The sequence below is a fragment of the Myroides sp. genome (genome assembly GCF_032073645.1).
Lineage (GTDB): Bacteria > Bacteroidota > Bacteroidia > Flavobacteriales > Flavobacteriaceae > Flavobacterium > Flavobacterium odoratimimum.
In genome coordinates this window covers 1-115,343 of sequence record NZ_DAMANB010000002.1, presented here as the reverse complement: position 1 = coordinate 115,343, position 115,343 = coordinate 1, and the positions used below count along the sequence as shown (strand labels likewise).

General features: G+C 35.2%; 88 protein-coding genes, 2 tRNA genes and 2 pseudogenes (1 of these 92 running past the window's edge). 38 read left to right on the top strand and 54 right to left on the bottom strand.

Going from position 1 to position 115,343, the window contains the following annotated elements; genetic code table 11:
* The 3 genes and pseudogenes from RT228_RS02230 to RT228_RS02220 form a co-directional block, all read left to right on the top strand.
* Positions 1–241: the end of an MBL fold metallo-hydrolase gene (locus RT228_RS02230; RefSeq protein ID WP_006259769.1), read on the top strand. 1,190 nt of this gene lie to the left of the window's left edge; the window shows 241 of its 1,431 coding nt (coding positions 1,191–1,431); its start codon lies beyond the left edge, outside the window; it ends in the stop codon at positions 239–241.
* Positions 237–563: pseudogene (gene trxA / locus RT228_RS02225) on the top strand (thioredoxin); the annotation flags it as partial. The gene RT228_RS02230 and the pseudogene trxA, both read left to right, overlap by 5 nt.
* 136 nt (positions 564–699) lie before the next feature.
* Positions 700–3,435 (top strand): M16 family metallopeptidase, encoded by a 2,736-nt coding sequence (locus RT228_RS02220; RefSeq protein ID WP_025124567.1) that lies wholly within the window; start codon positions 700–702, stop codon positions 3,433–3,435.
* 74 nt (positions 3,436–3,509) lie between these two features.
* On the opposite strand, the gene RT228_RS02215 is transcribed toward RT228_RS02220, so the two are convergent.
* On the bottom strand, positions 3,510–4,325 hold the full coding sequence (locus tag RT228_RS02215) for a hypothetical protein (RefSeq protein ID WP_230486179.1): 816 nt from the start codon (positions 4,323–4,325) through the stop codon (positions 3,510–3,512).
* A gap of 93 nt (positions 4,326–4,418) precedes the next feature.
* Positions 4,419–6,215 carry a translation elongation factor 4 gene (gene lepA, locus RT228_RS02210; protein WP_006259773.1) on the bottom strand — a complete coding sequence of 599 codons (1,797 nt, stop codon included), beginning with the start codon at positions 6,213–6,215 and terminating at the stop codon, positions 4,419–4,421.
* Between the two features lie 293 nt (positions 6,216–6,508).
* On the opposite strand from lepA, the gene RT228_RS02205 reads away from it, so the two are divergent.
* Positions 6,509–7,390, top strand: a complete 882-nt coding sequence (locus RT228_RS02205; RefSeq protein ID WP_006259774.1) for an esterase-like activity of phytase family protein — start codon at positions 6,509–6,511, stop codon at positions 7,388–7,390.
* Here RT228_RS02205 and RT228_RS02200 read toward each other — a convergent pair.
* Positions 7,373–11,113: a hypothetical protein gene (locus RT228_RS02200; RefSeq protein ID WP_058699162.1), complete on the bottom strand. Its 3,741-nt coding sequence runs from the start codon at positions 11,111–11,113 to the stop codon at positions 7,373–7,375. The two genes, RT228_RS02205 and RT228_RS02200, sit on opposite strands and share 18 nt — an antisense overlap.
* A 27-nt stretch (positions 11,114–11,140) precedes the next feature.
* Between RT228_RS02200 and RT228_RS02195 the strand changes: the two genes are divergently transcribed.
* Positions 11,141–12,298, top strand: a complete 1,158-nt coding sequence (locus RT228_RS02195; RefSeq protein WP_006264577.1) for a Pycsar system effector family protein — start codon at positions 11,141–11,143, stop codon at positions 12,296–12,298.
* Here RT228_RS02195 and RT228_RS02190 read toward each other — a convergent pair.
* Positions 12,279–14,645: a hypothetical protein gene (locus tag RT228_RS02190; RefSeq protein WP_025124564.1), complete on the bottom strand. Its 2,367-nt coding sequence runs from the start codon at positions 14,643–14,645 to the stop codon at positions 12,279–12,281. The two genes, RT228_RS02195 and RT228_RS02190, sit on opposite strands and share 20 nt — an antisense overlap.
* A 155-nt stretch (positions 14,646–14,800) precedes the next feature.
* Here RT228_RS02190 and dusB point away from each other — a divergent pair, with 155 nt between their 5' ends.
* Positions 14,801–15,793 carry a tRNA dihydrouridine synthase DusB gene (gene dusB, locus RT228_RS02185; protein ID WP_006266762.1) on the top strand — a complete coding sequence of 331 codons (993 nt, stop codon included), beginning with the start codon at positions 14,801–14,803 and terminating at the stop codon, positions 15,791–15,793.
* A gap of 218 nt (positions 15,794–16,011) precedes the next feature.
* On the opposite strand, the gene RT228_RS02180 is transcribed toward dusB, so the two are convergent.
* The 5 genes from RT228_RS02180 to RT228_RS02160 all read right to left on the bottom strand — a co-directional run bounded on the left by RT228_RS02180 (position 16,012) and on the right by RT228_RS02160 (position 22,227).
* Positions 16,012–16,599, bottom strand: a complete 588-nt coding sequence (locus RT228_RS02180) for a type 1 glutamine amidotransferase family protein (RefSeq protein WP_006264575.1) — start codon at positions 16,597–16,599, stop codon at positions 16,012–16,014.
* A 116-nt stretch (positions 16,600–16,715) separates the two neighbouring features.
* Positions 16,716–17,546: a mechanosensitive ion channel family protein gene (locus RT228_RS02175; RefSeq protein ID WP_058699163.1), complete on the bottom strand. Its 831-nt coding sequence runs from the start codon at positions 17,544–17,546 to the stop codon at positions 16,716–16,718.
* 20 nt (positions 17,547–17,566) lie between these two features.
* Positions 17,567–18,766, bottom strand: coding sequence for an aminopeptidase C (locus RT228_RS02170; RefSeq protein WP_006262311.1), 1,200 nt, complete (start codon positions 18,764–18,766; stop codon positions 17,567–17,569).
* A 503-nt stretch (positions 18,767–19,269) separates the two neighbouring features.
* Positions 19,270–20,085, bottom strand: a complete 816-nt coding sequence (locus RT228_RS02165) for a hypothetical protein (RefSeq protein ID WP_058699164.1) — start codon at positions 20,083–20,085, stop codon at positions 19,270–19,272.
* 240 nt (positions 20,086–20,325) lie between these two features.
* Complete coding sequence (locus RT228_RS02160) at positions 20,326–22,227, bottom strand: alpha/beta hydrolase family protein (RefSeq protein ID WP_058699165.1); 1,902 nt, start codon at positions 22,225–22,227, stop codon at positions 20,326–20,328.
* Positions 22,228–22,531: 304 nt separating this feature from the next.
* Here RT228_RS02160 and RT228_RS02155 point away from each other — a divergent pair, with 304 nt between their 5' ends.
* Together RT228_RS02155 and RT228_RS02150 are read left to right on the top strand one after the other, a co-directional pair.
* Positions 22,532–23,776, top strand: coding sequence for a dicarboxylate/amino acid:cation symporter (locus RT228_RS02155; RefSeq protein ID WP_036474497.1), 1,245 nt, complete (start codon positions 22,532–22,534; stop codon positions 23,774–23,776).
* Between the two features lie 21 nt (positions 23,777–23,797).
* Positions 23,798–24,496: a DedA family protein gene (locus tag RT228_RS02150; protein WP_006259785.1), complete on the top strand. Its 699-nt coding sequence runs from the start codon at positions 23,798–23,800 to the stop codon at positions 24,494–24,496.
* A 156-nt stretch (positions 24,497–24,652) separates the two neighbouring features.
* On the opposite strand, the gene RT228_RS02145 is transcribed toward RT228_RS02150, so the two are convergent.
* From RT228_RS02145 to RT228_RS02075, 15 genes are all read right to left on the bottom strand, one after another.
* The gene (locus RT228_RS02145; RefSeq protein ID WP_006259786.1) at positions 24,653–24,994 is read right to left on the bottom strand and encodes a 2Fe-2S iron-sulfur cluster-binding protein; all 342 of its coding nucleotides are present in this window, start codon (positions 24,992–24,994) and stop codon (positions 24,653–24,655) included.
* 2 nt (positions 24,995–24,996) lie between these two features.
* Positions 24,997–26,049: an NAD(P)/FAD-dependent oxidoreductase gene (locus tag RT228_RS02140; protein ID WP_006262313.1), complete on the bottom strand. Its 1,053-nt coding sequence runs from the start codon at positions 26,047–26,049 to the stop codon at positions 24,997–24,999.
* Between the two features lie 118 nt (positions 26,050–26,167).
* Positions 26,168–26,407, bottom strand: a complete 240-nt coding sequence (locus RT228_RS02135) for a NifU family protein (RefSeq protein ID WP_058699166.1) — start codon at positions 26,405–26,407, stop codon at positions 26,168–26,170.
* 21 nt (positions 26,408–26,428) lie between these two features.
* Positions 26,429–27,559 carry an Mrp/NBP35 family ATP-binding protein gene (locus tag RT228_RS02130; protein ID WP_313138372.1) on the bottom strand — a complete coding sequence of 377 codons (1,131 nt, stop codon included), beginning with the start codon at positions 27,557–27,559 and terminating at the stop codon, positions 26,429–26,431.
* Positions 27,560–27,676: 117 nt separating this feature from the next.
* Positions 27,677–28,972: a TolC family protein gene (locus tag RT228_RS02125; RefSeq protein ID WP_058699167.1), complete on the bottom strand. Its 1,296-nt coding sequence runs from the start codon at positions 28,970–28,972 to the stop codon at positions 27,677–27,679.
* Positions 28,965–31,391: an ABC transporter permease gene (locus tag RT228_RS02120; protein ID WP_058699168.1), complete on the bottom strand. Its 2,427-nt coding sequence runs from the start codon at positions 31,389–31,391 to the stop codon at positions 28,965–28,967. Before RT228_RS02120 ends, RT228_RS02125 begins: the two co-directional genes overlap by 8 nt.
* Positions 31,392–31,494: 103 nt before the next feature.
* Positions 31,495–32,325, bottom strand: a complete 831-nt coding sequence (locus RT228_RS02115; protein ID WP_058699169.1) for a GIN domain-containing protein — start codon at positions 32,323–32,325, stop codon at positions 31,495–31,497.
* Positions 32,326–32,344: 19 nt separating this feature from the next.
* Complete coding sequence (locus tag RT228_RS02110) at positions 32,345–34,798, bottom strand: ABC transporter permease (protein WP_058699170.1); 2,454 nt, start codon at positions 34,796–34,798, stop codon at positions 32,345–32,347.
* Between the two features lies 1 nt (position 34,799).
* Positions 34,800–37,229 carry an ABC transporter permease gene (locus RT228_RS02105; RefSeq protein WP_058699171.1) on the bottom strand — a complete coding sequence of 810 codons (2,430 nt, stop codon included), beginning with the start codon at positions 37,227–37,229 and terminating at the stop codon, positions 34,800–34,802.
* Between the two features lie 2 nt (positions 37,230–37,231).
* Positions 37,232–39,667 carry an ABC transporter permease gene (locus RT228_RS02100; protein ID WP_058699172.1) on the bottom strand — a complete coding sequence of 812 codons (2,436 nt, stop codon included), beginning with the start codon at positions 39,665–39,667 and terminating at the stop codon, positions 37,232–37,234.
* Between the two features lie 2 nt (positions 39,668–39,669).
* Positions 39,670–42,123: an ABC transporter permease gene (locus tag RT228_RS02095; protein ID WP_313138370.1), complete on the bottom strand. Its 2,454-nt coding sequence runs from the start codon at positions 42,121–42,123 to the stop codon at positions 39,670–39,672.
* Positions 42,124–42,125: 2 nt separating this feature from the next.
* Positions 42,126–44,504, bottom strand: coding sequence for an ABC transporter permease (locus RT228_RS02090; protein ID WP_058699174.1), 2,379 nt, complete (start codon positions 44,502–44,504; stop codon positions 42,126–42,128).
* 4 nt (positions 44,505–44,508) lie between these two features.
* Entirely contained in the window at positions 44,509–45,264 is a 756-nt protein-coding gene (locus tag RT228_RS02085; protein ID WP_006264560.1) for a GIN domain-containing protein, read from the bottom strand.
* Positions 45,265–45,276: 12 nt separating this feature from the next.
* Complete coding sequence (locus RT228_RS02080) at positions 45,277–45,960, bottom strand: ABC transporter ATP-binding protein (RefSeq protein WP_006262323.1); 684 nt, start codon at positions 45,958–45,960, stop codon at positions 45,277–45,279.
* A gap of 23 nt (positions 45,961–45,983) precedes the next feature.
* Positions 45,984–47,225: an efflux RND transporter periplasmic adaptor subunit gene (locus tag RT228_RS02075; RefSeq protein ID WP_157132031.1), complete on the bottom strand. Its 1,242-nt coding sequence runs from the start codon at positions 47,223–47,225 to the stop codon at positions 45,984–45,986.
* Positions 47,226–47,377: 152 nt separating this feature from the next.
* On the opposite strand from RT228_RS02075, the gene RT228_RS02070 reads away from it, so the two are divergent.
* Together RT228_RS02070 and RT228_RS02065 are read left to right on the top strand one after the other, a co-directional pair.
* Positions 47,378–48,724, top strand: a complete 1,347-nt coding sequence (locus RT228_RS02070) for a sigma-54-dependent transcriptional regulator (protein ID WP_006262324.1) — start codon at positions 47,378–47,380, stop codon at positions 48,722–48,724.
* A 10-nt stretch (positions 48,725–48,734) separates the two neighbouring features.
* On the top strand, positions 48,735–50,060 hold the full coding sequence (locus RT228_RS02065) for a sensor histidine kinase (protein WP_006264558.1): 1,326 nt from the start codon (positions 48,735–48,737) through the stop codon (positions 50,058–50,060).
* Positions 50,061–50,373: 313 nt separating this feature from the next.
* Here the strand turns inward: RT228_RS02065 and RT228_RS02060 are convergent, their stop codons facing one another.
* The 7 genes from RT228_RS02060 to RT228_RS02030 form a co-directional block, all read right to left on the bottom strand.
* The gene (locus RT228_RS02060; protein ID WP_058699175.1) at positions 50,374–50,922 is read right to left on the bottom strand and encodes a hypothetical protein; all 549 of its coding nucleotides are present in this window, start codon (positions 50,920–50,922) and stop codon (positions 50,374–50,376) included.
* Positions 50,913–52,181 (bottom strand): AAA family ATPase, encoded by a 1,269-nt coding sequence (locus RT228_RS02055; RefSeq protein WP_058699176.1) that lies wholly within the window; start codon positions 52,179–52,181, stop codon positions 50,913–50,915. Before RT228_RS02055 ends, RT228_RS02060 begins: the two co-directional genes overlap by 10 nt.
* Before the next feature lie 629 nt (positions 52,182–52,810).
* Positions 52,811–53,146 carry an MGMT family protein gene (locus RT228_RS02050; protein WP_058699177.1) on the bottom strand — a complete coding sequence of 112 codons (336 nt, stop codon included), beginning with the start codon at positions 53,144–53,146 and terminating at the stop codon, positions 52,811–52,813.
* Positions 53,146–53,772, bottom strand: coding sequence for a hypothetical protein (locus RT228_RS02045; RefSeq protein ID WP_006259807.1), 627 nt, complete (start codon positions 53,770–53,772; stop codon positions 53,146–53,148). Before RT228_RS02045 ends, RT228_RS02050 begins: the two co-directional genes overlap by 1 nt.
* Before the next feature lies 1 nt (position 53,773).
* Positions 53,774–54,445 carry a tRNA (guanosine(46)-N7)-methyltransferase TrmB gene (gene trmB, locus RT228_RS02040; RefSeq protein WP_006259808.1) on the bottom strand — a complete coding sequence of 224 codons (672 nt, stop codon included), beginning with the start codon at positions 54,443–54,445 and terminating at the stop codon, positions 53,774–53,776.
* 102 nt (positions 54,446–54,547) lie between these two features.
* Positions 54,548–55,609: a sensor histidine kinase gene (locus RT228_RS02035; RefSeq protein WP_006259809.1), complete on the bottom strand. Its 1,062-nt coding sequence runs from the start codon at positions 55,607–55,609 to the stop codon at positions 54,548–54,550.
* Positions 55,610–55,612: 3 nt separating this feature from the next.
* Positions 55,613–56,305, bottom strand: coding sequence for a response regulator transcription factor (locus tag RT228_RS02030; RefSeq protein WP_006259810.1), 693 nt, complete (start codon positions 56,303–56,305; stop codon positions 55,613–55,615).
* A gap of 184 nt (positions 56,306–56,489) precedes the next feature.
* Between RT228_RS02030 and RT228_RS02025 the strand changes: the two genes are divergently transcribed.
* The 4 genes from RT228_RS02025 to RT228_RS02010 all read left to right on the top strand — a co-directional run bounded on the left by RT228_RS02025 (position 56,490) and on the right by RT228_RS02010 (position 62,274).
* Entirely contained in the window at positions 56,490–59,243 is a 2,754-nt protein-coding gene (locus RT228_RS02025; protein ID WP_313138368.1) for a TonB-dependent receptor domain-containing protein, read from the top strand.
* Between the two features lie 334 nt (positions 59,244–59,577).
* Complete coding sequence (locus RT228_RS02020; protein ID WP_006262330.1) at positions 59,578–60,738, top strand: hypothetical protein; 1,161 nt, start codon at positions 59,578–59,580, stop codon at positions 60,736–60,738.
* Positions 60,739–60,887: 149 nt separating this feature from the next.
* On the top strand, positions 60,888–61,199 hold the full coding sequence (locus RT228_RS02015; RefSeq protein ID WP_006259813.1) for a T9SS type A sorting domain-containing protein: 312 nt from the start codon (positions 60,888–60,890) through the stop codon (positions 61,197–61,199).
* Positions 61,200–61,293: 94 nt separating this feature from the next.
* Complete coding sequence (locus RT228_RS02010) at positions 61,294–62,274, top strand: acyltransferase (protein ID WP_006262332.1); 981 nt, start codon at positions 61,294–61,296, stop codon at positions 62,272–62,274.
* Between the two features lie 45 nt (positions 62,275–62,319).
* On the opposite strand, the gene gldC is transcribed toward RT228_RS02010, so the two are convergent.
* Together gldC and gldB are read right to left on the bottom strand one after the other, a co-directional pair.
* A complete protein-coding gene (gene gldC, locus RT228_RS02005) occupies positions 62,320–62,658 on the bottom strand; it encodes a gliding motility protein GldC (RefSeq protein ID WP_006262333.1) in 339 nt (112 codons plus the stop codon).
* Positions 62,658–63,644 carry a gliding motility lipoprotein GldB gene (gldB, locus tag RT228_RS02000; protein WP_006262334.1) on the bottom strand — a complete coding sequence of 329 codons (987 nt, stop codon included), beginning with the start codon at positions 63,642–63,644 and terminating at the stop codon, positions 62,658–62,660. The genes gldC and gldB overlap by 1 nt, the downstream gene beginning before the upstream one ends.
* A gap of 73 nt (positions 63,645–63,717) precedes the next feature.
* Between gldB and nadE the strand changes: the two genes are divergently transcribed.
* Positions 63,718–64,524, top strand: a complete 807-nt coding sequence (gene nadE, locus RT228_RS01995; protein WP_006262335.1) for an NAD(+) synthase — start codon at positions 63,718–63,720, stop codon at positions 64,522–64,524.
* A gap of 71 nt (positions 64,525–64,595) precedes the next feature.
* Positions 64,596–65,075, top strand: a complete 480-nt coding sequence (locus tag RT228_RS01990) for a hypothetical protein (protein WP_006262336.1) — start codon at positions 64,596–64,598, stop codon at positions 65,073–65,075.
* 27 nt (positions 65,076–65,102) lie between these two features.
* Here RT228_RS01990 and dnaG read toward each other — a convergent pair whose 3' ends face one another.
* The 7 genes from dnaG to RT228_RS01955 form a co-directional block, all read right to left on the bottom strand.
* A complete protein-coding gene (dnaG, locus tag RT228_RS01985) occupies positions 65,103–67,085 on the bottom strand; it encodes a DNA primase (RefSeq protein ID WP_006259819.1) in 1,983 nt (660 codons plus the stop codon).
* A 155-nt stretch (positions 67,086–67,240) separates the two neighbouring features.
* The gene (locus RT228_RS01980) at positions 67,241–68,311 is read right to left on the bottom strand and encodes a hypothetical protein (RefSeq protein WP_313138366.1); all 1,071 of its coding nucleotides are present in this window, start codon (positions 68,309–68,311) and stop codon (positions 67,241–67,243) included.
* A gap of 6 nt (positions 68,312–68,317) precedes the next feature.
* Positions 68,318–68,935, bottom strand: coding sequence for a hypothetical protein (locus RT228_RS01975; RefSeq protein WP_006262338.1), 618 nt, complete (start codon positions 68,933–68,935; stop codon positions 68,318–68,320).
* Positions 68,917–69,483: an RNA polymerase sigma factor gene (locus RT228_RS01970; RefSeq protein WP_006262339.1), complete on the bottom strand. Its 567-nt coding sequence runs from the start codon at positions 69,481–69,483 to the stop codon at positions 68,917–68,919. The genes RT228_RS01975 and RT228_RS01970 overlap by 19 nt, the downstream gene beginning before the upstream one ends.
* A 189-nt stretch (positions 69,484–69,672) precedes the next feature.
* Entirely contained in the window at positions 69,673–70,650 is a 978-nt protein-coding gene (locus RT228_RS01965; protein WP_025124552.1) for a polyprenyl synthetase family protein, read from the bottom strand.
* 106 nt (positions 70,651–70,756) lie between these two features.
* The gene (rlmN, locus tag RT228_RS01960; protein WP_006259821.1) at positions 70,757–71,797 is read right to left on the bottom strand and encodes a 23S rRNA (adenine(2503)-C(2))-methyltransferase RlmN; all 1,041 of its coding nucleotides are present in this window, start codon (positions 71,795–71,797) and stop codon (positions 70,757–70,759) included.
* A gap of 171 nt (positions 71,798–71,968) precedes the next feature.
* The gene (locus RT228_RS01955; protein ID WP_259637874.1) at positions 71,969–73,318 is read right to left on the bottom strand and encodes an SWIM zinc finger family protein; all 1,350 of its coding nucleotides are present in this window, start codon (positions 73,316–73,318) and stop codon (positions 71,969–71,971) included.
* A gap of 257 nt (positions 73,319–73,575) precedes the next feature.
* On the opposite strand from RT228_RS01955, the gene RT228_RS01950 reads away from it, so the two are divergent.
* Positions 73,576–74,781: a TCR/Tet family MFS transporter gene (locus tag RT228_RS01950; RefSeq protein ID WP_259637873.1), complete on the top strand. Its 1,206-nt coding sequence runs from the start codon at positions 73,576–73,578 to the stop codon at positions 74,779–74,781.
* 536 nt (positions 74,782–75,317) lie between these two features.
* On the opposite strand, the gene RT228_RS01945 is transcribed toward RT228_RS01950, so the two are convergent.
* The 11 genes from RT228_RS01945 to hemA form a co-directional block, all read right to left on the bottom strand.
* Positions 75,318–76,919 carry a fumarate hydratase gene (locus RT228_RS01945; RefSeq protein WP_006262344.1) on the bottom strand — a complete coding sequence of 534 codons (1,602 nt, stop codon included), beginning with the start codon at positions 76,917–76,919 and terminating at the stop codon, positions 75,318–75,320.
* A gap of 564 nt (positions 76,920–77,483) precedes the next feature.
* The gene (locus tag RT228_RS01940; RefSeq protein ID WP_006259825.1) at positions 77,484–77,894 is read right to left on the bottom strand and encodes a c-type cytochrome; all 411 of its coding nucleotides are present in this window, start codon (positions 77,892–77,894) and stop codon (positions 77,484–77,486) included.
* Positions 77,895–78,011: 117 nt separating this feature from the next.
* Positions 78,012–78,374, bottom strand: a complete 363-nt coding sequence (locus RT228_RS01935; protein WP_006259826.1) for a hypothetical protein — start codon at positions 78,372–78,374, stop codon at positions 78,012–78,014.
* Between the two features lie 138 nt (positions 78,375–78,512).
* Positions 78,513–79,505: a porphobilinogen synthase gene (gene hemB / locus RT228_RS01930; protein WP_006262347.1), complete on the bottom strand. Its 993-nt coding sequence runs from the start codon at positions 79,503–79,505 to the stop codon at positions 78,513–78,515.
* Between the two features lie 427 nt (positions 79,506–79,932).
* Positions 79,933–80,304, bottom strand: coding sequence for a four helix bundle protein (locus RT228_RS01925; RefSeq protein WP_006259828.1), 372 nt, complete (start codon positions 80,302–80,304; stop codon positions 79,933–79,935).
* A 147-nt stretch (positions 80,305–80,451) separates the two neighbouring features.
* Positions 80,452–81,432 (bottom strand): oxygen-dependent coproporphyrinogen oxidase, encoded by a 981-nt coding sequence (hemF, locus tag RT228_RS01920; protein WP_006259829.1) that lies wholly within the window; start codon positions 81,430–81,432, stop codon positions 80,452–80,454.
* 127 nt (positions 81,433–81,559) lie between these two features.
* On the bottom strand, positions 81,560–81,919 hold the full coding sequence (locus RT228_RS01915; protein ID WP_006262349.1) for a hypothetical protein: 360 nt from the start codon (positions 81,917–81,919) through the stop codon (positions 81,560–81,562).
* A gap of 66 nt (positions 81,920–81,985) precedes the next feature.
* Positions 81,986–83,014, bottom strand: coding sequence for a uroporphyrinogen decarboxylase (hemE, locus tag RT228_RS01910; protein ID WP_006262350.1), 1,029 nt, complete (start codon positions 83,012–83,014; stop codon positions 81,986–81,988).
* Positions 83,015–83,051: 37 nt separating this feature from the next.
* Entirely contained in the window at positions 83,052–83,717 is a 666-nt protein-coding gene (locus RT228_RS01905) for a uroporphyrinogen-III synthase (RefSeq protein ID WP_006262352.1), read from the bottom strand.
* A gap of 1 nt (position 83,718) precedes the next feature.
* Positions 83,719–84,648, bottom strand: a complete 930-nt coding sequence (hemC, locus tag RT228_RS01900) for a hydroxymethylbilane synthase (RefSeq protein ID WP_006259833.1) — start codon at positions 84,646–84,648, stop codon at positions 83,719–83,721.
* A gap of 1 nt (position 84,649) precedes the next feature.
* Entirely contained in the window at positions 84,650–85,900 is a 1,251-nt protein-coding gene (gene hemA / locus RT228_RS01895; protein WP_006259834.1) for a glutamyl-tRNA reductase, read from the bottom strand.
* A gap of 232 nt (positions 85,901–86,132) precedes the next feature.
* Here hemA and RT228_RS01890 point away from each other — a divergent pair, with 232 nt between their 5' ends.
* From RT228_RS01890 to RT228_RS01870, 5 genes are read left to right on the top strand one after another with little or no spacing between them, the layout of a single operon-like run.
* Positions 86,133–87,005, top strand: a complete 873-nt coding sequence (locus tag RT228_RS01890) for a helix-turn-helix transcriptional regulator (RefSeq protein WP_006264532.1) — start codon at positions 86,133–86,135, stop codon at positions 87,003–87,005.
* A gap of 4 nt (positions 87,006–87,009) precedes the next feature.
* Positions 87,010–88,026, top strand: a complete 1,017-nt coding sequence (hemH, locus tag RT228_RS01885; protein ID WP_006259836.1) for a ferrochelatase — start codon at positions 87,010–87,012, stop codon at positions 88,024–88,026.
* A 4-nt stretch (positions 88,027–88,030) separates the two neighbouring features.
* The gene (locus RT228_RS01880; protein WP_006259837.1) at positions 88,031–88,570 is read left to right on the top strand and encodes a CopD family protein; all 540 of its coding nucleotides are present in this window, start codon (positions 88,031–88,033) and stop codon (positions 88,568–88,570) included.
* Positions 88,570–90,042 (top strand): ATP-binding protein, encoded by a 1,473-nt coding sequence (locus tag RT228_RS01875; protein ID WP_313138365.1) that lies wholly within the window; start codon positions 88,570–88,572, stop codon positions 90,040–90,042. The genes RT228_RS01880 and RT228_RS01875 overlap by 1 nt, the downstream gene beginning before the upstream one ends.
* 16 nt (positions 90,043–90,058) lie before the next feature.
* Positions 90,059–90,844: an enoyl-CoA hydratase/isomerase family protein gene (locus RT228_RS01870; protein WP_006259839.1), complete on the top strand. Its 786-nt coding sequence runs from the start codon at positions 90,059–90,061 to the stop codon at positions 90,842–90,844.
* A 95-nt stretch (positions 90,845–90,939) separates the two neighbouring features.
* Here RT228_RS01870 and RT228_RS01865 read toward each other — a convergent pair.
* Positions 90,940–91,010 (bottom strand) — tRNA-Gln (locus tag RT228_RS01865).
* Positions 91,011–91,231: 221 nt separating this feature from the next.
* Positions 91,232–91,302 (bottom strand) — tRNA-Gln (locus RT228_RS01860).
* Positions 91,303–91,485: 183 nt separating this feature from the next.
* Between RT228_RS01860 and RT228_RS01855 the strand changes: the two genes are divergently transcribed.
* The 12 genes and pseudogenes from RT228_RS01855 (at position 91,486) to RT228_RS01795 (ending at position 108,727) form a co-directional block, all read left to right on the top strand.
* Positions 91,486–94,689 (top strand): DUF2723 domain-containing protein, encoded by a 3,204-nt coding sequence (locus tag RT228_RS01855; protein ID WP_286397098.1) that lies wholly within the window; start codon positions 91,486–91,488, stop codon positions 94,687–94,689.
* Between the two features lie 76 nt (positions 94,690–94,765).
* Entirely contained in the window at positions 94,766–95,824 is a 1,059-nt protein-coding gene (thiL, locus tag RT228_RS01850; protein ID WP_006262360.1) for a thiamine-phosphate kinase, read from the top strand.
* Between the two features lie 480 nt (positions 95,825–96,304).
* Positions 96,305–96,790: an acetyl-CoA carboxylase biotin carboxyl carrier protein subunit gene (locus RT228_RS01845; protein ID WP_006262361.1), complete on the top strand. Its 486-nt coding sequence runs from the start codon at positions 96,305–96,307 to the stop codon at positions 96,788–96,790.
* A 2-nt stretch (positions 96,791–96,792) separates the two neighbouring features.
* Positions 96,793–98,232, top strand: a complete 1,440-nt coding sequence (gene accC / locus RT228_RS01840) for an acetyl-CoA carboxylase biotin carboxylase subunit (RefSeq protein WP_006262362.1) — start codon at positions 96,793–96,795, stop codon at positions 98,230–98,232.
* A 7-nt stretch (positions 98,233–98,239) separates the two neighbouring features.
* Positions 98,240–99,781 (top strand): acyl-CoA carboxylase subunit beta, encoded by a 1,542-nt coding sequence (locus RT228_RS01835; RefSeq protein WP_006262364.1) that lies wholly within the window; start codon positions 98,240–98,242, stop codon positions 99,779–99,781.
* Positions 99,782–100,065: 284 nt separating this feature from the next.
* The gene (locus tag RT228_RS01830) at positions 100,066–100,641 is read left to right on the top strand and encodes a hypothetical protein (RefSeq protein WP_006262365.1); all 576 of its coding nucleotides are present in this window, start codon (positions 100,066–100,068) and stop codon (positions 100,639–100,641) included.
* An 80-nt stretch (positions 100,642–100,721) separates the two neighbouring features.
* On the top strand, positions 100,722–101,417 hold the full coding sequence (locus RT228_RS01825; RefSeq protein WP_006262368.1) for a DUF2625 family protein: 696 nt from the start codon (positions 100,722–100,724) through the stop codon (positions 101,415–101,417).
* Positions 101,410–101,901: pseudogene (locus tag RT228_RS17950) on the top strand (SMI1/KNR4 family protein). Before RT228_RS01825 ends, RT228_RS17950 begins: the two are co-directional and overlap by 8 nt.
* Positions 101,902–102,050: 149 nt before the next feature.
* On the top strand, positions 102,051–102,536 hold the full coding sequence (locus RT228_RS01810; protein ID WP_006259848.1) for a hypothetical protein: 486 nt from the start codon (positions 102,051–102,053) through the stop codon (positions 102,534–102,536).
* A 219-nt stretch (positions 102,537–102,755) separates the two neighbouring features.
* Positions 102,756–103,109 carry a hypothetical protein gene (locus RT228_RS01805; RefSeq protein WP_313138363.1) on the top strand — a complete coding sequence of 118 codons (354 nt, stop codon included), beginning with the start codon at positions 102,756–102,758 and terminating at the stop codon, positions 103,107–103,109.
* 99 nt (positions 103,110–103,208) lie between these two features.
* Positions 103,209–107,558 carry a CusA/CzcA family heavy metal efflux RND transporter gene (locus RT228_RS01800; protein ID WP_313138362.1) on the top strand — a complete coding sequence of 1,450 codons (4,350 nt, stop codon included), beginning with the start codon at positions 103,209–103,211 and terminating at the stop codon, positions 107,556–107,558.
* Positions 107,559–107,563: 5 nt separating this feature from the next.
* Positions 107,564–108,727, top strand: coding sequence for an efflux RND transporter periplasmic adaptor subunit (locus RT228_RS01795; protein WP_006262372.1), 1,164 nt, complete (start codon positions 107,564–107,566; stop codon positions 108,725–108,727).
* Between the two features lie 284 nt (positions 108,728–109,011).
* Here RT228_RS01795 and RT228_RS01790 read toward each other — a convergent pair whose 3' ends face one another.
* Complete coding sequence (locus RT228_RS01790) at positions 109,012–109,389, bottom strand: DUF6591 domain-containing protein (protein ID WP_006259852.1); 378 nt, start codon at positions 109,387–109,389, stop codon at positions 109,012–109,014.
* 506 nt (positions 109,390–109,895) lie between these two features.
* Here RT228_RS01790 and RT228_RS01785 point away from each other — a divergent pair.
* The 4 genes from RT228_RS01785 to RT228_RS01770 all read left to right on the top strand — a co-directional run bounded on the left by RT228_RS01785 (position 109,896) and on the right by RT228_RS01770 (position 115,304).
* Entirely contained in the window at positions 109,896–111,059 is a 1,164-nt protein-coding gene (locus RT228_RS01785) for a pyridoxal phosphate-dependent aminotransferase (RefSeq protein WP_006262373.1), read from the top strand.
* A 35-nt stretch (positions 111,060–111,094) separates the two neighbouring features.
* Entirely contained in the window at positions 111,095–111,835 is a 741-nt protein-coding gene (blaMUS, locus tag RT228_RS01780) for an MUS family subclass B1 metallo-beta-lactamase (RefSeq protein WP_006262374.1), read from the top strand.
* A 92-nt stretch (positions 111,836–111,927) separates the two neighbouring features.
* On the top strand, positions 111,928–113,472 hold the full coding sequence (locus tag RT228_RS01775) for a glycine--tRNA ligase (protein ID WP_006259856.1): 1,545 nt from the start codon (positions 111,928–111,930) through the stop codon (positions 113,470–113,472).
* A gap of 575 nt (positions 113,473–114,047) precedes the next feature.
* Positions 114,048–115,304: a lactate oxidase gene (locus tag RT228_RS01770; RefSeq protein WP_313138360.1), complete on the top strand. Its 1,257-nt coding sequence runs from the start codon at positions 114,048–114,050 to the stop codon at positions 115,302–115,304.
* The last annotated feature ends 39 nt before the right edge of the window (positions 115,305–115,343 follow it).

Sequence of the window (115,343 nt, the reverse complement as noted above, 5' to 3'; positions counted from 1 at the left end):
CTTGACTCATTCTCCATTAGATTATATCAATGATAATATCGCTGACTTCCCAACAGAAGGTAAATTCTTTATCCACTGTGCAGGAGGATACCGTTCATTAATCGCGTCTTCTATCCTAAAAGCTAGAGGATACCACAATATGATCGATGTAATCGGAGGTTTCGGCGCTATCAAGAACACCTCTATCCCATTACAAGAAGGAGGTAGCTGTACAGCAACATGTCCAACAACTAAACAATAATACAATGAGTAATTTTCAAGAGTTAATCGATAGAGATCAGTTAACTTTAGTTGATTTCTTCGCTACGTGGTGTGGTCCATGCCAGATGCTAGCTCCTGTGCTAGAAGAAGTAAAAAAAGAGCTACAGGATGATATCTCTATTATCAAAATAGATGTAGATAAGAATACGGCTCTTACCACACAGTACAGCACACAATACCAGATGAGAGGTGTACCTACACTAATGCTTTTTAGAAAAGGTAAACTTCTGTGGAAACAATCTGGATATATGGATAAACAGACATTATTAGGTCATATCGATCAGTATAAGCATAATTATTAAAAATAAGGCTACCTATCAAAGGTAGCCTTACTTTTTATAATACTATTCAAAGATTAAAACCCTGCTATATATCAGTTGTTCAATTTATTAGAATTAATATTATATATTTATGACAATTAACCTTAATTACTGACTTATGAAAAAAATAGTGTATACACTTATGTTTGCATTGACAATAAGTGCTGCAGATTACGCTCATGCTCAACAGAAGGAGAAACCAACTTTCGTAACCTCTGTTGAAGACATTAAAGAATACAAACTGTCTAATGGGCTAAAGGTACTCTTACTTCCTGATGCTACTCAGAATAATGTGATAGTTAATATCGTGTACAACGTAGGGTCTAAACATGAGGGATATGGAGAGAAAGGTATGGCTCACCTATTAGAGCACATGCTTTTTAAAAGCACTACTAAACTAGGCGATATCAAAAAAATGCTCTCTGACAAAGGTGGCCAAGCACAGGGGACTACTTGGTATGACCGTACAAACTACTATGAGATATTCGCTACTTCTGATGAGAATCTAGCATGGGCACTAGAGATGGAAGCAGATCGTATGATTAACGCTACTATACTTCAATCTGATTTAGACAAAGAGTTCTCTGTAGTGCGAAACGAATTTGAGATAGGAGAGAATAACCCTAGTAGAGTATTAATGGAAAGAACTATTAATACAGCTTACTTATGGCATAATTACGGGCTTAGTACCATCGGGTCAAAAGAGGATATCGAACGTGTTAAAGCTCCTCAATTAAGACGATTCTACGAAAAATACTATCAACCTGATAATGCTACTCTACTTATAGCTGGTAAGTTTGATGAGGCTAAAGCATTAAAATACGTAGAAGATTACTTCTCTGTGATTCCTAAACCTAAACGTGTATTAGATGAAATATTAACTGTAGAACCTGCTCAAGATGGTGAGAAATTTGTAGAAGTAAGACGTGCAGGTGATTCTAAGCATATACAGACCTTATACCACACTGCTTCATACGCAGATAAAGACTTTGCGGCACTTGTAGCACTACAATCTATACTGACTAATGACCCCTCTGGATATTTATATAAAGATTTAGTAGAGACTAAGAAGGTATCATCACTATACTCTTTTAGCCCTACAGTGAGAGATGCAAGTTTTATCTTATTTAACTTTGATATTCCTCTTGATAAAGATCAAAATGAGACACTGAAAGATATCAAGACTGCTTTAGCTAAAATAGAAACTATCAAGTACACACAAGAAGACTTAGATAGAGCTAAAACAAGAATCTCAAAAGGTCTAGAAGATTTAAAGAACAATACTATCCGAACTGCTATTAACTTAACAGAGATTATCGGAGCTGGAGACTATCGCCTGGCTAATTTGTACAGAGATAATGTAGAGAACTTAAAACTAGAAGATATCAATAGGGTAGCTAAAAAGTACTTTAAAGATAATAACCGTACAGTAGGTATGTTTATCCCTTCTAAGGATGAAATAAGAGTGAAGCCAACTGAGTTCTTAGATAAAGACATTAAGGCGCTAGTAGAGAACTATAAAGGAAAAGAAGCATCAGAAGAGTTAAGACCATTCGAAGCATCTATTGCTAATTTACAGAAGAATTATTCTACTGCTAAACTTGGAAATGGGCTTAAATATGGTATTATAGATAAAGATATCAAAGGGGAGAAAGTACAAATAAGTATGACACTACCAGTAGGTAATCAAAAAGACTTATTAAACAAACAATACATAGGTTCTTTTGCAGCAAACCTATTGAATGCTGGGACTAAGACTATGACTAAACAACAGATAAAAGATAGGTTAGATCAATTAAAGTCAACTATATCTGTTAGATTTAATGGTCAAAATATTAGCATAGGAGTATCATCATACAGAAGTAGTATAGAAGAAACGATGGTTATTCTTAAAGATTTATTGACTAACCCTATCTACCCTGAAACAGAATTAGAGAAATTAAAAATAGACTATATTACTAATTTAGAGTCTCAACTAAGTGATCCTCAAGCTATCGCTTCCAACAAAATCTCTCAATTAACAGAGAAAGAAGAAAAAGGAAGTATCTTCTATACTCCATCAACTCAAGAGAACATTGATGGTATTAAAAAAGTTAAACTAGAGGAAATTAAGGACTTCCACAAGAATTTCTTTGGTGCCAATAACGGTATTGCTACAGTAATAGGTATGAAAGACAAAGAAGCTGTGGATAAGCTATTAGAGAACACGTTCGGTAACTTTAATAGTAAAGCTAAATATGAAAAAGCATATCCTAAGTTTATAGACACTAAACAAGTAAAAGAAATATTCGAAACTCCAGACAAAGAAAATGCTGTAGCTATAGGTAAACTAAACTTTGAGATGAATCAATCAAATCCTGACTATGCTGCATTAGTATTTGCAAACGAAGTAATGGGAGGTGGATTTATGACTGCGCGTATCCCTCAACGCTTACGCGAAAAAGAAGGAATTAGCTATGGTGCAGGTACCTCATTAAGTGTACCTAGTGATCCTAAAAACGTGAATGCTTCTTGGTCTATATACGCTTTTATGAACCCTACTAAACGCGTTGATGTAGAAAAAGCTTTGAATGAAGAGTTTAATAAATTAATTACTTCAGGTATTACTGAAGAAGAATTAACTGCTAACAAATCTTCATGGAAGAATGCAAAACAAGCAAATCTAGGTAGCGATGGATACTTAATATATTTATCTTCTTTATTCTTGTTATACGACACTCCATTTACAGAGCATGACAAATTAAATGCTGAGATAGACAAACTAACTGTCAAACAAGTGAACGACGCTGCTAAGAAGTACTTACAGCCTTCTAAATTCACAACAGTTTACGCTGGTGATTTTACTAAAAAATAAAGCAAATAACCTTTAAACAAAAAGCCGATTGATTACTCAGTCGGCTTTTATATTTATATACACTAGTCCATTTACTAACAACTAAAGTCTACAGATATAGCTCCTGCTAAGTAGATAAAATGTTGAGCTCCTTTAGATAAATATACTTCTACAGACTGTATTTCATATTCAGGTGAAGCATCGAACACAAAATCTAAGTTGCCATCTCCGTCTAAATCCCCAACAAACAACAACTGTACAAAGGTGTCATTAAAGCTTGGGATATCAAGGATTACTTGTTCTGCCTCTCCATTGACTGTAAGGTATAACTTATAATCTTTAAACTTCTTATATTTCTTAGTCTTACCACTATCATCTGTATAGTCATAAGAATCTACTTGCTCACCTTCTGCTCTCAAAATATACTGTTTCCCATTAAATAGATACTCCTGTGGAGCATCAGGCCATAAAGGTTGCTCTTTAATGTTTAGAGCAGTCTTAGTGCCTTTCTTGATCATTGCATTGGGACCTAAGAAAAAAATAGGTTCCACAGGGCCTGTAGAGAAGATTCCTAGTTGCTCACTTTCTGTACACTCATTCATCTCTTCACTGATGGCATAATCTGCTTTAATAACTTGAAAAAGTCCTTTCTTTTCTTCAAAAGCTAACCATTTATCATTGACCTTATTGAATTCTTCTTGGTGGAAATCCTTGTCGTAATATCTAGGAATAAGAATGTCTAGAATGATGTTTTCTTCCTTACCATATATTGTTAGAGCAGGTTTTTCTTCTTCTGTCGCAGTTACTACTTCTTCTGTAGAAGGTTTAACCTCAGGAATCACTTCTTTCTCTTTTGTTTCTTTACACCCTACCAATGCAAGTAGTGTGAATATGAACAAGGTTTTTTTCATATCGTATATTGGTCTGTTATATTTACATTTTAAATCAAAAAAAAAGACTACCAATGTTGATAGTCTTTTCATTAAATATTTTAAAAGCTGTATTTAGTCATTTAACTTTAATACAGCCATAAATGCTTCTTGTGGGATTTCTACGTTTCCTACTTGACGCATACGCTTTTTACCTGCTTTTTGTTTTTCAAGTAATTTACGTTTACGAGAGATATCCCCTCCATAACACTTAGCTGTTACGTCTTTACGAAGAGCTTTTACTGTTTCACGAGCAATTACTTTTACTCCGATAGCTGCCTGAATAGGAATATCGAACTGCTGACGTGGGATAAGTTCTTTTAATTTCTCACACATCTTCTTACCGATATGATAAGCGTTATCAGCGTGCATTAATGCTGATAATGCATCCACTACGTTAGCATTGAGCATTACGTCTACTTTCACTAAGTTAGAAGTACGCATTCCGATAGGAGAATAATCGAACGAAGCATATCCTTTAGATACAGTCTTCAATCTATCATAGAAGTCAAATACAATCTCTGCCAATGGCATATCAAACATTAACTCAACTCTATCTTCTGTAAGGTAAGTTTGGTTAGTGATAATACCACGCTTATCAATACAAAGACTCATTACTTGTCCAACGAAGTCAGCTTTAGTAATAATAGTCGCTTTAATATATGGTTCTTCTACTCTTTCTAATTTAGAAGGTTCTGGTAAGTCAGATGGGTTATTTACTATAATAGGTGTATCAGGTTCTTTCTTAGTATATGCTAAGTAAGAAACGTTAGGTACAGTAGTAATAACAGTCATGTTAAACTCACGCTCTAAGCGCTCTTGGATGATCTCCATGTGTAACATTCCTAAGAATCCACAACGGAAACCAAAACCTAAAGCGGCAGAACTCTCTGCTGCGAATACTAATGAAGCGTCGTTAAGTTGTAACTTCTCCATAGAGTTACGCAACTCTTCATAATCTTCTGTGTCTACAGGATAGATACCCGCAAATACCATTGGTTTTACGTTCTCAAACCCTTCGATCATATTTTGAGTAGGTTCTTTTGCATCAGTGATGGTATCTCCTACTTTTACTTCTCTTGCTTCTTTAATACCAGAGATTAAGTAACCTACGTCACCTGTTTTAATCTCTTGTTTAGCTACTTGATTTAATTTAAGTGTTCCAATCTCATCTGCGAAATACTCTTTATTAGTAGCCATGAACTTAATCCTCTGACCTTTCTTAATCGTACCATTAACCACACGAAAGATTACCTCAATTCCACGGAATGGGTTATATACAGAGTCAAATATTAAAGCTTGTAATGGCTCCTCAGGATTCCCTTTAGGTGCAGGAACTCTCTCGATAATAGCTTCCAAGATATCTTCTACCCCTAATCCTGTCTTACCTGATGCAGGAATAATCTCTTCATAGTCACATCCTAATAAATCAACGATATCATCGCTTACTTCTTCTGGATTAGCACTTGGTAAGTCAATCTTATTTAATACAGGAATAATCGTTAAATCATTCTCTAATGCTAAATACAAGTTAGAAATAGTCTGAGCCTGGATACTCTGAGCAGCATCAACAATCAATAACGCACCTTCACACGCTGCAATAGACCTAGAAACTTCATAAGAAAAGTCTACGTGTCCTGGGGTATCAATTAAGTTAAGTATATATTTCTCTCCTTTATGAGTATATTCCATTTGGATAGCGTGAGATTTAATAGTAATACCTCTTTCACGCTCTAAGTCCATACTGTCTAAAAGCTGAGCTTGTTGCTCACGAGCAGTTACAGTCTGTGTAGCGTCAAGTAATCTATCTGCTAACGTACTTTTACCATGGTCAATATGAGCAATAATACAAAAGTTTCTAATGTTCTTCATCTTCGTAATATCAAAGTTTATTGGATTATATGCCCATTAGAAGTATTGAAACCACTTTCAATAATCATATAATCTAGATTCTAAGGCTCTTACATTCTTTTAATTAAAGAATCTACCTAGCCTATATTTTGCAAATATACTTTAAAGTTTCAATTTTTAGTTATTTTTCTGTCTTACAATCTCCCTTTATTTAAAAGAAATTGGTTATAATATCTATTGCATTAGATTTAGTAGTCTATTCTATGTTTTATAAAGACACATTTAGTAACTTTATATTCATAAAAGAATACACTATGAAATCATTACTTACAATATCCTTATTCTCTTTAGCGACCTTAGTAAGTTGCGGACAAAAGAGTGATATCACAAAAGATCATATCATACTTCCGAATAACCTTAAAGAGGTATCAGGGCTATACTATGATGCTACTTCTAATTCATTCTGGGCACTACAAGATAGTGGCAATAAGAATGAGTTATATCAAATCAAAGCTGATGGTAAAATAAGCCATACTCTAAAAATAAAAGACCAAAAGAATATAGACTGGGAAGAATTAACTGCAGATAAAGAAGGCAATCTTTATATCGGAGACTTTGGAAATAATAAGAATACTAGAAAGGATCTACGCATCTTAAAGATAAACAAAGACGATTTGCAAAAAGATAAGACAGAGGTAGCTGCAGTAATCTCATTTGAATACCCTGAACAAAAAGCCTTCCCTCCTAAAGAGACTGAATTATTATATGACGCAGAAGCTTTTATCTTATACAATAATAACTTCTACATCTTCACTAAAAATAGAAGTAAAGGCTTCGATGGAACCTCTTTAGTATATAAAATACCTAATCAAGCAGGGCATCACAAAGCTGAACATGTACAAACATTCAATGGATGTAATATATACAAACACTGTGCTATCACAGGCGCTGCTATCAGTCCAGACGAGAAGACTTTTGTACTGCTATCTCATTCTAAACTTTGGATAATAGACGGTTTTAATCCCAACGCTATTATGGATGGAAAGATTAGTGAGCACAAACTACACCACGTCTCTCAAAAAGAGTCTGTGACTTTTGGAGACAACAATACTATCTATTTAGCTGACGAGGTAAAAGATAAAAAAGGTGGTAAAATTTATAAAGTGGATTTGGGTACATTAAAACCCAAACCCTAATCCAAATACAAAGCGACCTCCATCTACACTGTTAAAGAAAGAGCAGTGTAGAGTCGCTTGTTCTACAGCACTTATCCACAGTCCTGCCCCATAAGAGTTATGCCATTTAGTAGAAGACTCCCCTGGCTGCCATACTCTACCGTAATCGAAGCCTCCATAGAAACCATAACTCATAGGAAGAAACCCTGCTGTAAACTGACCTGCATTAAATCTTAAATCTGTTGTTTGTACAAAAGATGTCTTTCCTGTAAAACGCTCTGGTCTAAAACCTCTTAAGTTAGCATTACCCCCTATAGTGGCTGCGTGGTAAAAATCGTAGTTATCATTAAACCTTGTTTGGTATGTAAAATTAGTCGCAAGTACTAATCTTTCACCTCTATCAATATAGTGTAAGAAACTCGCTTTAAGGTCTAAATACGCAAAGTTCTGCTTAGTCTCCTCTAAATTCATTCTCCACCCAAGTTTTGAATTAAAACCAAAGCCAACTGTTGGATTAGCAGGATAATTATACTGCTCATAGTTATACTCTACCTTAAGACCTCCATACTGTTGAAAATCAAAAACCTTAGCATCTACACCATTTACATCATCGGTGATATATCTATCCGTTTGATGTTTTACCTTTAAGGCATCATATTCTAAGTTTGCTTCAAAACTAGCTCCCTGTTTTCCTTCATATCTATACCCAGGAGAAACAGAATAGCTCTCAATGCGTACTCTCTTATAATCTTTGCCTTTTTCTTTATCAAAATAATACGTTTCATTCCCCAGTCCGTAGTAATTAACTGCAAAGTTAGGACTAGTCGCTCTACCGCCTATCGTAAACATCCAGTCATTAGTCGCATTAGGGAAATACCCTTTATACTCTGCCTCTAACCCCTTTGTATTAAAAGAGTAGAAACCTTTCAACACATGCTTTGCTGTATAAGGATCTTGAATAAACTTAGAACGTGTAGAACTGTATAAAAAGCCAAGCTTAACACCATCTTCCGGATTAAAACCAATATTTGGCAATAACATATTCAAGTTAAGAGGTACTCGCTCATAATTAAAGTTATTAATGTCATACTTATTAGTCAGTATTGTTCTTCCATTAGAACCTTCCATCTTTACTTCATTCTTCTTATCCGCATAATCATACACGATTACTTTAGAAGCATTATCTACTAAGAAAGTGTCTTGATTCTTACCACCTATTAATCTAATCTTAATCTTCGCTTTCTCATCTCCACTTACTTTAAAAGTATCCTCATCGTTCAGTCCATATACCCAAATCTCTTTAGTCTCAGTAGCATTATATACCTTATCGAATACTAGTTCTTCTCCAGTCTTTTTAGCTCTATATTGTTTTACACGAACATTCCCTTCAGCCAATCTCTCAATATCAAACATCTCTTTCTTATCAGTTCCTGATAAGATGACATACTCGCGTAACTGTTTATAATATTTCGGCAAGAAAGCATCTATCTTACTACGTCTTGCTTTGAATATTCTTTTGATTTCTTCTACCTCTTTTGTTAGTACTTCTTGAGGCAATTTACTAAACGCCTCGTCTAAAGCCTCATCGTCTAACTTCTCTACAACATCCTTAGCCTCTCTCAACCAATCTTCTAAAGAAGTACCTTTTAACAAGTATTGATCTAATGGAAAAGCTGTTTTATTAATCCATCTAGGATTAGCGAAGTCTTCTGTATAATTCTGCATATGTCTAAGTGGTGGTAGCTTCTTTATCAATGATAACAAAGCACCATCTATCTTAGCAAAAGCCTGATCTCTATCTCTAGGTACTGGTCTATAGATAACTTTATCTCCTTCGGCAAACTCTGACCATCTCCACTGGTCACCATGTCTATCCCAGTCTCCAATAAGCATATCAAAGATTCTAGCACGCATATAAGCAGTCTGATCTACCTCATACTTCTCATCTTTTCTCAACTTCGCAATAACATCAGTTGTACTGATAATATTACTAACGTTCCCAAAGCTTACTTCATCCTCATATCCTGACGAAGGTCTCTCCTCAATCATATACAATTCGTCCCCATAGTTATCATTAAACCTACCTAAGACAGACTGCTTAGGTACATAATACAACTCTGGATTAGTGTGATACATCCCTATCTTATCTGCTAAACCATCAAGTATAAATGGTGTATATGGATGTGAAGTCGTATAGAAGTCATATATAAATCGCTCTGTCCAAGTATTGTCAAAAGCATTCATCACATAGTGATCCTTAAACACAGCAGTCTGTGCAAAACGAGATACACTCTTACGCACACCACGCATCACATACTCTTTACCCTCTTTATCCACTAGTCTTAAAGACATAGACTGATTACCTCCTCCAGATATAGTAGGTGTAAGTCCTCCTTTTAGAGTAGTCAAATCTGCTACAGACGCCGTTATCGGTGTACCGTATACATTGCGATAATGCTCCCCCCATAAGAATCGATAGAACTTACTCTTTTCTGTCCATTGTTTAGGATATACACTAGCTTGTGCTGTTTGTTGTTCAAGCTCTTTATTATCTATATCTCGGTTTTCTTTTCCACCTCCAAAGTTATCTAACATCACAGTGCTATATAAAGCTGTATATCCCCCATCTTGATAACCATAGAAAGAAAGCTTAGCACTCTTATCTTCTCTAATCTCAAGCTTAGAATACCCAAACACCCCAGCAGAGAAATCTCCATCTACAACTGCTCTAGCAGGCGTAAGATTACTCATCGCTCCACTTATTATCTGCTTTACACCACCTCTATCTATATACTGTAGATTGTGCTCATGACCTGATGCTATCACTACATTTGTATACATTTGCGCGATTGTTCTAATACGCTTATTTAGCTCATTGTATTTTTTGCTTTGAAGATCTTGAGGATTTATTCCAGACATCTGTCTAGTATAGTTATATATACTGCCTATAACTGGTAGAGGCACACTCCCTCCTAAAGGAAATAAATGATCTTGCACAGAGAACTTCCCTCCGTGATTACCATTGCTATATACAGGGTGATACATCGCTAATACCACCACCTTATTCTGATTCTTATTAATCTCACCTCTTACTTCTTCGAAGAAATCTTCTCTCGTCTTTATATCACAGTCTTCATTGATATTCGGATGGTTATCCCAATTCTCAATGTACCACTGACTATCAATCACGATTAGCACAGTCTCATCATTTACCTTAAGTCTTTCTAATCCACATACTTTACGAGGAAGTAGAGCTTTCTTATTCCCTGTTCTTTCGACTAAATATTTATCTAGATTCTTAATTCCTTCATAACTACCTTGCCAATCTGATTCACCGTTAATGAATACTGTCGTTCCCTTATTACTCTCCAATAACCCCAAGTGACTCGCTAAGCCATCTTCTGCTTTCTTTCTTTTTTTAGAAGAAGTACCTGGCATTCCTTTCTTGGTATTATTCCCTAATAATACTAATGTTGAGTTCTTATCACTCTCTTGACTCAACATATGCTTAAAAGCTTCTAAATGCTCTTGTTCCTCCGTACTATTCGCTTGGCTTAAGTTTCCAACCAAATAATAAGTATGCACAATTTTTTGATCGCTATTGCGTTCTTGAGAAAACGCCCCGCTTTTAGTACCGTACTGAGGCTCTAATGTTGCACAAGATACTAGACCTACTAAAGAGGTTAAAGAAAGTACAACAGCGATTTTTGAAAGCTTTAACGGTGTTTCAGAAAATATTTTCATATTTTAGGGGTTATAAAGGTTATGACTATGACGATTCTACAAAAGATTGAAGAACACATCTTTCAGATACACAAAGATACACTATCACATCAATATACGTACCACAATTTTAACCATACAGTACGTGTTGTTAATGGTTTAGAAGAAATTTTAAATCATTTAACAGTAGATAGTCATAATGCTAATTTATTGAGATATGCAGCGTGGTTTCACGATATAGGTTATATTAATTCTTGGGAAGGACATGAAGAACGAGGTGCACAGATGGCACAAACTTACCTATTAGAGAACGGAGTACCTCATGATGACGTATTAACCGTTATGCAATTAATACGTGCTACTAAGCTAGACTATGTTCCAGATAATGACTTAGAGTGTATTATTAAAGATGCAGACTTCGCACACTTCTCAGACGAGAATTATGTAGAGACTAGTAATCTGCTAAAGAAAGAAATAGAAAACTTATGTTCTAAAACATTTACTAGACTAGAATGGTTAGAGCAGAATAGAGATGTGATGCTGTATAGACATCGCTATTACACCAACTATGCTCAACAAAATTGGCAACCTACTAAACAAAAGAATCTGCTAGACGTACTGTCTAAAATAGATAAGATCAACTCTAACAAAAAGAAAAAAGAGAAGATAGAATCAAATAGAACGATTGATACCCTATTCAGAACTACTCTGCGCAACCATACTCAACTTAGTGCCATAGCAGATAGAAAGGCCAATATCTTATTATCTGTCAATGCGATTATTATCTCTATCTGTCTATCAACATTAATACCTAAACTAGACAGTCCGAGCAATGCTCATTTGATTGTGCCTACATTTGTATTATTAATATTTAGTGTGGCGACTATCATCTTTGCAATACAATCTACTAGACCCAAATTAACGTCAGGTAAGTTTACAAAAGAAGAAGTTGAAAATAGACAAGTTAACTTACTGTTTTTCGGAACATTTCATCAGATGCCTTTTGAAGAATATGAAGAATCTCTAAGTGAAATCATGAAAGACAAACAATACCTACACCACGCCCTAACAAAGGACCTATATAGTTTAGGTATTGTCTTAAACAAGAAGTATAAGTTCTTGCGTATCACTTATGCTATTTTTACATTAGGTATTATTCTATCTGTTATCACCTTTACATTAGCATTTAGAGGTATTGGTTTTTAAGGTAATTATGCATCAGTGTATCATAATCTAATGATTCTATATCAAAGTCTAGATTCACACCTACGCGCAGTCCTATAAGACCAGACACACTCTGCATATCTTCGATTAGAAACTGCTCTAGATTGTGATCTAGAAGCCCCACCTTTTGTCCAAACTCAATGTACCCTAGATATTCTTCTAAGTCATAAGTAGAAGCAAAGGCGATTGTAATCTTTTTGGGTTGTACGATGCGTTCAGTCGAGTCTTTTATATTCGCTTTATCTAATCTCTTTTTGATAATCTCATATCGGGTATTATATGCCCCATCGATATCGAAGCGCTTCTCATCCATTCTGAACTGAATACCTAGAGAAGAATCATATACTAAGATTAGTACAGTCACATCCATCTTTAGTGGTTCATTCACATTATTGCGATAGTGTATACACATCTGTTCACACATTACCTGTAATTGCCACAAACGAAGATTGTGTAGATACGTAAAGTCAAAAGACTTCATTGGACTGATAGAACTACCTATATAAATATTGTGTTCTACCCCATCTGTTTTAAATCGTTCATAATAATGAGGAAAAACTTTCTGTACAGACTCTTGTCTCTGATCTAATAAGTCGGTGAAAGTCTTATTCATCTTACCCACCTGTGTATCATATATCTTTCTATATCTATAATAGATACCTAGCTCTTCATCTATATAAGAAAAGTACTCATCTAATCGAGGTCTGTAAAATAAGTGTTCATCCTTTAATAAATAAGGGTGTACCTCATTGGTCACATAGTTCTGAATACGCTGTTCTAACCCTGTCACGAAGTCCTCTTCTAAGTGTCTCAAATAGGCTTTTAACTTTAGAATATGTCTTTCTAAGATTAACGCATTCTCGCTAAAAGTACAATTGCGAAACACAGCGATTAACTTCTCTAGCTGCTCTCTAAGGTCACCTAGAATAGCCTCGTTGCGCAGTGCTCCAGATCCTTTTATATCTATCTCTCCATATAAAGGATATACGTTCTGAAATGCAATAGGATTAATAAAGTAATCTTTATCTGCTACACTATCGATATAGTTGCGTCGAGCTTCTTCTAAGAACTTCCAATAAACACTAGGGTGTATCGTCGTAAACTCTCGTTGGATAATAGCCTCTACCTGATTAAGCATATCTGACTTCACTCGTTGGAAAGTCTCTGATATAATCGGCATCAAAGCATTTAGCTTCTGTGCATTCACACTATTCAGCACTCTAGGCTCTTCTGAGACTATCTCGAAGACACCTTCTACACCACTAGACAGTATTACAGGGCTAAACAGTCCACTGCGCACCCCCTGTCTTTTAAGGTGTAGACACATCACGCACTCCTTATCATTAGCTAATACTACATCTACATCAGAGATACTATAATATCCTTTTTGATCAACCACAGTCGCATACGCCTTCTCTGATAGAATAATAGAAGAGTTCGCCTCATCTAGTAAAAAACTAGGCATAGCCATCATCTCATTAGTCTCCTTCTGTATCAATGTATCTACTACTAAGGGCGTGTACCCTATACGCAGATTAGGCACTCTGAATATAGAGCTGAATAGTTGCCCTAAGATAGCTCCTATTGGTTCACGTTGTAACTCTGCTTTTAAGAAATTCTCTTTTAATAAAGACATCGCATTCTCTATTGTGGCATCTACTAGACTGATAATACCGAATCCTTTCAGCACCCAACTCTTCTGAGGAAACTTCTCTTTCCACAACTCTAGATTATCAAAATTATCTTCTAGTAGCTCGATATCTTCCTTAGTCAGCATGACCGCATCTTCTGTAGGCACTACCTCTACGAAGTCTGCATTATACAGTACTCTATAATGATGGATAATCCCCTTAGCGTCTGGCAAGTCTACAAACAGAGGACGAGTTAAGTCAAATGTCGCCTTAAAATAATGATTCATGATAATACAACAGCACGCTATATAATACTGCTGTTGGTTAAAATCTCTGATCTCTATATTATAGTTACCACCACTCTCCTCGATAATCTTTCTAAACCTTCTACTGTGATTAAACATCAACTTCTGAAGAGGCATCCCCACTGCCTTAATCTCATTATCCGTCAAGGCTATCGGAAATAATATCTCTAGTAACTCCCCTATCAATGCCTCATGTTCTACTAATAGATTATAATCTTCTATGATCTCAAGCAAACATGGCACTTCATTGATACGACCTAATAAGTCTCTAAAATACGTCTTCTTCATTTCATTCTTCTCAGGATCATCGATAAAAGCTTGCATAGCTTCCACCAGACGGTGAAAAGAAAATTTGATATCAAACGGGGTATAATCAAAAGTGGCGAGTCTCATAATATGTTAGGTGCTTTAGGAGATAAAGATACGAAATTCTCACTTTTACATTACACTTATCACATCCTCTAATTTTCCTATTTCACAACAATATCAAAACTAAAAACCTGAAATCTAAAAAAATCGTACTTTTGCCTCAAATTTCTAGAACGAATATGATTAAAATAGGCAATATAGAACTACCAGATCATCCATTGTTATTAGCTCCAATGGAGGATGTTAGTGACCCACCTTTTCGCCGTCTTTGTAAGAAGCACGGTGCAGATCTAATGTACTCAGAGTTTATCTCTTCTGAAGGATTGATTAGAGATGCGATGAAAAGTAAAATGAAATTAGACATCTTCGACTATGAACGCCCTGTAGGGATACAGATATTCGGTGGTGATGAAGAAGCGATGGCAGAATCTGCTCGAATCGTAGAGACTGTACAGCCAGATTTAGTTGATATTAACTTTGGTTGTCCTGTAAAGAAAGTGGTATCTAAAGGAGCAGGTGCGGGGGTATTAAAAGATATTGACTTGATGATTCGCCTGACTAAAGCTGTAGTACAGAGTACTCACTTACCTGTGACAGTGAAGACACGTCTAGGATGGGATGAAGAATCTATCAATATTGACGAAGTAGCAGAGCGCTTACAAGATGTAGGGGTTCAGGCATTGACTATACATGCACGTACTAGAGCGCAGATGTATAAAGGTCATTCTGACTGGACACATATAGAGCGCATTAAGAACAACCCACGTATCCAGATTCCTATCTTCGGGAATGGAGATATAGACAGCCCACAGAAAGCCTTAGAGTACAAAGAGACTTTTGGGTTAGACGGTATGATGATCGGTCGTGCTGCTATTGGTTATCCGTGGATATTCGATGAGATCAAGCACTTTTTTAACACAGGAGAGATATTACCTCCTCCTACTATCAAAGATAGATTAGAAGCTGCTAAAAATCATTTGATCTGGTCTATGGAATGGAAAGGAGAGCGATTAGGTATCGTAGAGATGAGACGTCACTACACTAATTACTTTAAAGGAATACACGGTTTTAAACCACATCGTTTAAAATTAGTGACTACTGATGACCCTATCGAGTTATTATCCCTATTCGATAGAATAGCAGAAGAATATAAAGACTACGTAATAGAGTAAATCTTATACATAAAAAAACCACCTAATAATAGGTGGTTTTTTCTCTTTTTCAAAACAATTTCTATACTGTAATCTCTGATTCACAGACTTACTAAATGAAATTATTCACATAATTACTAGCGCATAATTATGTTATCACTAACTATACCAAAATATCCTCTGAAGCGAACTATTTTTATTGGTTTCTGTTTATAAACGCATTTCTGACTCCGTTAGTATTACGCTGCTGGAAAAATACCATATTTAAACAACTGAAACCATCTATCTACATATTCACTGTTAAAGTCTAGCACCTTCATCACTTCTCTACTAAACTCTGTAGCTCCTATACCACTAGCTGTTACTACATTTTGATCTCTTACCACGAGCTGATCTACATAGTTCTTCTCTCCGTGATAAGTAGGTACAAATCCTTTCATATAGAACAAGGCATTACTCGTATGCTTCACGTAGTCTAGCATACCTTTCTGAGCTAAATAAAGCGTAGCTCCACAAATAGCAGCTATTGGTAACTGGTATTTATAAATCCCATAAACTACCCTATCAATAGCATTAAAGTTATTTGTACTCTTTTCCCACATCTCTCCTCCTGGCAGTATTAAAAGTTTCAGTGTAGAGATGTCTATATCCTCTAGACTACAGTCTACCTTAACCTTTAACCCTCCTACCGAAGTAACATCAGCACCTGTATCAGAGACAGTTAATACCTGGTATCGACTATCTTGTATTAATTCAGGCATCAGATATCCAATCTCCCAATCTGAATATCCATCAAATAAGTAAATGTAAATATGATTTGCTTCCATCTTCTTCTTTTTCTCAAAGATATAGCAATATTGTATCAACTTAAATAAAACAGTCGCTACAAATCATAGCAAAAAAAACTCCTTTCGATTTGAAAGGAGTTTTCTACTATTCTTATTTATTTTATTTCTTTATCTGAGATAACATGTATATCTCTCTGTGGAAATGGAATCTCGATATTAGCATCATCTAAAGCATTCTTCACTATCTGCTGAATCACGAATACTGTATCCCAGTAATTAGCTTTATCCATCCATACACGTACATTTAAGTTTACAGAGCTATCTGCTAAACTATTCACAAAAATGATTGGCTTCGGATCTTGCTTCACCTCTTTGTGCTTCGCTAATGCTTCTTGGATAACATTCTGTGCTGTCTTAATATTAGTATCATATGAGATACCTACTACGAAGTCATATCTACGTGCTGTAATATCGGTATAATTCGTAATCACCGAGTTAGCCAATGGACCGTTAGGACAATAGATTTTTAATCCTGTAGCTCCTGTTACTGTAGTATACAGTAAGTCTATTTTATCTACTGTACCTTCTACTCCTCCAGTATTAGAGATATAATCCCCTATCTTAAAAGGCTTAAACAACAAAATCAACACCCCTCCTGCGAAGTTAGATAAACTCCCCTGAAGTGCTAAACCAATAGCTAAACCAGTTGATGCAAAGACTGCTGTAAGACTCATTGACTTAAAGCCCATAATAGAAGCTACAATCACAAGCAACACTATATATAGAGCAATTCGAATCATACTTAGCAGGAATCCTTTCAGTGACTTATCTAAATCTCTTCTATCGAATCTTTTACCAATTATTCTTAGAATTAACTTGACTATATAGATCCCTCCTAACAATACAACTAAACCCAGTGCATATCTTGGAAGTGATAACAATATACTCTCTAAAAAGTTTTCTAAACTACTTACAATCTTTTCCATAACATCTTTTTTATTTTTATTTACAATTTCATTTTCTTAGCGATTCCCTTTGGGATACCATCTTTATGGATCATGATATCCGTTGTTTTATACTTCACGAACTCTTTACTCATATACATATATCCTTTATAGTCATTCGTAGTTCCCCAAGAGTTCTTGATGATATAGTACTCTCTACCTTTTTGATCTTTAGCGATACCTACGATGTGCATCCCGTGATCATCTGTAGTCGTATAGTTATCGAATGCTTCTTGACGCATCTCAGGAGTTACTTTTCTCTCTGGTTTTGGTCCGTTAAACATTTCTTCTTTCTCTTCAGCAGACATATCCTCCCAATCCTTCTCAGGAACGAAAGCTACACCATTTTTCCAGCTAAAGTATTTCTCACTCACATCACCAGCCCATGCTACAGTAAATCCGTTATTTACAGCGTGATCGATGATCTCAGTTAGCTCCTGCATTGGTACATTATACACTTGATTAAAAGCCCAGTTATCAGGTACTAATAATACAAACTTCTCATACATAGGGTAGTTTAAGTCTGATCCTATCTCTACATAATCATCAGCGTTGATCCCTACTACTTCTTTTGCGAAGCTCTGTGGAGTATACTTTTTACCTTCCCATGTAAACTCCTTAGGAGCCTCTCCTAGATAGGCGTCTATAGCAGCAGTATATGCTTTCTCCCAGTTCGGAGTTAATTTTCTATTCGGGTTAGATACTACCGCCTTTAAGATACCTTCTTGTACTGCAGCCATCTCTCCAAATTTATTAATCGTCGTACCATAGTTCAGTCCATCATATACAGACTGAGGTACTGCTCCATACATTTTATACATATTCATCACATCGTGAAACGCACCACCATCACCTAGCGTTACCGCACCATGCATTCTTACATACATTTTCCCTTTTTCGATATATGCATTACGAGCAGAGAATATCTGAGAAATCTCTACAGGGCGTTTTCCCATTCTCATCATTTCTGACTCGATAAATGAGTTCGCAGAGTAAGACCAGCATGTCCCTGAAGAACCTTGATTTTTCACAGAAGTGTTTTCAATATTCACTACATCTGTAAACGTGTAAAGCTCTTTACTCTTTGCACTTGCATTTAATTTTAATGAGTTTACTAAGTTATCTTGCGCTACTGTAGTAACAGAATATCCAGCCGACAACATAAGGGCTAAAACCCATGCTTTTAATTGATTTTTATACATATCGTTAGGTTTGTTAGAATCGTAAAGATAAAAAAAGTGATTTAAACAGCCTTACCTTCTACCACAAAACTACATTTCTTTAGCATATTCATACAAAATCGTCTGAATAACTACTTCATTAACACTCTTTCACTCCATCTCACTCCCCATTAACTCATTTTCGTTACATCCTACTATTACACTCCTCTAGATTTAGCTATAGTTACTATGATTACAGTATGCTCACCATATGTTCGGGTAGTGATAGGCTATTTTTGGTACTTTTAAGCCGACCAAATGCCCATCACTAGCCGACCACAAGCCGACCACCCCTCAAAAAGTGGTAAAAAACACCCTATAATCATTCTTTTATTAACCTATATAAGAAAGGTAAATGTCACGTTTATAAACGAAAAGTCGTATAATAAAAAAACAGTGTATCTATATTCTAGAATACACTGTCTTAACATACTAACTGAATAGTATAAAGTCTCTTTTCAATTAATAGAAAGAGTACATATATTTTATTTTGAATAACTATAAGTAGTTACAACTTCTATGTCATTAGACAACCAATCCGGAACATATTTACCATCAACATAATCACCAAAATCCATTTGTCTAGTTCCTTTTAAAACTGTTTTAGTAGGATAATTATTCTCGTCATAAGAGTAAGTTATTTTTAAGTCATCCAGTACAATTCCATCTTTATTCGTATAAGTATAAGCAATAGGATTATTATTAGGCAACAATTCTTTAGCCATTTTTAACTCTGCTGGTACGCTTGGACTAGCAAGATTTAATTCAACACCATCTAATAAATCAATAACTCCTGCAGCTCTTAATGTGTGGAATCCAAAGAAAGGTTTGTCGTCATACGTAATTTTAATTACATACTCTTCCATCTCCTTATTATAAGCAAGGATTTCAGATGGATTCTTTTTGTTGTCATACTTAAGTACTTTACCATATTTATAAGCCGAGTTTTGGTATACCAATAAATCTTTTATCAATATCACCTCTTTAGGAGTAGTGATTTTCTCTACTTTCTTATTACTTCCGTATGCTATATCTCCTTTACTATTTTCAAAGATACTACCATCCTTCTTACGTTTAATATATTCAATAGAAGTAAGTTTACCATCTGCTGCATAACTCAGGTTAAACGTTTTGTCTTCTTCCTTATCTCCATCTTCATAAACAACTACATCTATCTTCTCAATGTTCTTAATGACTTTATTAGGTTCTGTTGTCGTAGGTGTACTATTATCATCTGAACTACATGATGATACTCCAACAAATGCAAGTGCTGCTAAAGCACTAAAAATAATCTTTTTCATAGCTAATTTATTTTTATGCAAATTTAAGTTAATAAACACATTTATTAAAAACACAAAACAATTATTCTGTTTTTATCATCAAAATAAACCAAACAATTATACTAATCACATATTTAAAAGTGGTTTTTAACATAAATCAAATAATTATACCAAAACGATAAAATAAAAATATTGACATAAAAAAACAGTGTACCTCTGATATCAGAGATACACTGTTCTTAACTATTAATATACTATATATTACAACGTTTCTTTCAACCAACGGAAGAATTCACCTTGCCATACTTGTGCGTTTTGTGGTCTTACTACCCAGTGATTTTCATCTGGTAAATATAAGAATCTACTTTTCACACCTCTTAATTGAGCAGCTTGGAATGCTTCTTGTCCTTGTCCAATAGGCACACGGTAGTCTTTACCACCTTGGATAATTAGGATAGGCGTATTCCACTTATCTACATTATTAATAGGGTTAAAGTTAGTGTATGCATTCTGAGCATCCTTATTATCTTTTTCCCAGTATGCTCCACCTGTATCAAAGTTAGGGAAGAATACCTCTTCTGTAGTACCATACATACTTACTAAATCAAATACTCCACAGTGTGAAATAAGCGATTTGAAACGGTTCTCATGGATACCTGCTAAGTAGAATACTGAATATCCTCCATAACTAGCTCCTACAGCTCCTAATCTATCTCTATCTACATACTTCTCTTTCGCTACGTCATCAATAGCTGCTAAGTAGTCTTGCATTGGTTTTCCAGCCCAGTCTTTAGAGATTGCTTCATTCCACTCTACTCCATGTCCTGGCATTCCTCTACGGTTAGGAGCTACTATAATGTATCCCTCTGCGGCCATTAATTGGAAGTTCCAACGGAAAGAATAGAACTGAGACAATGCTGACTGTGGTCCTCCTTGTGCATATAACAATGTTGGATATTTTTTGTTTGGATCAAAGTTAGGTGGATATACTACCCAAGTAACCATATCTTTACCGTCTACAGTCTTCACGATTCTCTTCTCACTCTTGCTCAATGCAATCTTAGAATAAGCGTCATTATTCACTTTAGTCACTTGATTCCAAGTCTTCTTAGCCATATTATAAGCATATACCTCAGAAGCATGGTTAAAGTCTGTACGAGTCACTAGTGCTACATCTCCTGTCACATCTACGATACTCGTCACGTCAAAGTTACCATCAGTGATTTGTCTTACGTTGATAGCGATACGTGTTCTACCAGGGAAGTTCACTTCGAACAACTGCACAGTACCTCCTACAGCTGCGATAAAGTAAATCTTCTTACCATCGTTACTCCATCTGTAACTATCTACAGTACCATCCCATCCTGCAGTAAGGTTCATTTTGATTCCATTGTAGTCTACAATGATATCATTCTTATCAGCCTCATACCCATCACGCTTCATCTGTAACCAAGTTAGGTGTCCTTCTGGAGAGTAAGTAGGATGTGTATCATATCCTTTATTTTCTTCTGTTAAGTTCTTAGTCTGTTTAGTCGCTAAGTCGTATAAGTATAAGTCAGTATTCGTACTTGTAGCATACTCCGTACCGAATTTCTTCTTAGACACATACACAATACCTTTACCATCAGGAGTCCATACATAATCTTCGTCTCCACCGAATGGTTTCTGTGGTGCATCATAAGGTTCGTTACCTAAGATATCTATCTTCGCTTCTTTATTATCTGTAGGTGCATATAACACGTGGTTATGTGTACCATCATTCCACGTATCCCAATGTCTATAGTCTAATCCGTCATATACATATGCATCAGACTTCTCCATCGTAGGATATAGGTCTTTACCTAATACTTTATTGATTTTTACAGCCTCATCGAATAAAACTAATTTTCCATCAGGAGAAATGTTTTTATCATTAAGTAAGTGTTTGTATTCCTTAATTTCAACAGGAGTACCTCCAGTTACAGGAATTTGATAAGTCTTAGAATCAAACTTATCTTCTGTCATATTAGCGTGGCTTACTTTGTAGATTAAGTTTTTACCATCTTTAGTAACTCCTACTGGACTTACTCTACCTAATTTCCACAGAAGCTCTTTAGTCATTACTTCTTGAGAAAAAGCAGATAAACTCGCTAAGCTTAAAGCAAATAAGAATATTTTTTTCATTGTTAGGGTTTTATTAAAGCGTAAAAATAGGCTTTTCTTTTGATTTTGCTCGAAAGTTAACTAATTCTCTTAGTCTAGACATTCTTTCTTATACAAACGACAACAAATAGTGTACTCTAATAAATAATGCACTTCTATAATACTGAGCGTAGATTTAATTAATAGTATTATTGATAATAAAAAAGTAAAAAAACAACCTAAACGATAATAATTGAATTTCACACCATTATAGTACGTTATTTTTTTTTAAAATCGTCTTGATTTGAAAAAAAAAGAGGTATTTTCACGCTCAAATTTGATTTACATGAAAAACAATAAACTTTTTATAGCGATCATCATTGCGCTAGTACTTGGTGTAATCGTTGGAAGTATTTATCACTATTCATTCCCAGAATACAAATTAGGATTTGCAGAAAACATTAAATTATTAGGTACTATCTTCATCCGTTTAGTACAGATGATTATTGCTCCACTAGTATTTTGTACCCTAGTAGTAGGTATCGCCAAAATGGGAGATATGAGTATGGTAGGAAGAGTAGGTGCTAAAGCAATGGGATGGTTCATCACTGCTTCACTAGTCTCTCTAACTATAGGTTTAGTATTAGTGAACTGGTTCAAGCCAGGTGTCGGAGCTAACTTTGATTTAAACAATGTCTCAGGAGCTAGTGACTTACTAACTAAAACTGATTCATTAAGCTTACAATCATTCGTAGAACACTTAATTCCAAAAAGTATATTCGAAGCCTTTGCCCATAATGAAATTCTTCAGATAGTAGTGTTCTCAGTATTCTTTGGAATCGCGCTATCTACATTAGGTAAAAAAGGAAAATCAGTAATCAAATTATTTGACAAAATATCAGAGGTAGTCTTAAAGATGGTAACTTATATCATGTGGACTGCACCTCTAGGGGTATTAGGAGCTATCGCAAGTGCAGTAGCACTATACGGTCTTTCTATTTTCTTAACGTATGGTAAGTATCTATTAGCCTTCGCATCAGGATTGGCTGTTTTATGGGCAGTCTTAATCTTAGTTGGTTACTTGATCATCGGTAAAGATGTATGGAGACTGTTAAAAGCAATCAAAGAGCCTCTACTAATCGCCTTCTCTACAACTAGTAGCGAGGCAGTATTCCCAAAATTAGTAGAGCAATTAAAAGCTTACGGATGTTCTCCAAAAATCGTATCATTTACCTTACCTTTGGGGTACTCATTTAATCTAGATGGAAGTATGATGTATCTAACATTCGCTTCTATCTTCATTGCTCAGATATATGATGTACATATGAGCCTAGCAGATCAAATCTTGATGCTGTTAGTCCTAATGGTTACGAGTAAAGGTGTAGCAGGAGTACCTCGTGCTTCACTAATCGTTATCGTAGCTACATGTGCTATGTTTAATATCCCACCAGAAGGAATTGCGTTTATTTTACCGATCGATCACTTCTGTGATATGGGAAGAAGTATGACTAATGTATTAGGAAATGCTTTATCAACTGCTGCGATAGATAAATTTGAAACAAACAATGAACAAACTAAACAATTAAGTTAGATTACAGAACATAAAAGCACTATGGACGAATTTTCAATAGCACAACTTATAAACCCTGAATTCTATATAAACTTACAGATAGCAGGACATTCAATAGGTATATATGTCGTATTATTTATTGTATTTGCAGAGACAGGCTTATTCGCAGGTTTCTTTTTACCAGGAGATAGTTTACTTTTCTTATCAGGGATATACAGTACAGCTCTAATGGCTGAAGTAGTACCGATAGAAAGTGACTTCTTAAATGTAGCCTTATTATCTACTCTAGTCGCCTTGGCAGGTATCCTCGGTAACAGTTTTGGGTATTGGTTCGGTAAAAAGAGTGGAAACTATCTCTACAATGTCAAAGACAACTTTATCTACAAGAAGAAATACTTATACGAATCTAAGGTATTCTTCGAAAGACATGGAGGAAGAGCAATTATATTCGCTCGTTTCTTACCAGTAGTAAGAACATTCGCTCCTATTATAGCAGGTATTGTACACATGGACATCAAGAGGTTCATGCTATACAATGTGATCAGTTCTTTCTTATGGGCTACTACATTAATCTTTGCAGGTCACTACCTACAAGTATGGTTATTAGACAGCTATGATATAGACTTAAAACACTACATCGAATACATTATCTTATTCTTAGTATTAGTGACTACATTACCTATCGTAATGAAAGTGATTAAAAGCAAGAAGAAGGATAAAGAAGAAAGCGAAGAGATATAATATATAAAGGAAGTAAAGTCTGTTGTACTTTACTTCCTTTTTTTAATCCTTTACAGCTACTTTTAATAAGAAAAGGTCTCTTAACATGAGACCATAAAATAAGGCTTGTATCGTACGATACAAGCCTTATTTATTAAGATATATTAAATCTCTATTCTATCCTATTGGTGCGATTTCGAAGACTAACCCTTCTACTTTCTCATCTACAGGTATCTGACAACTTAGTCTACTAGTAGGTTTAACATTACGAGCATCTGAATCTAACAATGCGTCTTCTTCGTCACCCTTCTCTGGTAATTCTACTTCATCTCCATTAATCATATAGCATTGACAAGAAGCACACATCAACATACCTCCGCATATACCGAATGTACCGTCTTCTGCTAGTTCATAAGCACGAACAACTTCCATCATATTCATCCCCATATCTGTTGGGGCATCTATAACGTGAGTCTCACCTTCGCGATCGATAATGGTTACTTTAATATCCTCAGCCATAACTAGTCTATAGATTTCACTACTGCTTTTTCTGCTTCTTTACGTGTACCATCGAATCCGTTGATACCTGATACAGTAGTATATTTTAATACAAATTTCTTACCTGGATTCAACATATTGAACACACTCTGACACATCAAAGTAGCTTCGTGGAATCCACATAGAATTAATTTTAACTTACCTGGGTAAGTATTGATATCACCAATCGCGTAAATACCAGGTATGTTTGTTTGATAATCTAATGCATTATTAACCTTAATAGCATTCTTTTCAATCTCTAATCCCCAATCTGCAATAGGTCCTAACTTAGGTGTTAAACCAAATAATGGAATAAAATAATCACAAGCTATCTCGCGTTTCTCTCCTTCGATTTCCACAACGACTGCTTCTAATTTATCTGTTCCTTTTAACTCAACAACTTCGCCTGGAGTTAACATATTAATCTTTCCTTGGTCTTTAAGCACCTGTACTTTTTCTACAGAGTCTAATGCTCCACGGAATTCATTACGTCTGTGTACCAGACTTACTTCAGCGGCTACATCTGCTAAGAAAATACTCCAGTCTAGAGCAGAGTCACCACCACCAGCAATAACTATTTTCTTACCAGCGAACATTTCTGGTTTTTTAACGAAGTATTCTACTCCTTTATCTTCATAGAATGCAAGATTCTCTATCTCTGGTTTACGAGGCTCGAAAGATCCTAAACCACCAGCGATAGCAACTGCTTTACCATGATGTTTTGTCCCCTTGTTAGTTGTCACGATAAACGTACCATCTTCTAACTTCTCAATATTCTCCGCTACTTCATTTAATGTAAAGCCAGGTTGAAACTGCTTTATTTGTTCCATTAAATTATCTACTAGCTCACCAGCTCCAACGCTAGGATATCCTGGAATATCAAAGATTGGCTTCTTAGGATACAATTCTGTTAATTGTCCTCCTGGTTGTGGAAGTCCATCGATAAGATGGCATTTTAGTTTTAATAATCCTGCTTCGAATACAGCGAACAGACCAGTAGGGCCCGCTCCAATAATTATTATATCGGTCTCAATCATGATGTAGTTCTTTAGTGCAAAGGTATCCTTTGCGAAATTTATTAAAAATGATAAAAGTCAATCTTAAGTAACTAGTGCTAATAAAGCCTTCAATTACTCAAGATTGACTATGTTATTTTTATCCCACATTAACTACAGTTTCGATCTCTGGAGCATACTTTTTTATCGTAGTCTCTACTCCAGCACTTAAGGTCATTTGATTAACACTACAAGCCGTGCAAGCGCCTTCTAAGCGAACTTGTACAACTTTGTCATCTTGAATATCAATAAGAGTGATATCTCCACCATCTGCTTGTAAAAATGGACGGATCTCATCTAACGCCTTTTCTACATTCTGTTTTATAGTTTGTGATGCCATATATTTTTCTTGTATTAAGTCTTATTTTTTAGCAACTGATGAACATCCTGCCATAGTTGTAATTTTGATAGCTTCAGTAGCAGGTAATGACTCATTTCTCAACACTACTTGTTCTACTACATTTCTGCTTAAATCTTCGAATACCTTTGCGATGATAGTATCGTTTTGTAATGCTGCTGGACGACCATAATCACCAGCCTCACGGATACTCTGTACGATAGGTACTTCTCCTAAGAAAGGAACATCTAAGTCTGCTGCTAAGTTCTTAGCACCGTTCTCACCGAAGATATAGTATTTGTTATTTGGTAATTCTTCCGGAGTGAAATACGCCATATTCTCAACGATACCTAATACAGGAACATTGATACTCTCTGACATAAACATTGATACTCCTTTTTTAGCATCAGCTAGCGCTACTGCCTGTGGTGTAGATACCACTACAGCCCCTGTAATAGGAAGAGACTGCATAATAGATAAGTGAATATCTCCTGTACCTGGAGGTAAGTCTAATAATAAGAAGTCTACTTCTCCCCAGTCTGCATCAAAAATCATTTGATTTAATGCTTTTGCAGCCATAGGTCCTCTCCAGATTATTGCTTGGTCACCTTTTGTAAAGAATCCGATAGAAAGGATCTCTACTCCATACGATGACACAGGCTTCATCTTAGAGCGCCCTTCTACTTCTACTGAAATAGGTTTAGCTCCTTCTACGTCAAACATAATTGGCATAGATGGTCCATAGATATCTGCATCTAACACTCCTACTTTAAAGCCCATATTAGCCAAACTAGCAGCTAAATTAGCAGTAACTGTAGATTTACCTACTCCCCCCTTACCAGAAGAGATAGCAACAATGTTTTTAATACCAGGAATAGCTTTTCCTTTAATCTCAGGCTTCTCAGGAGCCTCTACTTTTATATTTACTTTTACTTTCGCCTTGTCATATACTTGATCGTGAATTACTTTCATCACGTCAACTTCTGCTCTTTTCTTAATGTGTAAAGCTGGTGTACTTAATACTAAGTCTACTACTACTTCGTCTCCGAAAGTCATTACATTACTTACAGCTCCACTCTCCACCATATTCTTTCCTTCTCCAGCTAGAGAAATACTCTCTAAAGCCTTCAGGATTTCTTTTCTATCTAATTTCATTATATGCGATTCGTTTTCAACAATTTAATATAAATTCTGACTAACGCAAATATAGTGGGAATATTTGAACTATTAATGTTAATATATTCTAAATACAAATAATGTTATAACTAATATTTATAGTGTATTTGTATTGAAAAGTTTAAGCTTGTTTTCCATAAAAGAACGATTATAAGCGTTCTTAATCAAAGCAAATTGAGAGTTCAATAATTGATTTTTTGAAGCATTAAATGAGAAAATATCAACCTTTCCATTCTCATACTTTGCTTGTGTTGTACTGAATGATTTCTCTGATAGCTCAATACTTTTTTGAAGCTGTTTTGCGATATTTTCTAACTGTGCAATTTCTGCTTTTAGCTCTGTAATTTGATTGTTTAGATTAACTTCACTCTCCTTTATTTGCAAGGTATTCAAACGTATTTCTTCATTTTTCACTCTTACTTGTCTACGTATATTTCCACCTTGAAAAACTGGTATACTCAATCCAAAACTAACGTACTGACTCTTGTTATCTCCCATCTGTTTTGAGAAAGAATTAGTGCGCAATTCTATATCACTATTAAACGGCTTAGAATAGAAAGAACCATATTGATAATTCCCAACTAATCGAGGTAAATTCTTAGACTTAATCAGTTTCTTCTCTTGTTCTAAAACTTGTTGTTTCAGTCTAGTTTTTTCTAGTGTTGGATTGAACTCATATCCTACTAATTGTGCTATAGATTCCTCCTTTTGTACCAAACTAAACTCTTCTACTTCTAAGCCATCTATATTCAACAAATGAAGTAACTTTAGTTTCTGATTATACAGAGTATTCTCTGTCTGTTCTATACTGATATTCTCACTGTGATATATATATTCTATATCATAGAAATCGCTTTTAGGTTTAGCACCAGCCTCTACTTCTTTCTGTACACGCTCTAAGTTAGCCTTACTATTAATTAATTGTTGTTGTTGTATTTCTAAAAAAGACTGTGAACCTATAATCTCATAAAATAACTCAAGAATAGCAGTCTGATATTGAAATAAGACTTCTTCATTCTCTAATTTAGCATAATCAATAGCTATGTTATCCTTCTTGTATTGTATAAAATTACTAAAATCAAACAAAGTGACTCCCGCATCTAATGAAGCTCTAGTAGACTGAATATTAGAACTCACACGACTATTCGTAGCAGGATCAATAGCAGAGCCAAAATTATAAGACTGTGCCCCGTTCAACCCTATATCGGGCAAATAATAAGAAGCCACACTTTGTTTTCTACTTTCAGCAACTTTAGTCTCTAAGGCAGACACCATCAATCTTAAACTATTCCCTTTTCCTTTTTCTACACAGTCCTCCAAAGTCCACTGCTCTTGAGCTACTCCTGCAATACTAAACAAAATAGTCAAAACTAAACACCAACTCTTACTCATACTTTATATATTTTAAAACATCAATACGTGTCGCTTTCCACGCTTTCCAAAACACTAACAACATTGAGAAAAGCATTAAACTTACAAAAGCAATAACAAATGGTAATACGGTAATCGAAATACGATAAACAAAGTCCTCCAACCATATATTCATCACATAAATCACAGGGTAAATCGATATGATAAATCCAATTAGACAATACATAACAAAACGCACAGATAATTTCAGAATCAAACTAATTGAGTCTGCTCCTAACACTTTTCGAATAGCAATTTCTTTTAATTTACTTTCAATACTAAAGGACACGATTGCCATCAAACCGAACAAGGCTATAAATACTGATACCCCCATCAAACACACAAATAATGTACGTTGATATAACGTCTTTTGGTAACTTTTAGCAAAGTCTTCATTGACAAATTTGTATTGTATTGGATAGGTAGAATCAATTCTCTTATTCCAAAACTCTTCTAAAGCTTGTAAGGTTATTTGCGTATTGTTAGTATCTATTTTTACCGCTATATGATCTGTTAAATGATAAAACCAATCCACTGAATTAGGCATAAAATAAGTTACAGGATTAGTACTCTGACTAACCCCTTCTACCTTCATATCTTTTACAACACCAATAACTTCAAACTCTTTTCCATTCCATTTAATCTTTTTTCCTAATATTCCATCTGAAAAATTAAAAGTTGATTTAAATGTTTCGTTAACAACAACTTTACTAATACTATCTGTCGCCAAACTACGATCAAAAAAACGTCCTTCTTTCAATTCTCCATCAAATACTTTCAAAAAATCATATCCTACAGGAACGTTGTTACTTTGTACAGAAGCTTCTCCTATTCTATTTCCTGAAGCACTATTATACCCACCTCCAATAACCATTGAATGAAGTGTTACTTCTTTTACTCCTTTAATCTTTTTTAAATCAGACTCAATATCATAGTAAAGATCATTTCGCCTCTGAATATCTTTAATTTTAAAATTAATATTAACAACCTGATCTCCATCAAAACCTAAATCCTCTTGAAGAATATGCTCTACCTGTTTATCTATAAAAACAGCCGTTGACAAAAAGAAAAAGGCGATTACAAATTGTAGAATCAGAAACATATTTCGAAGACTAACACCCGCTTTTCCTCTTAAATAATTTCCTTTCAACACTTTTAATGTATCAAACGACAATAAGAACAAGCTTGGTAATGTACCTGATAATAAAACAACTCCTAAGACAATTCCTAAAATAGGCAAAGTAAATACCCAAACATGGAAGGGCATAGTTCTATTAACCAACAAATTAAAATAGGGTAACAATATCTCAACAAGCACTAAGGCAATCACTAAAGCTAGTAATACGCAAATAATAGATTCGAAGATAAACTGTAGAAATAGTTGCCATCTTGTAACACCAATTGCCTTTCTTATACCAATTTCTTTTGCACGTTTAAAACTGTTTACTAAAGCTAAATTAACTGCATTTATAATACTCAACATTAGCAATAACACAGAAGATGTCATCATTATATTCAATACCTTAGAAGCTGCTGCTCCTCCTCCTAACCCTTTTGAAATTGGGTTTAAATGAATTGTATCTAATGAATTAAAGTTAAGTATAGCATTAGCATTAAAGTTCTTCTTCACCTCTTCTAAAGTCATGGACTCCTTCTTCATATACATCTGGAAGACATCGTCATAAATCACATCTCTTATACGTTCGTGAACATCTTTAATCTGAACACCTTCTTTTAACTTTAGCAATAGAGTGTAATTATGATCCCCCCAGTTATTTTCTCTATTATAAGCAATCTGATTTTCTGTAACAAATGAAGTCAATCCTTTAAAATTAACTGAACTTTTTCCAGGAATACGATAAACAAAACGAATAGATAATACCTTTCCATTTTCCAATATAACTGTCTTTCCTATTGGATCAATACCTTTACCAAACAAACGCTCCGATTGGTCTATATCTATTGCTAAAGCATCTTTATAATTCGTCTTATATTCTTCTGCACTACCATAAATAGTCTCGAAAGGAAAGAATTCAAAAAAATTAGCTTGCTTTTCATCAATATCATAGAGAAATTCCTTACGTCCATCCACCTCAACACTTGAAATATCGTCAAATGTAAAACTAAAATTATATGCCTCTACAATATCTGATAACTTGTCTAAATTGTTAGCTACAGGTGCAGGAAACCAATTCTTAAAGAAAGACTCTGATGTTCCTTCAACTTCATAAACTCTCTCTTTAAAAGGGTTCCAGTGATTATAACTATGCTCGTTATGCCAAAACAACAATACAAGTATAACAGCTGTCATACCAACAGCTAATCCTAAAATATTTAGAATTGAAACCACCTTATTCTTCCAGAAATGTTTCAGGTATAATTTAAACCAATTATTAATCATAAGTATTCGGATGAAGTATTACACTGCCCAATGCATATATCCTAAGATAAGTGATAGATAGTCATTATAAACATATCTATCACTAGTCTAGAAGCTATAAGAATTAATCTATATTTTTTACTTGTCCTGAAGACGAAGTATTTGAACTAACTATCTTAGCTCCTCCTGTATATTGAACACGTCCTGAAGAACTCGCTCTACCAGATACCTCCTCAGTTACATTAAACACCATTGAACCTGATGAACTAGCTTTACCTTCTAACGTTTTAGTTGTGAAGCTAGATCCTTTAATAGAACCACTACTAGAAGCAGAAGCGTTCACAGAATCAGCATTTCCAGATAAACTCAACCTAGCTGAGCTACTAGCTCCGAAGTCCCCAGTTTTAGTCTTTAATGAAATATCTACACTTGCTGAAGAACTAACACTTGCAGATGATTTCTTTGTCACCTCAAAACTACCTTCTATTTTAGAAGAAGAACTTGCCTCTATAGATAGGTTATCTGCTTGTACTAACTCTCCTCTAAACCTTGCTGAACTACTCGTTTTTACATCAAATGATTTAGCAACAGCTTTGTTCAATAAGTTAAACTTAGCAGAAGAAGACAACCTTACCTCTTCTAAACTAGGGTTATTTATAGTAACTACTACTTTTCCAAAATCTCTAATATTGATACCGTTCTTCCATTTTTTATTAGTTTTTTGATCAATGAAGATATCTAACCCTCCAGTAATTGTCGTTTCTGTCTTGACATCTTTCATATTCTCAGATTTTTCTACTTCCACTACTACACTCTTAGCTCCTCCATAAGTAAAGTTCACTTCTATTCCTTGAGAAGCTTTTACAGATTTAAAATCACTAACTTGACGCGTTTCTTTTGATTGTGCGAACACACTTCCTCCTACTAATAAGAAGAACATTACTATTTTTTTCATATTTAAATTTGTTTTATGGTTATTCATATTTTATATATTTCAGTGCATTGATCTTTGTTGCTGACCATGCCTTTAAGAACACAACTACGCCTGTTAATATTAGTATCACAATCAAGCAAATGATAAATGGTTCTACACTAATATCGATTCTAAAAGCATAATCACTCAACCATTTGTTTAAGAAATAATAACTAGGGAATATAGCAATACCAAAACCTACTAGACACATCACTACATACTGTACAGACAATTGTTTTAATAAGCTAGAGGAACTAGCCCCCAGCACCTTGCGAATAGCTACTTCTTTTAGGCGGTTATTAATATTAAAAGAAGCCAAACTATACAATCCAAACAAAGCAATAAACACAACTATTCCATTTAGTGTTAAGAAAATATCTCTCTCTTTCTTTACATTATTAAATGTCTTTGCATATTGCTTATCTAAAAACTCATAACTAAAAGGCTCGTCAGAGATATCCCTGTTCGCCCATATCTTCGCTATTTCATTCATTGTCTTCTCAACATTATCACCTTTAACCTTGACTGTAATCTGTCTACTATTTAATCCCACCCAAGGAATTGTTTTTAAACTAAAGAAGACTAGAGGAGCATAGTTAGATTTAAGACCATATAGATTAAAGTCCTTTACCACACCTACTATTGTCAGCTTATTACCGTTCCACTCTATTGTTTTTCCTATAGGATGCTCTTCTTTCATTTCATAGGCAGTACGTTCATTAATCAATATATTAGAGATAGAGTCAGTCGCAAATTCAGGTGATAAACCTCTTCCCTCTTTCAGCTTTATATCTAAAGTATTTAGATAATTATAGTCCATTCCTACATTAATACCCTGTATTCTATTTCCATTATGTATAAAACCTGAAGAACTACCATAACTACTCCCTATACTGATCGAAGCGATAGACATATTCTCTACTCCATTGAGCCTTGTGATCTCCTCTTTCAGAGATTGATATATATTAATCTTCTCCTCATAAGGACCTTTACTAATGAAAGGAATGACCACCACCTGATCTCCTTTAAACCCAAGATCCTTATTTAACATATAAGTTACCTGCCCATATACTATATAACTTCCAACCATAAAGAAACAAGCCACCGTAAACTGTACTATTAACATGACGTTCTTTAATGTCTTACCTTTCTTACTCTTATTTACTTCTCCTTTCAGAACTTCTAACGTTTTAAAACTAGCAGTAAATAAAGCAGGAATAATACCTACTAATAAAACAATAATCACAATGAACAATAGCAACCATGGTAGTATATAAAATACTTCTATTTCCATCTGTGAATCTAAGAATACTTTTAACCATGGCATCGTAAACTCAATCAATACAAAAGCAATAATACAAGCTAGTATAGAGGTAACTAGAGTCTCAAATAACCCTTGTAATATCAAATTCTTCTTAGTCGCACCTAATGTCTTTCTAATTCCAACTTCTCGTGTACGACCTATCGCTTGGGCAGTGCTTAAGTTGATATAATTAAATACAGATAATACTAATATCAATAAAGAAAGGCCTATCATGATATTCAATCTCCCGACATTAGTTGCTCCCTCAGGAGTACCATTTAAGTCAGAGTTATTCTGCATTCTTTGTGTTGCTAAGACATGTAGTTTATATCCTTTATTTTTTAGATTCTTAAACTCCTCCAGTGTCACACCTTCTTCTTTTTTCATATACTCCTCAAGACTCAATCCTTCATCCTTCGCTAGCGATACATACACTTGCTTAATCAAGATATCCTTTATTAGCCCTTCCACTTCGGTAGTATACTTAGCATCGTCTAACTTTAACCAAATAGTTGAGTTATAATTACCCCATTGCTCTATTCCCTCTTTCTCATATTGATCAACTGCATTAACCAGTATATTTGCCATTATTGAATTCCTGTTCTTCCCTAGTTTATACACAGCACTTACTACATATGTATCCTTATTGTATTCAAAAGATTTACCTATCGGATCTTCTTCATTGAATAATTGCTTAGCATACTCATCAGTAATAACAGCAGTATTCGGCCCATTAAATGGCTTATTCTTATCTCCTTTTACAATCTCATAAGGAAAAAAGTCAAAGATGTTAGACTTTACATATCCTACCTTTTCTACACCTTTTTTCACCCCATCTACAGTCATTGTCCCACCTCCATAATAATTATCCAAATAAGTATAATCAATGATATGTGAAGACTCTTCTTTTAACTTAGAACCAAAAGGATATGGTAACTTCATCCAGCTCGTATCTGCATTCAGAATAGACTCTACTGTGAAAATATTATCCTTATTCGGATTCGCCTGATCATAAGATGACTCTTCTCTGTAATGCACGAATGACAAGATAACAGAGGCAAAACCCACTCCTAAACTTACTAATGTTAGAATAAAATAGACTTTATTCTTCAGCACATTAGACCAATATATTTTTAACCAGTTCTTTATCATACTATTCGTATTTGATATACTTTAATACATCTACTCTAGTGGCTTTAAAAGCACGACTTATAACAATTAGTAATGTCAATATTATAATGATGACAAAACAAAATATAAATGGCCATACACTCATCTCTATTCTAAAAGCATAATCACTTAACCATTTATTCAAGAAGTAATAACTGGGAAATACAGCTATTCCAAAACCTATTAAACAAAACACAATGTACTGCCCTGTTAACTTCTGTATCAAATCTTTAGGTCTCGCACCTAGTACTTTCCGTATAGCAACTTCTTTTAACCTAGAGTTAATAGTAAATGATGCCAAACTATACAGTCCAAAAAGAGCAATAAAAACAACCAAAGAATTCAATACTAAGAACACATTTCGTTCTTGTAAAGACCGTTCAAAACTCTGTGCAAAACGCTTATCTACAAATTCATACTGAAATGGCAAATCAGTTATATTATGCTTCTTCCATACCTCCTCAATAGCCTTCATTGTTTCCTCTGCCTTATTAGCTTTTATTTTAATAGACATCTCCTTCATACCTTTCCCCCATCCATTATTAGATAGAGCAACAAATAATAATGGTCTATAATCTGATTTAAGTCCTATCAGATTAAAATTTTTCACAACCCCTACTATAGTATGCTCACCTCCATTCCATTTGATATTTTGTCCTATTGGCTCTAATTCTCCCATTAAGGACATTGCTTTCTCATTAATCAAAACATTCCGGATACTATCACTAGCTAAATCCTTTGATAACATCCTTCCTTCTTTCATTTCAATCTGGTATAATTCCAAGAAATCATAATCTATAGCTGCTATACCAGGTTGCACATCTTTTTCTTTATAACTAAAGCCTGAAGACACATACCTATATCCACCAATGTCTAATAAGCAAGCACTTACACCTTCTATATTTTTCAACTTTAGTACATCCTTTTTTAGCCGTTCATACACATCTAGCTGATTAGTCACCTCTTTTTTAAAGTTGTATTTCACTGCTACTATTTGATCTGCATTATATCCTAGATCTTTTTTCAACATATAACTCACTTGCTGATAAATAATGAAAGAGCCTATAATAAAAAAACAAGCAACAATAAACTGAACTGTTAACAATATGTTCTTAAACCACACACCTTTCTTACTCCTCTTCATATTCCCTTTTAAAACATCTATTGTTTTAAAACTAGAAATATAGAATGCTGGAAGAGTCCCCACTAAGGCTACTACTAATACTAAGAATACGATTAGTTGAAATATAAAATCTAGTATATTAAAACTCAACTGTGCCTCAAAAAAAACTCTTAAACTAGGTAAAGAGAATTCTACTATTACAAAAGACAACACTATAGAGATTAGTACCGTTATAGTTGATTCAAAATAATTTTGATACATCAGACTTAAACGATTCGCACCAAAAGTCTTACGCATCCCCACTTCCTTACCTCGATTCATTACCTGTACTGTAGTAATATTGATATAATTAAATACAGATAATAATATGATTAACACGGATAAACCTATGGCAATATATATTCTATCAACATTAGCTTTTCCTTCTGGAAGTGCATTTATATCATCAATTTTAACAAAGCGTTGTCCCTTTAAATCATGTAAATAAAAACCAAAAGAATGCTCCCCTCTACTTCTTTTATACTCACCTACAGATATACCTTTTTTATTAGCCTCAGGCAACATGACATACTTATCATATATATCAAGTAACCTTTTTTCTATAATCTCTTTTGATTGAGCTTCCTTTAGTTTTATCCATAAAGCAGAGTTATAGTTTCCCCAATACTCTTTTTCAACAGCTTCTTTCTCCCTTTCATCTAAATCATTCATTACGATATTAGGATTGATAGAACTTAATGTATTTGCTTCTTTAAATATTCCTTTTACTACATAAGAGACATCCCATATTACTATAGTCTGCCCTATAGGATCTTTATCTTTAAATAAGTATTCTACATATGTATCTTTTATATATGCTTGATTTGGAGCATCAAAAGGTTGTAGTTGACTTCCACTTACTATTTCAAAAGGAAATACAGTAAAGAAATTAGACTGTACACTAATAGCCTTGGTATAAGAAAGCAATTCCCCATTGTAAACTAACATTCCATCGTCATAGCTATTATCTACATAAGAATATGTTTCTACTTCAGGTGACATTTCTTTTAATTTAGAGCCAAATGGATAAGATAACATTGGCCAGCTCTCCTCTTCACTGAACTTAGTTTCTACAGTATAAACTCTTTCACTATCCTTGTGCCAAGTATCATAAGACATCTCTTCAGTATAATATAAATACGAAATAATCACAGCTGATAATCCTATCGCCAACCCTATGACTGTCAACAAGAAATACATCTTGTGCTTCATCGTATTGTACCAATAAATCTTTAACCAGTTCTTTAACATCTCTATTCGTATTTGATATACTTTAATACATCTACTCTAGTCGCTTTATAAGCACGACTGATAACAATCAACAATGTCAATCCTAAAATCAACAACAAACTATACACATACACATCCAATCCGATCTCTATGCGGTACGCATAATTCGCTAACCACTTATTTAAAAAGTAATAACTAGGGAATACTGCTATACCGAATCCAACTAAGCAATAGATTATATACTGAAATGACAACTGTCTTAACAGTCCGAAAGTCTCAGCTCCTAATACCTTGCGGATAGCTACTTCTCTTAACTTTGTTCCTATCGTAAAAGACGATACAGCAAACAAGCCAAATAAAGCAATGAATACAACTGTATAATTTAATACTCTAAATACTTTTCTCTCTAATAAAACACGGTCAAAAGTTTTCGCATAACGTTGATCTACAAATTCATAAACAAAAGGAATTTTACTATCTATATTATATTTCTTCCATATTTTTTCAACAGCTTCTAGAGTAGGTTCTATCTTATCTTTACTTAATTTAATAGAGACATACAGAAAGTTATTTCTTATCCTTTGATTAGTATGAAAGTGGTAGTAAATCTTAGGTTTTACTTCGTTTGCTAATCTTTCATTATTATAGTCATCTACCACACCTATGATTGTGTACTTAAAACCTTTGCCTTCTATAAACTTCCCTAGTGGTTCTTTCTCTTTCATTTCTCTAACAAAAGCTTCATTGACAATGATGTTATTAATACTATCAGAAGCAAAGCGAGAAGATATATTTCTCCCTTGTTTCATCTTTATATCATATAGATCAAAGTAATTATAATCCATTCCGATTTGCTCTACTAAGAACTGTTCTGATTGATACGAATGATAAGTAAAGACATTAGATAATGCACCACTTCCAAAGTGTGAAGAAGCTGTTGACACATCCTCCACTCCTTTTAATTGTAGAAGTTCTTCTTTAAAATTATAGTATTTACTTAATCGATCAGATGACTCATTATACTGATTATTTTCGTCAAATAACACACCTATTACCTGATCTCCCTTAAAGCCAAGATCTTTATGAAGCATATAATTAACCTGTTGGTGTATTAATATCCCACTGGTGATAAAAAAACTAGCAATAACAAACTGTAATACTAAAAAACTGTTTTTTAGTATTCTTCCACTAGAGCTTTTATAGATAAAACCTTTAAGTGCTGATACCGTATCCATCTTATCGAGATATAGTGCTGGTAACATACCCACTAAGAGAGTGACAACTATTAATACACTCGATAATAAACCTATAAACTTAAAAAACGAGAACTCAATAGTTGTATCAACAAATACATTTATGAACGGCACTAATAATTCTAAAATAATAACACTTAATAATAAAGCTATTCCTGTTGTTACAAAAGATTCAAATAGTCCTTGACTAATAATTAAGCCTCTGTTTGCACCTAAAACCTTTCTCACTCCCACTTCTTTAGTTCGATTTAGAGACTGAGACAATGTTAGATTAATAAAATTAAATACAGACAGTAATAATATCATAACAGACAGTCCCACTATAATCTTCAACATCAATAGATTAGTATTCCCTTCAGGAAGAAAGTAACCAATTGCATTCATTCTAGCGCCATTTAAGGGTAATAAATAACTCTTAGCATAGAAGCTTTTAAAAGTAGTCTCTACAAATTCTTCTACAGAAACTCCTTTAGACTCTGCTAAAACAGTATAAAAGTGTTCATAGAATAAATTATCAATAGCTACCCTAGCCTGTTCCTTATCTTTGGTTTTAACTACTAAATTATAATTACTTGTAAACCAATCTCCTCTAGACGCGATCTCTTCAGTACTTAACTTATCTATTACAATATTAGGACTCATAGAACTTCTTATATCATGTTCTATTCTATAGACAGCAGATACACTATACTTAACATCCTTTATCTCAATTTCTTCTCCTAATGGATTAACATTTTTACCGAATAGTAATTCAGCTAATTCTAACTCTATAGCAATATCATTTGGATTATTAAACGCTGTTTTGTCATTGCCATAAATAAACTCAAAAGGAAAAAAAGAAAAGAAATTCTTCTGAGCATATATTACTTTCTCAATAGTATATTCCTTCTCATCTATTTTTACATTTGTCTGAAAATATACTCCATTATAATACATATAGTCTTCTACTATAGGATAATTATCCTTTAAAGAATATCCTAATCCAAAAGGCTGACTATCAATAGAAAACTGATCACTTTTAGTCTCTAAAACAAAAACCTCATCCTTATAAGGATTCCATTGATCATAACTAGACTCTTCTAGATAGTATAACGATGCTAATGTAACTGACGCAATACCTATCGCCAATCCTACTACTGTCAACAAGAAATACATCTTGTGTTTCATCGTATTGTACCAATAAATCTTTAACCAGTTCTTTAACATCTCTATTCGTATTTGATATACTTTAATACATCTACTCTAGTCGCTTTATAAGCACGACTGATAACAATCAACAATGTCAATCCTAAAATCAACAACAAACTATACACATACACATCCAATCCGATCTCTATGCGGTACGCATAATTCGCTAACCACTTATTTAAAAAGTAATAACTAGGGAATACTGCTATACCGAATCCAACTAAGCAATAGATTATATACTGAAATGACAACTGTCTTAACAGTCCGAAAGTCTCAGCTCCTAATACCTTGCGGATAGCTACTTCTCTTAGCTTTGTTCCTATTGTAAAAGACGATACAGCAAACAGTCCAAATAAAGCAATGAATACAACTACAGTACTTAGAATATTAAATATTCTCTTCTCCATCTGTACTTTATGGAAAGTCTCTGCAAACTGCTTATCTACAAACTTGTATTGAAACACATCCCTTTCTTCTATATTGTACTTCTTCCACAGCTTCTCGATATCAACAATAGTCTTACTAAAATATTCTGGAACAACCTTTATGTATATGACAGAATACATCCCATAGCTATGCTTAGTCTCTGGCATATAAGAATATACTGATGGTAATATTTTATCTTCTAGTCCATCGATATTAAAGTCTTTAATTATTCCCACTATTTTTTTATTCGTACCTAGCAGTTCTACTGAAGTATCAAGAGGCTTAGTCAAATTCATCCTACGAACAAAAGTCTCATTCACCACCACATTATCTAAACTATCAGAAGATAATTGAGCAGATAACATCCTACCTTCTTTTAATTCAATCTTTAATACATCGAAGAAATCATAGTCTATCATAACATTACTAATCATCAAATTCTCTTTCCCGTTGTTGTGATAGGTACCAAATACACCATTTGAAGCATTTCCAAAACCTATGGTACTAGTAGATACCGACTCTATTCCTCTAATCTTTTCTAGTTCGGCTTTGAAGCTTGCATATTTAGCAGCGCGCTTTCCTGTATAACTATTATGATTAAGAAACTCTATATTAATAACTTGATCTCCTTTAAAACCCAGACTTTTATTGAGCATATAACTTACTTGCTCATTGACGATGATAGAACCAATAATAAAGAAACAAGCTATTGTAAATTGAAGAACTAAAAAACCATTACTAAGCCACTTACCTCCTTTAGTCCCTATTACATTTCCTTTTAATAATTTGACAGTCTCAAATCTTGAAACAAAAAAAGCAGGAATACCACCGCATATCAGAATCACTAAAGTAGCAATAACGATAAGAACAGCTAAATCATTGATAAACGAAAATGTGATATTCGCCTCTAAATAGACATTGATATAAGGCAGAATGAGCTCAATAATACAAATAGCTAATACTAAAGAAAGAATAACCACAATAGCAGTTTCAAAAATACTCTGCTGATAAAAACTTCTCTTACCTCCACCAGCTACTCTTCTCATTCCTATTTCTTTTCCTCTACTCACTACTTGCGTTAATGATAGATTGACATAATTAAAAATAGAAAGTAAGAGTATCGTCATAGATAAGAAGATACTAATGTTTAGCATTTGCACATTTGCGCTACCTGCTGGGAATAATAACCTTTTATTCGGTAACATACGAGCATCTGCAAGTTTATTTAATACGATATCTCCTGTATAGTATTTAAAAGGCTCCTCTTCTTTATATTGCTCTAATGTTAGACCATCCTTCTCTGCCTTAGGAATGGCAACATATTTATCTCTAAGCTCCACTATAGCCTTTTTAATTCTATCAGGCTGTTTAGTCTTCACACATAGATTTAATCCAAATTCCTTCGTCCAGTCATCATTTTCACTAGGCTTTTCAGGCAAATTATTCATAACTGCATTAGGAGCAAAAGAACTGCGTAGGTCTCCTATTTTGTATACACCAGAGATTATAAACCTAGTGTTACCCTGACTATCATAGTTTGGATTAACAGCTTCTATTGTCTTACCTATTGGGTTTACTCCTTCCCCAAATAGTACTTCAGAGATCTTAATATCTATTACTACATCATTAGGATTAACTAACGCTTTTTCAGCATTGCCATATACAAACTCGAATGGAAAAAACTCAAAGTAGTTATCTTGTACAGCATATGTATCCTTTACATCTATTGTCTTCTCATTATAAATAAAATTTAAAGAACCATTATATCCAAAGTACATATAATCATCTAGTTCCTTATAATTATCCTTTAGATACCTTCCCATAGGACGGAACTGATCTGTCATAGAGAAATTCGGAGCTACAGTCTCTACGAGATACACCTCATCCTTATAAGGGTTCCATTGATCATAACTAGACTCTTCTAGATAGTACAACGATGCTAATACAACTGACGCAATACCTAGTGTCAATCCTACTACTGTCAACAAGAAATACATCTTGTGCTTCATCGTATTGTACCAATATATTTTCAACCAGTTCTTTAACATTTTTATTCGTATTTGATATAATTAATAATATTGATTTTAACAGCCTTATCCAGTTTACTTGCTAAAACCACAAAGACTAAAACAGAGAGTAGCACTAAAGAAAGTACAAATGGGTAAACCGAAATATCTGTATGATCTACAAACCTATCTAACCATTTACTCATCAACCAATATGTAGGGTATAGTACTAATACATAAGTAATCCCCAGAGCATATATAAAAGGCTTTAGTAACTTCAGATAGAGTTCTTTCTCACTAGCCCCTAATACTTTTCTGATCACGATTTCTTTTAATTGTTGTTCTATTGCAAAGGACATCACCGCGTAGAGTCCGAACAGAGCGATCAACACTACTGCTCCATTCCACAACATAAACATATTGCGCTGTGATAGTGTTTTCTGATAAGTCTGAGCAAACTGTTTCTTCACAGCCATCACCTCAAACGGATACTCATAATCGACATTCACTATCCAGAACGCTTGTAGACGTTCTAGAGTTTCTTCCTTTATCTCTGGATCTATCTGCACAGATAGAGACTCTATACCATAAGGCAAAAACTCTATATCTCTCCAGTGAAACAGAAGCATTGGCTTTATACTCTCTTCAAACCCGTCTCGGTTAAAGTCTCCTATTACCCCTTTTATGATAAACGTATTACTGTCATACGCTATGACCTCCCCTACTACATCACTAGGCTGTTTACCTAGTTGAGTAACAAACTTCTCATTGACATATACGGTTGGGAGATCTTCATCTATATTCTCCTGAAGCGCCAGCATATTGAATCCCATCATCTGTATATACCCTTCATCTACCCCATCCATGATGAAGTCTGTTATTTTCTGTTGTTGATAATAAGCTGTATGATTCGTATTCATACTATTTCCTTTAAAAGAGATCGTAGACAGCCCTACACCTTTCACCCCTTTTATATCCGCTATTTGCTCTATGACTTTAGAGGATCTATACATCTTACGTCTAATCTGTTGTGTATATAACTTGACTTGATATACCTGCTCTCCCTTAAATCCTAATTCTTTGCTTTGCATATAATCCACCTGATTATACACTAGCCATCCAGCGATTAAGAAAAAGAAAGCAATCACCAACTGTATCCCCACGAATGCCATTCTCCACTTAGAAATACTTAAATGAAGCTGTACTTGTCCTCCCTTAGTGTGTTGTCTAGCGATAATACTACCGTATAAAGCAGGTAGTAAACCTCCTAGGCAAATAATTCCTCCACCTATCAGTAAAATCACAATCCCCATAGCTTCCCAAGAGAATACTAAGTGTTGATGTAAAAAACTGTTGTAAATAGGTAAACTCAATTCTACTAAAACCAAAGAAATACTTAACGCAACTAAGACATTCAGTACCGTCTCAAAAAGTAACTGTAATACCAACTGTCCTTTTGAAGCTCCTATAATTCTTCTTAGAGACAACTCCTTTGCTCTACTTAAGACATTAGACTGATTCAGACTGATATAGTTCACTACAGTCAGTAAAAAGATTAAGAACGAACACCCACTGATTAACCCTATTGTTTCTCTCTTTATATTTCCTTCTAATAGAGTACTCTGCTTAGATTCAAATCGAGCTTCTGCTAATGGAACTAACTTAGAAGTAACCTCATCTCCTCTATCATCGAAGTATTTATTCTTCTTTTTCTTATTGTAGTAAACTTCTTCTAGTTCTTTTAATAACTTAACCTGGTCTACTCCTTCTGCTTTTTTAAACACGAGTCCACCTACATTCTCTTGCCATAACTCATACTCTTCCATATCATCAAAGTCTATAGAAGCAAGCACTACTTCAGGCATAATTGTAGCACGTTGATTTAATTCATACACCCCTCTTATCACATACTTCTGATGTGCTAACGAAAGTGTATCTCCGACAGGATTAGCCTCTCCAAAAAAACGAGTAGCAAGATTAGAAGATATTGCTATAGAATAATCATCTACGAACAGTCTATCTTTATCGCCATACTTAAATTCAAAAGGAAAAAAGTGAAAGAACGTATCTTGTGTATTCAATATCTTACTTACAACTCCTTGTTCTGTTTTACTCTCCCCATAGAAATCTAAATACTCTAACGCGTAGTAACAGTAGTCTTCAGCTAATTGATTTTCTAATAAATAAGGCCCTACCCCTGCAGGGATATAGATAGAATTGGATTGTTTTCCCATCTCTAGGTTTACTTCATACATATTACCTACCTTAGGTATCCATCTATTATAGCTATACTCACTCTTATAGTAAGTCACCGCTAGGATAACAGACGCCATACCAATAGCTAGCCCTATGATATTCCACAAAAAGAACAATCTAGAGTTGCTGATATTTTTAATATATATTTTAAACCAATTCTTTAGCATAACACTAATTACCTGCCTTAACTGATCCCATAGAATCTGTATATTTCTTTAATTCTTTTGGTGTATTATAGTACACCACTTTACCCATAGAGTCTGCATAAGCATTTAGACTTTCTGTAGGATACACTTCTGCCTTCCCCATAGAGTCTACCTCAGCTTTTACTGTTTTTGCTTTTAAGCCTTTGCCTGCGAATGTCGCTGCACTATCCACATTGACTACAAGGGATTCGACATCTCCTGTCACTTCCACACGACCTGCTGAGTCTACATTAGCCCTCATTGTCTTCGCTGTTACATTACCTACATACTTAGAGGCTGAGTCTACATTAATACTGATTGTATTCACAGAGAAATTAGCATTTACAGATCCAGCTCCATCAACAGATATCTTAGCGCTATCACCAGATACTCTACCAGACACCACTATTCTAGCCATAGCACTAGCGTAATAAGTAAGTACTGACTTCTGAGAAACATTCACTGTAATCTTTCCTATACTTTTATACCTTCTGTTTGGAGATTTGGATTCAATAGACAATTTAGTTCCTACCTGTCTGATTTGTACTAACTCTTCTGGGCTCTCCGTATCAGTGACTATTTCTACTGTATTAGAATCCCTAGTTGCATCAACATTAACTATCACTATAGAAGATACTTCTATACTCTGTACTCCCCCTGCTATAGTAACCGTTTGCTTACCTTGTCCATACATGATAAAGGACAATAGCGCGGCTACAAGTGTTAATAAAAAACGTATCATAATTCTGTGTTTTTATTCTGCAAAAACATCTACGATTTTAGTATTCATTTTCTCTGATAAGATCATTCCATCTTTCATTAAAATCGTGCGTTCTGAGTACGAAGCATCGTGATTCGAGTGAGTCACCATGATGATTGTAGCTCCTTGTTGGTGCAGTTCTGTTAATAATTCCATTACTTCGTTACCATTCTTACTATCTAAGTTACCTGTAGGCTCATCGGCTAGGATAATCTTAGGGTTCGTTACCAAGGCACGCCCTACAGCCACACGTTGTTGTTGTCCTCCTGATAACTGTTGTGGATAATGTTTTAATCTATGTACTATATTTAAGCGCTCTGCTATTTCCATTACCCTCTTCTTGCGCTCACTGCTAGGTACTTTATTATAGATTAGAGGAAGTTCTATATTATCATACACTGTCAACTCATCGATTAGATTAAAGTTCTGGAAGATAAATCCGATGTTTTCTTTTCTAATCTGTGCTCGCTGACTTTCTGTTAATCCCACCATCTCCTTGTCTAATAATAGGTAGCTTCCACTACTCGCATTATCTAATAGTCCGATGATATTTAACAGTGTTGATTTTCCGCATCCTGAAGGCCCCATAACAGAGATAAACTCCCCTTTTTTTACATTTAAAGAAACCTGATTTAAAGCTGTTGTCTCTATTTCTTCTGTCTGAAATACACGAGACATTTGATTAATAGTTATTACCATAATTATTCTTCTATGTTTAAATGTTCTACTCTTAAATAATCTTTATAACTTGATACGATCACTTCCTCCCCTACTTCTAAGCCTGATATGACTTCATAGTAAGCAGGATTCTCGCGTCCTATCTCTACATTCCTTCTTGTAGCCTTATTATTTTTCACTACATATACCCATTCTCCTTTTGTGTCTTGAAAGAAATTACCTTTAGGCAATAAGAGCGCTTTCTCTTTTCCTGACAAGAATAACTTCACTCCGAAGCTCGTCCCTTCCTGTAGTTTTAACTCCTTTTCTGTATCGAAAGCTAGGTGTACTTCGAATCTACCACTCTTCACCTCAGGCAACACTTTGATCACTTCTACATTCGTGATTTGCCCTTTCATATCGATCTGCCCTCTCTGCTTAAGCATTATTTTATCGAGATAGAACTCATCTACCTGTGCGACTAGCTTATATCCTTCCATCACATCTATCTTACCGATACTCTCTCCTCCGTTATACGTCTTTCCTAATATAGCCTCGAACGATGACAGCCTCCCCGATACAGGTGCTTTTAATAAGAAATTCTGTTTATTCTCTCTTAGCTGCTCTAAGCTTCTATTGATGACAGCTATCGATTGATCTATTTGTTTTACTTGTAACGCATTACTTTGTTTCTCTTTTTGGATACTCTCTTCCATCAGCGCCTTACGCTTTTTTTGATATGTTAGAGCCTCTCTTGTTTTGTTCCAATCACTCTCTGACAATATCTCTTGATCATATAATTTCTTATTCAGATCATACTGTAGCTCTGCATTCTTATAATCGTACTCGATACTTATCAAATCTTTCGTTAAATTTAACTCTTGATTACGAATATTCATCTTATTCACATTCAAATTATTCATTTGATCGATCAGAGAAGCTTCTTGAGACATAAAGTTAAACTCAGAACTCGGATTATACAGTCTTACTAAAGGTTGTCCCTGTACTACCATACTACCATTCTCTACTAACCTCTCCATCACCGCTCCTCCTTCTGTGATATTAACTAACAAAGAATGCAATGGTTCTACCTGAGACTGAAAAGAAATATACTCTTCGAAGAAGTTCTCTTCTACAGGACGAATACGTATCTCTTTCTTAGAAACGTTTAAAGCGATATGCTGAAAAAAAGTGATATAACTGATCAATAGCAAAGCGATAATACCAACTGAAACAAGTATTATCTTAACTTTTTTTCTATTTTTACGAGGAATAGTACGATCCATTATTAATTGTTTTATAGATATAATAACAATAATGTGCCAATCATTAATGAACACATTAATCATTACAAATCAACAACTTAATATTTGATCAAAAAATAAACTGTTCAGTTTCGGACACTAAAACGTTCGCTTTTGAAATAAACCTTTACACCATGAGAAAAACTAACGCTACAATTCTTGTATTAGACGACAATTCTGAAGTTCTTATCGCAGCAAAAATGTTGCTAAAAAGACACTTTGAAACCATATTGACGAATAATAACCCAAAAAAAATAGCAGAAATACTTTCTCAACAAGAAGTAGATGTGATTATTCTAGACATGAATTATCGCGTAGGCTTCGAAGATGGTAAAGAAGGGATATTTTGGTTTAAAGAGATTAAGAATATTGCACCGAATACACAGATTATACTGATGACTTCTTATGGTAATGTAGAGACTGCGGTAGAGGGAATCAAACTCGGAGCGGTAGATTATATCCTAAAACCATGGAATAACGAAGCACTTATAGAAACCGTAAAAGGAGTAGTCAAGCAACTGCGCAAAAAAGAAACAGTAGTAGACAAACCACAAAAAGAAGATAACGTATTTATAGGCCAGGCTCCTAGCATTCAGAAAGTATATACGATGGCTAGTCGTGTAGCTAAAACGGATGTTAATGCACTAATATTAGGAGAGAATGGTACAGGTAAATACGTATTGGCAAAACATATACATGACAATTCTCCTCGAAAAGAGCAACCATTCATCCATGTAGACTTGGGGTCTTTAAACGAAAATCTTTTTGAGAGTGAGCTATTTGGTTATGCTAAAGGAGCTTTTACAGATGCTAAACAAGATACGGAAGGTCGCTTCGAAGCCGCAAATGGTGGTACTATATTCTTAGACGAAATCGGCAATGTACCTCTTCACTTACAAGCCAAACTTCTTCAAGTCATCCAATCTAAAAGCGTGATTCGACTAGGGGAGTCTAAAGCTCGTCCTGTAGACATCCGCATCATCACAGCTACGAATGCTAATATAGAACAAGAGGTCAATGAGAAGTCATTCAGAGAAGACTTATATTACCGTATTAACACCGTGACACTACAGCTACCGCCATTAAGAGATCGCCTAGAAGATATCTTACCTCTACTACAATTCTTTGTGGAAGAGTATGCACATAAATATAGCCGTACTGTACCAAGTATTAGCGAATCTACTCAGCAAGCCTTAACTTACTACGACTGGAAAGGAAATATACGCGAAATGCAAAACCGTGTAGAGCGCGCATTAATTCTAACAGAAGAGGATGAGCTAAACCTTCATGATTTCGGTATTTCGCCAACTATGATTAACGATACCTCTACAGAAGAGAATACCTTACAAGATATGGAGCGTATCTCTATCCTTAAAGCACTAGAGAAGTACGATGGCAATATCTCTCAGACGGCTGAAGAACTAGGGTTATCTAGAGCCGCGTTATACAGAAGACTAGAAAAATACAATATCAAAAACTAAGTTTAATCCTATGCAATCATTCCACTTTAAAGCCTTCTTGCGCATTATAGTCATCCTTCTATTAGGATTGTTAGGCATGTATTTGTTCACTAAGGACCTTGTGTATTCCTTTGTCTTGGTATGTATACTGATAGTCGCTTTATTCGTTGAACTTTTCTTTTTTCAGAAGAAATATTACACAGCCATAGACCGTATCGTACTAGCGATGATGTATGATGACTATTCGCTTAAGACAACAAAAGAGCAACCTAATGAGACACTAAACAACTTACAGAAGCTCTACCATAAACTGCAAACACAACAACAGCAAAACGAAATACGCGAGCTCGTCTATCTAAATATTTTAAACAATATAGAAACAGGTATTCTAATTCTAGAGAAGAAGAACGATAAGTGGGACATATTCCTTATTAATGATTACTTCTCTTCCCTATTCGATATACCGAAGATTAGGTCTTGGACAAACCTAGAACGACTACTCCCTACACTAACCCATCATCTACAACAGCTAAACTTTAAAGAGTCTAAAGAGTCTATCGATATCAAAATAGAGCATGAGGAGAAACAAACCTTTATGCTCCAAACTTCTAATACAATAAGTCAAAATCAAGAGTACTTCATCGTTTTATTAGATTCTATTCAGAAAGTGTTAGAGAAAAAAGAAAAAGATACTTGGGAGAATCTAATGAAGATTATCTCTCATGAGATCATGAACTCTCTTACACCTATCCACTCACTTGCTCATAATACTCAAGAAATACTAGAAGAGGAAGAGTTGTCAGAAGAAGATATGGATGATATCAAAGTAAGTATCAATACGATCGTTAATCGTACTAATCACTTACAGCAATTCATAGACAACTATAGAAAGCTAACCATGCTGACCTCTCCTAAAAAGCAATCAGCCCCTGTTAATCGCATCATACAGATGAGTATAGAAACTCTGATGCCTCTATTTAAGAATAACGGTATCAAAGTACAAACAAACTTAAATCTGCAGATCAATCTAGAGTGGGACATTAAACAGATGGAGCAAGTATTTATCAACTTATTGACGAATGCAATACACGCCACTGCCAAACAAGAGGTAAAAGAAATCCATATTAACTTATACGAAAAGAACAATCGTATCTACATAGATATAGAAGACAGTGGACTAGGAATCATCCCTGAGATTAAAGAAAAGATATTCATCCCTTTCTACACCACCCGTGAAGAAGGAGCAGGTATTGGATTACCTCTATCTAAGAATATCGTAGAGATGCACAATGGATACCTAACGTACCACAGACGAGAAGACAGAACAGTCTTCAGTCTTAACTTCCCACTGTATTAAATTAATTAGGAATTAGAAATTGCACCTATGGCATAATATCTAGTATCTTGTCATTCCGACGATAGGAGGAATCACACTAGCATATCCACTAAGCCACAAACGCATTTAGTCCACACGCCTACTGATTATGTCAAAGTACAGACGCATTATCATGCGTGTCACACAATGGACATCACTAAAAATGTCTATTAGATATTTTCTTAATACCCGACCTTTTTGACCACATCTCTATATATGATCTCTAAAAGCTATCAAAAAGAGGGACACTATAAATAACAAAACTCCACCTAATCAAGTGGAGTTTCTTTATTGTCTATGCTACATCATACGAAGTGGATAACTTCACCTCGATATTTAGTCCTGTCTTATCTCTTAAAATATCATTCTGTACACCATAGTTCTGTGGGACTCTATATGTACTGTAATTCTTATTACTAATAATAGGATTGCGTATTAAATCACTTTTATCAGAGTGATGCTCTTTAAAACTCAGTATAGTTTCTTCAAACTTTCTACAAGCATCTGTAAACCATCCTTTTCCCAATCCAGTTTTTATCTCAAAAAACACAACAAACTGTTCTGCTCTAAAGAGAAATCCTTCACATCGCTTGATTAACTCCTCACCTGTCGAAGCACTACTAAAAGTGTTATCACCAACCAATCTGAAAATATCTATACAGTAATCTATTGCTCTGTACTCTACCTCATGCCTATTCGGATTATGAATCGTAAAATCCCAAACATCTTCTTCTTCAAACTTCACAACTGCAGGCGTATTACTATCCGAATTCGCATCACTAATCCCTACCTTACTAGTAGAAAAAACAGTCAAACAAGAAGTATCAAAAAAATCTACTTGCATAAATCCTCTATTTGAAATAATTCTGAGAACTGTATATTAATATCTTCTAAACTATCATTTAAATAGTTCTCATCAGAAGGCAATCCTTTATACATTTCTAACTGTTCAATACTTCCTCTTTCTTCATCTAATTGGTACACCACTAGATCATCTATTCCTAATACTGCTTCTAGAGGAACTACATTAGCCACCCTATTTAGAGCCTCAGTATTATCTGCTGCTAACTGTGCTACACGACCAGCCTTCACTGCTAGTGTTAAATAATTAATCAAATAAGGACTATGCGTCGTTAAGACTAACTGGTTATACTCATTCTCATTATTATAAGCAACTAACTTATTCAGTACCTTACGTTGAGACTTAGGGAATAAGTTCTGCTCTAACTCTTCTACAATATTGATTACACTACGGCAGATGTATTTGTTATCTACATTTCTCTGTTTTTCATCTAAATATACAGTAGAATCTAATCTATAATCATCAACATGGTCTCCATCCTGTATTGCTCTAGACATGACTATCTCAACATTTCTCCGGATCTGCTGATCTGCACTAAGTGAATTAATCAATTTCTGCTCATCTTGTTTAATAAACTGAGAAAGATAATCCGTTACTAAATACAAAGGTACTACAGAGTGAAACCCACTAGAAGCTTCCGTTACTTTTAGTCGCTTATTATTCGTTACCACATAGCTATTATCAGAAGATGAATCGTATAAGAAGCTCGCTTTATTAATAGGTAAGATTACTTCCTTATCCTTATTCGTTAACTGAGCATATCTGTACTCTATCAAGTAGGTCTGTAGGCTACCAGCAACTAAACTAGAAACATGAGTAAGATTCTCTATCGAACTCAACACATTGCGCTCGGCAGGCACATACATGACCTTAGGTTGTACGATATTCTGCTCATTGAATAACGTTGCCTCTACATTATACTTACCTTCGCTTTCAACAACTCTTAAATGGTAATAATTTCCTTTATACTCCAGTACAGAAGTAGGCTCTATATAATTCTGTAAACGATGATACGTTAATAACTCAATAAAAGCATTCTCTTTAAGAGGTAAAGTTTTATCTCCTCTAATCAAAGCTTTCTCTAACCAAACAAAAGTAGCTATCAATTTAGCAACAGTACTCTTACCAGAACCTTGATCACCTATAAACACAGTAACCTTGTGGATATCTATCCATCCATCATTACCTGTATATCCCTCTCTTACTGGTCCGAAGTTCTTAACTTTAATTTGTCTCTGCATTGTATTAACTATATTATACTCCCAAAGATAAAACCATTTTATGTATTTATATAAATCATGGTACACATTTATACAACATCCATAAACGTAATACACTTATTATCTGAGATAAAGGTAAAATGTACTAGCGCAGACTTCTAGTCTGTACTCTATCACATCTTCAACACTGCACCAACACTTCTTCAAGACTTCTTCAAGAAATAAGTGCTCTAATAGAGTAATCTTGGGGAAATGTTGAAGAACTCTTGAAGGAGCTCACTCTAAAGCGTACTATATCTAGGATTACAGGCTATTCTGGTTTTTAACCCCTAAAAACAAAAACAACCACAAACAACTAATGATCAATGATTTGAATCATTAAAATCTCAATATGAATGCAAAAAAACTACGCCTATTTTTTAAAAAAAGACACAAAAAAAGGCTTAAATAGCCTAAATACGTAAAAAAACAATGAATAAAGAGTCTTCTAAAGCTCTTAAAAAGGAAATAACAGCTATTTATTAGAGAAAAACAGACCTATTTCTGTCAAAATAAGAAGTAAACAAACTAATTCAAGATATGAACTAATAATATATATTTGATAAGATTAAAATACACTACTAGAGAAAATAAGTGATTTATATGGTTAATTATTCTCCTTCGTACACGGTAGGTTCCCAAAGGAGTTCTTTAAAATTGACCACCTTATTATCTACTACCTCCACACCTTCATTCTCTAATAACTGTTGCATCAGATTAGTTCCATCAAAATGAAATTTACCTGTCAATAATCCACTGCGATTCACTACACGATGTGCAGGTACTGTATCATCATCATGAGACGCATTCATCGCATAACCTACCATACGCGCCGAACGCGCTGCTCCGATAGCTCTAGCTATAGCCCCATAAGTAGTCACTCTACCTACGGGTATCTGTCTTGCAACAGTGAAAACTCGTTCAAAGAAATTATCTTGTTTATCCATTATTTCAATAACTTATATATCGTGATTAAACAGATAATACCCGTAATAGTTCCGATTACATAATTAATATTGCGCAAGATAAAAGCATCTTCTCTAGAGGGTTTCTTAAAAAAGGAAATATAGAGATAAAACATCATCGCTGATCCTATAACTACCCCTAATGAGAAGAATATAGTACAGATCAGGTCAAAGATATGATAATCATAAGTAGCTAAAGTAATACTTAAAAAAACGTAATAGGGAATTAAGAATACATTGATCGAAGCTAAGAAAAGTCCATAAACAAAAGGTGACTTGCTCTTCTTAGGATTATTCTTTTTCTTCATCTCTTTTTTCTTTGCAAAAAAGAAGAAGTAAATCGTCAATATCGCAAAAATAACTAAACCGATTTCGTGTAATGCCTCAGTAATACTCGGGCTAGAATCAATAAGCTTAGAAAAGAATATAGCGATAAAGGTCTGAATAAAAATAACGGTCGAAGCTCCTAAGACATACGAGAAAGCATTGCGCCCTCCTTCTTCCTTAGCAATCTTGACAGCTGTCATATTAAGCAGCCCTGGAAGAGAAACTCCCAAGGTAGCTGCTAAAAAACCGAAAAATAAAAGTGTGACAACTTCTACTCCCATCTTACTTAATTCTAAATTGAATGTAAGTTATAGGTTTATTTTGTTCTAAATACTGTGATTCGTAAAAAGTTTGAATTTCTGTTACTACTGAAGGTGCACCTTCATTTTTATAAATGTGGTGATTAGCGTAGATAACTTCATGTCCTTCTCCATGTAGAAGTCCTAATGTATAACCATGCATGAACTCACTATCCGTCTTTAAGTTCATAATACCATCTTCTGATAAAATATTCTTATAACGTTTAAGGAATTCACTATTCGTTAGACGGTGTTTAGTACGTTTATACTTGATCTGAGGGTCTGGGAAAGTAATCCAGATTTCGCTCACCTCACCTGATGCAAATGCATACTCGATAAGTTCGATTTGTGTACGTAAGAAAGCCACATTAGTCATTCCTGACTCTACAGCTGTCTTAGCCCCACGCCAAAAACGAGCACCTTTAATATCAATACCAATAAAGTTTTTCTCAGGAAAACGCTTCGCTAGCTCTACTGTATATTCTCCTTTTCCACATCCTAGTTCTAATACTATAGGATTGTCATTCTTAAAAACGTCTTTATTCCAATTACCTTTTTGAGGTAACTCTCCTATCATATCTTCTCTAGTCGGCTGATATACAATGTCAAAAGTTTCGTTCTCTCTGAATCGCTTTAGTTTATTTTTACTTCCCACGTGATATACTTCATTATAAATTTGCGCAAAATTAAGTAATTATAGTGAAACTATCCTATTTTAATTTTATCTGCAACAAATAGATACCATATTGGCACATAATTAATTATCAGTAGGGTCTACGAAAGCTTTCTCTAAAGTGAAAGAGAACTCTGATCCATAGCCAAAACTACTCTCTACATAAATATGTTCTTCATGTGCCTCTACAATATGCTTCACGATAGACAATCCTAATCCAGAACCACCCACTGCTCTAGCTCCACTCTTATCTATACGATAGAAGCGCTCGAATAGACGAGACACATTCTCCTTCTTAATCCCTAAGCCATTATCTGTAACACGGATAATTAATTTATTATTCACTAAGTCTTCAATAGTTACTTCCGTAGTCCCTTTTTCCTTACCATATTTAATAGAGTTATCTATTAGATTCGTAATGACTTGTCCTATGCGTTCCTTATCACCTACTACATAAATAGGTTTGTTATAATTCAGATCGAAGATTAGAGATATATTTCTTTTTTTGGCTTTATAATCTAAAAAGTCAAAAGCATGTCGAATCGTCTCTACAATATCAAAAGTCACGATATTAAGGTGTAGATCACCAGACTCAAGCTTAGTAATCATATCTAAGTCATTAACGATATAGATAAGACGATCTACACTCTGAGCTGCCCGCTCTATATAACGGTCCCTGACTTTAAGATCATTAATCGCACCATCCTGTAAAGTCTCTAAATAACTCTGTATCGTGAATAGAGGAGTCTTTAGTTCATGAGATATATTCCCTAAGAACTCTCTTCTATATTCTTCTCTCACTTGAAGAGACTCAATCTCAATTTTCTTGTTTTTAGCAAATTTCTGGATTTCTTCTGTCAAGGTCTGCATATCAGTCGTCACGGCTTTACTTCTCAGCTCAGCATGTTCTAACAGAGAGACATTGTCATATATTTTTTTAATTCTTCTGTAGATAAAGTGCTCTACACGATACTGAAGAATAAAAAAGGACATCGTAAATAAGATTAAAAGATATCCTAACACTATCCAAACTGGGATGTTTAGATAAAATACACCTATGGGAAAGGTTACAATAAAGCTTATCAAGGTAATAGAAGATGAAGACTTTATTGCAAACTTATAAGAGTTTTTAAACTTTGTAGCCATTAACTATTCTGCGTGGTCAAATTTATATCCTACTCCTTTTATAGTCTTAAAGTAACTATCTCCGATTTTTTCTCTTAGTTTTCGGATATGTACATCGATAGTTCTTCCGCCTACTACCACTTCATTACCCCATACTGCATCTAAGATCTCGTCACGAGTAAACACTTTACCTGGCTTAGCCATTAATAAATAAAGTAGTTCAAATTCTTTTCTAGGGAATACAATTTCTTCTTTGCGAACAAATACTCTGTATTCATCCCTATCTATTCTAATATCTCCTACTTCTATAGTATTACTAGAAGTATCGTCACTGAAGCGTGCACGTCTAAGTAATGCCTTTACCTTACTCATTAGTACCTTAGGTTTGACAGGCTTAGTAATATAATCATCCGCCCCTGCTTCAAAACCTGCTACTTGTGAATAATCTTCCCCACGTGCTGTTAGAAAGGTGATTACACTATTAGATAGACCACTGTTTTTTCTAATCAACTCACATGCTTCTATACCGTCCATCTCAGGCATCATTACATCTAATATAATAAGGTGTGGTTTGTTTTGAGTTGCAGACTCCACTGCTAGCTTACCGTTTGTTGCAGTAAATACTTGATACCCCTCTTGCTCTAAATTATATCCAATGATATCGATAATATCTTGCTCATCATCAGCTAAAAGGATCTTAATTTCAGAATTTTTCATACTTGTGTTGCGTGTTTTAGTAGGTCAAATATAGAGCATAATACATTACTAAATATAGACTTTACAATAATTTAATATGTTAACAATTTGATAACCTAATATACGCAAAAAATTAAACTTTGATTAACATTCACTATACATTCATCTAGGTTCTTTGCACCAATAATACAACACACTTATTTATATGAAAAATTTCTTAGTGATCTTAACCTTAATGGTATCAGCCACTTTTTATGGGCAAAAGGCCGAAATTAAAGGAAAAATAACAGATGACTCTACGCATGAACCACTAGCCTATGCTACCGTGGCAATTAAAAATACTTCTGAAGGAGTAAACACAGAATTAGATGGAAGTTACAGTATCTCGATAGAAGCAGGTACTTATATATTACAGTTTCAATATATGGGATATGTAACTCAAGAAAAATCAATCACAGTTGCAAAAAAAGAATCAAAAACATTAAATATAGCATTAGCCTCTGAACACGTAGAACTAGAAGGAGTGATAGTGGAAGCTACACGTTCTAAATCTAGAGAATCAGCTCTACTTATAGAACAACAGAGATCTAGTGAGATCAAACAACATATAGGTTCACAAGAATTATCTCGTAAAGGGGTAAGTGATGTAGCTTCTGCAGTAGCTAAAACAACAGGTGTAGCCAAGCAAGAAGGTACAGGAACAATATTCGTACGTGGACTAGGAGATAGATATAACAGTACTTCTCTAAATGGATTGCCACTAGCCTCAAATGACCCAGAGAAAAAGAATATTGATTTAAACTTATTCTCTACTGATATCGTAGAATACATCTCAATAGATAAAACATATAGTGCAAGAAACTCTGGAGACTTCGCAGGAGGAAATATAGACATTATTTCTAAAAAACACAGTGGAGAAGGATTCTTCAACATTAGTTTAGGATCAAACATTAATTCTAATGCTGTAGGAGAAGATAAGTTTAGATCTCTATCAGACAGAAACTTTTTAGGATTCTCTAATACAAAACAACCTAGTAATGCGCTTCAAAGTTTTAGTTTTAAAAACTCTGCTCAGACAAAAAACAAATCTCCTTATGGAATGAGTTTAGGACTGAATGGTGGTAAATCATTCTACTTCGGAGCAGAGTCTTCATTAAACATCTTCGCTACGGTGTCATTTGACAATAATTACAAATTCAAAGAAGGAATTAATCGTACTGCTCAAGCTCAAAACAGTTTTACAAAAGATTTATACATGAAGTCTTATGAGTACAATACGAATACTACTGCGATGTTAAATGCTGAGTATAATATCAACTCTAGAAATAGTATTAAATACAATTCTCTTTTAATCAATGGTACTCAAGAAAAACTAGATGAATACACTGGTTTTATCAGAGATATTACAGATAGAAAAGACTATTATGAAAATACGCTTCTATCAAGACAAAACTACAGACAAGATCGTCTATTCGTAAACCAATTATTAGGAGATCATAAACTAAATGAACAAATAGACCTAAACTGGGGGTTAGCTCTTAATAATATTTCTGCTCAGACTCCTGACAGACAGATGTACACTTTAAACAAAGTTAAAGGAGAGGATAACTACGAATTCTCAACTAACTCTAGATCTGATAATAACAGATACTTCGAGGATCTAATCGAAAACGAAGTAGGTGCAAATATCGCTGCATCTTATAAATTCGGTAAAAACAGTGAGAATCTATACAACGGAAAGTTAACGGTAGGGTATAACTTACGTCAAAAGAACAGAGAGTTTAAGGCTACACAGTACGTATTTCAGATCAATGCTGATTACAACAACAATATAAATCCGTATGCACTAGATAACTTCTTTAATCAACAAAACTTCAACAACGGATACTTCCAAACATATACGTTCAGAGGAGGTGCGAATACACCTAATGCATTATTACCTCAAACGTATGATGGAGATATGACAGTACATGCAGGTTTTGCGAATGTAGAATACAAATTATCAGATAGATTATCAGGTACTATCGGAGCTAGATTTGAGACAATCACTCAAAAAGTAACTTGGCAAACACAGTTAGACGCAGATAAGAGCTCTAATACATTAGATAAAAATGCATTCTTACCAAGCTTATCTTTAAAGTATGCTGTTGATGATAGAAATAACCTTCGTTTTGCTGCATCTAAAACATATACTTTACCTCAATTCAAAGAGAGAGCTAGATTTATCTATGAGGATGTAACTGAGATTAAAGTAGGTAACCCAGACTTATATGCATCTGATGATTATAACGTAGATCTTAAGTGGGAATTCTTCCCTACTAATGATGAAGTATTCTCTGCTTCTGTATTTGGTAAATATATTAAAAACCCAATCAACGAGATTGTTTCAGCTTCTTCTTCTAATGATATCACGTATGCGAATACAGGTGACTATGGATACGCAGCAGGAGTAGAAATAGAAGTACGTAAAAACTTAATCAGCTTCGATGATTTAAATACTAATAAACTAACGGGGGGGTTAAACGCTTCTATAATGAAGACGTACCAAAAATTAGATAATGAAAAAGTGAATAGAGAGAATAAATATATCACTACCTCATTTACACATGACAATTCAGACTTCACAGGTGCATCAGATTTCTTATTAAATGCTGACTTATCTTATATCAAAGAATGGGGTGAGAAAAACTTAATGGCTACTGTATCTTATGCTCATTTCTCTGATAAATTATACTCTATCGGAACAGAGCAAAGTGGTAACCTAGTAGACAAAGCATTTGGTATGTTAGATTTTACTTTCAAAATGAAATTTAATAAAAGGTTTGGTATTGGTTTAAATGCTAAAAACTTATTAGACCCAAAAATTGAAAGAGAACAACAAAACAAGACTCAAGATGTCTTAGTAAGATCATATAAACTTGGAAGAAACTTTAGCTTAAGCCTAAACTATTCATTCTAGAATCTAAATATCATATAATACCCCAAAAGCAGAGCGAGAGTCTTCTAATAAGGCTCTCGCTTTATTTTTTACTAAAAAAGGTCAATTAAAATCATATTCAATATGATCTATTTTAAAAAATATTTCTCTCCTAATTACTTACAAAAGTACTCATTCCTCTTTCCTATTTACACTCGCTTAAACTACAAATCCATATACTATTATAATTAACCAACTTAACACCTATTTAATATTGAGGAAACAAACTATTAATCATTCAATGATAATGAGTTAACATACTTTTTCTGTTTTCTAGACATCTTTGTATCAAACAATATAAAAAACTATATTACACATGAAAAAATTATTAAGAGCAGGATTCAGTATTGCATTAGTTACATTAACATTAGCAAGTTGTTCATCAAGTGATGATAATAACGGAGGAGGAACGACAGATCCTGGAACAACTACTCCAGGTCTAAAAGGAGACATATTAGGTGGAGAACTTAAAAAAGGAGATAAACTAAGCTTAGAAGCAAACAAAACATATAAATTAACTTCTAAATTAATAGTAAACGATGGAGCTACTTTAAACATCCCAGAAGGAGTTAAAATTATTGGAGAAGGTGGTACTTCTGCATATATCGCAGTAGGACAAGGAGGAAAAATCTATGTAGAAGGAAAACAAAACAATCCTGTAATAATGACAGGTGTAGAGAAAAGTAGAGGAAACTGGGGAGGTCTAGTAATCTGTGGAAAAGCACCTATTAACAAAGCAGAAACAGCAACAGCTGAAGTATCAGACTTAACATACGGTGGAAAAGTAGCTAATGATAACTCAGGTTCTATTAAATATTTAAGAATCGAATATGCAGGAGCGAACTACAACGCTGAAAAAGAATTCAATGGGCTTTCTTTGTTCGGAGTAGGAAGTGGAACTGTAATCCAATATGTACAAGCACACGAAGGGTCTGATGACGGATTTGAGTGGTTCGGAGGAACAGTTAGTGCACAGTACTTAGTATCTACTAATAATGATGATGATCAGTTTGACTGGACAGAAGGATGGTCAGGGAAAGAAAACAAATTCTGGTATTCAAAACAATCGGGTACAGCAGATAAAGGATTCGAAGCAGATAACAATTCTAAAAACAGAGCTGCAAACCCTTACTCTAATCCAACTATCGTAGGAGTAACATTATTACCTGCAGTAGACGGAAAAGGAACAGCAATGAAATTACGTGAAGGAACAAAAGGAAATATTTCTGATGTAGTAATCGGAGCTTATGCAACTGCATTCGACGTGGAACACGATGAGACTATTGCTAACGTTAAAGATGGTTCTTTAATCTTAAGCAATGTAAAACTTATCAATGTAGGTAAAGCTACATCTGGTAAAAATACTAAAGGAGATGCAGTAGATGTATCTAAAGTATTCACTGCTGGAGAGGCTAAAGGAGCAGGAAATGGAGTTGGTGTTCCAGAGTGGACTAAAGGTTGGACAGTAGGTCTATAGTAATACTAAGATAAAAATGTTAAAAAAAAGTGCTTATTTAAAAAAATAGGCACTTTTTTGTTTTTTTATGTCATTTTAAATAATTACTTTTATACCATAATTTTAGTTAGATGGCAAAAAAATACTTTTATATCATAATGTTCATTGCAATGCTAGGCGGAAGCACAGCATTTGCGCAAAGTGGTTTGCGCTATAATAATGAACCTCGATACGCTAATCAGAATATCGAAGGGCTATCTATTTACCCTAACCCAGCGGTTTCAAATGGTAAATTGTACATTGAGTCTACTAAAAATGAACCAAAAGAAGTAGAGCTATACAATGTTGTAGGAAAAAAAGTATTTACAACTACTGTTAATAACAGAGAGTTGAACTTACCTTATAGTGTAAATGCTGGTATTTACATTATGAAGATAAAGGAAAGTAATGCTACTGCTACTAGAAAAATAGTAGTAAAATAAGAAATACATTTTAATGATTTTATATTCTTAAAAGAGTATCACTAAAGTGATGCTCTTTTTTTATTTGTATTTTTGTACTTAAATATAATAGACCGTGTTTAAACCTGAAGAAATCATCCAAATACAAACAAAAAAAGATTTTCATAAAGTAGCTATGAAAGTCTTTAGATTCCAGTATGAACATAATCCTGTTTATCAACAATTCTGTAATCTTCTAAATAAAACTCCTGAGCAAGTCAAAACATTAACTGATGTACCTTTTCTACCTATCGAGTTCTTTAAGAGCAAAGATGTTTTATCTTCAATAGATCCTATAAAAATAACATTCACAAGTAGTGGTACTACCGGAATGATAACTAGTAAACATCATGTGACTGATCTAGACTATTACGAATACAGCTTTAGAGCAGCATTCTCTCACTTCTATGGAAATATCGAAGACTATGTTGTTTTAGCTCTTTTACCTGCTTATTTAGAAAGAGAAGGTTCTTCTCTAATCTATATGGTAGAAGATCTTATAGAAGGTTCTAATCAGCCTGAAAGTGGATTCTACCTACACAACTATGAAGAATTAGCTAAAATGCTAATCGATTTAGATAAACAAGGTAAAAATGTTCTATTAATAGGTGTTACCTATGCCTTACTAGATATGATAGAAATGCAAAAGTTTAACCTTAGCAATACTATCATTATGGAGACTGGAGGTATGAAAGGTAGACGTAAAGAAATGATACGAGAAGAACTACACCAAGTATTATGTGAAGGTTTTGGGGTTTCTAAAATACACTCTGAGTATGGAATGACAGAACTATTATCTCAAGGCTATTCTTTTGGTGATGGTATCTTTGAATGCCCACCATGGATGGATATCTTAACTCGTGATCCAGAAGATGCTTTAACCTATGTAGAAGAAGGCAAAACAGGCGGGGTCAATGTAATCGATTTAGCTAACCTTAATTCTTGTTCCTTTATCGCTACACAAGACTTAGGAAAAAAATATAAAGATGGTTCTTTCGAAATACTTGGAAGATTTGACCATTCTGACATAAGAGGTTGTAATCTTATGGTTGTATAATAAAAGACCCCCATACGTTTAAACGTATGGGGGTCTTTCTTATAATTACTTTTCTAAAAGATCTAATTTCTCTGCAAAATAATCACAGAAGTCTTTCATTGTTGCTGCCATCTTCTCATCTTCTGTAGCACGCTCAAATGTATCTGACATTGCCACTAATGTTTGATGAAAGAACTTTTTCATCTCATCCACTGGCATATCCTTAGTCCACAAGTCTATACGCAATGTCTCTTTGGCTTTATGATCCCAGATAGATAATAACATTGCTTTAGAACTAGCTTTCTCAACACCGCCATCTTTAGCTGTCCAATACAACTTATCTGGTACTTTATTCTCGTCTAACTCTACTCTAATATTTATATCAGAAACGTGATTTTTACTCATTACTTCTTTGGTTTATACTTTGATTTTTCAAATATTTCTTTTGCATCCGTATTAAACAGATCATGCAAAGTTACATTATTATTTTGCATATACGCATTGACAATCTGCCAACCTAACCAAGCTCCAGTTCTCCCTGGGCTATCACCATCAATATCTAAATAATACTTAGAAAAAGGAGCAGCTGTAAGAAATCGACTACTCAACTTACTGTCTGTATCAAATAATAAATTATTCTCTATAAAATATCTCCACATCTCTGGCTCATTCTCCTGACACCACTGTATCTGCTCTAAAGTATACCCCATGATATAAGCATCATTAACTTTAGGCAACAATAATTTCTTAGCGTATAATACCTTACCGTATTGTACCATACCTCCCAAGAAAGTACGATCTCTATTGCCTCCTATTTTCTGTAAAACGAAGCTTTCTGCTAAATCAGGTAATATCTGTGTGGACTCAAAAGATGGTCTTAAATACTCAGGAAAACTAACATAGAAATGATGATCCTTCCCTAAATAAGTATCTAAAGCAATCAATGCTAACGAATCTGCATAAATAGCTTTTGCTGTCACATCCACTTCCGAGATTAATGTGATTACCTTTTTCTTCGAAGCCTCATGTGGATAATAATACTTCACATGTTTAAAGAAATCTTCTAATTGCTTTGGCAATTCACCTAAATCTTGGTATTTCTTCTCTACCTCTTCATTTAACTCAATGAATATGGTATCTTGTTTTTTCTTTATCCAAAACTCATCAGATAAATTCTCATTAAAGAAATACGGATACTGCTTTTTAATACTTGCTAGATCAGCATCTTCTGACTTGAAGAACTCCTGATCAAAGCGAGTAACAGTCATATCTATAGGAATAGCATTAATCTCTTTATCAAGTTCACTCTGCTTATCTCCACAGCTAGACCAAAAAACACAGCTCACTAGTAATACAGCACTAGATAAATTAGTAAATTTGGAAAAAGTCATTTTATCTTTTTTTATTTTCAATGTACAAATATAATAAGATAGATATCAACCTATTCCATAAATATTTAAAGTCATGGTAAACAACACTAAAATGAATACTTCAGCAGTAACAGATTATATCGTTAATTGGTTAAAAGAATATGCGCAGAATGCAAGAGTAAGTGGATATGTAATAGGAATATCAGGTGGTATTGATTCTGCGGTAACCTCAACACTATGCGCTATGACGGGACTACCTCTATTATGTGTTGAAATGCCAATCCATCAAGATTCATCGCAAGTATCAAGAGCAAAAGAACACATTTCTTTCTTACAAGAAAAGTTTACTAATGTAGCCTCTACTGTGGCAGACTTAACTTCGACATTTGAAACATTAAAAACAGCTGTTCCTTCTTCAGATGATGAAGCTATCTTAAATCTTACACTTGCCAACACACGTGCTAGATTGCGTATGACTACATTATATTACTACGCAGGACTACACAGAAGCTTAGTAGCTGGAACAGGAAATAAAATAGAAGACTTCGGAGTTGGCTTCTTTACTAAATATGGTGATGGTGGGGTAGATGTAAGCCCTATAGCAGACTTAATGAAATCAGAAGTCCGTGCTATCGGAGAGTACTTAGGAGTTCCTAGTAGTATTATAGTAGCTAAACCTACTGATGGGTTATTTGGCGATGAGCGATCTGATGAAGATCAACTAGGTGCTAATTATGACGAACTAGAAATAGCTATGCTAGCACACGAAAAGGGAGCTAAAGCAGAAGACTTCACAGGAAGAGAAAAAGAAGTATTCGAGATATATAGCAGATTAAATAGAATCAACCAGCATAAGATTAACCCTATACCTGTTTGTATAATTCCTATAGAAATCAAATAATTACTTACTAATATATTTTTTTATTATTAACTATATATTAAAACAAATACCTTTGTTAAAAAATATTAGTTATGAAAAAGTTTTTATTGTTTTTACTTACCATATTATCAATATCCCTAGCAGGATGTTCTTCAGATGATGATTATTGTGGTAATGAAACCTATAGATCATTACAACTTAATGAGACACCTAATTTTAGCCCTTTAAATTTCTATGTAAAAGGACTCAAAGGAGATTCCTTTATTGTCATTAGAAATGAAAGAGATTTCCAAAATAGAGTGCATGGAGCTCAATACTATAGAAATGTTATAGATTGGAGATATGATGAGCTGATTATTGGACAAAAATATGAAGAGCGTTTCAGTAAAATTATTGACGTATCAACATTCTATAAAGAAAGTTGTAATTACAACTTTCAAAACATTCTAAATGTAGAAATTAAAGTGAACAAAGGCTCTAGATATAATGGTTATATTACTTACCATACCATTGTTCCTAAAACAAAAAGTGAGCAATACGATGTAATAACTACTGTTCAATTCTATAATTAATACAAAAAGAGGCAATAGCCTCTTTTTTTAGTCTTCTATCGTTTTAAATCTTGATGTTACTTGACCTAATCTCTTAGAGAACATATTCATCAGACTTGTGTAATCCATAATTAGCGTAAGCATCTCATAAGATCTCTTCTCATCACTATCTTTCAGCTTTACCTTATACTTTTCTATCATGGTATTCAATAAGAACATTCTAAGAGTTAGAATAGTTTCTGTCACATATTGAGATACTCCCTGCTCCTTCTGTTTCACTATAATATTCTGAGACTCCCAATTGTGCAAAGCTTCCTTCTCATCCTCCATGATAATATTAGTCACTTCCTGAGCCATTTCTGGATCTAATGTCTTTAAATACTTCTCCAGATCCCAAGCGTTATGATGATAGTAATCCATAATATCTTTATAAATCACTTTGAACATTGGATTGGTTAGCTGTACCTCATCTTCCTGCAAACTAAGGTAAATACGTTCATATACCTTCTGTTCTACTTTATGTTCTACCTCTATTACCTCATTGTCCTCATTCACATCTAATAAGAGCTCTATAAACAACTCTTCCATATTACCATACAACAGCAATATCTCGATGATCTTGCGTTCTAAATTATATTGTGGATCAATTGCTTCTTTTGGTTGTTGCTCTGAATGCACCACCTCCATCTGCTTCCTCTCCTGTGTATATTTCTTATTTGCCTCAGCTAATTCTTTTCGACCAATCTGAGCTAAAGAATTAAAGATTACATCCTCAGAAATATCCATTATACGAGCACATTCCTGCACATAGATTTCTCTCTGTATCTGATCAGGAATCTTAGAGATACTCTGTACCATATCTCTAATTAACTCTGCTTTCTTAATAGGGTCATTCTTCGCTTCCCCCATTAATAGATTAGCCTTGTAACGGATAAAGTCAGTAGCATTATTCTTGAAATACTCGTCTAGCTGTTCTTTAGAATGCTTTCGAGCAAAACTATCTGGGTCTTCTCCATCAGGCAAAGGACATACGCGTACGTTCATCCCTGCCTCTAATATCAAGTCTACCCCTCTAAGAGAAGCTCTAATACCAGCAGCATCCCCATCAAATAACATCGTGATATTCTTAGTCAATCGACTAATCAAACGGATTTGGTCAGGCGTTAATGCAGTACCCGAAGAAGCCACGACATTCTTTATACCGGTCTGATGCATCTGTATAACATCGGTATATCCTTCTACTAAGAAACAGTTATCTTGTTTGGCAATTTCTTGTTTAGCATGATAGATACCATATAGTACCTTACTCTTGTGATAGATATCACTTTCAGGAGAGTTTAGGTATTTAGCAGCTTTCTTATCAGTAATAAGAATACGTCCTCCGAATCCTAATACTCGACCGGACATACTCTGAATAGGAAACATAACTCTTCCCTTAAATCGGTCAAACTTACGGTCTTCTTTTACAATGGTAAGCCCTGTTTTCTCTAAGTATTCTAAAGAATATCCCTTCTGAAGAGCTGCATCTGTGAAAGCACTCCACTGATCTGGAGAATACCCTAATCCGAACTCTTTAATTGTCTCTTGAGTAAAACCACGCTCTTTAAAGTAGGTCATTCCTATTGCCTTACCTTCTTCCGCATTGAACAATGTCTCTTCAAAGTACTTCTTCGCAAACTCAGACACGATGAACATACTCTCCTTTTCATTCAGTTGCTCTTTCTCCTCATCGCTCTGTTCTGTCTCTTCTATTTCGATACCATATTTCTTTGCTAAATATCGTATTGCCTCAGGATAAGAGAAGTGTTCATGCTCCATAATAAAGCTAATCGCATTACCTCCTTTTCCAGAACTAAAGTCTTTCCATATTTGCTTCACAGGTGACACCATAAATGACGGAGTCTTCTCGTTTACGAAAGGACTTAAGCCTTTGTAATTACTCCCTGACTTTTTCAGAGTTACAAAGTCTCCTATCACCTCCTCTACACGAGCAGCGTCAAATACGGCATCTATGGTACTTTTGGAAATCATATACTTACTTTAGTTCATTTATATCTCAATATATAGAATTATTGCGATATACACTCATTTATGGCAAGTGCAAAGGTAAAAGAAAAGGAGTTGTTTCTAGAATAAATCATCTAAAAACAACTCCCTATAACCTAACTATTCATTTTGTATGTAATTTATAAATCTACTCTTACACCAAATGACCACATATTTTGCTTAATATCATTGTGTTTAAACATTGGTGTCAATTCATATTGAGCAAATAAACTCCAATCCCCATTACCAACATAAGCACCTACTCCATATCTCACCTTATTAATATCTAAGTCCGTCTTCTCCTTAGTTCTAAACTCATGGCCTTCATCAGTGTATCTGTATACTTGATAAGTATCTTTGCGATTAAGATTCACAAACCCTCCTATACCTACTCTCCAAGTTTCTTGGCTTCTAAAATAAGTTCTACCAGTCTTCTCATTTACCTTAGGTTTTGAAAAATCAAACTCTAAATAAACAGGTATTTGTACAGAACGTATTGCCAGTCTATTCTTACGCAAATCTTTATCATGTTCTATAATAGCTACTTGACCATCAGCTTGTTTTTCAAAATAACGGTGCTCTGTTGGCTTTAGATTATTATACTCTAATAAAACTCCATATCTCAGGTGTAATAAATTACTGTCTTTCAACAAACGTCTATTAATATTAAATCCCCATTGAATAAAATTAGAAGATACATAGCGAATATCTGAATTAGCAAAAGCTCCTTCTGTTGCTAAATTACTCATCCCATAAGCAAATTGGATCTGAAACCTATTGCGTCTATCACCTACTATTCTATTACCTCTCTGTATATAGTTTTTTCTACCAATCACAATTGCAGAGCCTGACTGATCTCCATCAACCCCCTCATAGAATTGTCCTGATTTAATCGAATACTGTACATGACTCTGAACAGTGTTATATAAACTATCATTCAGATTATTTATAGTGTTTTCTAATCGAGTAGACGACTCTAAAGCTAATTTACTTTTGAGCTCTTGTGCTTCTTCTTCTGTAAGCTTCTTTTTCTCCACTAACACATTTAGTGAATCTACTTTAATTTTTAAATCTTCTTTTTCAGATACTGTAATATTCTGAATCTTTACAGCAATACTATTTACCTCTCTATTGAATTTTTTTACTTGCCCATACATACCTAAAGTAGCAAATAGCGCAAGAGCCATAACTAATGTATTCTTTTGTTTCATAATTGACTAATTAGATCGTTCTACAATCACTTTTTTGGTCTTGTCATAAATCTTCTTGATTACAGATTCTCTGTACTCAATCTCTATCTCCCCCTCCACTTGATTTAATAAATCATCACTATTCACCACTATTCTCTTCGAAGGCTTATTCATTACCGGTCCTATGAATACCTCTTGTAGGTTTTGTGGCTTTAATGGACTTATTGTATCTACCATTATATTATCATTTGCTAATTGCTTATGTTCTTGTTTCAGTGTATTAAGTTCTTCCTTTGTTATCACAGGAGATGTCCTAGGTGCAGTTATTTTCTCTTGATTATAGATTGTATCTGCTTTGGGTGTTTCTTGTTCTACTAATGTATTTTCAACCTCTTTCACAGTAGGCAACTCTATAGAAGGTGTTACCTGATTATCTACATCAGTAGTTATAAATTGTACTACTGAGAATCCCCCTATCAATAAACTAGCTGCTAATCCTATCCACCACTTCACATTAGACTTATTCTTCGCTTTAGCCTGCTGATCTAATTGAGAAGATAGTTTATCCCACGCTTGAGAAGAAGGAGCTATCTCTCTATCTGCTAAACTGTCTTTCCACTGTTTATCTATTTTATTCCATTCCATACCCCTTGTGTTTTTAAGATTGCTAATTGCTGTTGTAGTAATTTTCTAGCCTGTGCTAACTGAGATTTAGATGTCCCCTCTTGTATTTTTAATAATTCTGCTATCTCTTGATGTTTATACCCTTCTACTACATATAAATTAAACACCGCTCTACACCCTTCTGGTAACTGATCTATTAGTAGCTGTATATCCTCAATAGATAATTCGATATCATCTTCTACAACTTCTTCTTTTACCTCAACATCTTCTATACAATGAAAGCTCTTCTGTGCACGTAAAAAAGAAATAGATTCATTCACCATAATACGTCTTATCCATCCCTCAAAGTTGCCTCTATTCTCGAATTTATCTATATTCGTAAAGACTTTCATAAAACCAGCTATCATAACATCTTCTGCATAGTGAATGTCCTTAATATACTGTCTACAGACAGAGAGCATCTTAGCAGACACAAGTTCATAGACCTCCTTCTGTGCAACTCTTTTATGAGCACACAGATCATCTATATAATCTTCTAATTTCTTTTTGTGTAGCCTTATCAACTTCATAGTTGCAATCTTCTATTACTTAAATACAACATCTAACCTCTTTACTGAAAGAAGTTTAAAATGTACATAATAAACTGGATTATAACTGAAGTGACAAATAAAATAATACCTTTCATAATACTTAGAATTGCTTATCTATATACATAGACGCAATTCTAAATAAAAAGGTTGTAAGGAAAGTGAAAAAAATTACTTTTTTCTTTCTATAACATAATTCACCATCGTGAACAGAGCTTCTCTATAAGTAGATTCTGGAAACTCCTGTAGTATATTTAAAGCCTCTTGTTGATACTCTACCATCTTAGTAGTAGCGTATTCTAGACCTCCTTTTTGTTTGACGAATGCGATAACCTCTTTCACACGTCTTTTATCCTCATTGTGATTTTTAACAGAGTTAATCAACCACTTTTTCTCTTTAGGCTCTGAGGTATTCAAAGCATAAATAAGAGGAAGTGTCATCTTTTGTTCTTTGATATCAATACCTGTCGGCTTACCAATAGGCCCATCCGTATAGTCAAATAAATCATCCTTTATCTGGAATGCCATACCGATTAACTCTCCGAACTTACGCATCTTCTCTATAAGTTCTGCATTATCTGGATCGACAGCAGCAGCTCCTAATGAACAACAAGCCGCAATCAATGTAGCTGTCTTCTGACGAATGATCTCATAATACACCTCTTCTGTAATGTCTAATCGTCTCGCTTTCTCTATCTGAAGTAATTCTCCCTCACTCATCTCACGTACAGCCACTGAGATAATTCGAAGTAAATCAAAATCACCGTTATCAATAGACAATAAAAGTCCTTTTGCTAATAGGTAATCACCTACTAACACGGCTATCTTATTCTTCCATAAAGCATTAAGGGAAAAGAAACCTCTACGTTTATTACTATCATCTACTACATCATCGTGTACTAGAGTAGCAGTATGGATTAACTCTATAACAGATGCTCCTCGATAAGTACGCTCATTAACCTCACCTGCCACCATCTTCGCTACTAGAAATACAAACATAGGGCGCATCTGCTTCCCTTTTCTATTTACAATGTAGTAAGTGATTCTGTTTAGTAAGGCTACCTTAGTAGTCATTGAGTTGCGGAACTTCTTTTCAAAAAGCTCCATCTCATTCTGTATAGGCTGTTTTATTTGCTGTACTATGTTCATTGCACCCAAAAATACGACTTTTTTATATCATTCGATAGTTTCCCTCAAATAGAAATCATTAAGAAGTTGCTAAACAATTCTTTACGTAATTTCCTCTAAACTAAACTTATGATTTATTAGCCAACTGACCACAAGCTGCATCAATATCTTTACCACGACTACGACGTACCACTACAGTGATATCATTCTTCTCTAAAGCTGCTATATAGCTATTCGTAGCACGTTCATCTGCTTGTTGGAACTCTCCATCATCAATAGGGTTGTACTCAATCAAGTTTACTTTACACGGTACATACTTACAGAACTTCACTAATGCATCCACAGAAGCTTTATCATCGTTAATTCCTTTCCAAATCACATACTCATACGTAACGCGACTCTTCGTCTTACTATACCAGTACTGAAGTGATTCACGCAATTCCGTCAATGGAAAGTTCTTAGTAAAAGGCATAATACGATTACGTGTCTCTTCGATAGCAGAGTGTAAAGACACTGCCAACTTAAACTTCACACCATCATCTGCCAACTTCTTGATCATCTTAGGCAATCCTGAAGTAGACACTGTGATACGCTTAGGAGACATCCCTAGCCCTTCTTCAGAAGTAATCTTCTCAATGGCTTTCTGTACGTTATTATAATTCATTAACGGCTCTCCCATTCCCATAAACACAATATTAGACAACGGGTGTCCATGATTCTGTCTACTTTGTTGGTCGATTGTTAATACTTGATCATAAATCTCATCAGGATTCAAGTTACGCATACGCTTAAGGCGAGCAGTAGCACAGAACTCACAGTCTAAACTACACCCTACCTGAGAAGATACACAGGCTGTAGTACGTGTTTCTGTAGGAATCAAAACAGACTCTACGATAAGACCATCGTGTAACTTCACACCATTCTTGATAGTACCATCAGTACTTACCTGCATACTATCTACTTTGATATGATTAATTACGAAGTTAGCATCTAGCATCTCACGGGTAGCCAATGATAAGTTACTCATATCTTCAAAGCTATGAGCCCCTTTACTCCATAACCACTCGTACACTTGGTTTCCTCTAAATGCCTTATCTCCCTGAGAAACAAAGAAATCCCTTAATTGTTCCTTAGATAAACTTCTGATGTCTTTTTTGTCTATTTGCATGGCGCAAAGTTAATCTCAAATTATCCGACTGCCAAATACTGTAATAAAATTATAACAATAATGTAAGGAACAATCAATTAGGAACTAGTGTACTGTATAACCAACTAGTATCCACAAAGCTAGTCATTCTTAACCGTCCACCGTCCACCGTAAACTGTCAACTGTTAACTGTTAACCTTTAACCGTCATCTTCTTCACCGCCAGCACATGTTTACACATCCCTCTATCTCCTTGGTACTTACCATACCACTCACAAGTACATCGCTCTTGGTCACCATCTAAGATTACCGTATGTCTCACACCACCAGTTCCCTCTACACGAGCTTCTACCCGTCCATTAGCATTGCTAATAATCTCTACTTTATTCTCAGCTATTAGTTTCTCAGCATTCTTTAGGCGAGGATTTAGACTTAGGATACGCTCTAGCTTAAAGGGCAATCTTCTATAAAAGAAAGCATTGTCATCTAAGTCAAACCCTAATAATCCCATAGCGGCTAATCGCCCTGTCAGACTATCTGCATCAGTGAAACTCATCCCTTCTTCCATCGCAAACATCGTCGGATTAAAGCGTTGATTCGCATAAGCATATTTATCCATCGCATCTATCCACTCGTCATCCACATCTTCTATTAACGACTCTAAAGCAGCCCCTTCACCTGAGAACCCTCTAAAAGCTTCACGAGATAAAGACAAACTAAATCGAATATCACCAAAGTACAACTGCCACGTGGTGCTCTGCATATCAGGATGTGGATACACCTGCATAGTATCGATATAAGGCAATAGAGGTTCTAATAATCGTAAACGATGAATACCTCCTACACAAACCGCACTAGTAGACTTAACAGGTGTAAACACAGGCATATTACCACGTACAGTTAAGTAATAATCTGTCTTGATCGCCCCTTTCGGAATACCTCTAAATAATTGTTGTGTCTGTATTTTATTAAACGTATGTACTTTCTCTGCCTTAGACAGATAGATCTGTACCGTACTCAGTCCCTTAATCCACTTAATCGGAAGAGGTACTTTTCGTTCCACTATTTTCTTATCCTCCGTCTGAATACTAACCTCCTTCTGACCTATTGACAGCAGTACATTCTCCTTTTGCTTAATACTATTCAGCGCAGTAAGCATCGGTTGGTTAAAGTCTACATTCGTAGTCCCATTCTCTAAGAACTCCCCATCTAACCCATCAGGCAATACATCTACACGAGCATACACTCCTGCACAGTGAGAGAATCCTTCGAATCGCACTCTACCATCCCCAGCCGTAGCGATAGGATCTTTTAGCTTAGCTAGATCAGCAGGTGATAAATTAAAACTAGACTTTACCACATTAGACAACGTGATTAAACAACGTGCCATAATAAAAGGATCTTTCACATTACCCCAAAAAAAGCATGGAGCATCAGTCTTCTTCTGTATCTCACTGTACTTCGCTAAGAATAATTCGTCCCCTCCCTTGCCTTTCGTTAAGCTAGAAGGGGTATTGTATATATAAGATAATAGGTCGTTCATGGTACTTGCAAATGAGTAAGCAAGGTACTAAAATTCATAGAAATATAACCTTCTAGAACTGTACACATCTGTTCTCTTATTGTAAAAAAAGGCAACTACTCTTTGATAATAAACCCATTACACATTATCTTTGTCCATTATGCAGCAATAGTAAAATAACATTCCTAATCACAGTCGCCCCCTACAGCGTAGTAAGTGACTCAGTTTATTTAAGCGTACCCCATCTTTAGGGTACCGTTATTTTATTATATATACTTATGCAATCAAACAAGATTAACAGCATCGTAATATTCATTACGATCACCATTATATTAGACAGTGCTGGCTTCGGTATTATCTTTCCAGTATTACCAGAACTATTAGAACACGTACTACATGCTGACCTCAGCACAGCAGCGAAGTACGGAGGTGTACTTACGTTAGCTTATGCCTTTATGCAATTTATCTTTGCACCAATCTTAGGAATTATTAGCGATCGTTATGGACGTAGACGAGTATTATTACTTTCTCTTTTTGGATTCTCTATAGACTGTTTTATTATGGCACTTGCTCATAGTTATTGGTTACTATTCATCAGTCGGCTTATCGCCGGAGTGACAGGTGCTACCTTTGCCGTGGCATCAGCTACGATTACAGATGTAACGGATGAAGATAACAGAACGAAATACTTCGGCTATTTAAATGCAGCTTTTAATATTGGCTTTATCATAGGCCCTTTAGTAGGAGGATTATTAGGAGAATATCATTTTACCTACCCTTTTTACTTTGCGGGAATATTAGGTTTATTAAATGTTACTTATGGGTATTTCTTCTTTCCAGAAACCAATACTTCACGTTCACTGAAGCGATTATCGCTAAAAGAAATCTCTCCTTTGCAATCTCTAAAAAGTATCAAACGCTTTAAACAACTAAGTCTACTATTTATTGTATTCTTTTTACTTTCGGCTGCATCACATAGCATGGAGAGTACGTGGTCATTCTATACCATGATACAGTTTGACTGGAGTAAACAGCAAATAGGATTATCACTAACCATTATAGGCATCATAGGCTTCTTAGTACAAGCATACCTATTGCAATACTTGTCTACTAAACTATCAGACCAAAGGCTTGTCTACATCGGTTTATTAACCAGCTTTATAGGATTACTCTTATTGAGTTATTGTGTGACTGAAATACAACTCTGGGTAGGTATCACATTATATTTACTAGGAAGTATACAACAGACAGGTTTTCAGTCTATGCTATCTAAGTCACTAGATCAGCAACATCAAGGAGAACTACAGGGGGTATTAGGAAGCCTTAACGGATTAACGACTATTGTGGCTCCACCAGTATTTACCTATTGTTTCTACCTATACACACAGGACAATACCTTACCATACTTACCTGGTATAGCCTTTGCCATAGCAGCTTTATTACTCCTAATTAGCTTATTACTCCTCTTGAGACATAAGAGGTAAATTTTAAAAAAAACAGCCCTATTCTTTACCAGAATAGGGCTACTTATATTATTATTCAGGCACTTATATTGACTATATCAATGTATGATATACTAATATGATTCCTCCTATCGTCGGAATAACAAAGAAGTAGTGATATTTGGAAGTTACTACTAACCTACACCTTACCCGTTGTCTTTGTCATCTTGACGTAAGGAAAGATCACACACGAGATGTAGAAATAGTCGTGAGAATAAACTAGTGCGATTCCTCCTATCGTCGGGATGACATACTGTGTGCTATACAGTATGTCAATAGGAAGTGACACAGAACAGAGCCTTAAAAAAACATCTGTTTGACACCGTTAGTGAATGGGACATTCCTAATTCTTAATTCTAAATTCCTAATTAAAAAAAGCCGATACTGTCGCTAGTATCGGCTTTTCATTGTCGTCTATAAATTGTTAGTTTATCCTTGTTTTAAAAGTTAGGTTTATGAATAATCACATGCCATAGGCACACATTCGTAATTCCTAACTCTCAATTCCTAATTGATTACTATAGATCTGCGAAGAAGTCATTTCCTTTATCATCCGTGATGATGAAGGCAGGGAAGTCTTTCACTACGATCTTACGTACAGCTTCCATTCCTAATTCTGGGAAGTCAACCACCTCTACGCTTAAGATATTCTCTTTCGCAAGGATAGCAGCTGGTCCACCTATTGAACCTAGATAGAAACCACCGTGTTTCTTACATGCATCAGTTACCGCCTGACTACGGTTACCTTTCGCTAACATAATCATACTTCCACCTACCGCTTGGAAACTATCTACATAAGGATCCATACGCCCTGCTGTAGTAGGTCCGAAGCTTCCTGATGGCATACCATCTGGAGTCTTAGCTGGCCCTGCATAGTACACTGGGTGATTCTTGAAGTATTCTGGCATCTCTTGTCCATTGTCTAACATCTCTTGGATCTTAGCGTGAGCGATGTCGCGCGCCACGATAACAGTTCCGTTTAACATTACACGAGTTTTGATAGGATGCTTCGTTAACTCTGCTAATTGTTCTTTCATTGGCTTGTCCAAGTCGATTACCACAGGCTCTTCTAAGTGAGGAGCTACTGCAGGTAAGAAGCGTCCTGGATCAGTCTCTAACTGTTCTACGAACAATCCCTCTGCAGTGATTTTCGCTTTTATATTTCTATCTGCCGAACAAGATACTCCTAATCCTACAGGACATGAAGCAGCGTGGCGAGGAAGACGGATCACACGTACATCATGAGTAAAGTATTTACCCCCGAACTGTGCTCCAATCTTAGACTCTTGACAGATTAATTGTAATTTTTTCTCCCACTCTAAGTCACGGAACGCTTGACCTCCCATATTACCAGAAGTAGGTAAGTTATCATAGTATCCAGCAGATGCTTTCTTTACAGCCGCTAAGTTTGCCTCAGCAGATGTACCACCGATCACTAATGCTAAGTGATATGGAGGACAGGCAGCAGTACCTAGATCCATGATTTTCTCTTTGATAAATTCCGTTAAGTTTTTATCATTAAGAAGAGATTTTGTTTTTTGGTATAAGAACGTCTTGTTAGCAGATCCCCCACCTTTCGCTAAGAATAAGAACTCATATTTAGCTCCTTGTGTAGCATAGATATCGATCTGTGCTGGTAAGTTAGAACCTGAGTTTTTCTCCTCAAACATACTGATAGGTACGATCTGAGAGTAACGCAAGTTTTTCTTTTGGTATGTTTCGAAGATACCTTTAGATAAACTCTCGGCATCATTCGATCCCGTATATACGTTTTCTCCTTTTTTTGCCACTACGATAGCAGTACCTGTATCTTGACAAGAAGGCAATTGTCCTTCTACTGCTACTTTTGCGTTTTGTAATAAGTTATAAGCCACAAAACGATCGTTATCTGTCGCTTCCGGATCGTCTAGGATAGCTTTTAATTTTTCTAAGTGCGATGTTCTCAACATGAATGACACATCTGTCATCGCTGTCTCAGCAATCATCTCAATCGCTTTAGGATCAACCACTAATATCTCTCTATCTCCTAATTTTTCTACTTTTACATAGTCAGAAGAAATCTTTTTGTACTGCGTATCATCTTTCTGAATCGGATACGGATCTTGATATATGAAGTCCATTGAATTGTTAGTTTATTTTTGTTTAGTAAAATTACTAATTAAAGTCCTTATAAAATCGTAGAATGCTTCTAAATAGCCAGTGTTTATAAGGGATATAGATCATTTACACTTTACAGATTAATATTAGAACTCTTCATTTTATTTCTCTAAGAATGAGCACTTTCTTCGCATATTAGACAACATTTTTTTATTCTCTTTTTATAATATGTAGCACTATCTTATTCCTTCACCTCCTATCACACTAATATTAAGCACATTACTATGCTTTCTATTCTAATTCCCTTTTACTCACTTTTACGCTCCTTCCACTTGCTCACTATATGATACCTATATGATGGGATAGTGATAGGCTATTTTTGGTACTTTTAAGCCGACCAAATGCCCATCACTAGCCGACCACATGCCGACCACCCCCTAATAAATAGTATTTTATTCCCATTTATCATTCAATCTAGTCTGAATTGCATTTTATATTAATGGGTAAAATCTATCTCTTACTGAATATAAAAAAGCCTTGAATCTATTGACTCAAGGCTTTTCGATATCTTACTGTTTATTTATTATCTATAAACTTCGCATATAGGCAATAAGTGCTTCCATTTCTAGATCGCTAAACTTCTTCGTGATCTCTAAGTTAGCTTGCATAATGATAAACTGAGACGGATCAACTATAGGTTCCTCATTTCCTCTCAAGAAAGAAACTAGATCAGCGTTGTGTTTATCATACACTTGTAATATTTCTTTGACACTAGGTCCTATTATTTTTTTATCTGTCTGATGGCAAGAAGCACAGTTTCCTTTTCCTTTAAAGATGTCTTCACCTAGTTTGATTTTTTCAGACATAGTCATTTCGGCTACTTCTCCTCTCTCTGATTCGTACACAGCTTCAGGTTGTGTTTTATCATCCTTACCGCCACATGCTACTACACTAATAGTAGCAAGAAGTAGCAAACTAGTTTTTATAATTTTTGTCATTGTTGTTGTTTATTTATTTCCATCAAAAATAGAGAAACAAAATGAACATTATAGTATACAAAACAGTCCTTTTAGTGCAATAAACGGACAAATAACATTTAGTAGTCTCTATATCGTTTAGTCAAAATCAATAAAATCATCTATCGTCAGGTAGTAATCTAATGCCATGATGAGCTCTTCTACCGTCACTGTGGGTTTCTGGCTCACTGCTAAGTCTACTACATCTTGTATATCTTCGTCAGAGCACAGATACCACATATCTAGTTCTGTAACAGCGTCTGGATATATCTCTTCATCATCCTCTGTCACCTCAACAGGATCACCAACATAAATCTCTAATTCTACATCTGCCTCATCTTCTACAGCATAAATAGCATACTGATAGGCTGGATCATACTCCGTAGTTCTTTCTTTTCGATCTTTAACAAGTAAGATAAACTCTGCTAATCGATATGTTTTATTTTTAAAATCAGGCGTCATATATTCTATAATTTTACTAGTGGATAAAGTTAAAACACTTCTTACTACTATTTAGAAAAAAAGTTATCAATAGCTTATAATGAAAAAAGCTCGTTGACAAAATCAACGAGCTTCTTTTATTTATAGTACTTATTCTAACTATTTATTCAATAAAATAGACGCTTCTTTAGCGAAGTATGTTGAGATAATACTTGCTCCAGCGCGTTTGATACAAGTTAATTGTTCCATCATTATCTGATCGTGATCAAGCCACCCTCTCTCTGATGCAGCCTTTACCATAGCGTACTCACCAGATACTTGGTACACAGCTACAGGCACATTCACAGCGTCTTTCACTTCACGTACGATATCTAAATAAGCCATACCAGGTTTTACCATAAGGATATCTGCTCCTTCTTCTACATCGTATAACGCCTCTTTCACAGCCTCAATACGATTAGCATAGTCCATCTGGTATGTTTTTTTGTCTTTTGGTATCTCTACATCTGCTCTCGGTGCGCTGTCTAGTGCATCGCGGAATGGTCCGTAGAATGCAGATGCATACTTAGCAGAATAACTCATGATACCTACATTCGTAAATCCTGATTGGTCTAATGCTTCACGCATACGTAAGATACGTCCGTCCATCATATCACTAGGTGCTACGAAGTCTGCTCCTGCCTCTGCATGAGATACGCTCATCTTCGTCAGTGCATCTACTGTAGGGTCATTCACTACTACTCCATTCTCTATAATACCATCATGTCCGTATATAGAATATGGGTCTAATGCTACGTCTGGCATTACGATCATACCTGGACATGCATCTTTTATCGCTTTGATAGCAGTCTGCATTAATCCATTAGGATTCCATGCTTCTGTACCTGCATTGTCTTTTAAATGATCACTTACTTTTACATAGATATTCACTGCGCGAATACCTAATGCATAAAGCTCTTTTACTTCCTTTACTGTCAAATCCACAGAACGTCTAAACATACCTGGCATCGAAGGAATAGCTTCTTGTACATTAGTCCCTTCTGCTATAAACATAGGGAACATAAAATCTTGTGGAGTCACGATAGTCTCTCTTACCAAACTACGAATAGACTCATTTGTTCTTAATCTTCTACCTCTTTGTAATGGAAACATAATTATTTTTGGTTTACGGTGAACGGTTTACAGTTTACAGTTGCTCTCGACATCTATAAACAGAACGTTGACCTGTGTTCTTATTTTAGTTTACGGTGAACGGTTTACAGTTTACAGTTGCTTTCTACATCTATAAACAGACCGTTGACCTATGTTCTTATTTTGGTTTACGGTGAACGGTATACAGTTTACAGTTGCTCTCGACACCTATAAACAGACCGTTGACCTATGTTCTTATTTTGGTTTATGGTGAACTGTTTACAGTTTACAGTTGCTCTCGACATCTATAAACAGAACGTTGACCTGTGTTCTTATTTTGATTTACGGTGAACGGTATACAGCTTACAGCAAGCGGTTTACAGTTTACAGTTAAATGTACCCGATAATTCTATTAATGTTCTATTTATAGAATAAACAATATTATAGTTTACTTTTTACTATCCATTGTTTCTCTTATTCTTTTAATCAACACTACAAGCATCTTTTTAATACTTACAATATCATTCTGAACTGAGTAAAAATCATTCTCATTCAAGTAACCTAAGTCTTTTGATAAAAATATTAAATACTCAACTTCATGTGCTGAACCTGAGGCGATATATAGATATCTAACAAGTTCTTTTTGTGTATCCTTACCACATCCTTCTGCGATATTGGTAGGAATTGATACTACTGCCCTTCTTATCTGATCTATTAAATTTCTTTCCTCATACTTAGGATATAAATTTAATAATGGATAGATCTTTAATACCAATTCATGGCTCAGTTTCCAAACATTATAATTTCGATAGTCTATCATATAATTCATGGTTATTTATAGTACCATAAATTGCAACAACAAACATTCCATTATACACAAAATCTAATAACTTAATAATTTGTTTATATAACTAATTATCTCTATTAAGTAGTTTTATACTGTAAACTGTTAACCGTGAACTGTAAACTATTTCATCCAATCAACAGGATTAGCTAATACCTTCAACAGCTTTTCTTCCCAACTGTTTTCTTCTGGATGGTGGTCATATACCCATTGTACATGTGGTGGCAAACTCATTAGGATAGATTCGATACGTCCATTGGTTTTTAGGCCAAATAGAGTTCCTTTATCATGAACAAGATTAAACTCTACGTATCTACCTCTTCTGATTTCTTGCCATGTACGGTGCTCATTGCTATAAGGGGTATCCATACGACGTTCTACGATAGGTGCATAAGCTTCTAAGAAGCTATCTCCTACTTCGGTTACGAAGTCATACCACTGTTGCATAGACATTTCTTCTGTTACTTCTAAGCGGTCAAAGAATAATCCTCCGATACCACGTGCCTCTTCTCTATGTGCATTCCAAAAATATTCATCACATTGCTTTTTATACAATGGATAAAACGCTGGATTATGTTTATCACAAGCTGTCTTACATACAGTATGAAAATGCGTAGCATCCTCATCGAATAGGTAATAAGGTGTAAGGTCTTGTCCTCCACCAAACCAAGAACGCACTACTGTACCTTCTTTGTCATACATTTCAAAATAACGCCAGTTAGCATGTACTGTAGGTACCATAGGACTCTTCGGGTGAATCACTAACGATAGTCCACAAGCGAAGAAATCTACATCTCCTACATTAAAGTACTTTTGCATCGCTACTGGTAATGGTCCGTGTACGGCAGAGATATTCACTCCTCCTTTTTCGAATACTGCTCCATTCTCGATTACGCGTGTGCGACCTCCACCACCTTCAGGACGTTCCCAAAGGTCTTCTTGGAATTTTGCCTTTCCATCTATATCTTCAAGTCCTTTTGTAATGGTATCTTGAAGCTGTTGTATATATTGATAAAATTGTTCTTTCATATTATAAATAGTACATATCCTCTCTCTGTCAGGATACTCATCATTAAAAAAACTATTGTTCCGTAGTTCAGCCAATACATTATATTACACCTCTCTACCTTATCTTTAAATAAACAATAGTAAGCAGACTCCTCTAGTCCTACATATCACTATCATAGTGTGTATGATACCTCAACCTGTTTCTGCTGTAAATAGTGATCTCTTAAAGACGACTAATCTTAGTCATGATATTAAATGAGAATGCTTTACTCTCATCTTGGATATATTGATAGACAGCCTTTGCTTTTGCTTTTAATGAAGGCTCTTGAGAAGACCACTTCACTAATAGATCTGTGAACTCTTCCATCTTATCCCAAGGGAAGTTGAATTTATGTAAGTGCAAGGCTAGGTCCTTACCCTCTGTTATCAACAGTTGTTCATAACTCAGGCCTATCTTTTGAAGCTCTACGTCTAGATCTTCTATAAATTTCTTGTCCTCTGGTGTAAATCCAATAGAAGACAACTTCTGAACAATAGACTCTATACGTCTTTCTTCTTCACTTTTTGTTCCTTTGTTTAACATAGGTCAAATGATATAGTAAAACAAAAAAGCCTACGTCGTACTTCGGCAGGCTTTTCTGTCAATATTTTACTTGTGTTCGTATTCTTTTACCGCTTCGATAAATGCTTTTGCATGATCTACTGGGATATGAGGTAAGATACCGTGACCTAAGTTCACTATATACTTATCTTTACCGAAAGCATCGATCATCTCGTGTACCATTTTCTTAATAGTAGGGATCGGAGACATTAGACGGCTTGGGTCAAAGTTACCTTGTAATGTGATATCTCCTCCTGTGAATAGACGAGCGTTCTGTGGGCTACAAGTCCAGTCTACTCCTAATGCAGAAGCTTTTGACTTCGCCATCTCAGGTAATGCAAACCAACATCCTTTTCCAAATACGATAACTGGAGTGATATCAGCTAATGCTTCTACTATTTGGTTAATATACTGCCATGAAAACTCTTGATAATCTACTGGAGATAACATTCCTCCCCATGAATCGAATATTTGTACTGCATTTACACCTGCTTTTACCTTTTCTTTAAGGTATAAAATAGTTGTATCTGTAATCTTTTGTAATAACGTATGTGCAGCTACTGGGTCAGAAAAACAGAAGCCTTTCGCTAAATCAAAGCTCTTAGAACCTTTTCCTTCTACTGCATAACAAAAGATAGTCCAAGGTGAACCAGCGAATCCAATCAATGGTACTTCATCGTTTAACATCTCTTTCGTTACTTTAATAGCATCCATTACATATCCTAATGTCTCTTCGATATTAGGTACGATAACTTGCTCTACATCTTTAGCAGAACGGATAGGATTAGGTACCCATGGCCCTACTCCTGGTCTCATCTCTACATCAATGTTCATAGCTTGCGGTACGACTAAAATATCTGAGAATAAAATAGCAGCATCTGGTTTTACAATACGAATCGGTTGTACTGTAATCTCAGCTGCGATTTCTGGCATTCTACAACGTGTAAAAAAATCATACTTATCTCTTAATTCGCGAAACTCTGGTAAGTATCTACCTGCTTGACGCATCATCCATACAGGTGGTCTCTCTACTGTTTCACCTTTTAACGCTCTTAAGAATAAATCATTTTTAATCATTTCTATTCGATTTTAATACGTCAATTTTTAGCTGACTCTATTTATAATAATCCACACAAGCTTGTAATGTAGCTTCCACTGTAGGTTGCTTCGCTATTACAATATTCTGTGTAACTCCTTTTAATGGTTCTGCTGTAGTATCTCCTATACAGAAGCACACTTCTGTCGTGATGCTGTTCTGCTGAAGATAACTCTCTATCGCTGAAGGACTGTAAAAGCACAATCCATCTACTTTATATTCATTCTTTATAGGATTAAGCACAGTCTGATATACTGTGAACTCATTAAAGACCATACCATTTGCTCTAAAAGCATCTGGCAATAGATCTCTTCTGATACTTCCGCTAAAGAATGTTATATTTCTATCTTTATAGTCTTGAACAATGATAGGAGCTAATTCTTTTGCATAATGTGCCCAAGCCTTAACTTCCCAACCGTTCTCCTCCAACAATTCTTTTGTTTTTATCCCCACACATAGCGCTGGTTTCTTATTCAGAACTTCTCTATATCCCTGACTAATCACACTCTTCACTGCATTCTGACTCGTAAACAATACATACTCATGTACAGCATCCAAGTCGAATACTAAGTGTTCTGTCAAGATATAATCTTGTTCTACTAAATGCACCTTCCCTAAAGCTACAGCATCTAGTACACTCGCTTTAATCTTACGTGTAGATAAAATAGTTGGATTAAAAGACATTTTATTTTTTTAATTGTTGACGTAGTGTTTCCATTAATTCACTACCACCATTCTCAAGAATTTCTTTAGCTGCAAAGAATCCAAGCTTCTTCCACTCTGCGATATCCACTACTTTGTTCACTTCGAACTTCTGTTGACCATCTAAAGAGAATAATACCCCTTTAAAATTAATCGTGTCATCGTGATCATTATAAGTAGCTAAAGCACCGATAGGAGCTGTACATCCACCTTCTAATGTTCTTAAGAACTGTCTTTCTATATAAGTAGTCATCTCTGTTTCATAATCATTTAACTGAGCTACTGCGTCTAAAGCATGATTATCATCTGCATTTACGACTACTACCATAGCTCCCTGTGCAGGTGCTGGTATCATCCAGTCAAGATTAATGAAGTTCGATGGTTTCTTTTTAATACGATCTAAACCAGCTGAAGCGAAGATTGCTCCATTCCAATCGCTGTTTTGTAGTTTTTCCATACGAGTATTTACATTTCCTCGTAGGTCAACTGTTGTATGCTTTGGGAAACGGTTTAACCATTGAGCTTTACGTCTTAAACTTCCTGTAGCTACTACTGCCTCAACCTCTTCTGACATAAAAGATGTATCTCCTTTATGTAATAAGATATCTACAGTATTAGCACGTTTAAGTACTGCTCCCTGTACGATTCCTTGTGGTAGAGCTGTTGGTACATCTTTCATAGAATGTACTGCGATATCTACCTCTTTTTTTATCATTGCCACATCTAGAGTCTTAGTAAAGATTCCTGTGATTCCCATCTCATATAATGGCTTGTCCAATACTAGATCTCCTGTAGATTTAACAGGTACTAACTCTGTTTTGTACCCTAATTTCTGAAGAGATTGTTCTACTGTTTTTGCTTGCCACATTGCTAGTTCACTATCACGTGTACCTATACGAATAATTCTACCCATTTTAATTTGATTCTATATGAAACACTTTTTCTATCCATTCTATACTCTGATCCACTACTGTATCTTCATGACGAAGATGGTTTGCAAAGTGCGTAGTGATCTTCTGTATGATGCGCATACTGATTAATTCAGCCTGCTCAGAATCAAAGTTATCATATTTCTTTTTATGATAATCTAATTCCCCATCTTTTATCTGCTCTAGCTTAGATTTAAGAGCATGTATAGTAGGTGCGAATTTTCTCATCTTCGTCCAAGCGATAAACTCAGACATGATCTCTTCTATAATTTCTTCTGCTTGTGGAATGAACTCTCTTCTTCTCTCGATCGTCTTATCTGTCATTTGAGATAAATAATCAAGGTGTATTAATTCTACTCCTTCTATCTCAGTCACATCATCACTCACGTTCTTAGGAATAGACAAATCTAAAATAACAAGAGGTTTTGTCAAGTTAAGCAACGCCTTATCTACTGTAGGTTTCTGTGCACCAGTCGCTACGATAAGCACATCTGATTTGCGTATTTCTGCTTGTAAATCTGCATAATCCTTTACGATAAGATTAAATTTACCTGCTACTTCTAACGCTTTCTCTTTTGTTCTATTAATAAGTGTAATATGATCATTCTTAGTATGCTTCACTAAGTTTTCACATGTATTTCTACCAATTTTACCTGTTCCGAATAACAAGATATTCTTATTAGATATATCTTCTACATGATCCATAATATATTGTACAGAAGCAAATGATACAGAAGTAGCTCCAGAACTAAGCTCAGTCTCATTCTTGATACGTTTACTTGCTTGGATTACAGCATTGACTAATCTCTCGAAGTAATTCGTTGTCAGTTCTTTCTCCTTCGCTAAGTAGAAAGCATTCTTAATCTGACTGATAATTTCAAAATCACCTAATATCTGACTATCTAGTCCTGTTCCAACGCGGAATAAGTGTTCTATAGCCTCCTTAGTCTTATATACATAAGCCACATTGCGGAAGTCATCCACTGTACCATTACTGTTATCACATAATAATTTAATCAGTTCGAAAGGGTGTTGTGCGAAACCAAATATCTCCGTTCTATTACATGTAGAAATCACGATTAAACTCTCGATTCCTTCATTTTTAGCTTGAGTTAATAAATTGTCTTTGGCCTCATCACTTAGACTAAACTTACCGCGCATTTCAGCGTCCGCTTTCTTATAACTTAATCCCACTGCATAAAAAGTCGCAGGTTTAGTCTTATCTATTTTGTCCATACCACAGAGTTAATTCAAAAAAGTAAACAAATTTAAGATTAAAGAATCGACAAAAGTAACGCTAGAAGGACTATTTATATCGCTAAGGGATTTCTCAAAAAAAAAGCATTGCATTTCATTATAATACAGTACATTTGCAACAATGACAAGGGTTAAAAGACACTCTATATAGAATCATTCTAAATAAAAAGTAACTAGATAAGTTTCTAACTTAAGTTTAAAAAGTATCGCTATGAGTCCTACGGAAGAAATAATAATTGATGATAATTTTTCGATATTAAGATTCGAAAACAACTTGACAGAGAACATAACATTTCAACGAGAAATGGGAACAGATGTTATCCAATTTTACTTTGGTCTAAAAGGGTCTGCCAAATTTGTATTCAATCAAGGAGCATATTCTCTTCCGCTTAATGAAGAAAAATTCTTGATCCTTTACAATCCTCAAAAACAGCTTCCTGTACACTTAGAGATATCTCCTAATACATGGGTCATAAGTGTTTTAATTTCTATTAAGAAGTTCCATGCTCTTTTTTCAACAGAAGCAGAGTTCATCGGTTTCTTAACTGGTGAAAACAGAGACAAGAAGTATTACTCTGAAGAAGAAATTACTCCTTCTATGGCTATAGTCCTAAATCAGCTATTTAACTTCTATATGAACTCAACTATCAAGAAGTTATACTACACTGGTAAGACATACGAGTTACTTAGTTTACTATTTAATCAGAATGAAGATCAAAACATAGAGAATTGCCCATTCTTATCTGATGAAGACGATGTCGTTAAAATCAAAAAAGCGAAAGATATCATCATCAGTAAAATGGCAGAACCACCTACACTTCAAGAGTTAGCAGACTCAGTAGGTATTAACATTAAAAAACTAAAAATGGGCTTTAAGCAGATTTACGGTGACTCTGTATTCAGCTTCTTGTTTGACTATAAGATGGAATACGCACGTAAGCTCTTAGACAACGGCAGTTATAATGTAAACGAAGTAGGACTAAAGATTGGTTATAGTTCTGCTAGTCACTTTATTGCTGCCTTTAAAAAGAAGTTTGGCACTACACCAAAAAAATACTTAATGTCTCTCAACACAAATAATTAACAACATGCAAGGTATATTATTAGTTAACCTAGGCTCACCTAAAAGCCCTACAGCAAAAGACGTAAAACCATACTTAGGAGAATTCTTAATGGATGAAAGAGTAATAGACATGCCATACATCCTAAGAAGTTTATTAGTTAAAGGAATCATACTGAATACTAGACCAAAGAAATCAGCAGAAGCTTATTCTAAAATATGGTGGAAAGAAGGTTCACCACTAATCGTAATTTCTGAAAGACAACAAAAGAAAGTACAAGCAAAAGTGGACATACCAGTAGCATTAGCTATGAGATATGGAGAACCCTCTATCCAAACAGGTTTACAAGAATTAAAAGACAAAGGTATAGATGATGTACTAATGATCCCTCTTTACCCTCAGTTTGCCATGGCAACTACAGAGACTATTAATGTATTAGCAGAAGAAGTAAGACAGAAATACTTTCCTCAAATGAAAGTTACGAGCTTCCCAGCTTTCTACAACAAGAAAGAATATGTAGATGCTCTAGCTCATACTATACAAGGTCATCTAGAAGGGTATGACTATGACCATATCGTATTCTCTTATCACGGGGTACCTGAACGACATATCCGCAAATCAGATGTAACGAAGGGACACTGTACTATAGACGGCTCTTGCTGTCAAACAGCTTCTAAAGCACATGAGTTCTGCTATAGACACCAATGTTTAGAAACAACAAGACAAGTAGTAGAGAAATTAAACATCCCTGCTGATAAATACACTAACTCATTCCAATCTAGATTAGGAATGGACAAATGGCTACAACCTCCAACTGATGCTACTGTAAATGGATTAGCTGAGAAAGGCATTAAAAAGCTAGCAGTAGTTACTCCTGCCTTTGTAGCCGACTGTCTTGAAACACTAGAAGAAATAGGCATGGAAGCACATGACGAATTCTTAAAACACGGAGGAGAAGAGTTTAGAACAATCCCTTGTATGAATGATGATGACATGTGGATAGATGCAATGGTTACTTGGATTAAAGAATGGCAAAACAAATAATAGCATGTTATACCTATATCTAAAAGCTCTACATATTATTTTTATAGTATGCTGGTTTGCAGGACTATTCTATATCGTACGTCTATTTGTATATTACTCCGAGACGAAGGATATGCCTGAAGTACAATCCAACATCCTAAGAGATCAATACACCATCATGACTAATCGCCTGTGGAACATCATCACATGGCCTGCGGCAGTATTGGCAACTATTTTTGGAATATGGATGCTGATAGCAATACCTGCTTGGTTAAGTCAACCTTGGATGCATGTAAAACTATTATTTGTAGTAGCATTAATTGCTTATCATCTAAAATGCCATCAGTTCGTCAAACAAATCAACAATAGAACGATGACTAAAACATCTTCCTTTTTTAGAATTTGGAATGAAGGAGCAACCTTGATTTTATTTTCTGTAGTATTTTTAGTAATTTTAAAAAGTACTTTTAATTGGATATTTGGAGTTGTAGGTCTAGTAGGATTATCAATACTATTAATGCTAGGAATACGCTTATACAAACGAATTCGCGATAGCAGAAAATAATGAAAGATGACTTTATATTAAAGAACTTTTCTCTGAGAAATAGAATATTTTTCTCACTTATATTTTTGAGTATTATCTCATCTGTATTGATATCAGCTGTATCAGTGTATCAATTCAGAGAAGAAGCACGTACTTATCATCAATATAGACTAGAAAGGACAGAAAACTCTATCAACGAGAATATAAACTACATCTTAACAACCTCAGAATACCCTCTAACAACAGAGAATATCCCTCGCATTTTTAGAGATAAAATACATGAGCTAGCAGCCATACACAATACAGAGATCAATATACACGATCTACAAGGACACCTCTTGATTACCTCAAGAGGTACCTTTTCTGTAGATAGCATCTCTAAAAACATCTCTCCTTTAGTTTTAAAGACAATACAGTCCTCTCCAAACAAACGCTTTGTAGATATAAAAACGGTAGATAGCAACCGTATACGTATCGCATATAGCTTCTTAAAGGATTTAAAGTACAAACCCCTAGGTATACTTAAAATACCGTATGAGGAGAAAACAGAGTTTTACGAGAACGAGATTCAGAACTTCATGGTTAAATTTGGACAAGTATATATCATTATGCTAATTATGTCTATCGCTATCTCTTACTTCTTATCAAACTATATCACCCAAAGCCTAAACAATATCAGTGTCAAGATTACAAGCACCAAGTTTGGGCAAAAAAATGAAAAGATCGATTCTACTAACACAAGCAAGGAGATTTCGGCTCTTATCACTGCATATAACGATATGGTGGAGAAACTCGATGATTCGTACGAAAAACTAGCTCAAACAGAAAGAGAGCAAGCTTGGAGAGAAATGGCTAAGCAAGTTGCACACGAAATAAAGAATCCTCTTACTCCAATGCGTCTGACTGTTCAAAGCTTTGAAAGAAGATTTGATCCTAATGATCCAGAAATCAAAACAAAATTAAAAGACTTCTCTCAAGTATTAATACAACAGATAGATACGATGACTTCTGTTGCAACAGCTTTCTCTAGCTTTGCTGCAATGCCTGCTCAGCAAGACGAAACTCTTGACATTGTCAATACTGTAAAATTAACACTTGACATCTTTAATGAAGACTATATCTGGTTCGAAAGCACCGATCAGGAGATCATCTCTAAAATAGATAGAACACAACTAATCAGAATTATTACTAACTTAGTCAAAAATGCAATACAAGCTATCCCATCTGAGCAGAAGAGCCCACAAATAAAAGTGAGTATATCTAGAACAGAAGAAAGCGCAATCATCAAAGTAGCTGATAACGGAACAGGTATAAAGCAAGAAGATCTAAACAAAATATTCCAACCTAAGTTCACTACCAAAACAAGTGGCATGGGATTAGGATTGGGAATCATAAAAAACATAATTACAAATTACAACGGTACAATAGTCTTCGAAACAGAAGAAGGTCTTGGCACCACATTTATTGTTACCTTGCCTATTATAAATAATTAATCAAATAAAAGATATTATGGATTTTGAAAATATTCTAGTAGAAAAAGAAGGAAGTCTGGCCATTATAACCATTAATAGACCAACTAAATTAAACGCTTTAAACAAGCCAACAATTGAAGAGCTTCACCAAGCCCTTAAACACTTTGAAAAAGACCGTGAAACACGTGTTATCATCCTTACTGGAAGTGGAGAAAAAGCTTTCGTTGCAGGTGCTGACATTAAAGAATTCTCTAGCTTCAACACTAGTGAAGGTTCACAGTTAGCTGCCAAAGGACAAGAGCTTCTATTCGACTATGTTCAAAATTACAACAAACCAGTAATCGCTGCTGTTAATGGATTTGCCCTAGGAGGTGGATTAGAGTTAGCGATGTCAGCACACTTCAGAATAGCTTCTAATAACGCTAAAATGGGACTTCCAGAAGTAACACTTGGACTAATCCCAGGATATGGCGGAACACAACGCTTACCTCAACTTATTGGAAAAGGAAGAGCAATGGAGCTAATCATGACTGCAGAGATGATAACAGCTGATAAAGCTCTATCTTATGGATTAGTGAACCACGTTGTAGAGCAAGAAGAACTATTAGCATTCACAAAGAAAATAGCGAACAAAATAGCTTCTAACTCTGCTTCTGCAATTGGAAGAGCAATAAAATCTATTAATGCTAACTTTAAAGATGGTGTAAACGGATACCACGAAGAAATCAAGAACTTCGGAGAATGCTTCGAAACAGAAGACTTCACAGAAGGAACTACTGCTTTCTTAGAAAAAAGAAAACCTGAATTCAAAGGTCAAAACTAATAACAAAAAAAGGTCAGAGCGTGCTCTGACCTTTCTTATTTCAATTCCTTATTCTTGAAATAAAAAAACCTCTTGAATGATCAAGAGGTTTTTTGTTGGCCTACTAGGACTCGAACCTAGAACGACTGAACCAAAATCAGCTGTGTTACCATTACACCATAGGCCAGTACCATTTCATTACTTTGGCATAATTACTTCAGTAATGCGGATGCAAAATTAGCACATTTTTTGATTCTTCCAAATATAAAATGTCTTTTTTAATCACTCTCAGCCCCCTATTTTGCTAAGATACTCATAGTCAAGAGAGAGTATTGATAATTTTAACATTTTATTTTTACGTACAATTAAAATAAAAAAAGCCTCTTGAAAAATCAAGAGGCTTTTCTGTTGGCCTACTAGGACTCGAACCTAGAACGACTGAACCAAAATCAGCTGTGTTACCATTACACCATAGGCCAATACCTTTTTTACATACCGTAAAGCGTAATTACTTCATCAATGCGGATGCAAAAGTATAACTATTTTTATAATCTCCAAACTTTTCTATCAAAAAAATTAATTTTTTCTAATTCCTTCACGCAACACAAAAAAAATCTTTTCTTTGTATATACAATCTGAAAAAATATCTAGTAATTACAAATATGTTGACATTCAATTACAAGAAGTGGAATGTTATAGGTGGATGGCTATGTTTTGCCATTGCCCTATTGACTTATACACTAACAGTAGAGCCTACAGTAAGCTTTTGGGATCCAGGAGAATATATTGCTACCTCTGCTAAACTACAAGTAGGACACCCTCCAGGGGCTCCTTTTTATCAAATGTTAGGAGCTTTCTTCTCGATGTTTGCTACCTCTCCAGATAAAGTTGCCCTAATGGTAAACATGGTTGCTGTTATTTCCAGCGCGTTTACCATTCTTTTTATGTTCTGGACATTATCTAATTTACTTAAGAAAATCGTCGTTGCGAAAAGTGAGTGGACGAATATCAATGCTATCGTTGTTTTAGGTAGTGCTGCTGTTGGTTCATTAGCCTTTTCATTCACAGATAGTTTTTGGTTTAACGCTGTAGAGTCTGAAGTATATGCTTCTGCGATGCTTCTGACATCACTTCTATTGTACTTAGGTGTGAGATGGTATGATGATATCAACACTCCTAAAGGTAATCGTTGGCTATTATTGATAGGGTTAGTTATCGGAGCTTCTTTTGGAGTCCACCTAATGGCTTTATTAACAGTTCCATCTATCGCATTACTATACTTCTTTAAAAGATATCAAAAAGTAACTATCAAAAACTTTATCATAGCCAATATAGCGGCTGTAGGAGTTTTATTCTTCCTTTTTGCTTTCTTATTCCCTAAGACCTTAGCCTTATTTGGTAAGACAGAGATCTTTATGGTAAACTCGATAGGAATGCCATTTAACAGTGGAACTATATTTGCCTTCTTATTGATTGTTGCCTTCTTTGTATTCGGGTTGAGATATACAGAGAAGAAAAACAAGATAATGGCGAACACCCTTATTCTAACACTTCTTTTTGTATTTGTTGGATTGACGAGTTGGATAATGTTACCTATCCGAGCTAATGCAAAAGTAGTAATCAATGAGAACACACCTTCTGATGCTTCTGAGCTATTAGCATACTACCAACGTGAACAGTATGGAGAAGAAAGTATCTATTACGATTCTTACTTCACTAAAAAATATGTAGGATTAGACAAAAACAATCCCTGGAAAGACGAAAAACCAAACTACGAAAGAAACTACCAAACAGGTAAGTATGAAATCGTAAACGAATATAAAAACGCAGGACAAAACTTCGATAGTACTCATAAAGGATTCCTTCCTAGACTGTGGAGCACAGACAAGAACCACCGTGTCAACTATATGCGTTATACTAAACCTTTAGACTTCAGAGTATCTTCTCAATATGCTGGAACAAAAGAGTTAGAAGAATTAGTATCTGGAGTAAAACAAGGTCTCGCTAGTGGAGAAATTGATTATGATGGACTTGACAAGTTCCTAGATCAATATGGAGAATACCTAGAAATCGAAGTACCTTCATTCTCTAGTAATATCGGTTTTATGTTTGAGTACCAATTCGGATATATGTTCTGGCGTTACCTGATGTGGAACTTTGCAGGAAGACAAGATGATGTACAAGGTCAAGGTGACTTACAACACGGTAACTGGATTAGTGGTATCAAATTCTTAGACGAAATACGTTTAGGTTCTCAAGATAACTTACCTTCAGATACATTAGAAAACAAAGGTAGAAACACTTATTTCTTCTTACCTTTTATACTTGGGCTTATCGGTATTGTATTCCACTATCGTAAAGACCCTAAGATGTTCTGGGTATTGTTAGTGTTATTCCTATTTACAAGTTTTGCACTTAAAATATTCTTGAATGAACGTCCATTCGAACCGCGTGAACGTGACTATGCTGTAGTACCAGCATTCTATGTATTCGCGATGTGGATTGGATTCGGAGTATATGCTATCTTCGACGGTCTTAAAAAATATGTACAACCAAAAATAGCTGGTCCAGCTGTTCTAGTTGTATCATTATTTGCAGCTCCTGTATTATTAGCACAACAAAACTGGGATGACCACGACCGTTCAGATCGTTATACAGCCCTTGCTAACGCTAGAGCATACTTAGATTCATGTGATCCGAATGCTATCTTATTTACTATTGGAGATAACGATACATTCCCACTGTGGTATCTACAAGATGTAGAAGGATACAGAACAGACGTAAGAGTTGTATGTACGAGTTTACTTCCATTAGACTGGTATATTGACCAGATGAGAGCAAAAGCGTATGACTCAGAGCCTCTACCTATCTCATTCACACATGATCAATATGTAGGTAATAAAAGAGATGCTATCATCGTAAACAAGATGATTGAAGAAAGAATAGACATCAACTCTCTTCTTAACTTCATTAAATCTGATGACGATAGAACGAAGATTAAAACAGAGGCAGGAACTACATTGTATATCGCTCCTACTAATCAAATCAGAATACCGGTAGATAGTGCTAATGTAGCGAAACACAATATCGTATCTCCTCACTTAAGAAAAGATATATTACCTTATCTAGACGTTAACATTACTGACCAGGCTATCTATAAGCACCGCCTTATCATGTTAGATATAGTAGCAAATAATAACTGGGAACGACCTATATACTTCTCTGGAGGTAGCTGGGGAGATGATGATTTCATCTGGATGAAAGATTACTTACAGTTAAGTGGTTTAGTATATAAACTAGTTCCTCTGAAATCTGATACAGAGAGTTCTCATGCACTAGATAGAGGTTCTATAGACGCAGATAGAATGTACGATATCGTAACGAAGTGGTACTGGGGTAATATGGGAAGTGATAAGATATATCACGATCCTCAGACTAGACGTAATGCACTGAGCTACCGTATCAACCTTGCTCGATTGATGGAACAACTATTAATAGAGGGGAAAGATGAGAAAGCGAAGAAAGTTATTGATATAGCGATGACGAATATGCCTATCAAATACTATGGTTTATACGAAGTTGTACATCCATTCGTAGAAGGTTCTTATAAAGTTGGCGAAAAAGAAAATGCTCGTCAAATGGCTAAAGAATTAATTCAAAAATCTCAAGAATCGCTTACTTACTATAAAGGCCTTGAGATAAATGATATCGAATACTATGCTAGAGAGATTATTACTGAAATAGAAATATGGCGCTCTCTGTTACAAATAATAGAAGAAGAAGACCCTAGCTACTACGCTAGTCTAGTACCAGACTTCAATACATATAATGGCTATTTTAAATACTTTAAAAGAGCTAACTTATAGTTTAAAAGGCGATAGAAATAAATCTATCGCCTTTTCTTTTTACCTTTGCATTACTTTAAAATAAAGCAGATATACGATGATCGAGAATAAAAATCAATCTAAGACAGATATTGGACATTTAGGTGAGTTTGGATTAATAGAACATTTAACACAAAACTTTACAATAGAAAACGAGAGTACAACTAAAGGCATCGGAGATGACGCTGCAGTATTGTCTTTTGGAGAAGATAAAGTAGTTGTTTCTACAGATTTATTAATCGAAGGAGTGCACTTTGACCTTGCATACTCTCCTCTTAAGCATTTAGGATATAAAGCCGTGGTAGTTAACCTATCCGATATCTGTGCGATGAATGCCATCCCTACACAGATTACAGTATCTATCGCAGTATCTAATCGTTTTCCTCTAGAAGCTCTAGATGAGTTATACGAAGGTATCGCCTTAGCGTGTAAGTATTATAAAGTAGACTTAGTAGGCGGAGACACTACCTCATCACAAAAAGGGTTGATTATAAGCGTGACCGCTATTGGTAAAGCTAAAGAAGAAGAATTAGTATACCGCAGTGGAGCGAATGACAACGACTTATTAGTGGTAACAGGAGATATAGGATCTGCTTATATGGGATTGCAAATCCTAGAGCGTGAGAAACAAGTATTCTTAGTAAACCCTAATAATCAGCCTGATTTATCTATCTACGAATACATCATCGAAAGACAATTAAAGCCAGAGGCAAGAACAGATATCAAACAGCTATTAGCAGATCTAGGTGTAAAACCAACAGCGATGATAGACATCTCTGATGGATTGTCTTCTGAGATTATGCATATATGCAAAAGTTCTAAAGTAGGATGTAATCTATATGAAGAGAAACTTCCATTAGACCCTCAGTTTATGAACACTTGCGAAGAGTTTAATATCGATGCTACTACGATGGCTATCAATGGTGGAGAAGATTATGAACTGTTATTTACTATTAAAATGGAAGACTTTGACAAAATCAAGGGGAATCCAAACTTAACAGTGATAGGTCACACAACACAAGAGAGTGAAGGTATTCATCTTATCTCAAGAGCAAACACTAAAATCCCTTTAAAATCAAGAGGATGGAATCCTTTAGAAAACAAAGACGAAGAATAATAACTATTATAAAAGGTAATTTCTAACTAGAGATTACCTTTTTCTTTTTACCCCCTTCTCCATTCTCCCTCCACATTCCCTTCACACCTCCTCTAGACTAATTTTACATCTTAGCTAACTACCTATATTATCCCTCCATAATAACTCCGTTGTTTTGTATAAAATAACGGACTTAATACGGACTCACTACGGACTCACTACGGACTCACTACGGACTCAAATGCAATAAATCTCAATGCTGATTAAAGCCGTTTAGCTATCAGAGAAGGCCTGTTCTACTTAACGAGAATAGTATAAAAAATCCCAATTGAATACCTTGTAACCTCTTTTATCTTATTTATTTACAATCAGAATCAACCAAAATTATTGTAAAAAAATAATATTTCTGCCATAGTGTAGTAAAAAATTAAATTATCAATAAATATTATTTATATATCACACATTTAATTATATTTACGAATACCAAAAACTAAAAATATAATGAATAAAACGTATCAATTAAAAGTGAATGCTGATACTGTTTTTGAAAGTGAAGATTTACTACAAGGAGACATCAATGTATCTCGTGTAAATGAATCTACATATCACGTACTCAAAAACAACAGATCTTATGACGTGGAAATACTTGAGAACCACTTTACAGACAAAAACTATACTGTAAATGTCAACGGAAATAACTATTCTGTTAATATCCAAACCGAACTCGATAAGCTAATCAATCAATTAGGCTTCTCCTTAAACTCTACTAAGCAGGTTAATTCTATCAAGGCTCCTATGCCTGGTCTTATCCTAGATATTTTGGTAACTGTAGGGCAAGAAGTAGCTGAGAATGACAACTTATTAATCTTAGAAGCTATGAAGATGGAGAACAACTTATCTTCTCCTAGAGCTGGGATTATTAAGTCTATCAACGTGACTAAAGGTGCCACTGTTGATAAAGGATTAGTGTTAATTGAATTCGAATAAAGATGAAAAAAATATTAGTTGCCAACCGTGGCGAAATAGCTGTACGTATTATGACTACAGCTAAAAAAATGGGTATTAAGACAGTAGCTGTGTACTCTACTGTTGATCGTAATGCTCCACACGTACGTATGGCTGATGAAGCTGTATGTATCGGAGAGGCTCCTTCTAACCAATCTTATTTATTAGGTGATAAAATATTAGAAGTAGCAAAATCATTAAATGTAGATGGTATCCACCCAGGATATGGATTCTTAAGTGAGAACTCTAACTTCGCTTTAGCGTGTAATGCAGCTGGGATTACCTTCATCGGTCCAGATACGCATGCTATAGAAGTAATGGGTAATAAACTGGCTGCTAAAGAAACTGTAAAAGACTATAACATCCCTATGGTGCCGGGTCTAGACGAGGCTATCACTGACGTAGCCAAAGCGAAACAAGTAGCGAAAGAAATAGGCTTCCCTATCCTAATCAAAGCTGCTGCTGGTGGTGGTGGAAAAGGGATGCGTATCGTAGAAAAAGAAGAAGAATTCGAAAGTCAAATGCAGCGTGCTATTTCTGAAGCAACCAATGCTTTCGGAGATGGTTCTGTTTTCATTGAGAAATATATAGGTTCGCCTAGACACATTGAGATACAAGTGTTAGCGGATAAACATGGTAACGTAGTTCACTTATTTGAAAGAGAATGTAGTATCCAACGTCGTCACCAAAAAGTAATAGAAGAAGCCCCTTCTGCTGTATTAACTCCTGAAGTGCGTAAAGCTATGGGAGAAGCAGCTATTAAGGTAGCTAAGTCTTGTAATTATGTAGGAGCTGGTACGGTGGAGTTCTTAATAGATGAGCACCTTAACTTCTACTTCTTAGAGATGAATACTCGTCTTCAAGTAGAACATCCAGTCTCAGAGTTAATCACTGGATTAGACTTAGTAGAGATGCAAATCAAGGTAGCTCGTGGAGAGAAGCTTCCTTTTACACAAGAAGACTTAGAGATCAAAGGACATGCTATGGAACTTCGTATCTATGCAGAAGACCCTCTAAATGATTTCTTACCTAGTGTAGGGAACTTAGAAATCTATCAACTACCTAAAGGAGAAGGTATCCGTGTAGATAACGGTATAGAAGAAGGTATGGATGTACCTATCTACTACGACCCGATGTTAGCCAAGTTAATTACTTATGGACAGACACGTGAGGAGGCTATAGAGATTATGATCGAAGCCATTAAAGCATATAAGGTAAAAGGTATCAGTACGACATTGCCATTCGGTAAGTTCGTAATGGAACACAATGCTTTTAGAGAAGGTCATTTTGACACGAACTTCGTGAAGAAATACTACAATGCTGATTTAATCAAAGAAGAGTATAAAGATGAAGCAGAGATAGCGGCATACCTTGCGCTACAGATGTATTTAGAAGACCAAAAACAACTTCGATTACCAAACTAAGAATCATATGAATCCGAAAATAAATAAACTACAAGAAATACAAGCCCAAGCTAAATTAGGCGGAGGGCAAAAAAGAATAGATACACAACACAGCAAAGGAAAGCTTACTGCTCGTGAACGTGTAGAATACCTATTAGACGAAGGTTCATTCGAAGAGATCGGTATGTTAGTGACACACCGTACGACCGACTTCGGTATGGATAAAGAAGTATATCACGGAGATGGTGTAGTGACTGGGTATGGAACGATCAACGGTCGCTTAGTCTATGTATTCGCACAAGACTTTACTGTATTCGGAGGAGCACTTTCTGAGACGCATGCAGAGAAAATCTGTAAAGTAATGGATATGGCACTTAAAATGGGGGCACCAATGATCGGACTAAACGATTCTGGAGGAGCACGTATACAAGAAGGTGTAAGATCATTAGGTGGATATGCAGATATCTTTTACCGCAATGTACAAGCATCTGGTGTGATACCTCAGCTATCTGCTATTATGGGACCATGTGCTGGAGGAGCAGTATATTCTCCTGCGATGACTGACTTCACAATGATGGTAGAAGGGTCTAGTTATATGTTCGTAACAGGACCTAACGTTGTAAAAACAGTAACTAATGAAGAGGTAACTTCAGAAGAATTAGGAGGAGCAAGTACTCACTCTACGAAGTCTGGAGTAGCTCATACGACATCTCCTAACGACGTAGCCTGTCTAGAGGATGTAAAAACGCTATTGTCTTATATGCCTCAAAACAATATGGAGAAGCCGATGAGTCTTCCTTATACTGCAGGCGAAGAGTATAGATATGAACTAGATGAGATAGTACCTGAGAGCTCTAATAAGCCTTATGATATGAAAGAGGTAATTAATCACATCATAGACGAGGACTCTTTCTTCGAAATACACAAAGACTACGCTGAGAATATCGTAGTAGGTTTCGCTAGACTAGGAGGTAAAAGTGTTGGTATTGTGGCTAACAATCCGATGTTCTTAGCAGGATGTTTAGATGTAAACAGCTCTATTAAAGCTGCTCGTTTCACTAGATTCTGTGATGCTTTTAATATTCCTCTATTAGTCTTAGTAGACGTACCTGGATTCTTACCTGGTACAGATCAGGAGTGGAATGGTATCATCGTACACGGTGCAAAGTTACTGTATGCATTAAGTGAAGCTACAGTACCTAAAGTAACGGTGATTACTCGTAAAGCCTATGGAGGTGCTTATGATGTAATGAACTCTAAACACATCGGAGCAGATATGAACTTTGCGTGGCCAAATGCCGAAATTGCAGTAATGGGAGCTAAAGGGGCTAGTGAGATTATCTTTAAAAAAGAAATAGCAGAAGCAGCAGATCCAGTAGCAAAACTAGCTGAGAAAGAAGCTGAATATGCAGACAAATTTGCTACTCCATACAGAGCGGCACAACGAGGATTCATTGATGAAGTAATTCTTCCTAATGAGACTCGTAGAAAACTGCTTAAGGCATTCTCTATGTTAGAACATAAAGAAGTAAATATGCCAAACAGAAAACACGGAAATATTCCTCTTTAATAAATTCAACAGCCCTTTAGATATTTAACTAAAGGGCTTTTTTTATCTTCCCCTCCCTCCCTACGAAAAGGCTTTCTATTTCCTAATCCTTATGCTCTTATTTCTTAAAACCAGCCTTTATTTTCTTAAAAAAATACCTTTACAAATTAACAACAAAGAAGCAGAAAAGAACATAATATATTATTTTAGCTAAAAACACTTAATTAAATATTAATTTTTAAACATATAAGTATATTTTATTTGTTAAATAAAAACTATATTTGATCTATTAAAATAGAACCACTATGGAAGATAATAAAAACCTAGAAGGGAAGAAAGTTTCTGAAAATACGGAGCATACTCCTCCTCCAGTGCCTTCATCTGAAGAAACTAAACACGACGAATCTATTGTTGATAGAGTAACTTCATCTATCGAAGAGACAGTAGACAACATAGAGAAAGAAGTTGTTGAGCCAATCGTTGAGACGATAAAAGAAGAAGTTGTTGAGCCTGTAGTAGAGGCTGCAAAAGAACTTGAGAGAGAAATAGAGCAAGAGGTTAGATCTACACCTCCTCCTCCACAACAAGGATATAACCAACAAGGATACAATCAACAACAAGCTTATTATCCTCCTATCGTTCCAGAAAAGAATAATCTTGGATTAGCAGGATTTATTTTATCAATTGTTGCAATTCTTCTATTTTGGCTTCCTTTTATAAACGGAATATGCTGGTTATTAGGATTAATTTTCTCTGCAATTGGAGTATTTAAAAAACCAAAAGGATTAGCAATTGCAGGTTTAGTGATTTCACTAATAGGTGTTGTTATCTTTATATTGACACTAACTCTTTTTGCTACAGCAGCAGTCTTAGGTAGTTAAACATATAACATACCCACATACTTTATAAAAAGGTTGTCTAAATAGACAGCCTTTTTTCGTATTTTGCCGAAAAATAAAGAATGAAAACACTTACTGATTTAATAAACATAGAAGAACCAGGAATTGCCCTTATCAATGAATGGCTAAACGATGCAGTAAGACCAATAGCATTATTGCCTCAATACAATAAAGAGGTAGCTGAAGAAGCTCTCTTACAACTTCAAGTAACGACACGCTCTCCACTAGGTGCTATAGTATATGAGACTGGAGGAATACTGATAGACAATGGATGGATCAGAGTACTAGGTGGAGGAACAGAAACGCTACCTTCTAGTTATCAATGGAACAAAGGCAAAACAATAGATCAAAACAATCAATCTAGTGGTTACTATATTATCGCGTTAGATGTCTTAGGTGGCTACTTCTGTATCAATAGTGGAGGCCTAGGAGAGGACATAGGTAAAGTATATTACTTTGCGCCAGATACATTAGACTTTGAACCGCTTGATATCAGTTATTCAGACTTACTTTATTTTTTCATAGCAGGTAATATAGATCAGTTTTACCAAGATTTCAGATGGAATACATGGAAAGAAGACACGGCACAACTTCCACTAGACAAAGCTTTTCATATCTTCCCTCCTATGTGGACTAAAGAAGGAAAGCACATTGATTCTACATCTATCAATCCTATTGCGATTGAAGAATTGTATCAAATCAATAATGACTTTAAAGAAGGTTTAAATAATATAGAAGATAAATATATAAATGAGTAAATTCAATCACTATACAGTCATACCTAATATCCATACACAATCATCAGAATTAGTATTACCATCTGTTGAGGATATTAACAATTGTGAACAAGTACTAAACTTCAACTTTGAAGAAGATTATAAGACCTATATTTTACAATATGGGGTAGGTGTACTAGGAGGCACATATATCCGTATCTATGCTCCTAATCGAATGATAACAGAGAGAAAAGAATGGTTAGAATGAGTAACGCAATACTACTTCTGGGATGATGGTCAAGATGTATTAACTAAAGAACAGGTATTAGAAGGGATTTGCATAGGAGATACTTTTGATGGAGATGAGATTATATTCTATAACAATACCTATTTTGTATTGCCTAGACATGAGGAGAATATCTATGCTTTAGGAAACAATCTATATGATGCAATAGAATGGCTATGTACAAAAGGAATACTTACTGAAGCATTTCCAGAAAGAGAATTTGAACCTTTTAATGAATAATAGCTTTTAAAGATAATCTTAGCACAATATTTGTATTAGTATTAATCTATACAAAGGTTTATTTTAACTTTTAAGCCTTTTATTTATACTTAATTTACAGTACTTTAGTTAAGTATTCTAGGGATGATTTAAACGCTTAACCATTATATATGCAAGACAAAATAACACTTTTAGAAAAGTACTTCGAAACAGGTCTATACGAAGATTTTCACTCTTTACAGAGCGACTTAGTGATCTGGGTAGATTGGAGTGAATACGATGATGCAATAGTAGAATATATAGAAACCTGTCTTCAAACAGGTCATCTATCAGCATCTATAGAAGACCTACCAAATGAGCAACTACAACTAAAGGTAAATTATGACAATAAGATTCATACTCATATTATCGTAGACAGAGATAATACGATTATATGGCTTAACAGTATATTACAGCCTGAGTATGAGATTCGCTTTTGCAAAATATCAGATGGGTCAGATACATTAGCATTCTTACCATTAACTAGAGAACATTGGAGACAATTAGAAACTATCTATACCTTAGAAAAAATAGAAGAACACTTTGAAGCTATTCACAGTGATTCTGTTTTCTTTAATAAGGAATATGATTTTGACGAAGATAGTTTTTTATCATAGAGATACTAAGCACCTACTCTTAAGAGCTAGGTGCTTTTTTATTCAACCTACATAACATCAACCTCATTATTAAAATCTCATTAGAACTTAACAGTATATTTACTTTGAATAAATACAAATTACTATCTTGCGTCATAATTATACAAGGAATTAGTAACTTTGTACTAGTCAATTCATAAACAACCAATTAAAGTGAAAAGAAAAATAGCAATATTTCTTATGGCACTCTTTTTAATTTCGACAACTGAGCTAGGTCAGGTGTTGAAGTTTCCGCTATTGGTTGAACATTACATTGAGCATACGACAAGTAATCCAGATTTATCACTCTGGGGATTCTTACAAATACATTACAGTGAAAGTCATAAAGAAGAAGGAGATCCTATGGATGAGAAACTTCCTTTCGTTACGCACACACACTTTGTAAGTATAGTAGGCATCGTTACCCCTACTCCTATTCTAAAAATAGACCGTATTAAGTTCAATACACTGGACAATAAAATACACGCTTTCAACGAAGATGAAGTTGAGAGTAATTACCTACCCTCTATTTGGCAACCGCCTAAATACTGTTAATACCTTATCGCAAAGAATAAGTTAGCTTTCTGTGTATCCATACATGGATAAGTTGGCTATACCTATCACGCAATTTTAACGTATTAACAGACTAAAATCATGTTAAATAAAATAATTGAGTTTTCTGTAAAGAATAAACTCATCATTGGGCTATTTGTATTAGCTCTAATCGGTGTTGGTATCTATCAGACATCTAAACTACCTATTGATGCTGTACCAGACATCACAGATAACCAAGTACAAGTCATTACAGTTGCTCCTTCTTATGGAGCTACAGATATAGAGCGGTTAGTAACCTTCCCTATAGAACAAGCAAACAGTAATATTCCTGGTATTAAGAATATGAGAAGTTTCTCTCGTTTCGGATTATCACTAGTGACTATTGTATTTGACGAAGACGTAGATATCTACTGGGCAAGACAACAAGTAGGAGAACGCTTAAATCAAATTAAAGCTGATATCCCACAAGATATTGGACAACCAGAACTAGGTCCTATCTCTACAGGACTAGGAGAAATATACCAGTATGTAGTAAGACCATTAGAAGGATATGAAGACAAGTTTGACCTTACAGAACTGCGATCAATACAAGACTGGGTTGTGCGCCGTCAATTACTCTCTGTTAAAGGAGTAGCCGAAGTCAGCAGTTTTGGAGGAAAACTAAAACAGTATGAAATAGCTGTTAATTCTAACAAGCTAGACGCCTATGGCATCACAATTAACGATGTGTTCTCTGCTCTAGAAAACAATAATGAGAATACAGGTGGGGCTTATATAGAAAAAGGACCTACTGTATTATATATACGAACAGAAGGATTAGTAGCCTCTATAGAAGACATAGAGAATATTGCTATTACTTCTAAAAATACTGAATTGCCTCTTCTAATTAGAGATGTGGCTAAAGTACAGATAGGGCATGCTACACGATATGGCGCCATGACTTATAATGATAAAGGCGAAGTATCAGGTGCTGTCGTAATGATGCTTAAAGGTGAGAACAGCAATGATGTCATCAAGAATGTCAAAGATAAAGTAGCCGAAATCCAAAAGACTTTGCCTGAAGGCGTTGTTATAGAACCTTTCCTTGACCGTACTAAAATGGTTAATAATGCCATCGGTACTGTAGAGACCAATCTAACTGAAGGAGCACTTATCGTCGTATTTGTACTAGTCCTATTCTTAGGAAATATGAGAGCAGGGCTGCTAGTGGCCTCTATTATACCCCTAGCGATGTTATTTGCTATTTGTATGATGAATCTCTTCGGAGTAAGTGGTAATCTAATGAGTTTAGGAGCTCTAGACTTTGGATTAATAATAGATGGAGCTGTAATTATTGTAGAAGCTGTACTCCATCAGTTCTCCCATAACGCCAGGTACAAATCAATGAATAAGCTATCTCAAGAAGATATGAATAAGACTGTAGTACACTCAGCATCTAAGATGATGAACAGCGCAGTCTTTGGTCAGATTATCATTCTTATCGTATACATCCCTATTCTTACATTAGAAGGCATTGAAGGTAAGATGTTTAAACCGATGGCTCAGACAGTAGCCTTCGCCTTATTAGGAGCATTCTTATTATCATTAACGTATGTACCGATGATGAGCTCTCTAATTATGAGCCGAAAAGTAACTCATAAACCAAATTTCTCTGAACGAGTAATGGCGAAACTAGAGAAGTTCTATCAGAAATGTCTTGTCAAAGTATTAGAAATACCAAAAACAATCTATGCTATTGTAGGAGTCTTATTTGCTATTGCCCTATACATCTTATCTACTTTAGGAGGAGAGTTCATTCCTTCTCTTGAAGAAGGAGACTTTGCAGTAGATACAAAAGTACTAAATGGTAGTACGCTAACCACGACTATAGAAAGTACTCAAAAGACTGCACATATCCTTAAATCACGCTTCCCTGAAGTAGAGAAAGTAGTGATTAAGATAGGTAGTGCAGAAGTACCTACAGACCCTATGCCTATGGACGCTAGTGATATGATGGTTATCCTAAAAGACAAAAAAGAATGGACATCAGCAAAGACATTTCCAGAACTAGCAGAGAAGATGACTAAAGCATTAGAAGAAGTACCAGGCGTGACTGTCGGCTTCCAATTCCCTGTACAGATGCGTTTCAACGAACTAATGACAGGTGCTAGACAGGATGTCGTAGTCAAAGTATTCGGTGAAGACCTTGATCAATTAGCAGAAATAGCAGGTAAAATAGGTAATATAGCTAATACTGTAAAAGGAGCAACTAACTTATATGTAGAACCCGTAACAGGAATGCCTCAATTAATGATTGAGTATAACCGTCCTGCTATTGCTCGTTACAGACTATCGATAGCTGAGATTAATAGAATAGTCAATTCTTCATTAGCTGGTCAAAGCACCGGTATGGTGTATGAAGGAGAAAAGCGTTTTGACATGGTTGTTCGTATGGATGAGACCAACCGAAAAAACCTATCTGATATCGAGAATCTCTTAATCCCTACTCCTTTAGGTAATCAAGTACCACTAAATCAATTAGCAAATGTCGAAATAAAAGAAGGTCCTAATCAAATCCAACGTGAGAATGCACAGCGTAGAATATTCGTAGGATTCAATGTAAAAGATCGAGATGTACAGAGTATAGTAGAAGAGCTACAAGAAAAAGTAGAAGCACAAATCAAACTACCTACAGGTTATCAAATTACCTATGGAGGACAATTCGAAAACTTAAACGAAGCAAAAGAGCGATTAGCCATTGCAGTTCCATTAGCGCTTGTCTTGATATTCCTATTATTGTTCTTTGCCTTTAGAGATATCAGAGAGTGTTTAATGATCTTTACAGCCATTCCATTATCTATCATTGGAGGTGTATTCTTATTAGCCCTTAGAGGCATGCCGTTCAGTATCAGTGCTGGAGTAGGCTTTATTGCACTGTTTGGTGTAGCTGTTCTAAACGGGATAGTACTTATTGCTGAGTTTAATAGACTTCAAAAATCTGGAATAAAAAACATTGTATTCATCGTAGTTAGAGGAGCTAAATCGAGACTTCGTCCAGTATTGATGACTGCTTGTGTGGCATCCTTTGGTTTCTTACCTATGGCATTGAGTAACGGTGCAGGAGCAGAAGTACAGCGCCCATTAGCAACAGTAGTAATCGGAGGTCTAATGTTAGCTACATTCCTTACCCTATTTATCCTACCGTTGTTGTATATCACATTTGAACAAAAATTACACTTCAGCTTTATGAAAAAGAAAAAAGCGATAACAGCTATTGCTATCTTCTTAGGACTAGGTCTTTCTGCTCAAGCACAGACACCTATAAGTCTAGAGAATGCCCTAGCCCAAGCGATAGAGAATAACAGTACTATCCGTGCAGAAAAACTAAAAACAGAATATGCTAAAGCATTTATTAGAACAGCCACAGATATACAACAAACAACTATCACAGGAGAGTTTGGACAAATAAACGGTCCTTATACGGACAATAAATTCTCTATTGCTCAGGACTTTGCTTTTCCGACGGTATATAATAAACAGAAGAACGTATACAAAGCTGAACATCAACAAAGCATTTATAACCTTAACCTAAAGGGATATGAACTAAAGAAAACAGTCACTCAGAACTTCTATGATTTTATCTATTGGCAAGAGAAGGAGGCACTATTACTACGTGCAGACAGCCTATACGCCAATTTCTACAACAAGGCTACTCTTCGTCTACAAAAAGGAGAGAGCAATATTTTAGAGAAAACAATGGCTCAGAATCAACAACTAAGTATTCAAGCACAATTAGGTGAAGTACAAAAAACAAAACAATTAATCCAACTTCAGCTTCAGTATTTACTAAATACATCTGAGAACATCGTTCCTTCTTTAGAACAGAAGAAGTTAGAACTGTCTAGTCTAGAAAGTGACTTAGAGAATAACCCAGTGCTACAATTGATAGAAAATCAAAAGATAATTGCTCAAGAACAAACTAAACTAGAACGCTCTAAACAACTCCCTAACCTACAAGCTGCTTATAATAACAGTAGCTTTATGGGCATGGCGGCTAACGATGTGTATTACGACAGGAATAATCGTTTCCATTCTTTTCAAGTAGGTATCTCACTACCCCTATTCACTAGTGGGCAGAGAGGTCGTATTAAGAGTGCTAAAGTAGCTGAAGAGGTAGCAGAAGCAGAATACACGATGACTAGAGACCTTATGAACTCACGTTATCAACAGTTGTTAATAGCACATCAGAACAACCAAGATATTCTAAATAAATATGAAAGTTTCTCTTTTGATAACTCTAATACAATTACAAAGACAGCCCAATTACAGTTCATCAACGGAGATATCAACTATCTAGAATATGTGATGCTGATTAACCAAGCTCTAGAAACTGTCAATAAGTACTTAGATACACTAAAAATGTACAATGACAATATCATCCAGATTAACTACTTAACTTCTAATAATTAATAATCATGCTATCTAAATATATCAATACCAAATACTTTGTTCTAGGACTTGCCTTAGCGAGTATCACACTATTCACCCAATGTAAGACAGAGCCAAAAGAAGAAGATCCTATCTCTACAACAGACGAAGACACAACCACTGTACATCTAACTGATGCACAGATGAAGAATACAACTATAGAAACGGGCTCTCTGACTGAGCGCAAAATAGCAACAACGCTAAAACTAAATGGAAAGATAGATGTGCCTCCACAGAACCTCATCTCCATAACTAACCCTCTAGGAGGATACCTTAAGAGTACTAAGTTATTACCAGGTATGCATATCAAAAAGGGTGAACTAATCGCTACGATGGAAGACCCTCAGTATATCCAATTACAGCAGAATTACTTAATCGCTAAGGACAAATATGAGTTTGCAAAACTAGATTACAACCGTCAGAAAGACCTAAACGCAAGTCAAGCGAGTAGCGATAAGGTCATGCAAATCGCGCAAGCAGAGATGAATAATCAACGCATCACGATGAATGCATTAGCACAGCAGTTAAGTTTAATCAACATTAGCCCTGCTTCACTGACTCATACTAACATTAGTAGAACTATTAATATCTACAGCCCTATTAGTGGTTTTGTGAGTAATGTTTTTGTCAATGTGGGTAAGTATGTAACTCCTTCTGATGTAATGTTCGAATTAATTAACCCTACCGATATACACCTAAACCTAAAGGTGTATGAAAAAGACCTTGATAAGCTAGAGGTTGGACAGCGTGTAGTAAGTTATACTAACGGTGCACCAGATAAAAAATATGAAGGAGAGATTATACTAATCAGCATGGATGTAAACACAGATGGAGTATCAGAAGTACATTGTCACTTTGAAGCTTTTGATAAGAAGCTAGTTCCTGGTATGTATATGAATGCAGACATAGATACACACGCAGCTGTATCACAAGCTTTGCCAGAAGAAAGTGTTGTTTATTTTGAGAAACAAAACTATGTTTTTATAGAAACAGCAAAACAAACTTATGAGATGACTCCTGTAAAAATCGGCCCTAAAGAAGATGGATATGTACAAATAATAAACGCAGATCAATTAGCTAATCAGAAGATAGTTACTAAAGGAGCCTACACATTACTTATGAAGTTAAAAAATACAGAAGAGGAAGAATAACTTCACTTCTCATCTACTACCAAAGGGGGTATTATCTAGATAATACTCCCTTTTGCTTTTTACGCAATAAGGAATCACTAATAAACAATATGTCAAAGAACTACACCACAAAGCTACTATTCTACTGACACTGCTTTGATGATACAGACTCTTATGACTATATCTGACCCTATATGCCCCATAATGGTCGCAACTAATGGGACACTATAACATTAAAACCTCAATTATAAAAAAATGCTATCCAAAAAGGATAGCACTCTCTAAGTATACTATTTAAGCCGTAATTAAGGCTTTAAAGCTTTTTGATATTTCTCAGCGATAGCTTGGAATCTAGCAGTTTGCTCTTTAGTGATAGTCGATGGGTCAGTTTTTTGTAACTCCTCAGCGATTTTCATTAATTCCTCGCTTACTTTAGTAGCGTCAGTAAGAGCTGCAGTGTCTCCAGCTTGTACTTTTTTCATCAAAGCGATGTGCTCATCAGCGATTTTTTCATACTTGTCTAATACTGCATCGTATCCAGAAGCAGCAGGAGCCTCTTCTTTTGCAGGTGCTTCTACTTCAGTTGTAGTAGCCTCTCCTTCTTTTGCAGTTTCTTTCTTCTCACCACAAGCAACAGCTACCATAGCAGCCATTCCTAATACCATAAACGTGATTTTTTTCATAGTTAATTTTGTATATAATTAAACAACCTTTAAATTATTTGGCAATACCCTTATTTACTTAATTATCATAAAGATATGCACCTCATTAAAGACTATGTAAATTTAACACAAATTAACTTACAACAAAATATTTAGTAGAATATTTTTTATTTACTCCCCTCATTGACAATAAGTAGCGCTATTTCGCAAAATATTCACACTACTATATTAACATCTACTTCACTATTCATAAGGGTTAGCGATATTACAATATTATTTTTTACACCTAGTACACCCCTAGTGCATTCTTACTTACTTATTTATAAATCAACTACTTATTCACCCTTGATTATTACATTACTTTTAACCAAACATCATAATTCTGATGTAATTCATAAAATTATACCAAAATATTCTAATCTAAGTATCGATAATTCAATAGATATCCCCTAACTTTAGTTCTTCTAAAAGCCTTATCTTCCGATTGAGGCATTTTTTATTTACATAATACAGTAATTCTATTCACTATGAACAGACGTGATTTATTAAAACTATCAGGAACGTTGTTCGCAGGAAGTATCCTTACACAAGGATTTGCAACAACACAAGCATTAGGATCTATTGCAGATTTAGGTTTACCAACATCAGTTGATGACCCGTTATTCTTACACTTTAACGAAAATAGCTTAGGTATATCTCCTAAAGCTAAAAATGCAATTATTGACGTTTTATCTAATGTAAATCGATATCCTGACAGTTATATAAAAGAATTACAACGCACCATCGCTGATATATTTAAGATGTCTCCAGCTCAGGTGACTCTAGGAGTGGGATCTTCTGATCTAATTAGAGCTACAGTGAATTTACAAGTGTATAAAGCAGTCAAAAATGGGCAGAAAGTACAGCTTATCTCACCAGATCCATCGTTCTTCTTAGCTGCTAGTCATGCAGAAGGCATGGGTATTCCTGTCGTTAATGTACCACTAGATAAGGAGTTCTGTATGGATCTAGCTAAGATGAAGCAAGCAGCAGACAACTTTGATGGCATCTCTATCATCTACTTATGCAACCCTAATAACCCGACAGGGACATTAACTAGCTCTAGTGCTATCACAGATTGGGTGACTAGTGTTGACCCTAAGAAGAACTTCTTCATGGTGGACGAAGCCTATGCAGAATACATCACTAACAAAAGCTTCGTGAGTGGGACTTCTTTTATCAGAGAAGGAAGAGAGAATGTTATCGTATTGCGTACCTTCTCTAAGATATTTGCCATGGCAGGTATGAGGTTAGGATATAGCCTATCTACAGAAAATCTAGCGAATGAACTAAGTCCATATATGGCAGTAGAGAACATTAGTATGACTACTGCAGTAGCAGGTACAGCCTCTTTAAAAGACAATGCCTTCATCGTACACAGTAGAGCAGTGAATGCTAATTCTCTTGGTATCACGACAGAGACCTTTGATGCACTAGGAATAGAATATCTACCTAGCCAAGGAAACTTCTTATTCCACAAGATAAAATGTAATCAACAGCAGTATATAGATGGTATGGCTTCAGAAGGCATTATCGTAGGTCGTCCTTTCCCTCCCCTATTACAGTGGAGCAGAGTAACGTTAGGCACACCAGAAGAAATGAACCAATTCTTAGCTGTTATCCAAAAATTCAAGACGAAAGGATGGGTATAACCTCATCACTAATCTCAATACGAAATAAATAAGCCATGCACAGAATACTTAGTGTCATAACGATGTTAATCTGTACTACATTAGTACACGCTCAATCTGACAAACTAAAAATCAAACAACTCAATGATAATATGTATATATACACTACTTATCAAGAGTTTCAAGGAGTAACATACTCTTCTAATTCGATGTACGTACTGACAGATGAAGGTGCTATTCTAATAGACACACCTTGGGATAAAGATCAGTACGAACCTCTATTAGAGTACATCAGATCGAATCATAACAAAGAGGTTAAATGGGTCATCACTACCCACTTCCACGAAGATCGTTCTGGTGGATTAGGTTACTTTAACAGTATAGGAGCACAGACGTATACCTATGCATTGACCAATGAAATATTAAAAGAACGCAATGAACCACAAGCTCAACATTCTTTTAATAAAGAAAAACAGTTTACCTTTGGCAATGAGAAGTTGGCTGTATACTTTTTAGGAGAAGGACATTCACTAGATAATACCGTAGTCTGGTTTCCAAAAGAAGAAGTATTATACGGAGGATGCCTGATTAAGAGTGCCGAAGCTACCACTATAGGTAATATAGCCGATGGTAACGTGATAGCTTGGCCTAAGACTATCGAAGCCGTAAAACAAAAATTTAAGAATGCTAAAGTCATTATACCAGGACATGATGAATGGGATATGACAGGCCATATCGAGAATACTGAGCGTATATTATCAGCATACAATCAACAACATTCAACTAAAAACGATTAATTAATATAGTAAATCAATAAACTTTAGGTTATTAACACTAAAATGCCAATGGCAGAGTTCCTAATCTTAAAGTCTTTTATTACTTTTGCACTATGGCAAAACAAGATGATATTTTTAAGAACGTTATTTCGCATGCTAAGGAGTATGGATACATCTTCCCTTCTAGTGAAATATACGATGGTCTAAGCGCAGTATATGACTACGCTCAGAATGGTGTGGAGTTAAAGAGAAACATTAGAGAGTACTGGTGGAAATCCATGGTACAAATGCACGAAAATATTGTAGGAATTGATGCCTCGATTTTTATGCATCCTACCACTTGGAAAGCTTCTGGTCACGTAGATGCGTTTAATGACCCATTAATTGATAATAAAGACAGTAAGAAAAGATATAGAGCTGACGTTCTTATCGAAGACTACTGTGAAAAATTATACCAAAAGGCTCAAAAGGAAATCGAGAAAGCGAAAAAGCGCTTTGGCGAATCTTTTGACGAAGAACAATTCGTAGCTACTAACCCTCGTGTAGTAGAATATTTAGCGAAGAAAAAAGAGATCTTAGAGCGTATGGCTCGTGGTCTTGATTCAGGAGATTTAGCAGATGTAAAAGCACTTATCGAAGAGCTAGAGATCGCTGACCCTGATACAGGTTCTAAAAACTGGACTGAAGTACGTCAGTTTAACCTAATGTTTGGTACGAAGTTAGGAGCTTCTGCAGACTCTGCTATGGACTTATACTTACGTCCTGAGACTGCACAAGGTATCTTCGTAAACTTCCTAAACGTACAGAAGACAGGTCGTATGAAGATTCCTTTCGGTATCGCTCAGACAGGTAAAGCATTCCGTAACGAGATCGTTGCTCGTCAGTTCATCTTCCGTATGCGTGAGTTCGAACAGATGGAGATGCAATTCTTTGTGAAACCAGGTGAAGAGATGAAGTACTACGAGTACTGGAAAGAGACTCGTCATAAGTGGCACTTATCATTAGGTATGGGAGCTGAGAACTACCGTTTCCATGACCATGAGAAATTAGCACACTATGCTAATGCAGCTACTGACATTGAGTTTAACTTCCCATTCGGATTTAAAGAATTAGAAGGTATTCACTCACGTACTGACTTTGACCTTAAAGCACATGAGAAGTTCTCTGGTAAGAAACTACAGTTCTTCGATAACGAGACCAACACTTCTTATGTACCTTATGTAGTAGAGACTTCAGTAGGTCTAGACCGTATGTTCCTTTCTGTATTCTCTAAATCATTAGTAGAAGAGACATTAGAAGACGGTTCTACTCGTACAGTATTAAGATTACCATCTGTACTAGCTCCTACTAAGGCAGCTGTACTTCCATTAGTGAAAAAAGATGGTCTTCCAGAGTTAGCTCAAGAGATAATCGAAGAGCTTAAATGGGACTTTAATGTAGCGTATGATGAGAAGGATGCAGTAGGTCGTCGTTACCGTCGTGCAGATGCACTAGGTACGCCATTCTGTATCACTGTAGATCACCAGTCATTAGAAGATAAGACTGTGACTATCCGTCACCGTGACACGATGAAACAAGACCGTGTAGCAATCGCTGACCTTAAGAACATCATAGAGAACGAAGTATCTATGAGAAACTGGTTAAAGAAAATGATGTAATCCATCATCTACCCTATACACAAAAGCCACTCTGATATAGAGTGGCTTTTTTTATGTCATTAAGTGTGTACACTATGATTCATGTTGCACTTTACAAGTAATTTTACCGATTTTTAGTTCTTCTTTATTAGGAGATTGTTCGGATACAGATTTGATTTAGTTCGGTAAAACACTCTCTAGTCTGAGTAAACACAAGGTATTACCGAACAACTTCCGAACAGTATTAATCCAAAAATGCACATACACTTAATATACAACAAGTTAAAACAGCAATCAAACTCCAAAATAACTTAAAAAAGTCTTTTAAGGGCATAAACTCCAAATAAGGGCAAAAATATTCAACTCCATTCTTATAAATAGATTTAAATAAACAAAAAACACACCCTAATAGATAATATATACAATTATTTAAAAACAATCATCATTACCTCATTCTCATAAAAAACAAAAAATAATGAATTTAATATGCTACATATTGTTTTTATTCAACTAAATACGTTCTTAATCTATATTAACCACTAATACATCTACCCCTCTGTAACTTTGTCCTATAAATAAAGTAAAACAGATTTTTTATGAAAAAGACAATATTCACATTAACTGCAATAACACTAATGACAAGTGCCTTTGCTGATGTAGTAACAAAGGATACTACAACAAAAACTGTATTTCAAGATAAAAACAAAAAAGGCAAAGGATACCAAGCGAGTACAGCTGATAAAAAACTAAAAATAGTAAACCTACACGAGCTAGAAGGACAAGTAAAAGCAGAGATGGATCAGGGTGCCTTTGGGTATATCGTAGGTGGAGCTGAAGACCAGAATAACTTAAAGATTAACACGGAGAACTTCGATAAGAAATACATCATGCCTCGTGTGCTAAAAGGGATTAAACATGAGGATATTGACTTATCTACTTCTCTATTCGGTATTCCTCTAAAAACACCTATCATACAAGCACCAATGGCAGCTCAAGGACTATCTCACGTAGATGGAGAGATAGCTACTGCTAAAGGTATGATAGCAGCAGGATCACTATTCTCGCTTAGTACTTATGGTAACAAAACAATAGAGGAAGTAGCAGAGGGTATTAATGGAGCGCCTTTCTTCTTTCAGTTATACATGAGTAAAAATGATGACTTCAACAAGTTTACGCTTAACAGAGCTAAGAAATACGGAGCTAAGGCTATCATCCTTACAGTAGACTCGCCAGTAGGTGGGTATAGAGAAGAAGATATTAAGACAGGCTTCACTTTCCCACTAGGAATGGGTAACTTAGAGTTATTCGCAGCACAACAAGCTGATGGCAACAAGACTGGTAAAGGAGCTGGTATTACAGAAATATATGCTCAAGCCAAACAAGACTTTAAGCCTTCTGACATTAAGTACGTAAAGGACTTAACTGGACTACCTGTTATCATCAAGGGAATACAGTCACCTGAAGATGCCGAAATCGCCATCCAAGCAGGAGCAGATGCGATATGGGTATCTAATCACGGAGGAAGACAGTTAGATGCAGGTCCATCTTCATTCGATGTACTACCACTAGTAGCTAAGACAGTGAATAAGCGTGTACCTATCATCTTTGACAGTGGAGTGAGAAGAGGGTCTCATATCTTTAAAGCCATAGCTAGTGGAGCAGATATTGTAGCGATAGGACGTCCTATACTATACGCCCTACACCTAGGAGGTAGTCAAGGGGTAACGTCTGTAATCGATCAGTTAAATAAGGAATTGACTATCAATATGTTCTTAGGTGGAGCAAAAAACATCAAAGAAATACAAAATACTAAACTATATACAGATAAAGATTTTCAATCAATAGCGTCCTAAACATTTAAAAAAAGGCACAAAAAAAGAGAGTTAATTTCG

What these genes read in the sequence shown, in the direction of transcription:
- RT228_RS02130 (WP_313138372.1), bottom strand. Translation starts at nt 27,559, where the DNA reads ATGAAATTAGATAGAAAAGAAATCCTGAAGGCTTTAGAGAGTATTTCT.
- nadE (WP_006262335.1), top strand. Translation starts at nt 63,718, where the DNA reads ATGGTAAACAACACTAAAATGAATACTTCAGCAGTAACAGATTATATC.
- RT228_RS01785 (WP_006262373.1), top strand. Translation starts at nt 109,896, where the DNA reads ATGAACAGACGTGATTTATTAAAACTATCAGGAACGTTGTTCGCAGGA.
- RT228_RS01845 (WP_006262361.1), top strand. Translation starts at nt 96,305, where the DNA reads ATGAATAAAACGTATCAATTAAAAGTGAATGCTGATACTGTTTTTGAA.
- RT228_RS02030 (WP_006259810.1), bottom strand. Translation starts at nt 56,305, where the DNA reads ATGAAAAATTCTGAAATTAAGATCCTTTTAGCTGATGATGAGCAAGAT.
- RT228_RS02145 (WP_006259786.1), bottom strand. Translation starts at nt 24,994, where the DNA reads ATGGCTGAGGATATTAAAGTAACCATTATCGATCGCGAAGGTGAGACT.
- RT228_RS02195 (WP_006264577.1), top strand. Translation starts at nt 11,141, where the DNA reads ATGACGATTCTACAAAAGATTGAAGAACACATCTTTCAGATACACAAA.
- RT228_RS01965 (WP_025124552.1), bottom strand. Translation starts at nt 70,650, where the DNA reads ATGAACATAGTACAGCAAATAAAACAGCCTATACAGAATGAGATGGAG.
- RT228_RS01950 (WP_259637873.1), top strand. Translation starts at nt 73,576, where the DNA reads ATGCAATCAAACAAGATTAACAGCATCGTAATATTCATTACGATCACC.
- RT228_RS02120 (WP_058699168.1), bottom strand. Translation starts at nt 31,391, where the DNA reads ATGATTAATAATTGGTTTAAATTATACCTGAAACATTTCTGGAAGAAT.
- RT228_RS01880 (WP_006259837.1), top strand. Translation starts at nt 88,031, where the DNA reads ATGTTATACCTATATCTAAAAGCTCTACATATTATTTTTATAGTATGC.
- RT228_RS01825 (WP_006262368.1), top strand. Translation starts at nt 100,722, where the DNA reads ATGAAAACACTTACTGATTTAATAAACATAGAAGAACCAGGAATTGCC.
- RT228_RS02115 (WP_058699169.1), bottom strand. Translation starts at nt 32,325, where the DNA reads ATGAAAAAAATAGTAATGTTCTTCTTATTAGTAGGAGGAAGTGTGTTC.
- RT228_RS01945 (WP_006262344.1), bottom strand. Translation starts at nt 76,919, where the DNA reads ATGGACTTCATATATCAAGATCCGTATCCGATTCAGAAAGATGATACG.
- RT228_RS02080 (WP_006262323.1), bottom strand. Translation starts at nt 45,960, where the DNA reads ATGTCTCGTGTATTTCAGACAGAAGAAATAGAGACAACAGCTTTAAAT.
- RT228_RS02055 (WP_058699176.1), bottom strand. Translation starts at nt 52,181, where the DNA reads ATGCAGAGACAAATTAAAGTTAAGAACTTCGGACCAGTAAGAGAGGGA.
- RT228_RS01810 (WP_006259848.1), top strand. Translation starts at nt 102,051, where the DNA reads ATGCAAGACAAAATAACACTTTTAGAAAAGTACTTCGAAACAGGTCTA.
- RT228_RS01875 (WP_313138365.1), top strand. Translation starts at nt 88,570, where the DNA reads ATGAAAGATGACTTTATATTAAAGAACTTTTCTCTGAGAAATAGAATA.
- RT228_RS02180 (WP_006264575.1), bottom strand. Translation starts at nt 16,599, where the DNA reads ATGGAAGCAAATCATATTTACATTTACTTATTTGATGGATATTCAGAT.
- RT228_RS02015 (WP_006259813.1), top strand. Translation starts at nt 60,888, where the DNA reads ATGCTAGGCGGAAGCACAGCATTTGCGCAAAGTGGTTTGCGCTATAAT.
- thiL (WP_006262360.1), top strand. Translation starts at nt 94,766, where the DNA reads ATGATCGAGAATAAAAATCAATCTAAGACAGATATTGGACATTTAGGT.
- RT228_RS02205 (WP_006259774.1), top strand. Translation starts at nt 6,509, where the DNA reads ATGAAATCATTACTTACAATATCCTTATTCTCTTTAGCGACCTTAGTA.
- hemB (WP_006262347.1), bottom strand. Translation starts at nt 79,505, where the DNA reads ATGTTTCCATTACAAAGAGGTAGAAGATTAAGAACAAATGAGTCTATT.
- hemA (WP_006259834.1), bottom strand. Translation starts at nt 85,900, where the DNA reads ATGGACAAAATAGATAAGACTAAACCTGCGACTTTTTATGCAGTGGGA.
- RT228_RS02155 (WP_036474497.1), top strand. Translation starts at nt 22,532, where the DNA reads ATGAAAAACAATAAACTTTTTATAGCGATCATCATTGCGCTAGTACTT.
- dusB (WP_006266762.1), top strand. Translation starts at nt 14,801, where the DNA reads ATGATTAAAATAGGCAATATAGAACTACCAGATCATCCATTGTTATTA.
- RT228_RS01795 (WP_006262372.1), top strand. Translation starts at nt 107,564, where the DNA reads ATGCTATCTAAATATATCAATACCAAATACTTTGTTCTAGGACTTGCC.
- RT228_RS01975 (WP_006262338.1), bottom strand. Translation starts at nt 68,935, where the DNA reads ATGGAATGGAATAAAATAGATAAACAGTGGAAAGACAGTTTAGCAGAT.
- dnaG (WP_006259819.1), bottom strand. Translation starts at nt 67,085, where the DNA reads ATGATTTCCAAAAGTACCATAGATGCCGTATTTGACGCTGCTCGTGTA.
- RT228_RS01800 (WP_313138362.1), top strand. Translation starts at nt 103,209, where the DNA reads ATGTTAAATAAAATAATTGAGTTTTCTGTAAAGAATAAACTCATCATT.
- RT228_RS02060 (WP_058699175.1), bottom strand. Translation starts at nt 50,922, where the DNA reads ATGCAAGTAGATTTTTTTGATACTTCTTGTTTGACTGTTTTTTCTACT.
- RT228_RS01890 (WP_006264532.1), top strand. Translation starts at nt 86,133, where the DNA reads ATGAGTCCTACGGAAGAAATAATAATTGATGATAATTTTTCGATATTA.
- gldC (WP_006262333.1), bottom strand. Translation starts at nt 62,658, where the DNA reads ATGAGTAAAAATCACGTTTCTGATATAAATATTAGAGTAGAGTTAGAC.
- gldB (WP_006262334.1), bottom strand. Translation starts at nt 63,644, where the DNA reads ATGACTTTTTCCAAATTTACTAATTTATCTAGTGCTGTATTACTAGTG.
- RT228_RS02200 (WP_058699162.1), bottom strand. Translation starts at nt 11,113, where the DNA reads ATGAAAATATTTTCTGAAACACCGTTAAAGCTTTCAAAAATCGCTGTT.
- hemH (WP_006259836.1), top strand. Translation starts at nt 87,010, where the DNA reads ATGCAAGGTATATTATTAGTTAACCTAGGCTCACCTAAAAGCCCTACA.
- RT228_RS02020 (WP_006262330.1), top strand. Translation starts at nt 59,578, where the DNA reads ATGAAAAAATTATTAAGAGCAGGATTCAGTATTGCATTAGTTACATTA.
- RT228_RS01935 (WP_006259826.1), bottom strand. Translation starts at nt 78,374, where the DNA reads ATGACGCCTGATTTTAAAAATAAAACATATCGATTAGCAGAGTTTATC.
- RT228_RS01870 (WP_006259839.1), top strand. Translation starts at nt 90,059, where the DNA reads ATGGATTTTGAAAATATTCTAGTAGAAAAAGAAGGAAGTCTGGCCATT.
- RT228_RS01790 (WP_006259852.1), bottom strand. Translation starts at nt 109,389, where the DNA reads ATGAAAAAAATCACGTTTATGGTATTAGGAATGGCTGCTATGGTAGCT.
- RT228_RS02070 (WP_006262324.1), top strand. Translation starts at nt 47,378, where the DNA reads ATGAGAAAAACTAACGCTACAATTCTTGTATTAGACGACAATTCTGAA.
- hemE (WP_006262350.1), bottom strand. Translation starts at nt 83,014, where the DNA reads ATGATTAAAAATGATTTATTCTTAAGAGCGTTAAAAGGTGAAACAGTA.
- RT228_RS02190 (WP_025124564.1), bottom strand. Translation starts at nt 14,645, where the DNA reads ATGAGACTCGCCACTTTTGATTATACCCCGTTTGATATCAAATTTTCT.
- RT228_RS01940 (WP_006259825.1), bottom strand. Translation starts at nt 77,894, where the DNA reads ATGACAAAAATTATAAAAACTAGTTTGCTACTTCTTGCTACTATTAGT.
- RT228_RS01770 (WP_313138360.1), top strand. Translation starts at nt 114,048, where the DNA reads ATGAAAAAGACAATATTCACATTAACTGCAATAACACTAATGACAAGT.
- RT228_RS02165 (WP_058699164.1), bottom strand. Translation starts at nt 20,085, where the DNA reads ATGAAAAAGATTATTTTTAGTGCTTTAGCAGCACTTGCATTTGTTGGA.
- RT228_RS02090 (WP_058699174.1), bottom strand. Translation starts at nt 44,504, where the DNA reads ATGCTAAAGAATTGGTTTAAAATATATATTAAAAATATCAGCAACTCT.
- accC (WP_006262362.1), top strand. Translation starts at nt 96,793, where the DNA reads ATGAAAAAAATATTAGTTGCCAACCGTGGCGAAATAGCTGTACGTATT.
- RT228_RS02100 (WP_058699172.1), bottom strand. Translation starts at nt 39,667, where the DNA reads ATGTTAAAGAACTGGTTAAAGATTTATTGGTACAATACGATGAAACAC.
- RT228_RS02025 (WP_313138368.1), top strand. Translation starts at nt 56,490, where the DNA reads ATGAAAAATTTCTTAGTGATCTTAACCTTAATGGTATCAGCCACTTTT.
- RT228_RS02110 (WP_058699170.1), bottom strand. Translation starts at nt 34,798, where the DNA reads ATGATAAAGAACTGGTTAAAAATATATTGGTCTAATGTGCTGAAGAAT.
- RT228_RS01805 (WP_313138363.1), top strand. Translation starts at nt 102,756, where the DNA reads ATGGCACTCTTTTTAATTTCGACAACTGAGCTAGGTCAGGTGTTGAAG.
- RT228_RS02105 (WP_058699171.1), bottom strand. Translation starts at nt 37,229, where the DNA reads ATGTTAAAGAACTGGTTAAAGATTTATTGGTACAATACGATGAAGCAC.
- RT228_RS01835 (WP_006262364.1), top strand. Translation starts at nt 98,240, where the DNA reads ATGAATCCGAAAATAAATAAACTACAAGAAATACAAGCCCAAGCTAAA.
- blaMUS (WP_006262374.1), top strand. Translation starts at nt 111,095, where the DNA reads ATGCACAGAATACTTAGTGTCATAACGATGTTAATCTGTACTACATTA.
- RT228_RS01955 (WP_259637874.1), bottom strand. Translation starts at nt 73,318, where the DNA reads ATGAACGACCTATTATCTTATATATACAATACCCCTTCTAGCTTAACG.
- RT228_RS01990 (WP_006262336.1), top strand. Translation starts at nt 64,596, where the DNA reads ATGAAAAAGTTTTTATTGTTTTTACTTACCATATTATCAATATCCCTA.
- RT228_RS01855 (WP_286397098.1), top strand. Translation starts at nt 91,486, where the DNA reads ATGTTGACATTCAATTACAAGAAGTGGAATGTTATAGGTGGATGGCTA.
- RT228_RS02035 (WP_006259809.1), bottom strand. Translation starts at nt 55,609, where the DNA reads ATGGCTACAAAGTTTAAAAACTCTTATAAGTTTGCAATAAAGTCTTCA.
- rlmN (WP_006259821.1), bottom strand. Translation starts at nt 71,797, where the DNA reads ATGCAAATAGACAAAAAAGACATCAGAAGTTTATCTAAGGAACAATTA.
- RT228_RS02075 (WP_157132031.1), bottom strand. Translation starts at nt 47,225, where the DNA reads ATGGATCGTACTATTCCTCGTAAAAATAGAAAAAAAGTTAAGATAATA.
- RT228_RS02220 (WP_025124567.1), top strand. Translation starts at nt 700, where the DNA reads ATGAAAAAAATAGTGTATACACTTATGTTTGCATTGACAATAAGTGCT.
- RT228_RS01980 (WP_313138366.1), bottom strand. Translation starts at nt 68,311, where the DNA reads ATGAAACAAAAGAATACATTAGTTATGGCTCTTGCGCTATTTGCTACT.
- RT228_RS02125 (WP_058699167.1), bottom strand. Translation starts at nt 28,972, where the DNA reads ATGAGTAAGAGTTGGTGTTTAGTTTTGACTATTTTGTTTAGTATTGCA.
- RT228_RS01775 (WP_006259856.1), top strand. Translation starts at nt 111,928, where the DNA reads ATGGCAAAACAAGATGATATTTTTAAGAACGTTATTTCGCATGCTAAG.
- RT228_RS02095 (WP_313138370.1), bottom strand. Translation starts at nt 42,123, where the DNA reads ATGTTAAAGAACTGGTTGAAAATATATTGGTACAATACGATGAAGCAC.
- hemC (WP_006259833.1), bottom strand. Translation starts at nt 84,648, where the DNA reads ATGGGTAGAATTATTCGTATAGGTACACGTGATAGTGAACTAGCAATG.
- RT228_RS02170 (WP_006262311.1), bottom strand. Translation starts at nt 18,766, where the DNA reads ATGTATAAAAATCAATTAAAAGCATGGGTTTTAGCCCTTATGTTGTCG.
- lepA (WP_006259773.1), bottom strand. Translation starts at nt 6,215, where the DNA reads ATGAAGAACATTAGAAACTTTTGTATTATTGCTCATATTGACCATGGT.
- RT228_RS02085 (WP_006264560.1), bottom strand. Translation starts at nt 45,264, where the DNA reads ATGATACGTTTTTTATTAACACTTGTAGCCGCGCTATTGTCCTTTATC.
- RT228_RS01830 (WP_006262365.1), top strand. Translation starts at nt 100,066, where the DNA reads ATGGAAGATAATAAAAACCTAGAAGGGAAGAAAGTTTCTGAAAATACG.
- RT228_RS02215 (WP_230486179.1), bottom strand. Translation starts at nt 4,325, where the DNA reads ATGAAAAAAACCTTGTTCATATTCACACTACTTGCATTGGTAGGGTGT.
- RT228_RS01915 (WP_006262349.1), bottom strand. Translation starts at nt 81,919, where the DNA reads ATGTTAAACAAAGGAACAAAAAGTGAAGAAGAAAGACGTATAGAGTCT.
- RT228_RS02140 (WP_006262313.1), bottom strand. Translation starts at nt 26,049, where the DNA reads ATGATTGAGACCGATATAATAATTATTGGAGCGGGCCCTACTGGTCTG.
- RT228_RS02150 (WP_006259785.1), top strand. Translation starts at nt 23,798, where the DNA reads ATGGACGAATTTTCAATAGCACAACTTATAAACCCTGAATTCTATATA.
- RT228_RS02045 (WP_006259807.1), bottom strand. Translation starts at nt 53,772, where the DNA reads ATGGGAGTAGAAGTTGTCACACTTTTATTTTTCGGTTTTTTAGCAGCT.
- RT228_RS02135 (WP_058699166.1), bottom strand. Translation starts at nt 26,407, where the DNA reads ATGGCATCACAAACTATAAAACAGAATGTAGAAAAGGCGTTAGATGAG.
- RT228_RS01905 (WP_006262352.1), bottom strand. Translation starts at nt 83,717, where the DNA reads ATGTCTTTTAATCCAACTATTTTATCTACACGTAAGATTAAAGCGAGT.
- RT228_RS02065 (WP_006264558.1), top strand. Translation starts at nt 48,735, where the DNA reads ATGCAATCATTCCACTTTAAAGCCTTCTTGCGCATTATAGTCATCCTT.
- RT228_RS01925 (WP_006259828.1), bottom strand. Translation starts at nt 80,304, where the DNA reads ATGATAGACTATCGAAATTATAATGTTTGGAAACTGAGCCATGAATTG.
- RT228_RS01970 (WP_006262339.1), bottom strand. Translation starts at nt 69,483, where the DNA reads ATGAAGTTGATAAGGCTACACAAAAAGAAATTAGAAGATTATATAGAT.
- RT228_RS02175 (WP_058699163.1), bottom strand. Translation starts at nt 17,546, where the DNA reads ATGGAAAAGATTGTAAGTAGTTTAGAAAACTTTTTAGAGAGTATATTG.
- RT228_RS02050 (WP_058699177.1), bottom strand. Translation starts at nt 53,146, where the DNA reads ATGGATAAACAAGATAATTTCTTTGAACGAGTTTTCACTGTTGCAAGA.
- RT228_RS02160 (WP_058699165.1), bottom strand. Translation starts at nt 22,227, where the DNA reads ATGAAAAAAATATTCTTATTTGCTTTAAGCTTAGCGAGTTTATCTGCT.